Here is a 115,343-nt window from a genome sequence, read left to right on the forward strand (position 1 = left end):
CACAAGTGCATACTTTTTTGAATCAATTACTTCCTTTGCCCTTGCTTTTGCAGAAGCCCAGTCTTCCTGATACAGGTAAATCTCCGAAAGAAGTGTCTTTGCGGCCCACTTGGTCGGCCGGCCGATTTCTGACGGATTGTCCGGCAGGTTTTGCTCGGCTTCCAAAGCATCGGCCAGAATGAGGGCGTAAACGTCGGGCACACTCGCACGCGGGATGTCGGCGACGGTCATGTTTTCCTCCGTCCGGAGCGGCACGCCGGCCCAGTTGCGCACCATGGCGAAATAGATCAATGCACGCAGATATTTGGCCTCAGCGACAAAAGACGTCTTTTCCGCATCGGTCATGCTGGTTCCTTTCGGCACGTTGCTGATCACCAGGTTGGCATTCCGGATGGATTGGTAAAAGCTTGTCCAGATGGAGCCCACACGGTTGATGTTGGTGTTATCCAGCCCCTGATACAGGCTCACGGGCGTCTGCGTACCGCGCGAGTTGCCGTAATCGGCAAGGCCTTCCAACTGGGCCGGATAATTGATCCCGACCCCGCCGTCCGAGCGCATCGGACCGTATATGGCATTTACTGCCGCTTTGGCTTCGGCGGCTGTGTTGTAAAAATTTTCGGAAGCAAGCGACTTCGGCTTTTCTTCCAGGATGTCCGAGCAGGACGAAAGCATGGCCGCCAGCATAAGGCAGCTTATTAATTTATGCATAAGAATATATCTGATTCTGGATGAAATACTGATTTAGAACCCGAGCCTGATGCCGACAGTAGTCGTTTTTGCTGTTGGATAAACATAATGGTCGATACCCTGCACAAAGGAATTGGAGCCGCCGTAGGAATTCACTTCCGGATCGTACCACGAGTATTTGGTAAATGTGATCAGATTTTGTCCGCTTACGTAAATCTGCGCCTGACGCATCCACTTGATATTGAGACTCGACACGGGCAGGTTATAACTTAGCTGAATGTTACGCACCCGGAGATAGGACCCGTCTTCCACAAACCGGTCCGACATTTGTGCCTGGGAAGATGTTTTGATGACCGGGTACTTTGCATTCGTGTTGGTCGGTGTCCAGTGATTCAGGTAAATATCGCGCGGCATGTTGAGCGCCTGGCCGTAATCATAGCCCTGGCCCTGCGCACTCAGGTTGAAAATATCATTGCCCTCCGACCCCTGCACAAAAATCGAGAGGTCAAAGTTTTTGAAAGTCATGGACGAATTGATCCCGTAAGTGTATTTCGGGTTCGGGTCACCAATGATCTTTTTGTCGCCGGTGTCGCGTGTGCCATTGTTGTTAAAGTCTTCATAAGCGATGAGCCCTTTCTCGTCATACCCTTTTTCAACATAACCATAGAAAGAACCCAGCGGGAAACCTTCACGAAGGATATTCACATTATCGCTCACCGCTGCACCGATCTCGCGGCCGAGGATGTCGCTGCCGCCATAAAGTTTGACAACCCGGTTTCTGTTGATGGAAATATTTCCGCCCAGGTTCCATTTGAATGCACCTTCCAGCACCGTACCGTTGATGCCGAGTTCAAATCCCTTGTTCTGTATCTTGCCGATATTCTGAACCGTGAAAGTGTAGCCGAGTGACGAAGGAAGGGCCACGTTATTTAGCAGGTCTCGCGTGTTTTTAATGTAATAATCTGCTGTCAGACTAATGCGGTTGTTCAGCATTCCCAGATCAATACCGAAATCTGTCTGGGCCGTGGTTTCCCATTTCAATGGCCCGGCAAGACGCTGGCCCGGCGCATACGAAACTGTAAGTGCATCGCCAAAAACGACCTGACCCGACGCCAGCTGGTTCAATGTAAAATAGGGATTAATGGAAGTATTGCCGGTTTCTCCGTAACCTACCCGCACTTTAAGATCTGAAATGAAGGAAATATCCTGGATGAATTTCTCCTCGCTCAGACGCCACGCCAGGGCTGCGGAAGGAAAATACCCCCATTTTTGTCCTTCACTGTACCTCGATGAACCATCCGCACGGAAGCTGATCGTGGCCAGTATCTTGTCATTGAATGTATAATTGACCCGGCCCAGATAGGAAAGCAATTTCCAGTTCAAATACGAGGAGCTCGGCACGCCCTGTGTTGCGGCTGCGCCGATGTCGTAGGTTTCCTGATTATCACTGATAAAACCCGTTGCGGAGGTCCGGAACGAAGTTGCCGTATAATCCTGATAAGTAAAACCGGCGACTGCGGAAATACGGTGCTTACCATAATCTTTCAGATAACTTACGGTATTTTCACTCAACAAGCTTACGACCTCATCTCTTCCCAATGCAGCAGAGCCTTTTGAATTGACAAACTGCGTGGTGGTATATGTATCCGTCCTGTCATTGGTTGTTTCCACTCCTGCGAGCGTTTTGATCTGCAGGCCTTTAACAGGCTCGAAAGTCACAGCCGCATTGGTCAGTATTTTATTGGAGCGGATTTTATCAGAATACCGGTTCAGGTAATTCAGCGGATTGATGATCACATTGGAACCCCAGGCATAAGCTTCTGCGAGTTTGCTGTAACTCCCGTCTTCCAGGATGGGCGCGATGGTCGGGTATGCGGAAAGGAACCCCGACATGAGCGTGCCGCCGCGGTTTCCGCCTTCCGAATTTTTACGGTCCGAGTCAATGCGGCTCAGAATGGAGCTGAGCTCAAATTTGAACATTTTACTGATGTCCGAGCTCAGGTTCAGACGCAATGCATTGCGCACATAATCGGAATTTTTGATAATCCCGTCCTGACTAAAATTACTCACAGAAGCCGAGAAACGCGTTTTTTCGCTTCCGCCGCTCACGCTCAATGCATGGTTCTGAATGGGCGCGCTTTGGAAAACCTGGTCCTGCCAGTCGGTTCCTTCGCCGAAACTGTTGATCTGATCCTGCGTAAAATGAGGTGCCAGGCCGTCATTGGCGGCTTGTTCATTGTAAAAGTTTGCATATTCCGTGGCATTCATCAGATCCAGCTTTTTCCTGATTTTCTGCACACCATAATAACCGTCGTAATCCACGGTGACTTTGCCCGCCTTACCGCGCTTGGTCGTGATCAGGACCACGCCGTTTGCGCCGCGCGAACCATAAATGGCCGTGGCGGATGCATCTTTCAAGACTTCAATGGACTCAATGTCCGCATTGTTAAGCAGCGTCGGGTTGCCCGAATACGGAAAGCCATCGACTACATACAGCGGCTCATTGCTGCCCTGGATTGAGTTGGTACCGCGCACACGCACGCTGATGGGGCTGCCGGGCGCACCGGTATTTTGTGAAACATAAACGCCGGCAGCACGTCCGGCCAGTGATTGCACAAGGTTCGTCACGGGATAGGCATTCAGTTCGGCGGATTTAATGGAAGCCACGGACCCGGTCAAATCACTTTTTTTTACCTGACCGTAACCAATGACCACGATCTCCTGCAGTGACTTATCTTCCAGTGCCATGCTGACCGTCAGCGCCGACTGCGTGCCCGGAACGACTTCCTGCGACTGATAACCGACGAAGCTGAAAACAAGCACCGCACCGGGCTCCGAATCCGGGATTTCGAGCTGAAAAACGCCTTCGCCATCGGTGCTAGTGCCGGTTTGCGTACCTTTCAGCACCACGCTCACGCCGGGAAGGCCATTCTGGGATTCGTCAAGGACTTTCCCCGTAACGATTTTCTTCGGGGCTGCGGACGGTGCTGTTTCTTCCGGGGTACTACCCTGCCGTTTCAGGATAATGATGTTTCCGGAGACTTCATACTCGAGGGCAAGCGGTGTAAGCACATGGTCAAGCACTTCATAAAGCGGCCTGTTCTGTACATTCAGCGTCACTTTACGCATCGACTGGATCAGCTTTGAACTGAATACGAACCTGACTTCGACCTGCTTTTCAATCTGGCTCAGCACTTTACGGATTTCAGAACCCGAGGCGGATACCGAAATTTTCTGAGACAAAAGCGATTGCGCGCTGCCCTCACGCGCATAGCCGGTTCCAAGACATAAAAGGGCGAACATGAGTTGGATAGCTGTTATTCTCATCGTCCACAAGAGCACCTTTCGGTACATCAATTTTTTTTTCATAGATTTGAACGTTTTGTTTTTTAGGAAAAAATTGGCAAAACAAACCCCTGCCTTCTTTCCGAGAAGGTCCATGACGCCAATCATTCAGGGGAATTCATGAACCGGTGATGCGGGAACATCGCCGGTTCTTTTTCAGGTAAGGCGGATCAGCTGGTTCGGGCTATTTTCATACACAGGGTTTATAGGTGATTTAATTCTTGCATCCTTTGCTCTGGACCACAATCTGTCCATCCACAATCTCATAAGTTGCTTCCACGGCCAGACAGATTATGCTCAGCTTTTCGCGTAGGGTCTGAGTATCCAGTTTGGCCGTCAGCGGACAGTCTGAAAGCAAATGCTTATCATAGCGGATTTCGATCCCATAAGCCTTTGCGATGGCGTCAAATGCTTCACTGACAGGAACATCTTCAAATTCAAAATGCAGCGCAGCCGCATCCGGCACAATGATCTCGGGCTCGGCGACGAGTGTTTTAACCAGCCGTACCTCGTTTTTTTCAAAAATTACTTTCTGGTTTGGCGACAAGATCATCCCGTTTGCTTCATGCCGGTCATTCAGCGCCTGGGAAGCTTTTCCGTATGCAGAAACGGATACCAGGCCGGTTTTTACTTCCACCGTCACTTCCCGGTTAGCCGGATAAGCCCGGATCAGAAAACTGGTACCCAGCACTTTGGTAACAAGCTCGCCGGCATACACGATAAAAGGTCTTTCGGGCGCTTTCTGAATATCAAAGAAAGCTTCACCGACCATGGAAACTTCACGAACCGACTGATCAAAATGCTCGGGGTAAGAAATCCGGCTGCCTTTCATCAAGGTAATGCGGCTGCCGTCTGGCAGCAGAACCAGCAATGGTGAAACGCCGTGGTTGGTTCGCTCCACCATCTGTTGCGCGTTGTGGCTGCCGGCACCGACGGTAGTTCCGGTTGATGATGTGACAGCCTGGTTTGTCTTCTTATGATTAACCATCCAGCCGACTGCCAGCAGCAGCAGTACGGAGGCAGCCACCCGGACCCATCGGGCATGGCCGATGTAATGGCTGATGTTCCATCTGCGCTCTTCCGGTTTAGGCGAGCCGATGCGCTGCAGAGTGGTATCCACCATCGACTTTATCTCCTCTTCGGACAGGCTGCTTTCTTTGATCTGCAGCGATTGTACGATCTGACGGGCACGGTGCAGAACCTCCGCCCGGGAAGGATTTTTGGCAAGCCATTCATTCCATGCCGCATGACTTTCCCGGGTGGGATGGAGCACCCACTGGCGGAAGTATTCGTCCCATACAAAATCGTCAACCTCAAAGTTTTTATAGTGCTCCATAGCCTGGTGAATGCGTCTGAATCACTATAGACAAAATCAGGTGCGGGATACCAACGGTTTATTAAATTTTTTCTTTGAAAAGATAAAAAAAAACAGGAAAACATCACGCCCAGAAGAAAAATCCGAGCAGGGCTGACACCAGATGCCAGCTTTTTCTGAGCTGTTTCAATGCAATTTGAAGCAGATTGGAAACTGTCTGGGGGGAGACGTCCATAATATGGGCGATCTGGCTGCGGTCGAGGTCCTGAAAAAAACGCAGATAAACAACCTCCTTCTGACGCGCGGGCAGCAAGTCCACAAAATGTTTGACACGCTGCGCCATCATCATCGTCGCTTCATTTTCAATGAATTCCTGCTCCACCGAAAACAAAATATCGAACTCCGCATCCTGCTCGTAAGCAGCAGTTTCCAAATTGAAGTTTTTGCTCGTCCGGTGCATGTGCCGTCGCAGGGAGGCCATGAGATAAGGCTTTACAGCTACGTCCGAAGCAAGGTAAGCACGTCGTTCCCAAAGATTAAGAAAAACATCCTGTATACAATCCTTCACAAATTCAGGGTCACGGGAAAACTTGTTGCCGTAGTGGAAAAGAATCTGGAAATGCTGCGACATGAGCTTGCCAAAAGCAGGCATATCGCCGGCCAGAAACAGCTTCCAGTTTGTCAGAACATCGAGTGGATCGGCAGATAAGGAGTTCTGCTTCATGAAATCCGTGTGTTAAGATTCGAATAAACAACCATTCATATGCAAATCACAACATTTTTTATTTAATTATTTCAAATCTGTGTTATTATAAGTTAAAATAATGAAAGGAGCCGAAAAGCCGCTTTTTACGTAATCCTGTTTGTTGTGAAACAGGATATTTTTTAACTAGTAGCTCCCGATCTAATAACAAACAGAATGGAAATCCTGGAAAGCCCTGATTTCCTCCTATAAAAGTTATTTCAGGCATTCTCGGGTAAAGATCATTTTCGCTGAACCACAACCTCCGCTTTTCTGGATTTCTTTACCGGAAAGTCTTACGAAGCTTCATAAACATTAAAATACCAGACCATACGTGCTTCAATCAGAAAGCTGGTATCTTAAAGCGACAATGCCCTGAAGATATCCGATGAATGGATCCGACTGAGCAGACCCTGCGCCAGGCTGGTAATTACGCTCTCGTCTCCCCAGATAATTGTTCTCCCGAATAACAAACGATTTTTGGAATCCCCAGTCCAGTATAAGAAAACGGGCCAGGTTATGCTGAAATCCGATGGTGGCAGCAGGAAACAGAACCATTCCTTTTTGTGAGACGGGCATATAGGTGTCCGAAAATTCGAAATTTTCAGACAGCTTTTGCTGTAAAGCTGTCTGCCGATACTTTGACAAGACCAGAAATGCTCCTAGGAAGAAACGGTTATTTTTCTGCTTTCCTGAAATTGATGCGGGATAGAGCCTTGCCCCGGCTTTAAGAAAAGTTCCGGATGTTCTTCTCTGACTAACCCCGTCATACACTTTGTAATTTATCAATCCGGTGTGGCCTGTTCCGAAAGTATGTCCGAAATTCAGGTTCAGTGAATATCCCGGATGACGCCGGAATTCGGAGCTGATCTCTGCCGACCTGGCTATGACAGGCGGAATGTTAATGCCTGCACTGGTTTTCCATTGAGCCTGACTTATTGCCGGAATTAAAAAGAACAGTGATAAGAAGAAAAGCCTCATTATGGAAGTTGTTTTGCAATTATGACATTAAAATAGGCATTCTCAGAAAACGGCTGTTTTCGTACCTGCACAATTCCATTTTCCGCGACAGTAATCAGGATAACAGGCCGGTACTTGGTTTTCAGCCTACATTCCGGGCAGTGAATAAAGATATAAAAAACCATTGTATGCTGCTCAGAAGAAACAAGATTCTTTACAGCACGATAACTTCCCATTATAAACACGGTTTTGACCCGAAGTCAGCTGCATCCGCACTCGGTTTGATCCAGTGCAAAGGGCTTTAAAAATCAGCCAGTCCGCTATGGATTGGCTGATTTCTGTTTGGAGCCAATATTCGGAAAATAATGACCACAGCCATATTTGTTGAAAATATTTTTTACATTGTGTTTTCAATCTGACATTCTGATACGAAGCCGCTTTCATCATTCTGACTGCATGGATGGCTTTTTTCGATTTGAATGGACTTCAATTTACATCCTGAATCTTAATGAAAAGAAGAGATTTTATGCAAATGGCCGGGCTCGGCACGGGCGCTTTGATGCTTGCCTCCGTTCCGGTTACCGGCAATCCCGTGAGCGCAGCACATTTGCTCGAACCGTGGATCGACGCCGCTGCCAAGAAAAAGTTTTCGGAAATTGCGCTGAATGCGGCCAGAAGCAAAGGTGCAACGTACACGGACGTCCGGATCGGGCGCTATTTGCAGCAGTATCTTTTCACCCGCGAAAAACAGGTTCAGAACATCGTCAATGCGGAATCCTATGGCGTCGGCATCCGTGTGATTGCAAATGGGACCTGGGGATTTTCGGCCACCAGCGATGTGACCGCGGAAGGCATTGCCAGATGTGCTGCAACGGCTGTTGAAATTGCCAAAGCAAATTCAAAGTTTCAGAAAGAGCCGGTTGTACTGGCTGAGCAAAAAGGAGTCGGCGATAAAACATGGAAGACGCCGATCCGGAAAAATGCATTCGAAATTCCGATTCAGGAAAAAATAGACCTTTTAATGAATGTGAACGGAGAGGCGATGAAAAATGGTGCCGGTTTCGTGACATCCAATTTGTTCTTTGTAAACGAACAAAAATACTTTGCCTCATCCGACGGGTCGTTTATTGACCAGGATGTGCACCGGATCTGGCCCACATTCACCGTTACCGTAACGGACAAGGCTGCCGGCAAATTCAAGACACGCGACGCTATCAGCTCACCGATGGGTATGGGCTACGAGTATCTGGACGGTCTGGCTTCCGAAAAAATTGCCGGCCCCAATGGGCTGGTTGGCTACCGGAATTCTTACGACATGGTGGAAGATGCCATGATGGCTGCCAGGCAGGCGAAGGAAAAAATGACTGCCAAATCGGTACTGGCAGGCAAATATGACCTTGTTCTGGACCCCAATCACCTTGGATTGACCATTCATGAATCGGTTGGTCACCCTACGGAACTTGACCGCGTGCTGGGTTATGAAGCCAATTATGCCGGAACGAGCTTTGCAACGCTGGATAAATGGGAGTCAAAAAACTTTGCTTACGGAAGCAAGCTGGTGAACATTGTTGCGGACAAAACACAGCCTAACACGCTTGGAGCCGTCGGCTATGACGACGAAGGCGTTCCCTGCAAGGAATGGGACATCATCAAAGACGGTGTTCTGGTCAATTATCAGGCCATCCGCGATCAAGCAAAGATCATCGGCGAAAAAGAATCGCATGGCTGCTGTTATGCTGATAACTGGAATTCGGTTCAGTTTCAGCGCATGCCCAACATTTCATTAAAGCCGGGCACCGAAAAACGCAGCGTGCTGGACATGATCAAAGGCGTTGAAAAAGGCATTTACATCATTGGCCGGGGCTCCTACTCGATTGACCAGCAGCGTTATAATTTTCAGTTTGGCGGTCAGGTCTTTTATGAGATCAAAAACGGAGAAATTGCGGGCATGCTGGACGATGTGGCTTACCAGTCCAACACACAGGAATTCTGGAATTCGTGTTCACAGCTTTGTGACAAAGACGATTACCGCACATTCGGCTCGTTTTTCGATGGAAAAGGCCAGCCTGCACAGGTGAGCGCAGTTTCCCACGGAAGCGCGACTTCCCGGTTCGACGGCGTCAATGTCATCAACACGGGACGCAAAATTTGATTAAAACGCAAACAGCAGTAAATTCTCTGCTGATCAGCCACATTTTTTTAAGCAAATCATTTTCGAAAAATGGCCATTTTATCCAAGGAAGAAGCGAAAAAAATCATCGATAAAGTTCTGGCATTTTCAAAGGCCGACGAAATCAGCGTGGGTTTGGACGGTAACCGGACCGGCAACATTCGTTATGCAAGAAATTCTGTTTCAACAAGCGGAGAAACGACCGATTTGTCCCTCTCGGTGACTTCGGTTTTCGGCAAAAAATCCGGAACGTCAACGATCAACGAGTTCGACGACGCCTCTCTGGAAAAAACGGTCCGCAGAGCCGAAGAAATAGCAAAACTGGCTCCCGACAACCCCGAATACGTGCCCATGCTCGGGCCGCAACAATATACGGACACCCATTCTTTTGCCGAAGCAACCGCTGCGATCAACCCGGATTACCGCGCAAAAGCAGCTTTTGACAGCATCGATCCCTGCGCAAAGAAAAACCTGACAGCCGCGGGTTACATGGAAGACACGGCCGGATTTTCGGCCATGGGGAACAACAAAGGTCTTTTTGGTTACAATAAGGCCACATCGGTTGACTTTTCGATTACCGTACGCACGGCAGATGGCAGAGGTTCCGGTTATGCCGCACGGGATTACAATGACTCCTCCAAGTTAAGTACGGCTTCCGCAACGGAAGTGGCCATGCAGAAAGCGCTTGCATCTGCATCGGCAAAGGCACTGGAACCGGGAAAATACACTGTAATCCTCGAACCAACGGCCGGCGTGGACCTTTTGCAAAACATGATGCGCAGCATGGACGCACGGAATGCAGATGAAGGCCGGAGTTTTCTGGGCAAAAAAGGAGGCGGAACAAGACTTGGCGAAAAGCTTTTTGACGAACGCGTAAACATTTATTCAGATCCGCAGAATATGGAGATTCCCGGCTCGCCGTTCAGCGGTGACGGACGCCCGCAGGAGAAAGTGATGTGGGTGGAAAACGGCGTTGTGAAAAACATGTACTACTCCCGCTTCTGGGCTCAGAAACAAGGCGTCAAGGCAATTCCGGCTCCTTCCGGATTTATCTTTCAGGGCGGAACAGAGTCGCTGGCCGATCTGATCAAGGGAACAGAAAAAGGCATTCTGGTTACAAGACTCTGGTATATCCGCGCCGTAGACCCGCAAACGTTGCTTTACACCGGTCTTACGCGGGACGGCACTTTTTACATTGAAAACGGGCAGATCAAATATCCGGTGAAAAATTTCCGGTTCAACGAAAGTCCGGTTATCATGCTCAACAATCTGGAAGCAGTTGGCAAGCCGGTGCGTGCAAGCGGGAACCTCGTGCCTCCGCTGAAAATCCGTGACTTTACATTTACGAGCCTTTCGGATGCTGTTTAGAGGCCGCCGCTCAAACGCGTAATGATCCTCCGGTAAAAAGAACGTGGATTCTCAGGAATCTTTTCGCCAGATTATGCTGTGCGCTTTTTTGCCAAAAAAATCAATTCGTCACGATCAGTAAACATATATATTTTGAAACGCAGGGACTTTATACAATTGGCCGGATTGGGAACGGGAGCGTTCATGATGCCTGCCTTTGCCATGGGCAGGAATGTTTCACCCGAGGCATTTCTTGAAAAAAGCGTTGATGTGGCCGTCAAAAAAAGGCTTGCCGATGCCGCGCTGAATGCTGCAAAATCCGGAGGTGCTTCTTATGCCGACGTCCGGATTGGCCGTTATCTCAATCAGTTTGTGGTTACGCGCGAGGATAAAGTTCAGAACATTGTGAATACGGAATCCTATGGCGTGGGCGTGCGGGTCATTGCAGACGGTTGCTGGGGCTTTGCCGCGGTAGTGGATGTGCACAATGAGGCGCAGATGGCAAAAGCCGCCGAAGATGCCGTAGCCATTGCCAAAGCAAATGCCAGACTGATGAAAGAACCCGTTCAGTTAGCACCTCAAAAGGGTTTTGGCGAAGTAAGCTGGAAAGCGCCGATCAAGAAAAATGCATTTGAAGTGCCCATCAAAGAAAAGGTTGACCTGTTGCTTTCCGTCAATGATGCCGCATTGAAAAACGGTGCCAATTATGTCAATTCAGTGCTTTTTCTGGTGAATGAACAAAAATATTTTGCTTCTACGGACGGCTCTTACATTGATCAAGACGTGCACCGCATCTGGCCGATTTTCAACATCACGGCCATTGACCCGAAAAGCGGCAAATTTGAAACCAGAAACGCATTAAGTGCGCCGATGGGCATGGGTTATGATTATCTGCAATCCAATCCTTCGGACAAAATCACCGGCGTAACCACACGTTACAACAAAGGTTATGACATGCTGGAAGACGCCATAGCGGCGGCCAGGCAAGCCAAGGAAAAGCTGACCGCAAAATCCGTAGAAGCCGGAAAATACGATCTGGTCCTGGATCCGTCACACCTTTGGCTGACCATTCACGAATCTGTCGGTCACCCGCTGGAACTGGACCGCGTACTCGGATATGAGGCCAATTTTGCAGGCACTTCTTTTGCAACACTGGACAAATGGCAATCCAAAAACTTCCAGTACGGCAGCAAGCAGGTGAACCTCGTTGCCGACAAATTGCAGGAAGGTTCTCTTGGCGCAGTAGGCTGGGATGACGAAGGAGTGAATACAAAGAAATGGGATCTGGTAAAAGACGGCGTTCTGGTAAATTACCAGGCCATCCGCGATCAGGCGCACATCATTGGTGAAAAAGAGTCGCATGGCTGCTGCTATGCCGACAGCTGGTCGTCTGTGCAGTTCCAGCGAATGCCGAATGTTTCACTGGCTGCGGGCAAAACGCCGTTGTCTGTGGACGAGATGATCAAGGATGTTAAAAAAGGCATTTACATCATTGGCGACGGTTCTTTCTCCATTGACCAGCAGCGCTACAACTTCCAGTTTGGCGGACAGCTGTTTTATGAGATCAAGGACGGCAAGATCGCGGGAATGCTGAAAGACGTTGCCTATCAGTCGAATACACAGGAATTCTGGAATTCCTGCACGCAGGTTTGTGATGAAAAGGATTACCGTCTCGGCGGTTCGTTCTTCGACGGAAAAGGTCAGCCTTCACAGTCAAGCGCCGTGTCGCACGGCAGTTCCACCACGCGTTTCAATGGCGTGAATGTCATCAATACAGCCCGCAAAATCTAACCCGTTCAGCCATGTCAATCATACTATCTGAAACTGAAGCGAAAGCATTGTTGCAAAAAGTGCTGGCTTACTCCAAAGCGGATGAATGCGAAATAAACCTTCTGGGCGAAGAGCGTGGAAACCTGCGTTATGCACGAAATGAAGTCTCGACAAGCGGATCGCTCGTTAACCAGAATTTATCTGTTCAATCCGCCTTTGGCAAAAAAGTAGGCGTTGCGACCATTGATGAATTCAGCGATGAATCTCTGGAAAAAGTGGTGCGGCGTTCCGAAGAACTTGCCAAACTTGCTCCTGAAAATCCTGAATATATGAGCGTTCTGGAACCGCAGACTTATCTCAAATCATCCGGTTTCTTTGAATCCACCGCTGGCATTGATGCCGGTAAGCGCGCGGATGCGGTTGCGAATAGCCTGGAATTATCAAGAGGGAAAAACCTGACTGCCGCGGGATTTCTGGACAATCAGAAAGGCTATTCGGCCATCATGAATTCCAAAGGTTTATTTGCTTATTATCCGAGCACGAGCGTCAACTTTTCGCTTACTGTCCGCACGCCGGACGGAACGGGCTCGGGTTACATTGCGCGGGGTTACAGTGATATAAACAAGCTGGATACGGCCGCAGCGACAACCATTGCAATCCAGAAAGCCATGGGCTCCATGCATGCAAAAGCACTGGAACCCGGAAAATACACCGTGATTCTGGAACCAACGGCGGCAGCGGTTTTGCTGGAAAATATCTATTTTAATTTCGATGCCAGAAGTGCAGACGAAGGTCGCTCGTTCCTGAGTAAGCCGGGCGGAAAAACAAAACTGGGAGATAAAATCGTGGACGAGCGCGTGAACATTTATTCGGACCCTACGCATCCCGACTTACCCGCATCGCCGTGGTCGGGTGACGGGCAGCCTTTGCAGAAAGTGAGCTGGATTGAAAAAGGTGTTGTCAAAAACATGGTTTATTCGCGTTACTGGGCACAAAAGAACAATGTGCAGCCCGTTCCGCAGCCGAGCAATGTCATTATGGAAGGCGGCACGGCGACGATGGAAGAATTGATCAGATCCACCAAACAAGGCATTTTGGTGACGAAACTCTGGTATATCCGCGAAGTGGACCCGCAAACCTTGCTGCTCACCGGACTCACGCGCGACGGCACGTTTTACATTGAAAACGGTGTCATCAAGCATCCCGTCAAAAATTTCCGTTTCAACGAAAGTCCGGTCATTATGCTGAACAATCTGGAAGCACTGGGGAAATCCGAGCGGGTTGTGAGCACGGAATCGGACCAGAATTACCTCGTTCCGCCGATGAAAATCAGGGAGTTTACATTTTCATCACTTTCCGACGCAGTTTGAAGCCTTTTTTCTTTACACGGATTCAGTACACGTCCGGAAACTGGGACACCGACCAGCGAATGCCGTCCAATTTGCTGCATTCGCTGGTTGAATATACCACCATTCCCATTGACGAGCAGGAGAAAGTGGTACAACTGGATAGTAACGAGATCTTTAAAAGTCCCTTTTGCTATCTGAGCGGGCACAAGCTCGTCGAGTTCTCCACACAGGAAAGGGATCATTTCAAAAGGTATGTGCAGAATGGCGGCTTCGTTTTTGTGGACGACTGCAACCATGATATCGACGGTCTTTTTGCCAAATCATTTGAGCAGGAAATGGAGCGCACATTTGGTCCGCGCGCTTTGCAGAAAATACCAAACAACCATCCGATTTATCACAGCTTTTTCAAATTTGAAGATGGCCCGCCCACCACTTCTTTCGAGCTGAATGGCTGGGGCGATGATCTTGTGCACGATTATCTGAAAGCCGTTACGATCAATGGCAGGATCGGTGTCCTTTACAGCAACAAGGATTACGGCTGTGAGTGGGATTACGATTTCAGGAACAAGCGTTTTCTGGCCGTTGACAATACTCGTTTCGGGGTGAATATCGTGGTTTATGCATTGAATGCATAATATGCCGGTGAACGCTGTAACTCCGGAAACCAATTTGAAATTTTGACTTTTAACGAACAAAAACTGCATTCTGAGGTTTGGAAAAACTGGAATTGAGCCATTATAAAACGCTGGTAGCCAAGCTGCCTCTTCTTAAAAAGGAAATTGCCAAAGTGATTGTCGGGCAGCAGGAAGCGATTGACGAAATATTGATTTCCCTGCTCGCATCAGGACACTGCCTGCTGGAAGGCGTGCCCGGTCTGGCAAAGACATTGATGGTAAAAACCATGTCGGAGGCGCTGCATATGAGTTTCAAACGAATTCAGTTCACACCCGACCTGATGCCCGGAGACATTGTCGGGACGGAGATTCTGGAAGAAGATCACGAAACGGGCAGGAAGTTTTTCAAATTCAATCAGGGGCCGGTTTTTGCCAATGTGGTTCTGGCTGATGAGATAAACCGGACGCCGCCCAAAACGCAGGCCGCATTACTGGAAGCCATGCAGGAAAAATCGGTCACGTACGGCGGAACGAATTACGAGCTGCCAGGCCCGTTCCTGATCATCGCCACGCAAAACCCCATCGAGCAGGCCGGAACATATCCACTGCCCGAAGCCCAGCTCGACCGGTTTTTGCTTTACATCAAGCTGAGTTACCCCGGCGAGCAGGAAGAACTGGACATTTTAAAAGGGACAACCGGATCATTCAAAGCAAACGTAAACCGCGTTCTGGCAGACATTGAAATCGTGGAATTGCAAAAACTGACGAGGCAAGTGCATATCAGCGACGATTTGATTCAATGGATCAACAAACTGGTTCGTGCAACAAGGCCGGATGGAAGCCCGTCCGATTTTGTAAAAGAATGGTGCGACTGGGGAGCGGGCCCGCGCGCAGGCCAGGCGCTCGTTTTGTGTGCAAAAGCCCGTGCAGTCCTGAATGAGCGATTCGCCGTAATCCCGGAAGACATTCAGACGTTGGCTTATCCGGTGCTAAGACACCGGATTGCCATGAATTTCCGCGCCGAAGCCGAAAACATCAGCACGGATCAGGTGATTGACCAGTTGTTGCGAACGGTGAAAAACTGAGATTTTTACTTCATCTGCATGACAAAAAGCACCGGCCTCCTGGCCTCTCAACTGATCAAGCTCAAAAACCTTCAACTGACCGGCAAGCTGGTGAGCGAAGAGCTGATGCTGGGCATTCATTCCAGCAGGCGGTCGGGAATCGGTGTGGAATTTGAACAATACCGGCATTATGAACCCGGCGACGATCCGAAACGGATTGACTGGAAACTCTTTGCGCGTACGGACAAACATCTGATCCGGGAATCTTCCACGGAAAGTGACAAGCAAGTGCGGTTTGTGCTGGACCTTTCGGGATCCATGAATTATGGTGAAAATGGCGTTACGCGCCTTCAGTACGCACAGATTTTGCTGGCTTCACTGAGTTATCTCTGTTATATTCAGAATGACCAGATGAGTTTGTACACATTGAAAAACAGCACAATACAAACCATTTCCGCGGCCGGTGCTTCTTCTTCCGGCAGGCAGACTTTCCAGAAAATACTGGTTGGTCTGGAGAAAACCGTAGCCGAAGGCCCCTGGCGAATACCGGGTGAGTCAGGCGCCGGGATCCGGTTTCCGGAACTGCAATCCAAGAAAAAGGAGCAGCTGATCTTCGTCAGCGATTTTTTGCAGGCGCAGGACGAGTGGCTGCAACTGATCCGGTCGCTTGCCAGTTCGCAGCGTGAAATTGTGGTTTTTCAGATTCTCGGTGATCAGGAAATCGATTTTAATCTGGACGGATTTTACCGGTTCAAAGATTTGGAAACGGGAAAAGAAATGGAGCTGGACGCAGGTTCGGTGAGAGAAAAGTTCCGCGAATCGGCAGAACTATATTTGCAGCAACTGAAAGAAGCATTGCAGATTCCGCATGTGCAGCTGGTCCGGGCGCGCATGAGTGATCCGGTCGGAATGGTGCTGAAGAACTATTTAATCAAAAGAAAAGGATAGATGGAATTTTTGAATCCAGATTTGCTTTGGGGAATGCTGGCGGTAACAGTGCCGGTTATGATCCATTTCTGGTATCAGAAAAAAGGCAAAACAATAGCATGGGCAGCCTCCCAATGGCTTACGGAGAAAACAGCTCTGCAGCACCGCGGGCTTCGTCTGGACGAAATTCCGTTGCTTTTGATCCGGTGTCTGCTGGTTATGCTGTTGTCAATGATTTTAAGCAGGCCCATTTTGAACTGGATGAAAAGCAAGCCTGTTCAGGAGCAAGTTCATCTGGTTCAAAGCCATGAAAAAGTGGCCGGCAACTTCCGGTTCGAACTGGAAAACGCCATGAAAAAAGGCGAAAAAGTTTTCTGGATAGCGCCGGCAACTGTGGAAATGAAGGACATAAACACAGTTCCACAAAATAGCGGCGGCCTGCTTTTCCTGCAACAAACCATTAACGGGCTAGCGAATAAAAAGGCAGACATCCATTTGTATATTAGTGATGTACAAGATTTTAGCCAAATTCCTAAAATTTACATTCCAGATTCTTTTGAAATTCACAGCATGACAGATTCGGTGCGGAAACCGGAAAATCCGTTTTCCGGATTAATGGAAAAAACCGGAAAAGATAAAATTCATGTACTGGCCGACTACAAAAATGCAGGCGAACAGCTGACCGTTCAGGCCGGGCTTCTGGCTTTGATGGAAGTGTATAAAATCCCGTTCACAATCGATCTGAAAAAGCAGCCTGAAACGGCATATGACTGGATCCTGATGGATAAGTCCGTGGATGAATACAATCCGAAAACGCTCTACGTGATTCCAGCGGAAAATAGCACGGCTCACGCTGCCACGAACGTTATTATGGTTCCCGATTCTTTGCGGCTCTCGACATCCGATATTGTAAGAAACGGGCAGTTGCCTGAATGGCTGGGAAATCTGATGATTGCGCATTTCAGGTTAAGTAAGCCCGATATCAAGCTTAGTAACAAACAATTAGCAGCTCACTTCGAATTGGCAAAGCCGGATAAGAACAGAGAGAAAAGTATTTTCAGCCAGTGGATCATTTTATTTTTTGTGCTGTCGCTCCTGGTGGAACGCTGGATTGCATTGCGCAAAACGATTCGTACAAACCATGCATGAACTTAGAAAACTGATCGGCTCGGTGACCAGCCAGCTTTATGCCAGCGCGCTTTTGCGTTGTGTGCTGCTGGCTGCTTCGGCTTATCTTCTGGTTTCTGCCTTCGCCGGTTCTGAGCACATTTTCAGCATGTTGTCCGGCGTTGCCGGTTTTGCAGTTGGCATTGGATCAACGCGCGTATTTCAAAACAAAAAACGGACGGCCATATCGCTCATTCATCAGTATGTGGGCGGCACGGAGCATAGTTTGCATTTGCTGGATAAGGCGGAGCTCAACCTGGCAGAACAATTGCAAATGGAGCGGATTGCAGGAAGGCAGTTTGATTTTCCTTTTTTTCAATTATACCGCGGGTTAGGCCCCTATGCTGGATTCCTGTTGTTTGCGGCGGCATTTCATTTTATTTATCCGAAAATAAATTTTGATAAAAAAGGTAAGGAAGCAGTTGCCAATAAGCGTTTGACAGGACAAAAAGAGAACGCGCCTGTCGCTCCTGAATTTGAATCTGCCAGTGTTTTGATCACGCCGCCTGCCTACACAAAACTGCCGAAGCGTGAATCCGTTGACCTCAACGTGAGCACCATATCCGGTTCATCGCTGCAATGGAAGCTGGCTTTCACACACTCGGAAAATCTCGAAGTCCGTTTGGCCAATAATCGCGGTGAAGAAATTTCATTCCGTAAACAACAAGGTTCTTTTATACATTCCGACCGACTGACGGGCTCTGGTTTGTATGCCATTAAAGGTTACTGGAATGATTCGCTCGTTTATCAATCTGAGTTTTACAGGCTGGAAGCCGTTCCGGATCTCGCTCCGAAAATAGAGCCTGCTTCCAAAGAACTTTACAAATATCATTTTCTGAAAGATAAAAAAACCATCCGGATTTCGGCCAGCGTTTCTGACGATTTCCTGGTCAGGCAAGCATTCATTGTAGCGACGGTGGCCAGGGGTTCGGGTGAAAATGTGAAGTTCCGCGAAGTGAAATTTCCGCTGTCGCCTTCGGATTTCAAACAGGCCCGTTTGCAAAAAGAGATTGACCTGAACGAATTGAACTTCGCGCCCGGCGATGAATTGTATTACTACTGGGCCGCCATTGACAACAAAATCCCGCAAGCCAATTTTAGCAAATCGGACACCTATTTTCTTGTTTTCAAAGACACTGCGCAGGTTGAAGAAGCCGAACTGGCAACGATGGCGGTGAACATCATGCCGGAATATTTCCGGAGTCAGCGGCAGATTATCATCGATACGGAAAAGTTGATCGCCAGACGTAAAAAGCTGACGCAGAAAGCATTTGCTTCGGTATCCAATGAAATCGGTTTTGACCAGAAAGTACTCCGGCTGCGTTACGGACAGTATCTGGGCGAGGAATTTGAAACCAGCATTGGCGGTGGCGGGGCGCCGCCCGCGGGAACGGACGGCGGGAATATGCTCGATGCATTCACGCATAAGTCGGACGGCGAAGGCGAAGCGGCCGAGCGGAGGGCGTCGGAGCCGGCGCATCAGGACACGCATGATCACGGAGAAGAGCATGACGACGCAGCTGAAAAAGATCCGATTGCTGCTCTTATGGAGCAATATGTGCATGCGCATGACGACGCAGAGACAAATACTTTTTATGAGCAGTCTACGCGCAGCTTGTTGAAAATGGCATTGGAACAAATGTGGCAATCCGAGCTGCATCTGCGCATGTATGAGCCTGAGAAAGCATTGCCTTTTGAGCATAAAGCACTTGAATACCTGAAATCTGCACAGCATAAAGCGCGCACATATGTGAAGAAAAGCGGCTACGATCCACCGCCCATTAAAGAAAAAGAAAAGCGACTGAGTGGAGAACTGAAAGAAATCAGCAGCGATTTGAACCGTACAAAGTTTTTTAATGATAAAAGCACCGCGCAGCTGGCAGCCGAGATTTCAGGTTTTCTGGAAATGACTACGCGCTCTGAAAATCGGCAATTTAACTTGCAGCAAATCGGGGCAGCACTCAGCGACCGCCTCATTAACAGCGGGCCTTTTAACGGCGGCCTGAAGAATTGGGAAATGATCGGACTGCTGCAGAAGCTCGTCAGCAGGAAACCGCTTACGGTAAAAGAAATGCAGCATTTGAAAGCAGACCTTGCCAAATATACGGATCGTTCCGAGCAGAGCAAACGCGGCTATTCAAGCGAAAAGAAACTGGAACAAGCGTTCTGGAAAAAAATGCAATGAACAAAACAAAAGCCGCCTACTGAAAACCTGCGCATGATTGAATTTGATTTTAACTGGTCTGAACCGCTTAACCTGCTCTTGCTGGCATTAACCGCCGCCATGCTTCCGCTGCAGTTGTGGTTATTGTTTCGTCAAAAGTCAAGTGTTTCGGGTCAAAGATTCCGGATAAGGACCGGATTGAATGTGCTCCTGTGGCTTGCCGTAATCGCGTTTGTTGTTCAGCCTTATGTAGTTGGGAAAGCGAAAACTCCGGTAGGCTTTATTGCCGGAAAAGATTTGCCTCGTGCGGTTGTCGATTCGTTGCTGGACAGTTTATCCGAATCGGGAAATGTTGTTGCAGATGATCCGGAAGCAAGCATGTCCGATACATTGATTCTGGCCGGCCAGGATTTTGATCCTGCACTTTTTCCGAAAATCATGCAGTCACAGCAGCCGCCGGGTCTGATCCGGTGGATTCCTTATTTCCAGAAGGATTTGCCTTACGATCTGCAGTGGAAAGGACTGGTCCGGAATGGTGAAATGCAGGTTCTGCACGGGCGGATCGAGTCAACCCAAAAGCATTTTATCAAGCTCAAATACGGCAGCCAAACGCTGGATAGTGTTTCGCTGGATGCCGGAAGCAATCATTTCAGACTGCAATTTCCAGGTTTTACTTTGGGGAGAACAGTTGTTGAACTAACGCTCAATGAAAAAGTTACGGATACGCTGCATTATTTCTCCCGTTCCGCAGCACCAATGACGGTGCAGTTTATTCTGGACAGTCCGGATTTTGAAAGCCGGGCATTGGCAAACTGGTTGGGAAAGGCTGGCCATTCCGTGATTTACACGACTACTTTGTCCAAAGACATCAAAAGCAAACTGACGATCAACAAAGGCAAGGAACCGGATGTGATTATTACGGATGCGGCAAACGCAGCCAGTCCACTGGTCAAGAAGTCGTTGCTGAACGGAAAAAGTATCCTGTTCCTTTATCTCACTAATCCGCTCAGCGAAGTTTCGGCCATCAATGCTGCATTGGGAACTACTTTTCAAGTGACAAAATCTTCTTCCGGGGAATTCGTTGCGATTCAGTCCGGACTTACGGCATTACCGTATCGTTTTGTGCCGTCCAACCGTTATTTTCAGGTTGCCGGTTATCCTTTTGCAGTTCAGAAAACTTCTGGAATTGTCGGCGTAAGCCTCTTGAACGAGACTTTTCCTTTGCAATTGTCAGGCGATTCCCTTGCCTATCAGAAGATCTGGAACACCCTTTTGGCGCCGATCCGCCCTTTGTCAAAATCCGGTATTGAAGTTACGGCCCCAGTTTTTCAAGGCTTGGGTTCGGAAGTTGCTCTGAACAATTTCCCGGAAGCGGTCAGGATGCTTGGCATAGGCACCGACACGATCTTTCCGGTTTCCTCGGCATTGAACCCGCAATCCGGAAATGCCATTTTCAAACCGGCCGAGTCCGGCTGGATCGCATTTAACGACACACTTGAAACAGAATTATACGTAGAAAATCAGTCTGTTCCTGCTGTACATTACCATACTGCGCTCGTCAGGGACTTTGTCAGATCCTACCATGTTTACAGAGAAAAACTAGCTGAAAACGCACCCGGTCCAGTTGCAAAAACAAATGGAGTAAATCGCAAGCTTCCGGACTGGATGTGGTTTGGTCTGATCCTGTGCTGCCTGCTGGCTGTCTGGATTGAAAGTAAATGATGATTTTTGCATTTCAATGTCGTCCATTGTCACCTGTTCGGGAGAGAATTACGGAAGCTGCGTCGGGCTCGTTAAGCTTACCGGTATGAACCATGGCAACCGGTTTCAGAAAAATTACGTAATGCTACTTTCTGAAAGCATGGTTATAAGCATTTCAGGTCTGGCAAGTTAAGACCATCTTTTTCAATGCGCTTACTGCATGCGATACCCATCCCTTTGAAATGGAATAAATTTATAAAAATTCCCATTTTTCAGAATTTTTGTTAGTTTTGCCAAAATCATTTTCCTCCTCCTCTCAAAAAGATCATGATACGATCTTTTTACCAATAGCATCCATGAAGTATTAGTGGAGCTTCTGAATAATGTATTTAAACTAGTTCTTACTTCGGTAAGTTATGAATTAGAATCTGAATTAAACATTCGCATAAATAATCTGATCGTTTGAGTTTCTCTTTTGATATATCATACGGGAACCCAATAAAATCCGGCTGCTTTCTGAATTTCTCAGAAAGCAATTGATCAGTTATTTGATAATGTCTATCCATTTGAAAACTGCAGTATTGACCTGGTTGGTTATACCGCAACAAAACCTTGTGCCTATTCAAAAGATCTACAAGTCGATTTACTATTATTCCGGCTAGCATGCATTATGCAAGTTCAATCATGTATTCAGGAAACTATGATCATTGAAGAAACATCTTCCCCGCTTAGAGTATTTGACTTCAGAGTAATGCCGAAGTCTGCGAACACCAACCTTTCCGTTACCCGGAAAAGTGAAGCGTCCTTTTTTGGACAGGACGGATACCTGCACTTCGCCCAGCCCGGCCAGAACTGGCTTACTTACAGCGAAAATGCTACAAACAGCGCTTGGATCAAGGTAGGAACATCCGTCTCGATACCCGGCAGTATAACGGCCATTGATGGCTCAGAAACAGGCAACAAAATCATTGAGAGCAGTACCTCCGGTGAACATCGTATTACCAGAGAGCTGAATGTTGCACGGAACGTACCCATAACGGTCAGTATTTACCTGAAAGCAGCTACCTGCAGCCGGGTACAGCTTAGTTTTTCAAACGGATCGTCTTTCAAAGGCGGCAATCCGGGTGTAAAGTTCAATCTTTCCAACGGCACATTTATTTCTACAAGCTCGAATGTAACCAGTTATCAGGCTATTGACTGTGGAAATGGCTGGTGGAGGCTCAAACTTAGCGGCGTTCCGGACCTGGGCACACAATCGGGATTTCATCTATACATGCTAAATGATAGCAATAATACCAGCTACTCGGGCAGTACTTCAAAATTCCTGTACGCATGGGGTGCCCAGTTTGAACAAGGTACTAATTTGTCTACATATACACCTACTACGGTAGCTCCTTACCTGGGACTTAGATTTAATTATGACCTTGCCAACCAGTCGCTGACAGGTGCTTTGATAGAACCTGCTACAACTAATTTAGTACGCTACTCCCAAGTATTTGACAATTCCTTCTGGCGCAAAGAGAACGCATCGGCAGTGCGGTCAGGCAGCCGCTCCCCGGATGGAAAAACCTACGCTTTCAAGATCAAAGAGAATTCGAACAGTTCTGTCCATTACATTGCCCCGGCGAGCAACTTGCCAACGACTACGGACAGCGTTTATACATTTAGTGCATTTCTTAAATACTCCGAACGTAAATGGGCCTACTTCAACATCATCGGACACACGGTACATTTTGATCTGGCAAACAAGGTAATAGGTAACCGAAGCGATGTCATTACATCCGCATCCATTAAAAGTGCCGGGAATGGTTGGGTAAGATGTTCTGCCACTTTTAAAGCAAAATCATCGGAAAGTTCTGTTAAAATAGGCACCGAGATTTCCAATGGCGCCACCTCTTACCGGGGCGACGGCAGCAGCGGTATCCTCATCTGGGGCGCTCAGCTGGAAAAAGGAAGCCAGATGACCTCTTACATCCGTACCAACGGAAGCACAGTAACCCGCAGCGCTGATATCGTAACACTTGCCAAACCTTCTTCCAGTTCGGAATGTGATGTCTTAGTTCAGCGGAAAGACGGAAGGACTTGGGTTAACGATATTTCCGGAAGCTACCAGGTAGCCCCTTCTGGAACCGAGGTACAGTATGTCAACTTTTACGATAGCTCGGAAATATCTACAGGTGGTGATGACGATGAACCTACTGCTGTCGAACCGAAACTGGATTATACCAGCATCGGCCCGACCGGAACGCTGCTGGACATCCTTTCCAATTCATACATGTCACAAACCCCAAGCAAATCCTGGTCACTGCAGAAGGCAACAAACACAAGAGCTCCGATCTATCGCATGCAGCTGAACGCCGGTGACAGGTGGTCGGGCGATGCAAACAACCAAAACAGGGAACGCTCCGAATTTTATGCCAAAAACAACAATCTGCCCTTTGGCAAGGATGTATGGCTTTCCTTTTCCGTCAGGCTTGCAGAGGGTAGTTCATTAAACCTAGCTTCCGGCGAGTTTTGTTATCTTGGTCAGTTCCACGCGAGCGAAGATGACCGGGACATCAGTTCTGCACCTGTTTTAGGCTTTAAACTATCAGACGATGATACGATATCCATTTGTACCTGTTCCACCACATCCAACCCGCATACTGTAAGCCCGAAGGCGGTCGTTCGCGGAACGACCCGGTTTAACCGTGGTGTCTGGCAAAAGATCGTTGTACGTATACGGTTCTCTACTACAAACGGGCAACTTCAATGGTGGCAGAATGGCAAGCAGCTGCTTAATTTGTCCGGAATTGGGATTGGCTATCCTGATGCATCAGGGCCTTACTGGAAATTTGGCATTTACCGCTCCCCCATGTCTTTTACAACAGCAGTAGAATACGCCAATATGGAGCTGGAACACGAATCGTCACTGTATTCCAGAGTTGCTAACCCTTTATCGATCGCCTAGAAATCCGTCAGCCCGGAATGGTACCGTATGATGTGACTGGCTATTAATTGATCTCCAAACCAGGTTTGGCGGCACCTTGCCGGGCTCTTGTTGTACAACGCCATTACCAGGTGTTTTAAGGAGCAGCAACAGCACGGTCATGGCTATGAACTAATACGTAAACCACCGAATATGCCAGGCAATCAAACAGGCAGTTCAGTCAAATTGTTGGGTCAGTTTGTACTTAACTGCTTGTTTGATGCAGCATTTTATCATGCAGGAGGTGAATTATATGCAGTCAGAAAATGGTACCACTTTTCTGCACAGCCGGATGCATACTGTAAAGCCAGAAATCGTATGGTACTGAACAAGATTTAAAAATTGCTATTCCCATTGTTCCAGTTTTTCACAGAAAACCGGATACTACCTGTTTGTACTTTTGCAAGCTGTATTCCGCGGGCAGAGGATAATCCTAAAAAATTCATCTGATTTTGTATCCTCTGTATTCATAAAAAGCCGAATCAGGTCCGCTACTCATAATCAATTCACCTTTTTCGAAATATAAAGTGGTAAAAAGACCATAATAAGAGTCACGATCCAAAACCTTTAAAACCGGAAGCTGGATCTTTTTAGCACTGGAAAGCTGTACTTCCTTTCTGCCTGATTTTGTAATCATGATTGTATCAACATAAGATCTCAATAGTGTATTTGTTGTATAGTTTTCCACCTTGACATCACAAACATACGTACCTACGCTACTATCACGTTGATCAATGACAGGTACTTTATCATCCGATTTACAGCCGGATATAAACAGTGAAATGAGGTAAGTAAAAATATAAAGCTTTTTCATTTGCATACACTTAAGATTTAAGGTTCAGCTTGATTTGAATATAGTAATTTAATCCGAAAGTTTTAAATAATATTCATTTAGTCCAGTAATCAAGATTCCGCATCTACATAAAATTACCAAACCATAAGAAGCCAGTAGTTGAGATTGGCTTTTTACACTGCGCCAACTTTTTCTTTTCTATTCCATTATGCTTTTTGCTTTTTTGATCTTGCTGGCTCCACGTTGCAGGTGTCACTGAAAACCGGACAGAATGTGCATATAAAATCCGGATTACTTGATACGGCAATGGCCTGTACTGTTGTCAGAGGAAGGCACAAGGTACAATCTAAGTGAGCTACAAATAAATCTTATTAACAATAAAATTAACTTATACATATTTTAGAATTTATTTTATAGCTTAGTACAAAATAGTATATAGCATTTGAATACTAAAAATGTTGTTTATCAATTTGCATAGTGTCATCATTCTATTCTGCAGTTCAGGATCCGGATACAACGAAAAACAGGCGCCGGATTCAAATCAGAAATTGGAACGGGAAGTACATTCTTTATAAAAACAACAATCCGTTTTATTTGAAGCGTGCGGGCGGAATGGCCGATCTGAATTTGCTGAAACAATGCGGAGAAAATGTCAAAAGGATTCGGGGTAACTTTTTTAGCCGCAATGGAGAACTCCAACTTTATTAATCAGTAATCACTTAATGAAAAATAGCAAAATATTTTATCTGGCTGCTTTCCTGACCGGTGCTGCCGTTATCCTGATTGGCATATATAAACTAAGACCTTTGGTTAACAATGCGCATGTCGAAACAGAAAACGGATACAAATGGAATGAACATGTTATTGGGGTATACGACCGGGGACAGGAAACCAGTCATCCCGGTTTTGATTCCTTACAGTTTATTGCTGTAAAACTCGATAAAGGCACTCATCAGAACGATTTTCAAAGTCTGTTGCGGGATTTAAACCCCAAGTATCCGGTATTGCTGACAATCGAAACGCTGCCCTCTGCCGGGGACAATATTCTGGAAAATTGTATTGACGGAGATTACGATTCCAAAATCAAAGCATTGTGCAGTGCTATAAGTTCGAAAAACAATGTTTTTTATGTAAGGTGGAACCCGGAAATGGAAGTACCGGTAACTTTGTATCCCTGGCAGTACCAGTCTTCTGAAACATACATCAGGGCTTTTCGTCACTTTACCGCACTCTGCCGCTCCATATCCCCTGAAATTAAAATAGTATGGGGAACGGCCGGCTATCCGGGAGCCGATGAATACTGGCCGGGCAGGGATGTTGTGGACCTGATAAGCATTACCTTAAACACTAAATCAGAAGGGCTTACTTCCGCTTATCCGCCTGAGAAAGATATGACGAAAGTTATCAGGCGGAAAATACTTCGTATGAGGTTCATGCATAAACCGGTACTTGTCCTGGAAGCACCCGGCGCCGTCGCCGATCTGCTTCTGACAAGCAAGCTGGCAGCTTCTATCCGTGGGATAAAAGAAGAGGATTCAACAATTTATTCCTTTATAAATACTGAAAATAACATCCGCCCATACAATCCTGAAACAGCCCGCATGCCGCTAATTGGTGTTTATGACCCTAAACTATTGCTGGCCTTGTCCCCTTCCGTCAGTGTGGAGCACCTGTTTATAGACCTGGACAATTTCAGGGACGGCACATTCGAAAAGTTATTTAATGAAGTTATAGCCCGCAACCATGACGTAATTATCACCTTTGAACCATGGAAAGACGAAAGGTATGATGAATCCACCGTGTTGTCCAATACGATTCAGGGCGTTTATGACAATCAGTTCAGAGAATTGTACCGCATCATTTCAAATGTGAAACAAACCGTTTATCTGAGGTTTGCACACGAAATGGAAATTCCGATTCACCGCTATCCGTGGCAGAGCCAGGACCCGGTTTCTTACATCAAAGCTTTCCGCTATTTTATGAATTTCAATAAAACAAAGGCTGAAAACATCAAAAAGGTCTGGGGACCTGCAGGTGACCGTGGTTCCATGGAATGGTGGCCTGGTGATGATGTGGTCGATTATGTGAGTATGGCAATTTACGGATTGCCGGACAAAAATATTACCGATCCCAACCAGCAGGAGCAGTTTGGTACCATCTACAAGAGGAAATATCATAGAATGCGCTTTACGGACAAACCGGTTTTTATAACGGAATTCGGAGTAACGGGGCCTGAGGAATTTCAAAAAAAATGGCTTGAAGATGCTGCCGCTGTTATTAACAGCCACAGGGAAATATATGGAATCAATTACTTCAATCTGGCAGACAATCCCAAAGTATGGGGTGACATTCCCACTCCGGTGTGGAGTATCAGTAAAGAAACCTTTAACCATTTTGTGCTGATTTTATCGGAAAGAAAGTAATTACAACTTTCGCATACAACTTAGAAAGCTTGACCATTTCATAGCGGTATGCAGCCAAAAAAAATAGTAAAATAACAAAGTAAATAACCATCCTTCCCCGTGTATTAACAACATCATTGTAATAATCCGGATAAGTTTTTGCAAGGTTTGAAACGTTTGTTTTGTAAACATCCTTCCCTGCAATTCTATTCGGTTTACACCCGTCAAATATAAAACTCGCAGTAAAACGTTAGTCATCACGGCATTTGGAGAGCTGACCTTTCTGTTTTCCGTAAGAGAACCGTACGTTCTGCTTGAAACACCCATGTAATCAATTTGCATATGCTGCGGCATGCTGATGAATAGAAGCGCGTCAATCTACAGGTTGGCATCCATGATAGGACGACCTGCCAAACGGACAATCCTGACCGACCTTTGAACATTGTGACAAAAAAATTAAAAATAAACTTTGGAAACCGGTTGGTTGCATATATATTTGCAACCAACCGGTTTCATGATATTAAAATTCAGATATGAGAAGAGACATTTTTCAGGCTATTGCAGATCCGACAAGACGAGCCATAATCGTCTTAATTGCATTGCAGGCAATGACACCAAACGCCATTGCTGAACATTTTGACACCACACGGCAAGCCATTTCAAAACATTTACGCATACTTACCGAATGCGAACTTGTAAAACAGGAACCGCAGGGCAGAGAAATTTACTACTCTCTTGAAATTGAAAAAATGAAAGAAATTGAAAAATGGCTAGAACAATTCAAAAAGATCTGGGAAAGCCGGTTTAATCAATTAGACAACTTGTTAACAACCATAAAAAAGTAAAAAGATGAGCAATTTACAATTTGACTTCACGGTTGACAAATCCACCAATTCCGTAATCATAAACAGAGAATTCAACGCAGGGCAATCTCTGGTCTGGGATGCATTTACAAAACAAGAACTACTTGACCAGTGGTGGGCTCCCAAACCCTGGGAATCAAGAACAAAGTTTATGGACTTCAAAGTCGGCGGACGGAGATTTTATGCAATGGCAAGCCCCGAAGGTCAAGAGCATTGGTCTATTCAGAAATATACTTCCATCAGTCCAGAAACCAATTTCAAGTTTTTCAGCGCTTTTGCAGACAAAGATGAAAACCCGCAGTTACCCGGTTCTGAGTGGGATTTGAATTTTAGTGAACAAAACGGAACAACAAGAGTCCGTATTACTATTTATAATGAATCCCTTGAACGCATGGAGAAAATGATTGAAATGGGCTTTCAGGGAGGATTTACAATGACCTTGAACTTCCTGGAAAATCTATTGACAACTTTATCGCAACGGCAATAAGAGAAAACGGATGCTAAAACAATAGCATTCTCATTTCCGGATGATGGTAAAACCTTGCATTCTTGTCGTCTGGCCTTGCCCAAGCTGGCCGATGTAATGGCACCCTGGTAAAAAGCGGTGACCGGCAATATAGCTGCTTTGTTAAGTTCTGCCATTGTTTGGTTAAAATCCGCGTCTTTGAGCTTTCAGTCTTATATTGATAGCTTCTGCGGTTACCTCCTGTGGCTTTGTAGCAAATGAAGAAAAATCAGTTATCCATGCAGAATGTATTTACACATAAACTGTATTTTCATGCACATGTTCTCTGACCAATTAACTCTGAATTTACTTGATAGACAATCTTTCTTTTTTTTCTCTCACTTAAACGTTCGTATGGCTTTCGACTTCTGACCGTCAATTTCTTCCCTTTTATGTTCATACTTTTTGCTTTTGTGTAAAGCTATATCAGGGCCATAGCTGGTTGATTAAGTCTGTTTGTCGGATGGTTAATTTAATTGTAGACACTATAATTTTTATCTTCCGGTAAAGTGGCGACCGTCTGCCTCTTTTTGATTTCTGATATTAATTTATTCGTAAAAACCCTTGCCCCCTTTACATTTAAATGAATCGGATCACTAAAATATTCATTGTTATTAATAAAGGTAGTATCCTCTGAATAATCCAGAAATGGAACATTTTCTTTGTCCGCAATTTCCCGGGCAACAATGTCGTAATTGGGCTTGTTAATAAAATACCGGTACAATGGAGAGTTTACCATATAAAGCTCAATATTATTACTCTTGCAATACTGTATAATTGATTTGTATTCAGCTATGCAATTGGAATCCAAAGGACTTAATTCCTTGCGGCGGTACTTCACTATTTTGTGCTCCCATGTTTTACGAAGCGGAATAAATCCCTTGACCGTTTTGCCTTTGTGAGGATTTTTGTAAAAATTCATTACCCTGTTAAAACTGTAAATAATAGTGGAATTATAGGGATAGATTTTTGATAACATTTTATATTTTTCAAAAGGGCTTCTTAAATTTACAATCGGCCTTATTTCATCGTGATCTTCATAATGAGGCAAGATGGCACTTAATTGAAAATATGTAACCGGATCATTTTTCAGGCCGCTGTAATAATCCCAGATAATAACTTTTGGATGATATCTTTTGAAGATACTTTTCATAAGGGCACATTGATGTAAAAAGTGCGCCCCTTCTCCGCCTGCGTTATAAGTAGATATTTGTAAACTATCCTCTATTTTCTGGCTGACATAATGATGGGTTGCTTTCGAAGAACCGATAATCAGCAGGTCTGCTTTTGTCGATTCAAATGCATAGGTCTGATCATAGAATTTACCCTCTTTTGCTTTAAAATATAATGTTTTAAGACCCGTTCCAACCGCATAGTCTAAGAGAAATATTATCAAGCCAAACAAAGTTAGTTTTATCAAAAACTGCTTGAACGCTTTTTTCTGTTTACCCGTTTCCATATTATTTAACCAAAAATTAAAGATGCTTTAAGAATTCCGGAAAGAATTTTAATGTTAATTTTTAAAACTGAAAGTAAATGAACTGGCCTCCGTCGAATACGCCAATGGAGAGTATCAGCAAAATAATAAGTGCGTAAGAGCCGATCCTTATTGCCGCATTTTCACTCCTGAGGGCAAGCTTATATTGAGGGAAATATTCCGGAACAAATTCTGAAATGAAGAGAATTCCAATGGCCATCAGTCCATAAAACATGGTTTCATTCTTATACAAGCTTCCTTCGAACCGGCTTATTCTGCCAATAATCTTAAAGGCATCGCTTATACTGTTCGCCCTGAAGAAAATCCATGTAAAGCATATAAGGATAAATGTGGTGACGATTTGGACAAAAAGATATATTCTTGGAAAACCTGTAATTCCAATCCAGTTGTTAAACGCAGCTTTGGGTTTCGCCAGGATAATTGCTGCGACTAAGTATATTCCATTAAGCGCTCCCCATATAATATAGGTCCAATTGGCCCCATGCCATAAACCACTTACAACAAAAACAATGAACAGATTCAGGTACCATCTGGGCACCGAAACCCGGTTGCCGCCAAGTGAAATATATAAATAATCTTTAAACCATGTTGACAGGGATATGTGCCAGCGGGACCAGAATTCCGAGATGGTTTTAGAAAAATACGGCCGTTTGAAATTTTCCATCAAGGTAAATCCCATTACCTGTGCCGAGCCTAATGCGATATCAGCATAACCGGAGAAGTCACAATAGATTTGAATGGCGAAAAATATGGTAGCAACAATTAAAGTACTGGAAGAATGATGCCCAATATTATTATAAACGGCGTCGACATATAATGAAAGCCTGTCAGCAACAACCAGCTTTTTAAACAACCCCCATAACATCCTTTTCAGACCTTCTTTGACGCGGAAATAATCGAAATTGTGTTTTTCATAAAACTGATACAATAAGTTCTGTGGTCTTTCAATTGGCCCGGCAACGAGTTGAGGATAAAACATTACATACAACGAATAAATGCCAAACTCTTTTACTGCTTTCTGATTGCCTCTGTACACTTCTATGGTGTAACTCATTGCCTGGAATGTGTGAAAAGAAAGACCAATCGGCAGCAGAATTGTTAAAAGAGGTACAGAAATATCCAATCCCAGTGCCTGTAACAAATTTGTTAAATTCTCTGAAATGAAATTGTAGTATTTGAATACAGCAAGAATACCAATGTTGGCTACAAGACTGACGGTTAACAAAAGCTTTCGCCTGGCCCCAATGGCGTTTTCAATATAAATACCGGCGTAATAGTCAATTACAATTGTGAAGCCGAGAATAAGTATATAAATCGGCACAAACGCCATATAAAATATACAACTTGCAACCAGCAGTAAAAACCATCGGTATTTATGCGGTAACAGGAAATATAAAGAAGTGACTATTAGAAAGAAAAAAACAAAAGAGATGGAATTAAAAAGCATTTCTCAAAGTGTTAATATGTATAAAATTCAAAATGACAACTTCCAGGCAATTGCACTATTTCAGATTATTAAATAGTTTCCTTGCTCTTCTAATCTTTTTCGAAGAGCATTGATTTTCTTATTGTATAATATCTTCCATTTTTCATCTTATATAATTTTTTCTGATTGTAGAAACAGTTGAATCCTAAATTTCCTAAGCGTATGAAGAAAGGATATTTATTCATGTCAACTTAGTTTCAAATCAAAGGTTTCCTGATCATACTGGAATACTGATATTAGATATTTCAATGTCAATAAAGGATGAAACATCCAATTGTTGGTTCAAAAACCTCATCATTGCAATAGAATAGTTCTTATAACGGTACCTGTTATACGTAAAACTCTTTTATTATATGATGCTACCTATTTCTACGCCCGTCTGTCCTATTTTCAATTTTACAAAGTATACCTGTAACTGTACATAAGCCATTATATTGATCTTGCACCGTTTGTTTTTCGCTGTGGGAACCATCGTTTGTGTAATGTATTTTTTACTGGTTTTCATCGCATCCAGTTGCCTGAATGCAATATGTTATGTGTCACTGTTTTTCTTTTTTAAATTTCTTTTATGAATACCCTTAGAAGTAAAAAATGTTTCTGCTCACATATTGTTAATTATCAGATCAGAAATATAGATCCGATAAAGATCTTTACGGTTTTTCTCTTCTGCTGCGCATCTGAGCATGAATCCTACTTCACCCGCGCTACAACTATCCTTAGCCAACAAGTCATGAAAAATGCAGCACAAGTGCATCTGCTGAATTGTAAAAATGTTTTGTTATTATATTTAAATCAGCTAATAAGCTTAGAAATAATAAATCAATTTGAATGCAGACCTATTAAGTTAATTGATATTATTGGTAGTAATTTATTATTTTACAGGTAATGAATGCTCCTGTTTACTCCGTTAAATTACTTATGTTACAATCTATTTACGTCTTCAAATATACTTAATGTATTACCTGACCCCTCTTTTCAAATTATAATTTTGAAAATATTTAGTTAACGGTAACAAAAAAACAACAAGTATTCGCTGTAACAATCAATATATAAACTTGTATGTGTATGCTTTTTAGACGGATAGCAGCAACCCTTGTTCGCATTCCAGCTGCTGCAATACTTGTATGACTTTACTGACAGGAATCAAATAATCCGCATGTGCTGCGAATGCTTCTCTGCCAGTAAATCCATGACAACTAATGTTCGCACACGTCTGCCGGAGGGAAGAGCATCACCGACAAAGTCCATACCGTGCGGCGGACCTTTTTCGCTGACCACTTTTGCGGATCTGTGATCAAGAGCCAATTCGGCCAGCTCAGATGCTCTCATGATGATGTATTTCCGGCGCCAGTTGTACAGTGTAGCTTTGTAGACCAGGTTATCCCTGCATGAATAGCTCACAAAAATGCCTGGCCGGGCGCAGCCAGTATTAATGACCCAGATTCAAGAAGATTCTGTTGACAGCATTCTTAAATACTGTATGTTTTAGGGTGTGGGAAGGTACCTGCTATCTGGCATCCATTTCCGGTGGCCAGATTTCGGTTATGTTCAGCTGGTAAATGATGTCAACCAGGCTTTCTACCTGATGGTAAGACAGTCCGTTTTGACTTTTACAAGCTTTTCTGACCCGTGCTGAATCCTGAACTGAAAGCTGTATGGCCTTTACACATACGACTTCCTTCCTGATGGAAGCATCGGAGATAAAGAGCATAAAGGTCAGCTTTTCGGCTTTAAGCCAGCAAGTAGCATTCAAATGAGTTAAAAGCACATGATTCAGGTGTATCAGTGTATTGCAGCCGCCGTTTTCCGGGCTGAATAACAGTACCGGAACTGAGCAGAAAATCTTCAGCCTGTAAGTCCAGTTTTGCGATGCTGCCAGCTCCGGAGTGGTTTTCCTTAGTTTGACATGCACATCTAAGTGGGTCCGGGTAGGCTGAAAATAACTTTCTTCTTTGTCAAAGTTTGCAAAATCCCTCATGGCAGTTCAATCTTTTTTATGGCAGCATTCCGGTTAAAGGGCAGCCTGTCTGGACATGCCCCTTAAATCACGTTGAGTAAATCCTTATCAATTTACCGCTGAACCGGCAACTCACAAAGGGCCCTGCTGTTTATTGACGTAAAGTCCTGCTTTACAGGGGTAGCGGCAATATACCTTGGGGTGAAGAAAGCAGCGGCTTCACGGCGGTAATCATCTCAAATGCCTTCCGAGTGCTGTCTAAGGATGTGACTATGGCATTTACGGTTGATCTGGCAAGTTCGGAAAATAACCCGGGGCGTGCCGCCGGCCAGTCTGCACAAAAACAAAAAGCCGAGATGCCACCGCTCCTAAAAGATTAATCCCGGATAAATTGTTGTAAAATCCGGATTTGCACTTTTTTAAGCAGTACTACATGAGATGTAAAAAATTTATTACTATTTTAGCTAAATAATCCACTTTATAATATAGAATGATTGATATAAAACTTTACAGCAAATCAAGTAATCTCAGGAATGTATACGAGTTTACGGCTTATTGTTACAAGAACCTTCAGGCGGGAGCGTACTTTCGGCATAACGGCCATGAGTATCTTATTACATCCGATCCGGTGTACCAGGAAGATAAAGAAACTGAACCCAGTATCAGTGAAGCCAACTTTATGGCTGTCCAGATAGGTTCTTACCTGATGGCATAAGGGTTTTAATCTTTCACGTTACTGGAGGTCCTATCTTCACTTTTTTCTAATCTATTCACCAAGGCGCAGCAAAGTGTCTGATTTTACTTTATGCCACGTTCAGGCCTTATTCTTTGGTGAAGATGAGGATGATCAGCTGTTCATCACTCCGGCATTAAGAGAGATTGGAATTGTAAACGAAAAGACAGATTGCCAAAATGAATTCTGTCAATCTCAGAAACTCCATATTCCTGAGCATTTCGTTATTGACAGCATTCTGAAAAACAACTGTATAAAGATATCAAGATGCATCAATCCGGTTTCTTTTCCTGCTCCGTAAGATCAATCCACTGATTAAAAAATTGCTGTGACAAGTGACTCAATTCGCATGCATGCCGCAAAAGCATTTTGGATTTAAAATCTTCACTTTCGTTATTGAGCTCACTTGCCAAGACTTCCGCTTTGTGCTTTTCAAGCAGGGCATCGCTTCTTAGCTGATGTTTTTCAGCAAGTAGCTTTTCTTCTTCGTTAGGGTTGTCAGCTGGTTGCATAGGACAAGGTTTATACCCTGCAACTGCATAACTATCATTCCAGTTGCAGGGATTTTTCGGGCTGAAATTGCACCATCCGATCCAGGCACCGAATGCCGGTTACCCTTGGGAAAAGTCTGAAGATATTATCCGTTATCGTAAGGAATGAGAACCCATAAAATATGCATTGTAAAAAGCAAAAACGATGTTTTTACTTTTTACAATGCATACATCATTAACAAATACTATACAAATATTTTTTTAATCATTAAAATTTATGTTGATATTCAATAGATTACATCCACTCAGGCACAATATTTATAAAGTCCGACTGGACAATGCAAGTAAGCAGAATTCCCCATTATGAGAAAGGCGGATCCGTTTTGATATCCAGATTATGAAGCAAGAAAGATACCGCTGCCAAATTTGGCATTACATACAGGCCGGTTTTACACAATTAACAATGGGTTTGCAATACGGGATTGCAGCGACGAACTATGCTGTACTTCCATGTTTGCATATTGAATGACTACTTTCTCGGGCATAGGCGACCTGTAAACACCAAACTTCCAGTAAGGACCGGTTGCATCCGGATAGCCCAGCCCGATGTTGGCAATGTTGACGAGTTCCTTTCCGTCCTTCCACCATTGCAGCTGCCCTTTTGTCGGAGAGAAGCGGATACGCATGACATTTTTATGCCAGATTCCGCGCGTAAACTGCGTGGTCCCTCTCAATACGGACTTCGGGCTTTTTGTATGTGGGTTCTCCGTTGTCGCACAGGTATAGACGTTTGCAGTGTCAAGGCCATCCAGCCTCAGCCCGAGTACAGGCGGCGAGCTGATGTCGCCCGGGTCTTCACTGGCATGGAACTGACCAATGTAGCAGAATTCGGATGGTTCCAGGGTCAGCGGCGCGCCGGGTTCAATTTTGATGGCAAACGAAAGCCAGACATCTCTGTCGTAAGGCATCTGGTAATTTTTCAGATAAAACTCTGAACGCTCCCTGTACTGATTGGTATAATCGCCTGTCCAGACTTCTTTTGCATTTACTTCTACGCGGTACACCGGTGAAGTCTTGTTGATTGCTTTCTGAAGAGACCATTGCTTGTTAGGCGTTTGGGTATTATAGAGTTTGTCGAACATGGTCAGCATGGTTCCGCTGGCTCCTACCGAAACAAACTCTTCCGGAAACAGCGTCAGTGCTGTTTCTTCATGAGCATTGCTTATTTCATTTGTATCATAAAAACTGATCAGCTGGATCTCGTTTTCAGAAGGTACCACTTCATAGTCAGCAACTGTCTGTTTTGCCCAGTCACCGCCATTTTTCCTTTGTATGAAAACATCGAATGTACCCTCGGTACTTGGTCTGGCGAGTTTGACGATGTCCGCCTTGCGTGTAGCAGCACCTGCGCCGGTCCGGATATAACTGGTGGCCACCTCACTTTTTTCGAGTTGTACGCCCCATACCAGAATTCCGCTTGATCCATTTCCGGCATAAGATTGCTGGCCGTTGCTTATTTCAGGCCCGATAACTGTCGAAGTTGCCGACTTTGTGGCAATAAAAGTAGCAGAACATCTCAGCCATCCGTTCCCGGCCCGTTCAATGGCTGAATTAATGAAGACGCTGCTTTTGTTACCGATGATTCCTGTGGAAAGATCAAAGTGGATCGTCAGGCCATTCACGTTGAAATAAGCCCATTTGCGTTCAGCTGCTTTAAAGAATGCACTTAAGGTATAGGTGTTCCCCAGGTCTGTTGCAATCGTTGGGTTCGGGACAATGTAATGAGAGGAAGTATTGCTGCTTTCCCTGATCTTGAATCCATTGGTTATGCCATCCGGTGATTTGATACCCGTCGCGACAATCGTTGCATACTGCTTGCGCCATCCGGCTTCATCCAGCTGCTGCGAAAAAGGGACCAGGTTCGTTGCTTCCGGTTCTATCAAAGCGCCCATTAACTCAGGAGCAGATCCTGCAAGACTGTAATTATATCTTAAACCTATATAAGCCGCATTCAGCGTAGGCGTATAAGCGGTCATTGTACTTCCGGGCTCCATTTGAGCTCCCCATGCATAAATGTATTTGTCCGGGCTTCCCAGATAACTGGTATTGTTACTGTCATTAAGTATATAAATATGAAAACCGGATGCAATGCCAAGATCGGGCATTGCCGTAATCTGAAGTCTCCACCAGCCGTTTCCACTGTCTACTGCCTTACAGCTAACCAGGTTAGAGCTTTTGGAAATAAAAGTGCCGGTGGCAAGATTGAATTTTATGGTCGGATTGCCGCCTGTATAAGTAGTGGCATTGGAAAAGCTGAACTGAACCCGGCTGCGTGTGCCGGCTTTCAGGTAAACGCTGACGGTAACCGGCTGCCCAAGCGGAACATTCAGGTTCCGTGAAATCCTGTGTTCTCCCTTTGTGGAAGTTTCCGATATCCTGTTTGCCGTAGACGTTCCGTCGGCTGCCATCACTTCACTCGTTACGGAAGGTGTAACCCGTACATTAATCCAGGGATTATTGGCGCAGTTCTGACTTTGTGCCAGCCAGTTTATGCCGGATTGGGCAAAGTGCAAATAGCCATCAGCGCCGTAATACGATGCTTCACTTTCTCTTGAAAATAAAATACTGCTATTGAATGCGGATGGCTCTTGCCTGAAATCGAAGGTTTGTGCAGGTGTTGGCATATTTGGATCATGAATAGGATAATGTGCAGTAACGGGTATTTACCTTGATTACTATAATCATCCGGGTTAAACAGATTACCAAAATTAGGTAAGCACCTGAACCTGTAATATGACCTTTGTCAGTTTAGAAATTGACATTTGAGTAATAAAACGGATACTACGCCAAGGGCTGCTGCATAAAGCTGCCTTGTGAACCGGGCAGCAAGTGCAGTCCGGATGCATCCTGATCGATGTGAACGGTCAAAGGCGTAAAACCGTCTTCGGCCATATACCTGATTTCACAGGAATGTGACGGCGTTTTAAGCTTTCCCTTTTTATTGACAAGGTTTACAACCTGTTTGATACCATCCACATGAAATTCGTAGCTGCCGTTCTTGCAGGGCATTTCAATAGTCAATGATCTTGTATAGGAACCGGCAAGCTGTTGCTGGTTTTCAGGCATTTTGAATCCGGTCACGATTGTACCCAATCCCAATGAAACCGCCTGGATAAAGTTTCTGCGTTTGATGGCCATTTTATTGCTGATATAAGATGGTTATACAATCAGTAAAGGATCTGTTATTCTGGATTCGAGCGAAGTATTGTATTGTACTTCCATGTTTGCGTATTCTACCGCAACCGTCTGCGGCATGGGGGAACGATAGATGCCGAACTTCCAGTAAGGGCCGACGGCATCCGGATAGCCGATTCCGATTCCGGAAATATTCACCAGTTCCACGCCGTCTTTCCACCATTGAAACTGCCCGTCGGTCGGAGAAAAGCGGATTCGCATGACGTTTTTGTGCCATATTCCGCGGGTAAACTGGCCGCTTGCCCTCAGAAAAGCTTTCGGGCTTATTGTATGCGGCGTAATGGTAGTAGAACAAGTGTAGGCTTTGATCGTATCCAGACCTTCCAGCCGGAAGCCCAGAACGGGCGGTGAACTGATGTCGCCTTCGTCTTCGCTGGCATGGAACTGGCCGAGGTAACAGAAATCGGAAGGATCCAGGTTCAGCGCTTCACCCGGCTCGATCTTGATGGCAAACGAAAGCCACACATCCTGATCATAAGGCATCTGCGCGTTTTTCATGTAAAATTCGGAACGCTCGCGGTACTTGTTGGTATAATCGCCCGACCAGACTTCACCGGCATTTACCTGTGCACGGTAAAGCGGAGATGATTTGTTGATTGCTTTTTGCAGAGACCATTGCTTGTTTGGCGTCTGTATCATAAACGTTTTGTCAAACATGCTGAGCATGGTGCCCGAACTGCCAACAGAAACGAAGTTTTCAGGGAACAATTCCACGGCTATATCTTCATGCTCCGTACTGATCACATCGGAATCATAGAAATTGATGATCTGGATTTCGTTTTCAGATTGTTCAATCTGGTAATTGGCACTGGTTTGTTTGATCCAGTTTCCGCCATTGATTCTTTGTGTAAAAATATCCGATGCAGCGCTGGCGGATGGCCTGTTCAAAATGACGATATCTGCATTCCGCGTCGCTGCGGTGGCGTTGGTGCGGATATAGCTGGTCATGGCCGCCGCTTTTTCCAGCTGAATACCCCAAATCAGCACGCCGCTTGTGCCGTCGCCTGCATAGGATTGCTTGCCATTGCTGATTTCACAACCGATTACCGTGGATGTATTGGATGAAGATGCAATGAAAGTGGCCGCACAGCGGTACCAGCCGTTCCCAGCATTTTCAATGGCAGCATCGATGAAAATACTACTCTTGTTTCCAAGAATTCCGTTTAATACATCGTAATGAATTGTGAGCCCACTTACATTGAAATAGACCCATGTGCGTTCGGCCGCTTTGAAAAATGCACTGATCGTATAAACATTTCCTGCTTCGGTAGCAATGACAGGATTGGGTACAATATAGTGTGCTGAACTGGCGGTGCTTTCCTTGATCTTATAACCAAATGTCACGCCGTCCGGAGATTTTACGGTAGCAAGCGGTGTGCTGGCTGCCTGCTTGCGCCATGGAGTTCCTTCCAGCTTTTGAGAATACGGCACCAGATTGGTGCTTTCCGGTTCAATCAATGCACCAGCCAGTACAGGCGCGGCATCCGAAAGCCTGTAATTATAACGCAAACCCAGGTAAGCATCTTCAGCAGTCGGCGTATAGGCAGTCATATCCATACCTGGTTCCACCTGAGCGCCCCACGCGTACATATAATGATCTACACTCCCTTCATAGCTGATACTACCGTTCTCATTGAGCATGTAAATATGAAAACCGGTTGTGGAACCCAGATCCGGAATGGCAGTCAGCTGAACTCTCCACCAGCCGTTACCGCTGCTTACCGCCTGATAACGGATCACGTTGGAACTTGCAGCCATCACTGTTCCGGCGGCAAGATCAAATTGTATAGTAGGATTGCCTCCTGTAAAAGAAGCTGATTCGCTGAAACTGATCTGTACTTTGCTGCGTGTTCCTTCTTTGAGGTACAGGCTGATAGTAACCGGCTGACCTTGCGGAACCTGAATGCTTCGGGAAAGCCTGTGTTCGCCGGGCGTATATTCTTCAGAAACCTTGCAGGTTGTGTCCGAACCATCCGGAGCCGGAATATTGCTGACGGTTGACACAAAGGCCAACACCTGAACCCACGGACTAACGGCCAGGTTCTGGCTCTGCGATAACCAGTTTCTTCCCGGTTTGGCAAAGTGCAGGTATCCGTCCGAGCCGTAGTAAGAGGCTTCACTTTCTCTTGAAAAAGAAAGGTTGTTGTTAAGCGTGGAAGTCTCTGCTCTGAAATCAAAGGCTTGTACAGGTGCTAGCATTGTTAAATTGTTGTTTTCCAGTAATCATTTACAACAATCAGGATTGGTCCCGATCATAGTAAATATTAGATTTGAGTTGAACCGCAAAATTATACAGGCACCTACACCTAAAACATGACATTTGTCAGGATGAAAATTGATATAAGTTGAGTTTTATGAATCTTAAAAGTTTAATAATGCTCTGAAAAAACCTGGAAAGGCCATTGTAATTGCTGTTTCAGCAAAATACACCGATGAGAGCTTTGAGATATACGGACGTACACGGGGCACTTCCCCCGCTAAGAATCTAATTTTATTCTATTGAATCTTTTTAAAAATTCAGTCTGCATTCCGGGGACAGAGCGTTAATTTAAACACCCTTTTGACTACATCATCAAGCCATTTGGCTATTCCTGTCCTGTCCTTGCTGATGCACTTTGCATTAACAAAACAGCAGACAAATGCAGTTAAGAAACAGCCAATCGGGATCACAATAAAGCAATGTTACCTGATATGTAGTTTGTAATGCCCATTGAAAATGCTTGAATACGGAAAATCGTGTCAAAAAGATTTGGCACGTACTTCGTGGCTTCGGACTGGTGACTTTTTCTTTTTATTCCACCAAATGTAAAAACCGGTGACGGGTAACGTGGAGCATGCCAGAGCGGCAAGGAAAGAAAGGACTTTACCAAACAAACCCATGTACGCGCCCGTATGTAAATCGAAATTGAGCTGATAAACCTTGTCACCGTTATTAAGGCTTTGAAAGGAGTTGCTGGAAAGTATTTTTCCCGAGTACCGGTCATAAACGATCAGCACGCGGTCGAAGCGGTTCCAGTCTTTTTTATATACCAGTGTGTTGATTGCAGACGTGGCTTTGACAGGTAATAATACGAGGTATGCATACGCATCCGGGTAGCGGGTGACGGTTGTCGCGAATGCCTTGTCCAACCCTGAAACAGCCTGTGAATGCAGTGTATCTGAAACCAGAAGAGCAGGCGCTTCTATATGTTTGCCACCGTTTGCAACAAAACGCACGGTATCCTGCACCCAGTCAAATGCCCATACAAGGCCGGTCAGGGAGGTTAGTAACAGGATAAAAAATGCATACAGTCCAAGGATCTGATGCAGGTCATAGTTTAGCCTTTTCCATTTTGCACCCCATTTAATCGTGAAATTCTTCCTAATGCTTTTGGCTGACCATTTCCTGGGAAACCAGAGGAAAAAGCCGGAGAGCAATACGACAACAAAGCTGAGCACGGAATACCCGACAACATAATGCCCGACTTTTTCTCCGAATAGCATTCGCATGTGCAATGCAAGCACAAGCTGAAAAAACTCGTTTTCCGAATCTTCCACATAAATTACCTTCCCGGAATACGGATTGATGTATACCCGGTAATAATACTCGAAATAGTCCCAGTGGGTCAATCCATCGGGGTTATTCTTTTGCGACCTGAAAGTCACGGACCGGTCCGGAGCATTGCCCATCTCGATTCTGGTGATGATCTTGTCCTTTCCGAGTGTATGTTGGGCAATGCTCAGCAGTTGGGTCAAAGGAAGTTTTTCCTTGTTTTCCGGGTTTACAAAAAGGCGCTCACGGTAAACGATGGGTTTAAGCTCGTCGACAAAAACATAGAGGCAGCCGCTGACCGCAATCAAAAACACAAAAAGCCCGGACACAAGTCCGAGCCAAAGGTGTAAAAATCCGATCCCTTTTTTGATTTTCATAAAAGCTAAAAACGATACCCAACGGTTAAATTAAATCTGCGCCCGTTTCCTCTCCGGTAATCGATGGCTGTTCCGTAAAACTGTGCAATAGCCGGGTAATAAACTGTGTTAAGCAAATTTTCAATACCCAGATCAGCTTTCAGGCTTTGCGTAATTTTGTATCCCAAAGACAAATTAAAGGTGTTATAAGATTCGATTGGCCCTTCCCCGATTGGATAAACACCTTTTTCGTTGGGTACAAACCGGTCCCTTTTACCTACGTACAACCAGTTCAGGTCTGCGTTAAACCGGGCCTTGTTATACCTGGCGTAAGTGGCGATTTTCGCGGGCGTGATGCGGTTCGAATTCAGGTATTTATCGGTTGGGCCATTGAAATTGCCGTCGCCGTCTTTATCCCCTTTGCCTTCCACAAAAGCATAGTTGCCCCCTAAAACAAAGTTGTCAGTTAATTGATAGTCAACCTGGAATTCGTAACCCCAAACCCGCTCCGGCAATCTTTCGGCAACGTATTTACCATCCACCAGAAGTAAATTGGAACCCAGTTTCGATGTACTGTAATAATAGGCAGCCGACACATTCAATGGTCCCAATGCACTGCTGAAACCAACTTCATAATTGTTTACAATAATCGGTTCGGTTTGCAGACCTGCCACCGTGTTTTCGTTTGCAGCCCTTAATATTCTGCCCAGATCAAAAATAGAAAATGACTGGGAATAGCTGAAAAACGGATTGAACCGCTTGAACTTTGAATACCTAAGTCCTGCATTGAATACGAACGCATTGTAATCCAGCTTTCCGCCCGTTACGTCAATGCTTCCTGCACCGTCGGGACCAGTAGCCAAAGTGGCATAATCGGCAATATCCATCTTGATATTTTCCGCACGCAAACCCGTTTTCAGGTTCAGGTAATCAAACCATTGTGTCGTAAGCTGTGCATAAGGCGCAAGGTTGTTCATATTGATGCGCGGCACCCAGGAACGGCCGTCAACCAGATTTTGTTCCGTCTTATCGTTCAGTATATCCACTCCGTAAGTTACGTCTCCCGACAGTTTCGGCGATATGGTAAAAGGAGTATTCAGGTTGAGCCTGAAACCTTTCTTGGTTGAAATAATAGCCGATTGACCGCTGCCAAAAAATGATTCTGAATTGGAATAAACCGTCCAGAAATCCTGCAAATACACATTGGCAGCCAGAGAAGTCCGTCCAAAAATGTTTTTGTTCGTATACTGGATATTGGCATTGTGATTGTAGCGCGTACCCTCGTCGATTCCTTTCCGGGTTCCCCACACACCTATTGCGGGAGACTGTCTGTAAATACCGGCCTTGGCAATGTAAGCCGAATGCTGATTGGAGCTGTAATAGTTATACATCGCCTCGATGCGCTGAGAACCGCTGATATTATAACCTGCCTTTGCAAATGCATTGTATATTTTGGTTTCTCCCAGTCCATAATCAGGAGATATCACCAATCCTTCCGGGTCCCGGTAAACGCCTGTTTTTTCGTACATTCCGCTTACCACGTAATCAAATTTAGCTATCCGTCCGTACAGTTGCTGTGAAGCCCGGAAACCCAGCGTACTGTCTCCCCTGGTATTGCCTGTGAGACTCAATTGACTGTACCCATTGATTTTCTGGTCTGTTTTTGGTGTTTTCGTAATGTAGTTAATCAATCCGCCGTCGGCACCATTTCCGTAGATTGCCGTCGCGCCTTTAATCACTTCCACCCGCTCGATCACCGAGGGATCAATCGTGCGGATATCCCGTCCTCCGGCTCTTAGCGGTGTTGATTGCGGTATTCCATCAATCAGGACCAGCAGGTTACGGCCGCGCAATGTTTGTCCCGAGTTCCCGGTTTGATTGGTAGATGCTCCCAAACCGGGAACCGAAAACGCCAGAATGTTAGCGATGTTGGGGCTTATGGTAGAGAGTGCGCCTATTTCCTTTGCGTTCACAACGGTCACGGACGACGGCGTTTCAGCCAGCGACTCTACCCTGCGTCCTGCGGAAACAATGACTTCGTCGAGCTGGGAAGAACTTTCTTTTAATTCAAAATCCAGGCTTTGTTCCGTATCAGCGTCAAGCATAATTTCTTTTTCCTGAATCGTATATCCGATAAAAGAAGCTCTGATCGAAACGTTTCCTTTGGGTAAATTATCAAGCCGGTAACTTCCGTCACGGTTTGCAGTAGTACCTATATTAGTCCCTTTCACGATGATGGAAGCGAACGGGACAGGCTGCCTGTTGTTATCCATCACGATACCCCGGATATCCCCCGAAGCAGCTGACTGGGCGCAGGCAAGGTTGAAAGAACAAACGGAAACGGCAAAGAATAGTACTGATTGTAATTTTATTTTCATCAGGGAACATTTTGTTTTCCGCAAAAGTAATATTATTTATACTAATTAAAAATAGTATTAATATGGTCTCCAAATGCCTGAACTCTGGTTTCAGGTTTGAACCCGTGAGAAGGAAACTGGTTACAACAGTTAACCCATGAATGTTAAGAGGCGAGTACTACGCTGAGGGCCTTGAGTGCCACCCGGTTTTACAAGTGAAATGGACCATATAAAGCGCAATATTGAGCAACCTGGGAACCGTAGGCATCAGCTATGAGTATGGCAAGATGGTAAATTGGCAAATCAAACAAGGTCCTGACTTTTCACGCGACTTTTCAACGGATAGCCTCGCCATGATCATCAACGAAAGTGCCGCCAGGTTCATGGGGCTCAAACAAGCCGTTGGGACGGTTGTCCAGTGGAACGGAGCACCATCAGAGTGAATGTATCCATCCGCACGTTTTGAAATTAAAAATAATGGTGGTTTCAGCCTTCTTTACGGTTTTCAAAGTCGTTTTTTCAACCATTGGTTTATTGATTTTGCACTGGGCATTTATCAGAAAGAGATTAGTAAAGATTCCTATCTGGATTATCGTTCAGGTATTTCTGGTATCAACAATTTTGTTTTAGGCACGCAGGCGCGAATCGGGATTGCACTGGGTGATTGGAAAAGAAGCCGGACCAGCCCGTTATGTGATGTAATGATCTGCGATGAGCTGATACAGGATCAGCTTAAAATTGAAATGCCGAATATTGCAATCGGCTTTAAGCAGCAAACATTCAACCCGGGTCTGGCTTACGAAATCAAACTGGCCAACAGCCCTTTTTCGATCCAGGCCAATGCTGCGCTTTTTTATCGTAAAGACGGCATGTCGGGCGCCGGCCTTACATTTCTTTCCACCGGAGCCGGACTCGAATTGCGTTACTATTACCTGCAGAAACTAATGATCAGGCTTGGCAGGGCAGGCGGCAATTTATCCGGCCTTTATACCGGGATCAAAGGAAGTTACGACATTACAACACTGAAACGAAGGGATGATTTACTGCGTTATCCAATCATTTCAACAGCGCGGGATTTCAATACGGCACTATCCCTTGGATATCAGCAGCGCCTCTTCAGAAGAATCTACATCGACGGATCTGTATTCTATAATAAAACATCTCCAACGGCTGAAAAATTTACTGTTTTCCCATTTCCTCTGGGTTACCGGACTTTTGGAATTTCGCGCGGCTTTATATCATCAAAAATGTCCATCGGGTTTACATTTTAACAGCATGACTCTCGTTAAACCAACTTCCGAATGCTAGTCTGGTGCCTAATCCCTTGGTTACTCGAGGTCCACTATTCATAAATTTGGCGTTATTCTGCAAGCGTCCTCTTGAAGTGATCATTTGAAAAAAGAATTTTCCTATTAATTTTCACAAAAGGGAAGAAAAATGAAGAAGAACCGATTTAGTGAGCTCAGATCGCGGCCGTTCCGAAACAGCTGGAAAACGGGCAAACAGTTGTCCAGATTACCCGTGAACATGGAATCAGCAAAGCCACTTTTTACAACCACGCGGCGGTCGCCTGAGTTAATCAGCATTGCGTTGACGGAATGGTGCGAATCAAATGAAACAGCATTGCGTTGGATACAACCCGGTAAACCGGCACAAAATGGGTACATTGAACGATTTAATGGCACTTTTCGCCGTGAAGTTCTGAATGCTTACTTATTCCGGAGTTTGCAACAAGTTCGGGAAGTGGTTGACCGCTGGATCAACGATTACAATACGCAAAGACCCCATCAAGCACTTGGCTTTTTAATACCAAATGCGTTTAGACAAACGGGATAAGCTCTATTCAGCCATTGATCGCCAAAGGGGAAAAACATCCCATTAACTTCCTTATTCCGCAAAGGCCTTTAATCGTCTAAATTGCGGTCAATTAAAACTTTCGCGGAATTCCATCGGCGACATGTTCGTCTTGTTCTTGAACAGCTTGTGAAAGGACTGTGGATATTCAAAGCCCATTTGATAGGCAATTTCACTCACCTGTAAATTGGTGGTTGTCAGCAGCTCCTTGGCCTTTTCTATTACTCTGGCCTGGATGTGCTGCTGGGCAGTCTGGCCGGATACCGCGCGCAGCATATCGCTCAGATAATCGGCCGACACGTTCAGTTCCCTGGCGATCTGTTGTACAGTCGGCAGCCCTTTTTGCGCATCCAGAAACTGGTTAAGGACATTTTCAAGGCGAACCAAAATCTCGTCGGTGGCCACCTTCCGGGTGATGAACTGCCGGGCATAGAACCTGCTGCTGTACTGCAGCAGAAGCTCGATGTGGGCAATCATCACTTCGTGGCTGAAACGGTCTATCCCGCTTTGATATTCGGTTTCTATGCTGGAAAACAAGTCTTTAATCTTCACCTCTTCCTGCTCGGACAAATGAAGGGCTTCATGAAGCTCATAGGAGAAAAACCCCAGGCTCCGGATTTTGGTAGCCAGTGGTGTGCCGGCGATGAAATCGGGATGGAACATGAGCGTCATACCGCCCGGCGGTTTTGTGCCGGGGTCGAGCTTCATCAGCAGTTGATTGGGCGATATAAAGGCCATCATGCCCCCATCAAAGTCATAATGGCGGTGCCCGTACTTGAGCTTACCGTCGTAATCCGTTTTGATGGAAATACAGTAGAAGTTCAGCGTAAAATGCTGCAATTCCACCAGGCTGGCGTAATCGGCATCTTCGTGCCGGAATACGCTGATCAGTGGATGTTTGGGCCCGGTCAATCCGAGCAGGCGGTGCTGCTCGGAGATGGAATTGATGAGGTACGGCTTGTTCATTGATTAAAATTACAGGGTTTTCATATCAATGACAAAACGGTACCGGACATCGCCTTTCTGCATCCGGTCGTAAGCGGTATGGATATCCTTGATATCGATCAGTTCGATGTCAGAGACGATACCATGCTCTGCACAAAAATCCAGCATCTGCTGCGTTTCCGGAAGGCCGCCCGCACCAGACCCGGCAATGACCTTGTTACCGGTCGCCAGCGTAAAGGAGCTTACTTCCCAAGGTTTGGCGGGCATACCGACATTGACGTAAATGCCATTGGTTTTTAAAATAGCCAGGTAAGGGTTGACATCGCTGTTGCCCGAAACCGTATCGAGCACAAAATCGAACGTTTTAAATGCCGCTTTCATTTCGGACTCTTCCCTGGAAATGATAAAATGGTCTGCTCCGAGCTGCTTTGCAGCTTCTTTTTTACTCGGAGAAGTGCTTATAACCGTTACCTCTGCCCCTAAGGCCTTACCGAATTTGACGCCCATATGGCCCAATCCGCCCAGACCGACCACCGCCAGCTTGTGTCCTTTGCCAACGTTCCATCTTTTCAGCGGAGAATAGGTCGTGATGCCCGCGCAAAGCAAGGGCGCTACTCCTGCCAGGTCAAGCTTTTCGGAGATATGGTGCACAAAATCTTCGTTGACAACGAGGATGTTGGAATAACCGCCATACACCGGCAGGCCGTCATGGCCCAGGTTATTGTAGGTCTGGACCGGGGCAACACTGCAAAACTGCTCCTGACCGTTTTTGCAGTCGGCGCACTCCCGGCAGGAATCCACCATGACGCCGACACCGCCCAGATCGCCGATCCTGAACTTTCGGGCATCGGAACCAATGGCACTGATCCGTCCAACAATCTCGTGACCGGGAACCATCGGGAAGATTCCGGGAAACCATTCGTTGCGGGTCAGGTGGATGTCGGTGTGACAGACACCGCAGTACAGAATTTCGATCTGCACATCGTGCGCGCCGACCTCGCGTCTTTCAAATTGCCAGGGCGCTAGCGGGCTCTCTGCCGTTTGCGCCGCATATCCTTTTGCTGCTATCATATTTTCTTTTTTTAATGCAAACTTAGAAAGCAACCCGCAGCGGCAGTTATCCAAATCCGGGGAAAAGGTATCCGGATTTTCCGGTTCCGTACAGGATTCTGGAAACCCCTGATACCCTGTTCACGATACTTGGCTGCAGTACTCGTTTCACCAGTTCTGCGGGCCGGCTCAGGTTCATAAAGAATTGAATACACTTTACGGGCTTGTTGTCGGTGCCGGTGGACCCAGTGTACATATTCGAAGGTCTTTACTTTAATCAAGACGGTCGCTTCGCTCTAGGAGAGCAAATGCCGGGAGATTTGTATAAATTGCTTTTTTTAACCAAACATCCTTTCCACATGGCACATACTACCTCCAATCCGAAGATCCACGAAGGCCGTAATTTGAAGCGTTTCAGAGAAATGATGTCCGTAAAGCAAGACGCGCTGGCGTTTGAGCTTGGCGAAGACTGGAACCAGCAAAAAATCTCGCTGCTCGAACAAAAAGAAAAAATCGATTCCGACATTTTGGAGCAAGTGGCCGCGATTTTGAAAATTCCGGCCGAGGCGATCCGAAATTTCAATGAAGATCAAGCTATTAATATTATTACGAATACTTTCAATGATAGCCCCTTTGGCAATTCTACCAATTACGGAGCTGTACACTTTAATCCGCTTGACAAGATTATTCAGCTTCATGAAGAGAAAATTGCTTTGTATGAGCGGATGTTAAAGGAGAAGGATGAGATGATGACGAGGTTGGAGCGGTTGATTGGTTAAATCCTTTTCTACAAATTGGGCATAAATCTTAGAGCAATTAGCTGCAAATTATATAATATATTTAAGGTAGTTTTACAAGACTAGCCCATATAACTTAGCCGACCTGTTCCGTATAAAAAGTCTAACCATCTTGCTAATCATAATAAGTTGGGAGGGTTATTGTTGGTCTGTAAGATTCTATTAAGATTTACCAATCAATGAATATCACAGCAATACTTGATTTCGTTAGATATATTCATCATCCGAAAACGAACAAAACCCTTCCACCATCACGATCAAACGACCCAAAACCCAAATATTCAGTAACTCACCAGCCTTTCTCATATTTTCAGTAACATACTTAACAGCATCACTCGGTACAAACTGGGCCGAAAGGGTAATTTTGTACCAGAATAATCCCTCTTGCATTGGCTTTCAAAGCAGCTGCAAAAACGATCCTTACATCGGCACTTGCACCTGAAATTTTAACTAATCAGGGAGCTGTCCAGATCAGAACTTACAATTTGTTTCAAAATTACATTCCGCAACCGTTTTTCGTGTTCATCGCTCCATTGCCCCAGTGCGGCAATCACGGGGATTAATGTCTTGCCAAATTCGGTAAGGCTGTATTCTACTTTGGGCGGTACAACGGGATAAATTTTTTTCGTGATCAGTTCGTGTTCTTCCAACTCTTTCAACTGAACATTCAGAACCCTGCGTGACGCATCGGGGATTTTGCGCTGCAGTTCGCTCGGGCGCTGATGCCCTTCATTGATAAACCACAGCAAACGGATTTTCCATTTGCCATAAAGCACTTCACCGATCAGGTCAAGTCCGCAGTTCAGGTTCGGAGTTGTTTTTCTCTCATACATATAGCAAATCTAAACGTATGTCTCAATGCGTGCAATAGGGGATCAATTTATCCCTATATGAATCGTAATTCCGTACTTGTAGGAACTGCTTTTACCATCCAATTTTGTCCTATCATTCATTCTTAAAAGTACGACAATAAAATGGAACAGTTTAATTTCAACAATGAGTTATCAGGCCAGATTGCGCTGGTAACAGGAGGTACAAAAGGGGCCGGACAAGCCATTGCAGAAAGGCTTTTACAAGCTGGTGCAACGGTTATTGTTACCGCAAGAAACGCACCGGAAAATGAAAACAGCCAATTGCATTTCATTGCGTCCGATTTAAGCAAAAAAGAAGGGGCGCAAAAGGTCGTCAGCGAGGTGCTGTCGACATATGGAAGGCTGGATATTCTGGTGAATAACCTGGGGTCTTCCGTAACACCGGCTGGCGGTTTCGCCGCATTATCCGATGAAGACTGGGAATCAACGCTGCAGGCCAACTTGCTTGCTCCGGTTCGGCTGGACAGAGGATTTTTACCACAGATGGTGGATCGAAAAAGTGGCGTTATCATTCACATCGCTTCCATACAGGGCAAGCTCCCGTTGTACGATTCTACTTTGCCTTACGCAGCTGCAAAAGCAGGATTGAGAAACTACAGTAAAAGTTTATCGAATGAAGTGACCCCCAAGGGTGTCCGGGTGCTAACGGTTTCGCCGGGCTGGATCAATACGACCGCATCGGAAGCCTGGCTGGGCGAAATTGCAAGAAACGCGAATACGACTGTAGAAGAAGCACAACAAGGTGTCATGGATGCATTGGGCGGAATACCATTCGGAAGACCGGCTGAACCCAAAGAAGTTGCAGAGCTGGTTGGCTTTCTGGTTTCGCCAAGGGCAAAGTACCTCACAGGGACGGAATTTGTGATTGACGGCGGAACAGTACCCACGATTTAACAGCTAAAAAAAATGAACTTACCGAAAATAGTAGCAGATTTAGTAAAAACGCAGAACAGCTTTGACAGCGTTGCGTACGCGAATTGCTTTTCCGAAACAGCCGTAGTCTTTGACGAAGGCAGAACGCATAATGGACGAAAGGAAATTGAGCACTGGATTGCCGATTCCAACGAGCGGTACAAGGCAACTATAAAGCCGGTCAGCTTTGAAGAAAAAGAAACGGAGAGCCTTTTGAAGGCTGAAACCTCCGGAAATTTTGAAGGAAGTCCTATCATACTGAATTATCATTTAGTGATAGCGAATGAATTGATACAATCCCTGAAGGTTTCAGGGTAACTGGGAATGGCTAGATTTAGCCGTTTTCAGTTAAAATTGGCTGATTGTATAAATATAATCCGTTCCAAAGGCCGTAAAATCGTAAACGAATTGTAGTGAACATTGGCTACTGGCGTGCAGGATCCGGCCGCGGCATCTTGCCATCTTTAAGTCTCAAAGATCGCATTGCCTGTTTAGAAGATTTTACAGCCAGGATGGTCAGCAGGCGCGACGGATATCATTTGGCTTATTGTCTGGGGAGTAGGAAAAGCATTCCCGATGCTGGAAAGGAGTTCGACCGCACTGTTGATTCTATCCGGAAATGATCTTGTCAGCAAAGAGCCTTCGTAACTGCAATATCTTTTTTGATACACGACAGCATTTTATTGGTCAGACAAAGGAAGTACCGCACGGTACAGTGCGCTGTATGGGTCCGTTTGACTATCCATCAAATGAAACTTTTACAACGCTGATCTAATGTCAGGATCAAACAACAAATCATATCGGCCAGCCTTTCAAGCCGGCCCGATAGCCAGTAAATCGGATCGTTTCCGAAGGAACCCAGCCCGTCATGTCTTAGAAAAACAGGCCATTACCGAATAAAACGGCACCATTCGGATTGTAAATTTCAGCGGCTATTTTAACCGATGGTCTCCATTTTGGGGAGTATTACCGTTTAGCTTGGGCTACAAACCAGTCCAAAGATTAAAGCGGTCCAGGAACTTTGCCCGATGACAGCGCCCAGAATATCCAGAGTGAAACACAGATTGCAATAGCCGCAGCGGGATAAACAAAAGAAATGGCAAATGCAGCCAGGTAGGTAGGCAAACCATACAGATAGTTTCTACTTATTCTTAAGATCGCCGCATCGGTCATGCCCGGCCTGAGCAGTTCCTTATCCCGGCTTGCAGCATACCATAACAGGTTGTAGGAAAGGTTGATCAGCACGAATATGCCTGTGTAAAGTGCCACGACCAACCCGGCAGACGAGGTGTTGTAAAACCGTGACAACAGCGCCGTAGGGTACGATACAGAGGTAACCAGAAACAGGATCAAACCATTGGCAAACATCACGGTTGAATTGCGTTTGTAGATCTGCTTGAAAATCTTATGATGATTGACCCACATGATAAAAATACTGGAAAATGAGATTGTAAAGGCCATATAGGAAGGCCAGGCTTGCTGCAACCGACTGATTAACATGGAAGTGTTTTTGATATCTTCCGGTTTAGGCACATGAAGGTCCAGCACCAGCAGTGTAATTGCAATAGCAAAAACCCCGTCACTAAAAGCCTCAATCCGGGCTGTTTCTTTTTCCATCGTAATTTTAGTCAGGTTTGTCAGCTATCGTCTGTCGCCAGGGTCGCTTTGACTCTTGTTTCCTGCATCAGGCAGCATCTGTCAAAGTTTCAATCGGATAAACCTCTGAAACAAAGAAATCAGGAATGCTCCAAAGGTGAGCAAATTTACTTACTTAGAACTTTGGGTAAATTTATAACATGTGACCATCCCCAGCCCTGGTAAAATGATAGCGGCCAGCCCGTAATCTTTGCCAAGCAAAGCACCTAACAGACAGCCGATCAGAAATCCTGAGATTGTTGACAGCTGCTTTTTGAAACTTAAAAAAACGGCAGCATCTTTAAAGCCGCCCGTCAAGAGTCCACCCAGATCCAGCGAAGCCTGGGTTACGTTTCCTGTCATCATCGTTGTCGGGCCATGCGTTTCTTTTGCGTATAATTTCCCAAAGGCATTTTGAAGTCCCATCGCAAACACCACCAACATGGCCAGCAAATAAAGCATCCAGCTGTACGCATCCATCATTTCCAAAACGGTCAGTACCATAAAGGCAATACCGGAAAGAATCAGGATCATCCCTTCTGTAAAAAGTAAGGTATAACGGTTGTTCACCCGTGCTGCCATCCATCCGCCAACCATAACGGACAGGACAAATACGGGAAACGTAAGCAATTTTACCCAGGCCTGTGCATCGGAACCTTTTACCATTTGGTAGGCAAACACGATAAAGTTTCCTGTCACATGGGCTGAAAAAACAGAGTCCGCAGCAACGAAAGTTACCGTGTCGCAAAATCCGGCAACGGATGAGAGAAGCAGTGTAACGTACCAGATATTCTTTTGCTGTTCCATAGGTTTGTAGCGGTTGCATTAAGCTATGGGCGGTCAGCCCAACAATTAATCGATTGCCGATTCATTAATGAAGTAACATATACCGGATTTTGGTCATATACGTTTCAGGTTAAATGTGCCCTGAGCATCCAGGCCATTTTTTCGTGTTTTTCCATCAGGCCGGTAATAAAATCGCTGCTGCCCATGTCATGCAGGGCAACTCCATAACCATTGATATTTTCACGTAAACGGATCAGAATACTTTCATGATCGGCCAGCAGGTCTTTGATAAAACCCATGCTGCTGTTTTCTTCCCTGGACTGCTCGGACAAATGCGTAAGTGCCAGAAATTCCTTTAACGTAGCCGGAGCGTAATGTCCGAGCGTGCGGATACGTTCGGCCACATCGTCTGTAATCTGCTCCAGCTGGGTATACTGATCTTCGAAAAACTTGTGTTTGTTATAAAAATCAGGGCCTTCAATATTCCAGTGTGCTTTTCTGCTTTTGGTATAAAGTACAAATTCGTCAGCCAGAATACTATTGAGCGAATGTGCTACCTCAGACAACTGATCCGGTTTGATGCCAATTTTAGCGTCCATCGTTTTTCTTTTCATTTAGTTCAACAAATACTTAAGAATATAATAATCAACAGAATACGTACCGCTTCCGATTGCCAGCAAAAACAGAAAGCACAACGTATACATGTAAGGAACATCCCGGACTTCGGCAGAGTCGTTCCGGTGAACAACAAAATATCCAATTGCCGTAACACCGATTGTGGGCAAAACAGCAAACCGGGTTCCTGATCCCAGAATGACCAGAAAGGGCACGACAGTATCTGAAAAAGCGGCAACAAGTCCGTTCAGTTTATCGGGTAAATGCAACGGATTAGGAACATGCTCTTTTTGTCCGTTCTGTACCCGGAATTTTTTCATACCATGCACCCTGAAAAGCTCAATGGACAGCAGAATCCTGAAAACCATTAATGCCAGATTGTTGACCGTACTGCCTGCATCCGAGTAGAGAATCGATTTTATAATTTCCATGGCGGTATTTAAAATGCAAAACAGGAACAGCCCAGCGCACCCCAGAAAGCGGTATAATGATTGACCGGCACATTACTAAGCCTGGCTTTATCATGGTCGTGCCCGTGAATATCACAGCTACCCGTGCAGCAATGGACAGCATTTGTAATTTCCGAAGCAGCTGAATTTTCGCCTGAAATACTGCCTGAAGCATTCTTTCCGTGGCTCTTTCCGGAGTAAAACCCATTGTAAATCCTGGTTGGTGACCAGTCCGGAAGAATAGGAACAGGTTCGGGTGAGAGGGAAGAAAAATCATCTTTTGCATAGACAATCCGCCCGCCAACGATCGTGAGAACCGATTCGATACTTTGGATACTTTCTTCATCCACGGTGAAATAATCCTGATCCAGCACGGCCAGATCGGCCAGCATACCTATTTTTATATCTCCTTTTTTACCCTGCTCACTGGAAAACCAGGCTCCGCCTCTTGTATATAACTCCAGTGCGGTTTCCCGGCTCAGTCGTGTTTCCTGATTGTATAACTGCAAACCACCAACTGTACGTCCGGCCGAAAGCCAGTACATGGAAACCCATGGATTATAACTGCTTACCCGCGTGGCATCGGAACCGCCGCCGACGGGCACACCCATTTCCAGCATCCGTTTTACGGGCGGTGTATGCAGTGCAGCGGATGCACCATAGCGATCTGTAAAATATTCGCCCTGATAAGCCATTCTGCTTTGGATGGCAATGCCGCCACCCAGTGCTTTTACACGGTCGATATTGCGCTCGTCAATCGTTTCTGCGTGATCAAATATCCAGTGCAAACCGTTGAACGGAATTTCGCTGTTCACTTTTTCGAACACGTTCAGAAACCGCGTAATACTTTCGTTGTAAGTCGCATGCAGACGGAACGGCCAGCGTTTTTCCACCAGATGCCTCACCACTTTTTCGAGTTCGGCTTCCATATTTTCATGCAGATCCGGACGCGGCTGCAAAAAATCTTCAAAATCTGCTGCTGAAAAAACCAGCATCTCCCCCGCCCCGTTGTGCCGGTACATGTCATTGCCCTGATGCAGTTTTACGGAGCCGGTCCAGTTTTCAAAATCTTCCAGTTCATGTTTTGGCCGCTGTGTAAACAGGTTGTAGGCAATGCGGACAGTCAGTTGCTTCTGCTCATTCAATTCACTTACAACCTGATAATCCTGTGGGAAATTCTGAAAACCGCCACCGGCATCAATGACGCTTGTTATGCCAAAACGGTTGAGTTCTGTCATAAAATGACGCGTGGAATTGATCTGGTGTTCCAGCGAAAGTTTGGGTCCTTTTGCCAGTGTGGCATACAATATCATCGCATTCGGTGTAGCGATGATCAGTCCGGTCGGTTCTCCGTTGGCATCCCTTTGGATTTCACTACCGGCAGGCGCCGGTGTATCTCTGGTAAACCCTACTGCTTTCAACGCTGCGCGGTTCAAAAGTGCCCGGTCATATAAATGAAGAATAAATACCGGTGTTTCGGGTGCAATCGCATTGATTTCATCCAAAGTCGGCAGGCGTCTTTCAGCAAACTGGAATTCGTACCAGCCTCCCACCACACGCACCCACTGCGGCGAGGGTGTCCGGTAAACCTGCTCTTTAAGCATTCTTAAAGCATCGGCCAGTGAAGGCACTCCGTCCCACCGGAGTTCCAGATTGTAATTCAGCCCGCCGCGGATCAGGTGAATGTGCGAATCATTGATTCCGGGAATGACCCGTTTCTTTTTCAGATCAATACTTTTGGTGCCTTCTGAGATATAGGGCATGATTTCACTGTCACTTCCAACGGCTATAAATTTTCCGTCCTGAATGGCAACGGCCGTAATGCCTGAGGTTTGATTTTCAATGATATGTATTTTACCGTTGTACAGAACAAGGTCAGCTTTCATAAGACAATACCGGTTTTATTGAAAGACATTCACCTGGAAGCAAAGTCTTTGAAGATTTAATTATGGAATGTGGCAATGGCTTCTTTGATCCCTTCTCCGGCTACGGTATAAAATGCAGGTCCGGCAAGCAGCGTGATTTTGGCAAGCGGTTTATAAGCGGCCATCTTTTTGCTTTTCAGATAAGCCTGCGTGCGGTAAGCTTCAAAAGATCCTTTTACGACATTGGCTGCAACAAGCGCCGTGGGAGAATCAATACCTGCATCCTTCAGATCACTGGCAAATGCGTAACTGCTCACACCAAGCCGCAATGCTTCGCGCATGGCTGCAGCACCAATGGCTGTCATCAGATCCGGACTAAATTTGTTTCTGTCTCCCAAACCAATCAGTAAAACCTGCCTGGGCGAAACCATGCCTGCGGGCGGCGTGATCAGCAGTGTCTCAAAGGCATGACCTGTAAATTTGCCGCTTTTACGAAGATCCGTAATGATGCCTTTCAGGTCATGGTCCAGGTGTACCATGCCGTTGATGGCAGCCGGTAAAGCGGGCGGAGAATTAAAAATATCCCCTTCGGTATATTCAAAAACACAGGCGATCTGCAGAGGCGTTGATTCGGTGGAAGGGCCTTGTACCATACCTTCAATCTGAACGCCGTCAATCGTTCCCCAGATCGTGTGTGTTCCAACGGCACTTGCGGTCTGCTTTTCAGTTGTTGTTTCTTGTGCGATTGCCAGTGAAAAGAGCATCACTGACAGAAAGCAGATCAAAACGGACTGTCTTGACAAAATCAGTATTTTCATCTTAACATGGATTTGGAAAAAGGTTGATAATTTTTTGCGCGCATGTCTCAGAATTTGAAAACAGCGCGGGTATTGATAAAAAGACCATCTTTGGAACCGGGAATGATATCATCAATAAAACCGCCTGTTTTGAAATACTGAATTCCTGTATTCAATGAAATGAACCTGTTCAATCCGTACATAAGACTGGCCAGACAGGCCGTACCGATGTATCTTTTTTTTGAACCGGACCCCGCCAGATTGAACGTACCGCTGGGCCTGTAAACGCCATCGCTGAGCGAGTAGCGCCAGTTACAAACCACATCCAGCTGAAGGTTCAGCCTGGTGGACAGTGCCATGGTTCCATAAGGATGAATATCCATGAGGTTAACCGGTCCGACCTGCGGGCTGAACCCGAAATAACCTCCTTTGGGATAAAGCGGATTAAAGGTCTGCAGATTTCCGTCGCCTGCCTTTTTATCACCGGAAATGTAATCGTGGCGAAGGTTGATGCTGGGCTTGAACCTTACGTTCTCAAACAAGTAACCTATGTCCAGCGAACCTGTCCAGGCTTTGATATGCCCTTCACCGAATTTACCAAACTGATAAGCTGCTTCCAGATTATAGATAAACCCACCGCCGTATTTCCAAAACCGGCCACCAAGCGTATGGCGCAGCTCCTTTTCATTTCCCTCTTCAAAAATGGAATGATCTCTTCTGATACCCAGGTAATACAGGTCCAGATTGCCTGCTTTGGGGACGATTGTTTTGGAATATGCACCCCACAGGTTTGCCTGTTTTACGGTTATGTTGTCAAATACACCGGTTCGTATTATATCAGCCATCATGATAAACCCGTCCAGAAACAGCCGTTCAGAAGCATACATTACTTTGGCTCCGGTAAAATATAACCGTGCATTGGGACCTTCACGAACCGAAATCAGACGACCAGATCCATAATCCATTTCCTGTCTCCCGGCCCGGCCTGTCAACGTCCTTTTCTGATCATGCCCAACTCTGAACTCCAGAAACAGATTCTGGATATTAAGCTGATCTTCGTCAATCGGCCTCGGACCGTTTTTTCTTCCGCCCTGCAAGGCACTTCTCAATTGACCGAATATCCTGAACCGTTCACCAAGATGAAGATCCCCATGCAGATCGTAACGCTGAAGGAGAAAGTTATTGCTTCCGATTTTCAGTCTTCCCCAGTCTTCATTATCAAAATTCACAACTTCCAGCCGGGCTTCTCCTCCGAAGGATGCATACGCATTTTTATCGGATGCGAGCGGAACGTATTTAATCCGGTTGTAAACGGTCCGTGCTGAATCCTGCCAGGATTTATAATTTTCATCATAACGCATAAGCTTATACGTCTGCGCCTGCAATCCCTTCCTTACGCAACAGCAGCAGAGCATCAGCAATACAACCCGGGACAACCCGGACAAAGAACGGCGATGATTCAAGGGACAGCTTACTCTCCGGCAGACCGGGCTGTACGGTAAAATAAGGTTAATGTTTAAGCATGTTGTGGGCATAATGTATACCTAAACCGTAAGAACCGCCGTATTTTTTCATCAGATCCGTGACGGCCACATAGCTTTCCTGTCTTGCCCAGTCGCGCTGCAGTTCCAGAAGATACTGAACAGAAGTGACCGGCTTCACCCCGGCATGCACCATGCGCTGAATGGCCCGTTCATGTGCCTCGACCGACACATCACCACAAGCATCGGTAATTACAAAAACTTCGTAACCCTCCGTTAGTGCAGATAAGGCAGGTCCCACAATGCAAACACCCGTCCATAATCCGGCCAGTACCAGCTTTTGTTTTCCGGTACCGACAATGGCATTATAAGCCGCTTCGTCCTCCCAGGTATTCATGGTAGTCCGGTCAAGGTACCCGGAAGTTGCCACAGGATAAAATTCTTCCACATCCGGAAAAACTGGTCCTGAAAAACTTTCCTCTGCAACGGTCGTGACAATGGTAGGAACGTTGAAAATTTTGGAAGCGCCTGCGATGATGGCTACATTGGTTCTCAGCTCGCTGATGTCGATGCTGTGTGTCGCAAAGGCCATCTGGCCTTCGAAATCAATCAATACCAAGGCATGGTTTTCCGGAGAGAGTAAATTTGGAGATGGTTTCATACAAAAAACACCAATTTTAAATGACATATTTATTAATCAACAAGATGATTACGCTATAACATACCGACACCGATAAGAACCAATGTCGGAAGTCATTAACACGTTCATTCATCAAAAAGCATTGGCTGATCAGGATTCAATAAAAGCCAACAGATCGGCATTGATCGTAGCCGCTTCGGTGGTGGGCATACCATGCGGAAAGCCTGGGTAAGAAATCAGTTTTCCATTTTTCAATAATTTAACAGCCTTGGCACCGGAGATCGAAAACGGAACGATCTGGTCATCCTCACCATGCAATACCAAAACCGGAATATCCACACTTTGAAGGTCTTCGGTAAAGTCCGTTTCGGAAAAAGCCCTGATTCCGTCATAATGCGCTTTAATGCTACCCATCATGCCCTGACGCCACCAGTTATCCCGAATGCCTTGCGACACATTGGCTCCTTCCCGATTGTAGCCATAAAAGGGCAGCGTAAAATCCTGGAAATATTGTGGGCGATGGGTCGCCGTACCTTCCCGTATTTCATCGAAAACCGACATCGGAATACCGTCGGGGTTCGTTTCAGTTTGAACCATGAGCGGTGTAACCGCGCTAATTAAAACAGCTTTAACAACCCTTTCCCCGCCATATTTGGCTACATAACGGATCACTTCACCGCCTCCGGTTGAGTGGCCGATGTGAATGGCATCTTTTATATCAAGAAACTCCATCAGCTCTGCGACATCAGCTACATACGTTTCCATGTTATGCCCCTGGGACGTTTGGGACGAACGTCCATGCCCACGTCGGTCATGGGCAATTACACGAAATCCCTTGTTTACAAAAAACATCATCTGCGCATCCCAGTCATCGCTTGACAAAGGCCAGCCATGATGAAAAACAATGGGTTGCCCTGTTCCCCAATCCTTGTAATAAATTTCTGTTCCGTCAGTTACCGTGATCTTGCTCATAATTGTAAAGATTAAATGTTGATTGTCATTAAAAGTCAGCTACATGCATTCCGCATTTTCACAGGCATACCTTTACGCATCGTTTGCTTGCTATTGCGGCGTATGGATAACCTTATCAAATAGTTGGAAGAAGTAATGATTGAATCTCTTTTGCCGGAACAAACTTACAGGATGCAGGGAGGCTCATTGCAGTACAAATTGATGATATTCCAGTAAAAACAGGGGATTTCATCCTTGACCAGGCCCGGCGGAAGGTAGCCAGTTCAATAAAAACATAAGTATAGAAGCACCATTTCTGATGGATGCACGGCAGGCACTACGGGTTATCGGGACCACTGCTCCATATATGCTGCCCGTTTGGGAGAAAATCCGGTCTGTTCCCTTCCGGCTGCAGGCGGTACAGGAGTTTGGCAGAGTTCCAGTAAAATACCCTTAGTTCAACAACTTTCTCAGCCTTTATTTGCCAGGAATGCACAAAAGGTAACACGCTTGGCTCGTTGTCAATTCTTAGAATACCTTCAAACAAACCAGTTGTAATGATGGAATCTTGTTGATCATCTTCCGGGGTGAAATAGATCAGCGAGTGAACACGCAGGTTCTCACAGATTGTATAGAGTTGCGACATCATGGTTAAGAATCCGCTTCTGCCCTGGTATTCACGATCCGTTGGCCCGTGTCCAACGATATATATCGCGATTTTCTCATCCAGTAGCGGCAGAATTCGACTTAAATTATTGTCTGTAAAAACACTGTAAACATTTTCAACAATTTGCTTGGGATCTGCCATAGGACAACAAGAGTAAATAGATTTACCAAAGGGGTTATCAAGAGGAATGCCAGGCTGTTCAACGAACCAAAAAATGGGTTTTATATTAGAATTACGGCCTCAATATGCTCATTATCAGCCCAGCCTGGACCTTGCTTAATGCTGACTGACCTGCTTGTATCACATCTTATTCTGGAGGAATCCAAAATAACTGGAGTTTTTAGAATTTTCCGTAGAAAATACCAGTGCTAGGCAGGTCTGCTCCATTTACACCCGTGTTTTATTCGCATTATTTTTGTTCATTTGCCACCGTTATATGTCCTAATTTTGAGCTGAGAACAGAATTAGCGGCGCTGGCCTGCAGCACACTGCCGCTTGTACAAACCCCGGTACGAAAGGGTATAATTCTTGTATTCCCCTGACGATGCATTCTGTACATGCTTTCTTTAATCGATTTTGAGCTATGCAACCAATCATCAATACTTCTCTTTCCTCCACTTCATCCTGTAAAATTCTCATTGTAGAAGACGAATACATCATTGCAAATGATCTGGAATTGATTTTAAGCGAGGCGGGCTACCCGGTCATCGGCATTGCTGACTCCTTTGGAGAAGCTTTGTCTCTTATAGCGGAGCAAAGACCCGATATGATCTTGCTGGACATTTATCTGAAGGGACGTGAAACAGGGATTGATCTGGCCAAGCGACTGGAAGAGCTTGGCATTCCATTTATTTATATATCTGCAAACGACAACAGAAGTGTGCTGGAAGCGGTAAAAGCTACGCAGCCAATTGGCTATATTGTTAAACCATTTCGGGAAAAAGATCTTCTTACGACTCTGGAAATCAGCCGCTACCGCCACGCTCACAGTGTTGAGATGAAATTAAGGGAAGAAAAGGCTCTTCAGATTGCCCTCACTGACGCTATGTCGGGTACAGGAAATTGGGAGCAGAAGCTTCTGAAGGCGGCCAAGGTCTTCCAGCCACATATCTCGTTTGATTTCATATCGATTCGATACCAAAAGAAGGACAACGTCACCTTTTATAATTACTATCGTGTCGGCTCCGACGAGTATGAAATCATTAACATGCCTGCTATCGGACAAATGACGAATGAAGCTCCGGAGCCTCTATTATCTGAAACCAAGGACGCACCTTCCGGCCCTGTACTCTATACCAGGGAAACTTTCCCTATCTTCTTTGAACAATCTCCTTTGGGACAGTTACTGGTTAAAACATTCCGACTGGAATCGGCCATAGTCATGCCACTGAAAGTGGGGCAAATGGAAACATTCTATCTCACGTTTCTAAGTCGCAAGCCTCATACTTATTCTTTGGGGCATATCCGGTTACTGGAGCGGCTCGAACAACCCATTGTGCTGATCATGGAGCGGGTTCTGGCCTTTGAGGAAGTGGCCCGACTCAGCGAAAAACTAAGACAGGAAAACAACTATTTACAGGAAGAGGTAAAAACGTTTGCTAATTTCGAAGAGATCATTGGCCGGAGCCAACAGCTGCTGCACGTTTTTGATCAGGTAACCCAGGTGGCCAATACGGATACGACTGTACTTGTGTTAGGTGAAAGCGGGACCGGAAAGGAACTGATAGCCCGTGCACTCCATAACCTGTCGGCAAGGAAAGATAAGATTCTGGTGAAGATCAACTGCGCAACCCTGCCGGCCAATTTAATCGAATCCGAGCTTTTTGGCCATGAGAAGGGCGCATTTACCGGCGCTTTTGAAAAACGGATCGGCAAGTTTGAGTTAGCGCATGGCGGAACCATTTTTCTGGATGAAGTGGGCGAGCTGCCGCTTGAGTTACAAGCCAAACTTCTGCGTGTACTTCAGGAAAAAGAGATTGAACGAGTCGGCGGCAAGACGATTATCAAAACGGATGTACGCGTGCTGGCCGCTACAAACCGGTATCTTGAAAAGGAAGTAGCCGAAGGCCGGTTCAGGATGGATCTGTACTTTCGGCTGGCTACATTTCCGATTACCCTGCCTTCCTTACGGGAAAGGCCTGGTGACATACCTCTTCTAGCTCAGTTTTTTGCCCAGCGGTCGGCCCGTAAATTAGGTAAACCGTTTATCGGAATGAGTGAATCTCTCTTGAATGAGCTGGTTAAATACAGCTGGCCGGGCAACATTCGTGAACTGGAGAATGTGATTGAACAGGCTGTCATTATCAATGATGGCCAGACAACGCTGAAACTGGGCCGTCCATTGGTCAATACCCTGTTCGCTACGACTTTTTCAGCTTCCGTACTTCAGCCGGATGCCGGTTTCAAAACTGGCAGTTCAACGCCAAAGGATTTGCATGACGTTAAACAGATTCAGCAGGATACAGAACGGGAATATATCCTGGCAATTCTGAAACAAACTAATGGCCGGATCCGGGGAAGCGGCGGAGCTGCCGAGCTAATGAATCTAAAGCCAACAACACTCGAATATCGAATGGATAAACTAGGTATCCGGAAAGTACTTTCAGTGCAGCCGCCCAAGGCTCATTCTGACATTGCCTGAATGCCGTTTATTCAGGCGAGCAGAAATGCAGAAGCTTGAAACGGTCGTGCTTCCAGTTGGTCAATACCTAATTTTCCGAATTCATCTGATGTATATTCCGCTGTTCTTCCCGCAACGAATCACCGTGTCAACTTCTGTGCGTTCAGCCAGAATGGCTTGTTTATGCCTGTTGGGAATTGCCTGTCAATGGTTGCTGCCTTTTCCTGTTTCAGCGCAAAACATCACCCGGACTATGGCTAATCAGTTGCTGGCCGGTTTGCAGAAAAATACGGCCGATACAACCCGGATTTCTGCGCTAATCGAACTCGGTAAATTTCAGATTTACAAAGCCGGCGAAGTCCGGTCGGACTTGGACAGTGCGATTGCCTATTTACAGGAAGCCAAGGATTTAAGCAGAAAACTGATGCTGCAAAGAAAGCTGCACAAAGTGGAAAGCTTGTTAAGTGTTGCTTATGTAGAGCGTGGTGATTTTCAAACCGGAAAAGCCCATTTTGATAACCTGATTGCGGAATGCCGGGTCAGCGGGGATAAAGAAGCAGAAGCTGAAGCGAACTATCGGTTTGCAACTTGTATACGCTATATCCTCCAGAATTACCCTGATGCCTTTTCTTACTATCATGAAGCCGAAAATCTTTATAAAGCTTTACACGATCAGGAGAAGGAAATTCAGGTGGCTGAACAGATTGCTTCACTCCATGAAGACCTCGGCCATCTGGACCTGGCAGAAGCAAAATTTCTGGTTGTCCTAAACCGGTACAAAGCAATTAAGTTTCCCCGGTTACATTATATCTACAGCAGTTTGGCCAGCGTAAACCGGTTAAAAGGAAATTATGATAAAGCTCTTTTTTATTCCCTGCAATGCCTGGAAAGTATGAACCGGACGCAGGACACATTGTCAGCGGCGGCTTTTTATGGCACGCTGGCAGAAATTTACGGGGATTTGAATAAGCCTGCTGAAAGTGTTTACTGGTATAAAAAAACCCTCCAGCAATGGCGCTATGAAAAGCTGCCGAATTTTTCCTTATACAATGCTGCCTATCATATTGTTCAGGATTTGGTAGCTCATCACAAAACACAGGAAGCACTGCGTTTGCTAGCCAGCCTTGTTCGTGAAATTAAGCCTATCAACAATATCCAGAAAGGCTGTGTGGCGCAGGCGCAGGCTTTTTGTTATGAAGATTTGAAAAACTATGCGCTGGCCGAAAAATATTATCTGGAATCCGTTGATTGGTTTGATCAGTCGGGCAGCGATTTCGAAATGTCACAAAAGGTGCAGGTGGATGTTGGTGCGTTCTATCTCAAACGCAACAACTATAAGAAAGCCGGTTTATTTCTCCGGAAAGCACTGAGCTATTCGCCCGTAAAAAACTCCCTGTCAACGATCAAGGATGTTCATTTCATGTTATTCAAAGTGGACTCGACCGCTGGAAATTACACCTCGGCGATAAATCACTTCAGACAGCATAAAATCCTGAATGACAGCATCTTCAATGAAACTAAATCAAGGCAGCTAGCTGAACTGGAGGTGCGGTATGCTACTGCCCAGAAGGAACAGCAAATTCAGCGTCAGCAACATGAGCTGGAAAAAGGGAAAACAATGCGTAACAGTATTCTGGCCGGGGCGACACTGCTTTTAGGCCTTCTGGCTATTAGTTATAACCAATACCGCCTGAAACAACAGAGTAACAAGCTCCTGGAAGCCAAACAGCAGGAAATCAATCAAAAAAATGAATCGCTTCAACACATTCTGATAGATAAAGATTCGCTGCTGAAAGAAAAGGAAGAACTGTTGGAAGAAAAGGAGTGGATGCTGAAAGAGATTCATCACAGGGTTAAAAACAATTTACAGATCATTACCAGCCTGCTTCATTCGCAGGGCGTTTATCTGAAAGACAAAGCTGCGCTTTCAGCCATTCGCGAGAGTCAGAACCGGGTGCATGTGATGGCACTGATCCATCAGAAGCTATACCAGTCAGACAGACTTGCAACGATTTCAATGGCTGAATACATTGACGAAATTGTCGATTATTTACTGGTTACGTTTGACCGGCAAAACTCGGTTATAAAAAAAGTAACCGTCACGCCTGTGAATCTGGATATTATTCTGGCAGTTCCCATTGGACTTATCCTTAACGAGGTCGTTACCAACTCTTTGAAATACGCCTTTCCCGCCGGTCAAAAAGGAACGATTGGTATTGAACTGATCGAAGTGGCCAGCCAAACCTACCGACTCACGCTCAGTGATGATGGCGTAGGTTTCCCCCCCGACTTGAATCCAAACCGCAGTCGTACGCTGGGAATGAGCCTCATCCGCGGGCTCAGTAAACAACTTGGGGGCAAACTTGAGATCAATCAGGAATCAGGCGTGGTAATCAGTCTGCTGTTTAATGAAGAAAAAGTTGGTGTGACAGAAACTGCCTGCATCTAGTACCAGCGTCTTTTGGAAAACGCGTCAATCGCAGGTTATGATGTAGCTTTTTACCAAGGGTCAGAAATGGCTTGTAAGTAACTGCTTCCGGCGCGGTTTTGAACAAGTAAGCTTCGCCGGTATTCCGTTGGCGTAGTCTGATAATAGCGTTTGAAAAGTTTGTTAAGATGACAGATATCGGTGAAGCCAAATTCGTCCGCTATCTGCGAGATACTCATACTACTGCGTCGTAACCTGGTTTCAACGAGCTGAAGCTTGTAGCGGATAATATACTGACTGATCGATTCACCAGCCTGTTGCCTGAAAAGCGCACACAAATGACTCTGCGAGTAATTGAATACCTCTGCAATCCTTTCCATTCGCAGGTGATCCGGCATGGTAATATGATGGCAGATATACATACTGATCCGGTGCATGAGTGACGCTGCCGCAACACTCGATGCGCTGATTCCCTGTTGCTCGGCAAGCTGGCGGTCCACTAAACCCAGAATCGTTTTCATCAAGGTATCAACTATTTGATTTGAAGCGAGTTGCCGCATGTTATTCTGTTCCGCCAAAATGATTTCAATAAGCGCATTCAGATTTTGCTGTTCTCTGGCATTGGTTAAAATACTCTCTGCCAGGTGCCTGCTTGCCCTTTGGCCTCTTTGCCGAATCTGTGACCAGGAGTCTGTACCCGGATTGGTTAGCTTCCCCATGTACAGCTCTGTGAAGGAAAGACAGCAGAAACAAGTGAGGTTATCGACTTCAAAATAATGATTATCCAAAGGTCCGAGGAAAAACACATCACCAGCCTGATAGGTGTAACGATTCCCGTTAACGATATGCCGACCACTTCCTTTCCGAGTCAAAATCAATTCAAAGTGGTTGTGGTCATGAATAGGATAAGGCCATTGGCTGGTTTCGAAGAGTTGAACGGTGAGGAGTTCATGCTGAATGTTACGTTTCATTTTGAGCGTCATTTTAGAGAGCAGTCTGGAGAATCAACAACAATGAACTACTTCACCAATAAAATGCCAATCTGAAAACCCGTTAAAGTCAACAGCAGAATCGTCTTAAATCATTAAATATTAGTAATTTATATAATTATCAATAGCATATTCCACCTACGGATAAATTGGAGTGTCCATTATATCTGGAGGCATACTTTGGAGCCTTAGCTCGTTAACTTGGTGCAAAACTGGTATAATGCGGTATAGCGCTTGCTGCCGGAGCAGTAAAGGCAAGTACCTGGAATCCGGACATCGCAATGGGTTGTTTACTCCGGCATCGCAGTGCATTGGTAATTGTCACACATAAAAGGAAGAAAGCCAGAAGCATGAGAATTCTTTTGATTGCAGCTACTTTTTCCTGCTTGGCCTGCATGGCGACATGGCTGGATTTTAATTTGATGGCAGCTGCGTTCAGTTTTTTGACCAACGGCCGTTCCGGATCGGGAGTAATCATGCGATCATTGGCTGCCATCACGTACCGAACTTTTAAAAGCTTTCTGATCAAAGTCATGATGTTCGTAATCGCTTCTACCTTTAACAAAATAGCATGTAACTAACAACTTGCATTATTTATTCTCCTTTGATTCCTGAATTGCAAAATCGAACTTACAAGAAATAGCAGGAATAGTGTGAGTAGCGTTTTGGCAATCAACGGATCTGCCGGCCCGCTTGCCAGAGGATGTCCTACCGGCACACGAGTAAACGTTTCATTTACGGCCGGAAGCAGCGAGAGAAAGAAGCTGAATGATAGAAAAAAGTTTTCAAAAAAACGTGAACGATTGTTTCCCGGCTTCCTGACATGTAAATAGTAGGCCCATAAAATCAGGATCACAATTAAAAGTGCAAGAATATGCCCGGGGTTGACACCTTTGACACTGGAAAGCCCCAAAGCAGACAGCGAAGCAATCAGTGTGAAGTAGAAATATATTTTTCCGGACAATTTGCCTAAATCTATTTTGGCGCTTCTGAACAGAGATACACATGCGGCGATAATTGCAACGACACCAATAATGGTATGAAAAATACCTAAATGCGAGAGTCCCATAGTTTTTGTGTTTAGTTAACAACACAAAGTTGGGGTAATCAGAAAAGATTGGTTTTGCGGATCGGGTCAGATATTTGGCAATTCGGATCACTGAAACAACACTTCCTACTGTAGACGATATACATCCAGCTATTCTTGTTGTGTTGACCGGTAATTGGAAGGAGAAGTGCCGTATTTGTCATGAAAGCTTTTGGTAAAATTTGCCAGATCATTGAAGCCGCAATCAAAAGCAATATCGGTAATACGCTCGCCGGAAGCACAGAGCAGCTCCGCCGCTTTCTCCAGACGCCTGTTTCTGATATAATTGGCAGGGGAGTCGTTATATAGCTTCTTGAATTCCCGTTTAAACGAAGAAACACTCAGATTGCTTTGCTGTGCCAGGTCTTCTATGCCGACCTGGGAGAACAAATTGGCTTCTATGATCTGTTTAAAGGTATAGGTTGTTGAAGAAAAAAGCTGAGACAGTATGACTTGCACGATCTCCGCATCCTGCGTTTGTGCCAGAAGAAGGATAATTTCTTTCAGCTTCAAAACCAGAATTTCGTCACTGACCAGGGATGGATTCTCAAAATAGAAAAGAAGCCCGTCGATATACTTCTGAATCAGGAAATCATTGTTAACCGCGGCTCGTGACTGATTACTTATGCGGCTGTTCGGTTTTAAGATCTGAGGGATTTCTCGTTCGTAAATTTTTTTCAGGATGTCTGTATGAAACGTAACAATTACAATCTCACCGTTGCTGTCTGCATGACTGTTTTGAATTTGTTTTCCGGAATTCAAACAATTTAGCAACAAGGACTGATGCGTTTTTATTTTCAAGTGATCATCTCCTGATTGATAATCTATTTCTCCCTTCAACATATACAAGAAGCAAGCTTGCTCCGCCACCGGAAATGCAAATTCAAAAGGTGGCTTTAAATCCACCTTTTGAATAAGCGTCTTCCCGAACAAATCAAATTTTTTATAGTCTGTGATCATTTGAAAACAAGTACCGCTTCTGATGTTACAGGGATCTTCAATACTTTCGCAATTAAGCAATTCTGTTCTGCGCCTTTCGCGATTGAACCAGATTCTTCTGAACTGACGCCCGGAACATTTCGGGTTACTGAAAGATGTACTCCGGTAATCCCTGTTCCATCCATGGATACAATCGCTTCCGTATCCAGTGAAGCCGGGATTATTCCCTTCTCTTCGTATTGCATAAAAGAAAGATATCTTTTTCGAAATGTATACTCATGACAGAGGGTCTGATTCTTTTAAAATAGGATTTGAATGCTTAAAGTTCTTTTAAATTTAAAAATCTTAGCCAAGGGTGCATTATGAAATAGCTTTCTGATCAACAGCATTCTGCCAACTACCAGGCCTTTCTTGGAATCCATACATAGAGCTTATAAAGTACCGTTCTCTCATACAAAGTTAGAACATAGTAAGAAATGCTATTACCATACTGGTCATGACAGCTGATCTGGCTTAGCGCTGCGGCATTGTTTCAACGAGCCTTGGTATAGGATTGCTGCAACAATGCCACCATCATTGCCTGAAATTGGGACCTTTAATAAATTACATCAAAATAATTAATAGCAGATCGTATTTTTTTACGCATCGCGGAGCCTTGTACCAGTGTGTGTGAATATGTACTTCCAACCGTTTGTTAATAAATGGCATAGTTTTAATCGCAATTGATCAACTCATCAGCTGCACTTTATGGAAAATTTAAGTTCTAAGCTATTCAAAACAAATTTTGTGAATACCTTCCCAGGTGATCACAGCGGTAATCTGCAGCCACGTCAAACTCCCGGAGTTTTATATAGCAAGGCAGTACCCACACCCGTACAGAGACCCGAACTTTTAGCCTGGTCCGCCGAACTGGCAGACAGCCTGGGCATCGCAGAACCTGGTCCGGACGACATACAAATTCTGGGCGGCAACCTGGTTACCCCGTCCATGTACCCCTATGCAGCCTGCTATGCCGGCCACCAATTTGGCAACTGGGCAGGGCAACTTGGTGACGGTCGGGCTATTACTTTAGGCGAATGGGAAACCCCTATGGGTAATACCTGGGAGTTGCAGTTAAAGGGCGCCGGCCCTACGGCATATTCACGGAGAGCCGACGGCCGGGCAGTTTTACGCTCATCCGTACGGGAATACCTCATGAGCGAAGCGATGCATTACCTGGGTGTCCCTACTACGCGGGCATTGGCGCTAGTTACCACGGGCGACAAGGTGGTACGTGATATGTTTTACGACGGGCGACCTGCTGATGAGCCGGGTGCCATTGTAATGCGTGCAGCCCCAAGCTTTTTACGTTTTGGTAACTTTCAAATGCTTGCCGCCAGAGGCGAGATCGACAACCTCACGCAATTGGTGAACTGGACGATCGAGCAATTTTATCCGCATATTGAAGGCGAGGACAAAGTCCTGCGCTGGTTTGGCGAAGTCGTCGAACGTACAGCCACGATGATCGTTGAGTGGCTGAGGGTAGGCTTTGTGCATGGGGTTATGAACACGGATAATATGTCGGTGCTTGGTTTAACCATTGACTATGGCCCGTATTCTTTTCTTGACAACTACGACCCTAAATTTACGCCTAACACCACCGACCTGCCAGGCAAGCGATATGCGTTCGGCAAACAGGCCAATATAGCTTACTGGAACCTCAGCCGGCTGGCTAATGCGTTGGTACCATTGATTCCGGAAACGGACAAACTAGAAATTCAACTGAAAGCCTATAAAGATGATTTTTCGCGTAAGTACTACGCCATGATGGCAAATAAGCTGGGTTTGGACGGTATAAACGATGAGGATGATGTGAAACTTGTGGCCGAATTCGAAAAAGTATTGACGGCAATCCAGCCAGATATGACGATCTTTTATCAGCTACTGATCGATCTGCCGACAGAATTAGCCACCGAGCAGGACATGCTCAGTTATTTTAAGAGCAGCCTGTATAATGACCCTGAACCGGGAGGTGCCACTCAGCTTTACACGCTTTTGAAGAGCTATCAGGCTCGTTTAAGTACGAACACCTGCACAAGGGAAGATAGCTTACAGCGTATGCGCAAAGCCAACCCAAGGTTTATTCTAAGGAATTACCTGCTTCATATGGCGATTGAAGAATTGCAAAAAGGAGAGAACCAACTTTTTTTGAAACTTCAGCAGGCCATTAAGGATCCATACTCGACAAGCCATGATGAGTTCTTTGAAATGCGCCCCGGCTGGGCGGCCACGAAGCCTGGCTCCTCAACCTTGTCATGCAGCTCATAAATCTGGTCTAAGTCAACACCACTAAATAAAGTTGAAACGATATGTAACGAACATTACGACCGGCAGGACCGGTTCACGTGATATAACCAAGGCTATCCATAAGTTTTCAGAACCCGGCACCAATTTCCCGATGCTTGGGGTTTAAGCTTGCCACTACCTGCTTTGAAACTCGGGATTTCTTTAACTCGTCCACTGGAATAAGGGGCGAGTAACTTTCAACCATTTAACCTTTTCCTCCCAATCGAGAAAGGGATCGGGTTGAATAGAGGCTATGCGACGTTGTTAGCCTTCAGAATAATGGTTTGCTGTACCCGAATATGCTTTAATTGAAGGAACGCCTGAAATCCAAAGGCGACACACTGGTTTTGAGCTTGAAAAGTTTACTAAAGGATTGGGGATGTTCGAACCCCAATTCATACGCTATTTCGCTGATTGAGGCATCACCCGCTGATAACTGTTCCTTTGCCTTATCAATCAGATGGTTATGAATATGCTGCTGTGTATTTTGCCCGGTAAGTGATCGCAGCATATCACTTAAATAACTTGCACTGACGTTTAACTGCTCAGACATAAACTGGACAGTTGGAAGCCCCTGCCTTTTCGCGTGTGGTGACTGAAAGTAGGCGTGTAAGATGTCTTCTACCTTTTGAAGGAGATCGCTGCTTACCGCCTTCCGGGTAATGAATTGCCGGTTGTAGAAACGGTTCGCATAATTCAGCAGCAGTTCGATCTGAGAAATAACAACGTCCTGGCTGAAATTATCCATTCTGTCCTTTAATTCTTCTTCAATACTTTCAAAAACAGAAATGATCGTGGTTTTTTCTTTTTCCGATAAGTGCAGCGCTTCATTAATAGAATAGGAAAAAAATCCGTACGCCTTGATTTTCCTGGCGAGTTCGTAACCCAATAAAAAATCCGGGTGGAAAAGTAACGTATAACCCGATTGATCACTGAGTGGTGCATGGCCTCCTGTGATCTGATTAGGCGAAACAAAGAACATTCCACCTTCATCGAAATCGTAGTAATGCTGGCCGTATTTGAACTTCCCCTGGAAGTTCATCTTATAGGAAATCTTATAGAAGTTCAGGATATGCGGATTAGGTAATTTTCCCAACGGAACAGCACCATCTGCATTATTTATTAAACTTACCAATGGGTGCATAGGTGCCGGTATGTCCAGCGCCTTATGCAGCCTTGATAAGGAATGGAATCTATGGTTAGACATCTCATCCTTCATATTGTCTGTTTTTTATTTACTTTCAATGCTGCCCAATGCACCCGGTACGCCGTTCAGCGCTTTCTTGGCTTCTTCCCAACTTAAATCGTTCGGATCGAATGTACTCCGAATATACGCCAGAATGCTTTCGCATACAAAGGCAACACGCTCCGGATTCTCATCACTTGTCTCGCGGGCATCATACCCTGATATGCCACCAAAGATGTGTTCGGCGCCAAATACGGTCAGCAGGTCCTTCGGGCCGGGACTTTGATAATAGGCGTCTGCGCGCCAGTTGTCTACATCAGAGAACATGAGGTTTTTGTCCTGGTCCCCGTTCACAACGAGCGCTGGCAAATCCATGGTGCTGAAATGGCCGGCCGCCAATACCGGATAGTGCTGTCTGTTTACTCCGTTAAATCCTTCGGGCCCACCGCTCGCGCCAATCAGCACCCGGGCCTTTAATCTTGGTTCTGCGGCATTCACTATGTTACCTGTTGCAGGATCTGTTACTTCCATACCTGCCAGCATCGCTACGGTGTGGCCGCCCATGGAATGGCCGATGGCAGCAACTTTTGCTTTATCGACTCTTCCGGTTAACCCGGGTACAGTTGCAATAATTTCGTCTAAATGATCCAGGATAAATTTCATGTCCGTTGCCCGTGAACTCCAAAACAAGGGTGCTTCAGGAAGGGATGACGAAAGCCCAAGTGCTCTGGAATTTTGATGAGTTGGCTGAATGACGACAAACCCTTCTGCCGCAAAAAAATCTACAATGGGACCATATCCTCTGTACGAAGAGAGAAAATTAGAGGGGCCGTGCCCATGCGAAAGAAGAATGACCGGCAGGTTGTTTCCGCTGGCAGGAGCAGAAACTTTTATTTCAAGATCTACGTGACGGCCGGAAACCGGTAATACAACCGGACTGAAGCTGATGATGGGTGTTTGTGACTGTTTCATTTTATTACTGGTTAAATTTTGATACAGCAAAGTTCATCAGCCTTCAGCACTTCGGCGTAGTGAAATCGGGGCATTGCGTAGCCAAACTCCGGAAAAAGAATCCATCAATTGATGTAGCATGTCAGAGGGAAAGTAAAAAGCATGACAAGCATTCACGTCTAAACGCGAATTTTACAGATTCAGGCGCATATAGTACTCAATGGACTGGCTACGACGGCTGTTTCTATTGCGCAGGATAAGTTGTTCTCACGTCACCGATATGCTCTGGAAAGCCCTTAAAATTCATAGCCTGACTTTCTTAATTAAAGCTCGCTCTGAATTCCAGAGGGGAAAAGTTTGTCTTTGATTTAAATAACTTACTAAAAGACTGCGGATGCTCGAAACCGAGCTGATAGGCGATCTCCCCTACCGACAAATCGCTGAATGTCAATATTTCCTTTGCTTTTTCGATCAGCTTGTTGTGAATGTGCTGCTGCGTGTTCTGGCCGGTCAGTGCGCGGAGCATGTCGCCCAGATAGCGGGGCGAAACGTGGAGTTCGTCCGAAAGGTACTGGACGCTCGGCAGCCCTTTCAGCAGGGCGGTTTCGTCGTTGAAATAGTTGTTCAGCAGCTGATCAAACTTTTCCAGCAATGCATTATTGATCGACTTGCGGGTCATAAACTGGCGTTTGTAAAAGCGCTGACTGTAATTCAGCATCAGTTCCAGCTGCGAAATCAGCACATCCTGGCTCAGGTCGTCGATGGCCGTTTCGAGCTCGTCGCCGATGTTGGCGGCAATGCCCTCGATGATCAACTGTTCTTTGTCCGACAAATGCAGCGACTCGTTAACAGCGTAAGAGAAAAAGCCATACTGTTTGATTTTGGCGTCCAGTGGATAGTTCCGCAGAAAATCAGGATGGACCAGCAAGGTAAATCCCAGGGTCGATTCGGCCATCTCAATGCCTGTCAGCGGCTGCCCCGGCGAGGTAAAAAACATTCCGGCTTGCTGAAAATCGTAGGTTGTTTGCCCGTACCGCATCCGGCAGCCCGCCGATTCGTTGTAGGTGATGTTATAAAAATCCATGGCAAAAGTGTCGGTCAGCATTTTGGCCGTGATCTGCACCTTATTGAAATCCAGCAGGCTGATCAGCGGGTGCAAAGGTTGCGGCAGGCCGAATGCGCTCTGCATTTCGGATATAGTATGGTACACGCGCGGTTTGAGATGTTCCCTTTTCATAATCACATAATAGGCTGCCGGCGCAAATCGTTCCAGCCTGCGCCGGCACGCCGTCTGATTTTTAAACAGCGGCTAACAATTGTTTGATCCCGTCCCTGAAAGCCTCGTCGCCTTCAGCCAGGCGCCGGGCATAGAGTTCTTTGGCATCCTCGCCACAGACGTACCTTAGTGTGTTGGTACCATCGGTAGCCGCGCCGTACACCACTTCGGCGATTTGCTGCGAAGTCGACGCAGCATTGTCAGGTTCCATCATGGCCATGAATTTGCTGGTCAATGCTTCATAAGCCGGGTGCATGGCAAACACCGACTTCGCACCAATTTCCGTCGCCACCAATCCGGGTTCAATGGTTTTAATCCCGATTCCAAATTCATTCAGCTCATAAGACAAGCTTTCCGCCCAGCCTTCCAGCGCAAATTTACTGGCATCGTACATCGAGCTTACCGGGAAAGCCATCAGCCCTGCCGAGGAGCCGGTCGTGATAAAAAGTCCCGCTTTTCGCTCACGGAAATAGGGAATAAAGGCCTGCGTCACCCGCACGACACCGAAAAAATTGGTTTCCATTTGCTGTACCAGCTGCTCGTCAGTGATCGCTTCCAATGCGCCGAACAATCCATAACCCGCATTGTTGAATACCACATCAATATCGCCCAAAGCCAACACTTGCTGCACGGTTTCACGGATTTGCGCCGGGTTGGTCACGTCCAGGGGCAGCACCGTTATATTGTCCAGCGCATGGAGTTCTGTTTCATTTTCAGGCTTGCGCATGGTCGCGATCACCTTCCAGCCTTTGGCCGCAAACAATTGGGCAGTAGCCCTTCCGATACCTGTTGAAGCACCGGTAATAAAAATCGTCTTTGTCATTTACCTTGTTTGTTAATTTCGGAAGACAAATTTCTGCGGCGCGCGGCTGGCGCTTGTAGCGGATATGGAGATTTTTGTAGCCAAAATGGCCCTGGCTATCCTTTGCGTCTCGCTAACCGGTGCCAGCCCTTATTGCGTATTTTCATCCAATCCCATCCTGAGCAGCGCGGGCGGAAATCGATCCTATCCATGATGGCCCAAAACGGAATAGGACGTTACCTCTTACTTAAGCCACTTACCAACAGGAGACTAAGCTTGCTATCACTGACAAGTATTTAAAAGGTATCATTAGCAATTAAGTCAGAGGAAAGATTTTTGTACCAGTGATCTCTTTCACTTTGGAATAAATCAGACGAACCATATTTATTAACGATATTTGCCTTTGAAGGCCATTCAGCTACTTTTTAAGGCATGCGAAATAAAAATTTGTTTCCAGAGAAATTCAGTCAGAATAATCAACTGCCAATAAGGCTTGTCACCCCGGACTTTGGACATTTATCTACCGAAACTGCTGCTAAACTCGGCCTTACGCATCGTTTGAAATATTACTTTTTCCTTTTTGTTTTAGATGGCCATAGCCAACATACAATAGATCTGGATACAATTGAGATTGGAAAGCATGAATTGTTTTTCGCTCTACCCCATCAAATCCAACAGTACCCTGCAACCACACATGGCTCCAACTATTACAAACTTAGATTTGATGAAGAATGCTTCTCACGGTTACCTAAACAATTTCCTTTCCTGCTTAACCCGTTGAACCATCAAAAGATCAGCTTTTCATCTGCGGCGGCTGGCAGGCTTACAGCCATTTTTGAAATTCTTCTTAGCCTGTTGAGCATTGCCGATACCGATCCAGAACTGATTCTGGCTCATGTGAATAGCCTTTTGACAGAAATGAATACAGCTTATTTCGCGGCTGACAGAAAGCTTGGGGATGACAAAATTGAGAAGTTTATCGGATTTAAGGTGTTTGTTGAAAACAACCTGACAGATCACCCGAGTATCCGAAGCATTGCGGAAGAACTTGCGGTAAGTACAGACAGCTTATATCAGATCGTTAAACATTTCTCGGGTCTTTCACCGAAAGAATTTATAACGAACCGTTTGATACTGGAAGCCCGAAGGCGCTTGTATTACAATGAACGGACTTCGGTGAAAGAACTGGCCTTCGATCTCGGATTTAATGACCCGGATTATTTTTCCCGCTTGTTCAAGAAGGTAACTGGCAAAACCATTGCCGGTTTTTTTCAGGATTTGTCCTGAGCACATCGTTTTTCGTCCAGTTTTCCCGCTAACATTCTTCCGAGCTTTGTTGTAAAAAAACAGGAAGATATGAACAAAGAATTGAAGCCCATATTGATAACGGGCGTGACTGGGCTGGTTGGCGCCCGCCTTGTGCCGCGTCTTGTTGACGCCGGTTTTTACTGCCGGGCCTTGGTACGCGACGGGAAGGATGCTCCGGCCGGGGCCACCGTCATAGAAGCGGATCTGCTGAATGCGGCGTCTCTGGCTGCGGCAGTAAAAAATGTTTCAGCAATCATCCATCTGGCAGCAGTGTTCCGCACGCAAGACGTTGATCTAATCTGGAAAAGTAATCTGGAAGGCACCCGCAACCTGATTCAAGCAGCAAAGGCTTATGCACCCGGTGCCCGCTTCATTTTGGCAAGCACAACGCATGTCTACAATAAATCCAATCCGCATCCGGGCCGCGAGAGTGATCCTGCAGATCCGCATCATGCGTATCCGGCCAGTAAAGCCGCAGCTGAAAAGGAACTCCGTGAAAGCGGGCTTAACTGGTCAATTCTGCGATTTCCTTTTGTGTATGGTGATAGCGACAAACATCTGGAAACCATACCTGAGCACTTCATTGCAGCCAAATGGCATCCCGCTATGAGAATGAGCACCATTCATCATCGTGACATAGCCACCGCTGTGAACATTGCGCTGGAAGGAACCATGGATAGCCGGATCGTAAATATTGCGGACGAAGCCCCGACTACGCTTTATGAATTATGCAAACTTGTCGGCGTTACAATGGAATCATCATCGGAGCCTCTTACAGACCCCTGGTATCTGCATTCCGACAGTTCGCTTGCACGTAGCCTAGGTTTTCAGCCAGTAGTAAGGACAGTTTACCAGGCAGTGCAGGAAAAGCTGCTTTGATTCAGATGTTCGGAAATTCATCTGGCCACGAATTCTGCCGAAACGGACATTTCACGGCCAGATGATACTGACTTGCTGCATAGAGCCCTTCAACTTAAAAGTCAATCCTTACCCCACATCCGGTTTTAACAATATCTGTAATGGATAATGAATTTCGATCGTAAAATTAACGTTTATGATTAGACCGTTAGCAATGAAAATGTCTCAAAAAACCCTCCTTACGGAGATAAAAATGGAAAATATTGATCTTTACCGGGTTCAGGAGCCGCAACGGTTTCTCCTTTATCAGTCTATCTCGTAATGAGAAGGTTTTCCTGACCGACAATATCAGAAGGCCAATAAGCAAAAGAGCCTTTTGGAAAATACCTGTATCACTCCAGCCTCAGATTATCTACAGGATTAGTATTGGCAGCCTTCCAAGTTTGAGAGAAGATGGTCGTCAGTCCAAGGGCTAACACGAGGGCCAGGCTGGTGACGACTTCAAAGGCGCCAATGGGTGCGTTGTAATACTGTGCCTCCTGCAGCGTCAGCTCCATTAGGAAATAGACACCTGGAATGGTGAGGATGCCCGCGATGACCAGCAGCATAATGAAGTCCCTGGATAACATGTATACCAGACTTCCCGAAGAAGCGCCCATCACCTTCCGGATGCTCACTTCCTTGACGCGGTTTTTGATCGTGAACACGACCGTGCCCAAAAGCCCCAGACAAGCGATAGTGACGGCCAGCAGTCCCATGAATCCCCATAGCTTCATAATTTTGTTGTAAAACGAATAGGTATCGCGGATCTGGTCGGCGAGGAATTCGGCCTTAAACTTTTCGCCTTTCCCGACAGCTTTCCAGGCTGCCCCCATTTCCTGAAAAGCATGGCGCCCGTTGGTTGATTGAAGGTGAAAATTCGCATAGTTAAATTTTTCAGGTGCATATTCGAAGAAAAAGTTTCCAATGGGTGATTGCAGGCTCGCGTAATGGAAATCTTTCAAGATACCCACTACGTTCACCTCTCTTTTATCGGGCAGGATGAGCACCTGATCAATGGCTCCCGAAGCATCACCCGGGCTCAATTTTTTTGCAAATACTTCATTGATGATGATCCGACGCGAGTTTTCGACGGCATCGTTGCTGAAATTCCTTCCCAGCACAAGATGCAAACCCATGTTTGTAATAAAGTTCTCATCGATAGCCATCCTGCTCGTGTTTATGGAATCCGATTGGGCCATCCGCCTCACATACAACCCCGGTACACTTTTGGCGCCCAGTGGATGTGACGACATAGAGATCAGCGAAACGAAGGAAAGCTTTCCAAATTCATTTTTGACCAATTGCGGATCCGCCTGTTGAAGGTCAACATTCAGTATTTTCTCCTGGTCAAATCCAAAATCATAATTGATGGAGTATTGATACTGTTGACCCATAATCAGCACGGCAAAAGTAAAACCAAGAGACAGGATGAATTGCAGTGTAATTACAAGCTTACGTAAGGAAAACAGGCCGCCCGTTTTTGTTTGCAGCTCCTTGCCTTTCAGTGCCAGTAAGGGACTGGTCTTTGAAAAATAAAGTGCCGGAACAATGCCGGAAACAAAACCAACAAGGATGGCGAAAGTGACGAAACCGGCAAACGTCCCAGGAGTAGGATTCAGATCGATCCAATCCAGTTCGGTGGTAAGCGACAGGGTTTCACCCCGGATGATCTCAAAGAAAAAATACGACAGAGTCACAGCCAGCAGCATCGTGATCGTGCTTTCCATCACAAACTGCATAAAGATATGTCTCTTTCGTGCACCCATTACCTTCCGCACACCGATCTCTTTCATTCGTTTGAGCGACAGGGATATAGCAAGGCTAACGTAGTTGCTGCACGCCGCGAGCAATATAATCATGGGCAGAACGCCCATCAGCAGCATTTCCTGATAGCTCCATTCGTTGCCCATGTCATTGTCAAGCTCAGGACCGGGAACAATCTTATCGAACCGCTGAAGTTCGAACGAAGCCTGGAACTCAGGATTCTTGTATTTTTCTTTTGCCATGCCGTTGAGGAACGCTTCAAGGGCAACGGGATTCAAATTGTCTGAGAGTTGCAGATAAGCATATGAATTATAGAAGTTGTTCCAATTTTTTTCATCATCCGTAAAAGACGCACCATGATGAGATGTGAGCGTGGCGAATGAGACCAGGGCTTCGGTCCTCAGGTGCGAGTTCTTCGGCATGTTTTTCGCTACACCCGTGACCATCACTTCACCATATGGTTCTATCGATACCCGTTGGCCTATCGGGTCCTTTTTCCCGAAAATCCTGGCAGCTGCTGCCTCGGTAATGACCATCGTGTTAGGATTTGCAAGCGACGTAGCGGCATTGCCCTGCAGCAGCGGAAAGTTGAACATCGAAAGATACGCTGCATCCACAAAATATCCGTTTAAAGGCATTTTGACATCCGCATAACGAACATCGCGGGGAAGCGACTGGTGGATGCGGACAACCTTTTCCACTCCGGCGAAATTGCTTTTCAGAAGTTGGGCGGCACCGACAGGCACGGATGCGAACGAGGGGTTGTCATGCCGATCCCGGACGTGCGTGATAACCCGGTACATGTGCTCGCTATTCGGATGGAAGTTGTCGAACTGGTAGATGAACACAACCATGGCAACAAACAGCAGGTTGAGCGACATGCCCAGTGCCAGGCCAAAGACATTTAGAGTGGTGAAGAATGTGTTTTTTAAAAGGTTTCGGGTAGCAGTCTTGAAATAATTTGCCAACATATCGAAGTTGAAGAATGCTCCTGACGGAAGGGATGAATTTCGTCTGGCAATAATGGATGGCCGTACCAGCCCCAGTACTTCTTTCATATAAAAACAGTTTGCTTTCTTAACACCGAAACGGGTCACACGCAGTGCATACCGTTCATGAAGATCACCCATCACCGTTTCACGGACATGTGGAGCACATAGGCGCATGGCAATGCGATTGAGCCAGCTGGGCGGAGATGGTGCAGGAGGCGTTGTTTGTTTGGGTGGCATACAGCGGTTGGAAAAAGCGTTACGAAAGGCCAAAACTTAACTTAGATAAAACCTCGGGTAAAATTCGGTCCCATAGATTGTTACGTATGGTCCTGGTTTCTGTCAAAGTGCGGACCCCAAAAGCAGTGATTGCAAAAAGCCTCTTCCTGCGTCCTCCTCGTTCAGGAGTTGCCTCCCCGAACGCGGAATTCAGATAACCCTTTTCTTCAAGCCGTTGCAGGGCAGCGTGGACTGCTCCGGTGCTCACAGAGCGGTTTGTTTCCTTCTCCAGTTCATCAGCTATTACTGCCGCATATGCCCGGGGCGACAGCGCAGCAACGGCAAGTAGCACGACCTCTTCAAATTCACCCAGATCGCTTCGTCTCATAACATATCGTCTATCACATTTTTTTATATTATCTATTTCTGTATATAAAATAAGTACCAGGCTGAGAAAATCATCAATCTGACCTCACAAGGCCATTATCAAACTCGGTCGCAGTGATTCAATGTTCATTTTCGAACAGAAATGGTACGTTTTTGAACAGCAATCAGGGTATAGGCATTTTAATACTCGACTGTACAAGAATCTACTCGGGACGATCATTCCGAGGTTAGCAGGTAATATAGCCTGTCACCATCTCTTCTAAAAATGTGCAAACAAAAGGTATTTAGATAACTGCAGGAATGGCCTAAGGAACTCTTGTTCGCGCGTTGATCCGCCACTGCGCGTACTGTTCAACAAATAAATTAATCACGGACAGGTCAGGAAAAAAAGACTACCATTTGCCTGACACACCTGCTCCGGGAAATGCAAGTTCATACCAAATAGTACCATTCTGATTTCAGGGTAGGATTACTAAACCTCAGTCGTAGTTATAGCCACATAAGACTAAACCTTAATGGCTTCTATTTCAATCCTAACCATTTTCTCATGAAAGAAAGATTATTTACCAGACGGCTTTTTATTTTTTATAAGCGTTTTGGAATGACACAGTTTGTATTGGCCATATTCGTATACGGGGTTACATTCGACAGCCGCTTACATGCAGGAATACTGTCAGGAATCGATCGGAACATTTCAGGAACTGTTAAAGATGATAAAGGAGAAGTACTCCCTGGCGTAAGCGTGGTGGTTAAAGGATCCCAGCGCGGGACATCCACGAATGTGGACGGCTCATACCAGCTGAGCGTTCCCGATGGTTCAAATACATTGATTTTCAGTTTTGTGGGCTATCTTCCTCAGGAAATTGCGGTGTCTGACCAGACTGTACTGGACGTTGTTCTCCAGACAGACACAAAATCCCTGGAAGAGGTGGTTGTGGTGGGTTACGGCACGCAGAAAAGAGCCAATGTAACGGCCGCTATCTCTTCGGTTCCCATGAGTGAGGTCAAGGACATGCCTGTATCCAACGTTGCTACGGCTCTTCAGGGTAAGATTCCGGGGGTAGTTATTCAGCAAAACACTGGAACACCCGGCAGTACGCCAGCAATTAAAGTACGTGGATTTGGATCGATCAGCGCCGGGAATGCCCCTTTGATTGTTGTAGATGGCAATATCGTCAATGCCAGTATTTTCAGCAACCTAAGCCCCAATGATATCGAGAGTATTGATGTGTTGAAAGATGCATCTTCCACAGCCATTTATGGTTCAAAAGGCTCTAACGGCGTAATACTGGTTACAACCAAAAGGGGAAAAAGCGGAAAGCCAAGTGTCAATCTGGATGTTTTTACCGGTTTTCAGCAGGTAAGCAAAAAAATTGACCTGATCAATTCGCAGCAGTTTGCCGAATTTGGTAAAGATGCTTCCAATAATGCTTATCTGGATAACATCCCAGGCGCCAACATCACGGACCCGAACAGCGCAAGACCTACGGATTATTTACGCTACCGTTATCCGAGAGGTGAGGTATTTGACTGGCTGAATTTTGACGATCCCGCCAAAGTTGCAGCACTTCCCTACACCGATTATCAGGATAAGATTTTCAGGACGGCTAAAATGAACAGCTATCAGCTCTCTGCATCCGGCGGAAGCGAAAAGGCACGGTACAGCATCAGTGGCGGCTACTTGCAGCAGGACGGGATCATTCGCAGGTCTTCCCTGGACCGTTATACATTACGCGCCAATGTGGAAGTTGATGTTTTGCCAATACTTAAAATCGGATTGAACCTGAACCCTACTTACAGAATCCAGCAGGAAGTAAGAGATGCAGGCCACTGGGCGGACAACGCAGTAATTAACGCTGCTTTGTCGGTGATGCCCATGATACCGATTTATGCGGCAGATGGCTCTTATACTTCACAAGCGGCTTTTGCAGCGCCCTACAATTACCCGGGCATTACCAATCCGGTTGCCAATATCACCGAGTACAACAGCCAGTATCTAACGACTAATTTACTGGGCAATACGTATGCCGAACTCAAACTCTTTAAAGACCTTAATTACCGGATTTCGGGAAACATCAATTTTAGTGGCAACCGGCGGAATGCATACCGTACTTCCAGGATGCCGCTAAACCAGATCCTGCCACCCACGGTATCCACCGGAACAGCCTACTCCGATCAGAGCCTGAGCTGGCTTTTTAACCAGACGCTGAATTACAGCAAATCACTGAACGATATTCATAATTTCGACATTCTGATCGGGATGGAATCCACCAAATTTCAGTTTCAGGATAGCCAGGGAACCGGCAGCTCCTACCCCAACGACGTCGTGGAAACTTTAAACGGAAGCGCTAGCGGCACCACGACAACCGCAGTTTCCTCCAAACTGGAAAATGCCTCGGCTTCCTATTTTGCAAGGGCGAATTACAATTACAGGGGAAAATACCTGATTAATGTTTCAGTCCGCCGTGACGGGTCGTCGATCTTTGGGGCGGATAACCGCTGGGGAACATTTCCGGCAGGATCCCTGGGATGGCGCATCAGTGAGGAGGGATTTATGAAAAGCATCGCAGCTGTATCCGAAGCCAAGTTACGGGTAAGTTATGGATTGGCCGGAAACAATGCGTTTACCAACAATTATCCCTATGTCGCTACGCTTAGATCGGATAATTACAGCTTTAACAACAATCTGGTCAATGGGCTGGCACCATCATCCCTGGCCAACCCGCAACTTGGCTGGGAACGCAGCCAGCAGCTGGATGCCGGCATTGATCTGGGCCTTTTCAGCAATCGTGTTTTCCTTATTGTTGATTATTACCAGCGTACGACCAAAGACCTGCTGCTTTCTGTAAATGTGCCAACTGTAACCGGTTTCAGCACTGCAGTAAAGAATATCGGCAAAATGGAGAATAAAGGTTGGGAATTTGCAGTAAATACCCGGAACCTGACCAAAGCCCTGACCTGGAACACCAGTCTGAACCTATCTTTTAACCGAAACAAAGTTGTTGCACTGGGACCAACCGGCGATCCGATCCGCAGTGGCAGCGGAATCGGCGAAACAAACATTACACAGATCGGCTCACCGATCGGCAGCTTTTACGGGTACAAACAACTGGGTGTTTTTAAAGATCAGGCCGACCTGGACAGCCATCCGCATGATCCTACCTCCAGGCCCGGAGATGTAAAATATGAAGATGTAAATGGGGACAAAAAAATAGATGCCAATGACCGTACGATCATTGGCAACAACCAGCCGGACTTTATTTACGGAATGACAAATACATTCAGTTACAAAGGCTTTGACCTGAGCATTGCCATACAGGGATCACAGGGAGGAGAAATCCTGAACCTGAGCCGTCGTTTTTTTGAAAACCTGGAAGGAAATGCCAATCAGCTGACCACGGTTCTGAACCGGTGGCGCTCACCGGCAGATCCTGGTGATGGTGTGACGCCCCGTGCCAATGCCCGTACAACCGGCAACAACAATGCTGTTTCAACACGCTGGATAGAAGACGGTTCTTACCTGCGAATCCAGAATGTCAGTCTGGGCTATCAGCTTCCTGCATCTTTCATTAATAAAGCCAGATTGTCACAGGTAAGGATCTACGCGTCGGCACAGAACCTGTTTACTTTCACCAAATACCTTAATTTCAATCCGGAAGTAAGCAATTATGAGGGCCCGCTCACCGGTGGGGTCGATTATGGTGTATATCCATTGGCCAAGACTTTTACAATCGGGATCAACATTGGCCTGTAAGAAAAGGCCGGGCAACTATTTACAATTTTAAAGCTAAATACCGCAATGAAAATCATTAAGCCATATATAGTCCTTTTAACTACTGTTTTACTTAGTTCCTGCAGCGAGGAATTTCTGGATTTAAAACCGATTTCAACAGCAACCAGTGACATTTTTTATAAAACCGCTGATGATTTCAAAAATGCATTGAACGGAGGTTATGCAGGTCTGCAGGCTGGCGGGCTGGCAGGAAACAGTTATGTTTTTGGAGAAATTACCTCGGATAATACCGTTGCCGTTGCTTCCGGATCGGTTACGGATCAGGATGAATTTGACCGTTTTTATATTAAAACGACCAATCCGTTTATTTCGGGCCGCTGGAATGACGCTTACAATGTAATTGCCCGGTACAATACCATTCTGGACAAAATTGACGAAGTCACCATGGATGAAACGCTGAAAACCAGATACATCGCCGAGACCAAATTCCTGCGGGCAGTAGTTTACTTTACATTGGTACAAACTTTCGGGGATGTTCCGCTAATACTCAAACCCGTATCAACACCCGATGAAGGCTATTCCTTTGGGCGCACGCCAAAAGCCGAAGTTTATGCACAAATTGAAAAAGACCTTACCGATGCTGAAAATGTTCTGCCCGTCACCTATGCGGCGGCCGACATGGGAAGAGCTACAAAAGGAGCTGCAAAAGCATACCTGGGCAAAGTGTATTTAACTCAGAAGAAATATGCTGATGCTGCCTCAAAGCTCAAAGAAGTCATTGATCTGGGCGTTTATGAATTGCTGCCTTCCTATGCAGATGTATTCAAGGTCGCCAATAAAAACAATAAAGAATCTGTGTTTGATGTTCAGTACAAATCGGGCGGTGCCGGAGAGGGAAATGCATGGCCCAATTCCTTTGCCCCGCAAAACTCGGGCAATGCGGTGATCGCATTTGGAGGCGATGGCAACAACCAGCCTACTAACGACATCATCAATGCTTATGAAGCCGGCGATCTGCGCAAGGATGTTTCTGTTGCCACTTCTTATACCAATGCGGCGGGTCAGGTTATTCCCGATAAGTATATCAAAAAGTATTACGACGTTCCGGTTGCCAAAAATGACAACGGCAACAACATTCCGCTGATCCGTTATGCAGATGTTTTATTGATGTACGCCGAGGCATTGAACGAAGTAGGTTACCAGCCCAACGCAGCTGCATTCACGTACCTGAACATGGTCCGCACAAGGGCCGGCCTGGCAAAGAAAACGGCAGCAGATCTGCCCACACAGCAGGCTTTCCGCCTGGCAATCGAACAGGAAAGACGTGTTGAACTGGCATTTGAAGGCCACCGCTGGTTTGACCTGGTTCGTACAGGCCGGGCGATACCTGTGCTAAACAGCAAAAAAGAGCAGATCAGGCTGGTTTCCGATCTCACAGAAAACAATCTTGTTTTCCCTGTTCCGCAAAGTCAGATTGATATCAACAAAGATAAGATTAAACAAAACCCTGGCTATTAGTAACCATTGTCCAACCGGAGTCGTAAAGATAATTCAGTACTTCTCCGGTTGGATAAACCGTAGGATTATACAGGCATGCAACATTTTCTCAGCCTATCATTTTCACAAACTATGCCATGTTGGTGGCTTTCCTGCTAAATTTGATTCAACCCTGCCCGTCTCCTTTTTACATTAACCGAGTTGCCGGATATCCAATATCAGAAGTCGGCAGGCAAAATACATTATGCCTTCAAACAGTGATTTAAATGTCGCATACACGCCTGGATGATCCTCGTACGACTAATTCTGTTTTAAGTATTTTTTGTGTTGGCATTGCAATCTCTGTTTCCGAATCCACCATTTGTAAAATCCATTCCGCAGTGGTTGCTCCCATTTCCAGAGTGGGCTGGCGGACTGTTGTAAGACCGGGCCCGATATAAGCAGATTCCGGATTATCGCTAAACCCGACTACACCAAGCTCTTCGGGTATTCTGATCCCTTTTTCCATGGCCAGTAACATGATTTCTATAGCCGCAGAATCATTGACGGCAAAGATTGCATCCGGACGGTTTTCAAGTTCCAGTAAATATTTTCCGTAAATCCGGGCTTTCTGCTGAGAGAACATCCCTTGAATGATCATATTTTCCTCAATGCTCTTGCCATGCTTTTCCATTGCGGCCCTGTAGCCGCGCAAACGTTCCCGGCTGACAAGCAACGTGAGCGGCCCACCCAGATGAGCAATGCGTTCATAACCATTCAAAATCAAGTGTTCGACAGCCGAAAACGATGCGTCAAAATCATTGACTACTACTTTGGGAACTTCTACATGATCGCAAACCCGGTTAAAAAGAATCAGCGGGATGCCTCTTTTTTCAAAGACTTTTAGATGATCGAAATTATTGGTTTCCTGCGTCATGGATATAAGCAAGCCATCAATCCGGTTTGCCAGCATGGCCTTCGTATTGGACACTTCTACCGGGTATGATTCATTGGACTGCATAATGGTGAGATTGTAACCCGCCTCTGTCAGCACATGATGCGCTCCGATGATCACATTCGGGAAAAATGGATTATGAAACTCCGGCACGATCATTCCGATGGTGTTCGTCCTGCTTTTTACCAGATTATACGCCAGCTGATTGGGCTGGTAATCCATCTGAGAAGCCATGTTCAGTACAGCCTGCCGTGTTTCCGGACTAATATCTGCATGCCCGTGCAAAGCTCTGGAAACCGTTGAGTTTGAAACGCCGATGGAACGGGCGATATCAATAATCGTCGTTTGGTGCCGCCTTGCCTTTTTCCTGGGAACCGGACTTTCCGGATTGGTGAGTGTGAAAAAATAGTTACAATCCTTGCAAACGTACCGCTGTTTATTGCGGACGTACCCGGCCTTCATAATCGATCCCACCTCGGAACATTTCGGACAGCTTATCATTGTACTTTTTTAATATTTGTTACATATTCCCAAAAACAGGATTACAAAACTAGCGATAATCCGAATGAAAATATTTTCATATTTAAAATAATCATAACCATATATCGGTAACGTATTCGCAAACGTTACCGATACTTTTTGTTTTAATTCTATACTTAATTGGCTTTATTCACTCTTGACAGCTTATCCCGGTACCTGTATCTTCAACATAGTTATCGGTTAAAGCAGCTAATCAGCCCATTTTTGAACTTCGGCTACTATTTAAAATTTGCGGCAAACATTTGAAAATATTGGTACTATTTCAATAACAAACCCTTTTTACCCTTACTATTTATGCAAAAAAAAATACTCGGTTTATTTTTACTGATGTTCCTGCAGTTGAGCTTGGTAAATAAAGGTCTGGCGCAGAACAGCACCGTTACGGGCAAAGTAACAGACGAAAAAGGCGAAGGAATTCCCGGCGCAAGTGTTGCCGTTAAAGGGACCCAGCAGGGGACGCTTACGAATGTTGAAGGTGTTTATACACTGGAAGTTTCACCTTCCGCTACGCTGGTCATTTCGTTTGTAGGTTATTTACGCGAAGAAACCGGCATCAACAATCGCTCTGAGGTAAATGTTACATTGAAAGCGGATACCAAAGCGCTGGAAGAAGTGGTGGTGGTAGGTTACGGCACACAGCGGAAAATTGAGACAACCGGATCCATTGCTTCCGTAAAATCAGATGAACTTACCCAGTTACCGATTACGAATGTGGCGCAGGGATTGCAATCCCGGGTTTCGGGTGTGCAGATCAGCCAGAACTCCGGCTCGCCGGGCGGTAACATCAGCGTCAGGATACGGGGCACGAACTCCATCAACGGAAATGCAGAGCCTCTGTATGTAATCGACGGAATCCAGATCTCCAACAGCGGCGGAATCAATGACGTAAGCCCTCTTTCAACCATTAACCCCAATGATATTGAATCGGTTGAAGTATTAAAGGACGCCTCTGCCTCTGCCATTTACGGCGCACGGGCAGCCAATGGCGTGATCCTGATCACGACCAAACGCGGAAAGGCCGGCAAGACGAATGTGTCGCTGGAAAGTTATTACGGCGTACAGCAGGTTACCAAAAAGCTGGACGTTCTGAATGCCGCCGAATTTGCGCAGCTCGAAAATGAGACCTTCAAAAACAATACGTATCCGGATCCGGCCAGCCTTGGAGAAGGTGTGGACTGGCAGGACCTGATTTTCCAGAAAGCGCCGATCCAGAATCATCAGCTTACGATCAGCGGAGGTTCTGAAAAAACGCAGCTTTCGCTCTCCGCCAATTACTTTGATCAGGATGGCGTGATCATTAATTCGGACTTCAAACGTTTTACATACCGCCTCAATATTGACCATACTGTCAGCAAACGAATTCGGGTAGGCACGAGCGTAATGGGCAGCTTTTCCAATAACAACGGAATAGAGGCCGCAAGTACCACGATAGGCGATGCTGCGGTCGTAACCGGCAGTGTGCTGGGTGCGGCGATTGGCGCTCCGCCGACTTTGCAGCCTTATAAAGAAGACGGCTCCATTTTCCCGTTTGCAGAACAGGGCAACGGCCAGTACCGCGAGGTCATTAACCCGCTGAACTACACCTCTATCATGCGGAAACGGAATATCAAACGGGCGCTGATCAACCTTTACGGAGAATACACGATCCTTCCCGGCCTTACTTACCGCGCTTCCTTTAACGCGGATGTGGATTCCAGACTTTACGATACCTATCTGCCGATTTCGATCATTGCACTGAAAGACCGCAACGATAATTCGGGAACTGCCGCGAAGTTCAACTCCAATTTCCTTGGCCTGCTGCATGAGAGTGTGCTTTCATACAGTACCAAAATTGCTGCCAACCATAGTTTAAAATTCACAGGCTTGTTTGCAACACAAACTGAGAAATACAACAGTAATCAGATCAATGCAACGGGCTTCCCGAATGATGCGACCAGAAACGAAGCATTACAATTGGCATTGAACCGTACTATTTCGAGCAGCCGGAACATGCAGCGGCTGGACTCGTACATGGGCAGGATCAATTATGGTTTCAAAGACCGGTATTTTATTGATGTTACTGCCCGCGTCGATGGTTCGAGCAAGTTTGGGGCAAACCACAAGTATGGATTTTTCCCGGCCGTTTCGGCAGCATGGCGCATCATTGAAGAACCGTTTATGAAAGATGTTTCGTGGCTTTCGGATATGAAAGTGCGTGGAAGCTATGGAATTACCGGAAATGCCGGCGGCATTGATCCTTATCAGTCCCTGGCCACGGTGGAATCGGGCGGCGGTTACAACATTAACCATACGTATTTCACGGCTATCCGTCCTTCCGGCATTTCAAACCCCGACCTTCGCTGGGAAAAGTCGACGCAGACCAACATCGGTATCGATGCCAGCTTGCTCAACAACCAATTCTCACTGATTGTTGATTATTACATCAAGAAAACTGAAGATCTTCTGTATATCAAGACGCTGCCGCTTTCATCGGGTTACAGCAGCATAACCGGAAATTATGGTTCTCTTGAAAATAAAGGACTTGAAATCGCGGTCAATGCAAACCTGCTCAACGGCCCTTTGAAATGGAGCATCAATGGCAATCTTACGCTGAACCGCAACAAAGTACTTGATCTGGACGGAGGCACTACCAACGAAAGATTTATTACCAACTACACCATTCTTAAAGTCGGCGAGCCGCTGGGTGTTTTCAAAACGTATGTTTTCGACGGCATCAACCAGACCGGCGAAACGATTGTGCCGGGCTATGACGGAAGATTAGGCGGACATAAGGTAAAAGATATCAACAGCGACGGCGTTATCAACTCGGCTGATCAGGTGATTACCGGAAATCCCAATCCGAAGTTCATTTACGGTTTTTCAACCAATGTCACTTTTAAAAACTTTGATCTGAGCGCGTTTTTCTCGGGAACACAGGGCAATGACATTTACAACATCAGCAGGCTTTCGTTCGAAAATCCGCTGGGCCAGCGCAATCTGTTGCAAGGCGTTGAAAACCGCTGGACCCCGGAAAACCCGAGCAACCAATACGTAAGTCCTGCCGTTGCAGGCCGTCTGCCGATTTCATCCTACGCAGTTGAAGACGGCTCCTATCTGCGCTTCAAAAACCTGATGCTCGGCTACACGCTTCCAGCGATCAAGGGAATAAGCAGGCTGCGGATTTATGTGAGCGGCAATAACCTGTTTACGTTTACGAAATACTCCGGCTTTGATCCTGAGGTCAATACATATGCCGGTTCCAACACGACTATCGGAATTGACAACCTGGTTTATCCGCAGTCGAAATCATTTCTGGGAGGCATTCAGCTGACTTTCTAAAAGCCCTAAACAATTTGAAACATGAAACTTCTGAAAAATACATTCAAGAAAATAATTCCGATTGCGGCATTAACACTGGGACTGGGTTCCTGTCAGCTTGACGAAGAAATTTACTCTTCCATCTTTGTGGAGTCTTTCTATAAAACAGCTTCGGACGCTGAAAAAGGTCTGCTGGCCGTATACGATGCGCTGGGCGGATTATACGGCGGCCCGGCAGCGACCATGGTGCCCGATTACAGCGCCGATCAGGTTTATCCGAGAGGTGTTGTGGGCCGCAATTCATTGACGTTGTTTACAGTAGAGCCGACTTATACCGTTCAGAAAAGTGCCGGCCGGACAAACGAGTCACCTCAGCAGCTCTGGATTTCCTCATACAGCGGCATTGAAAAGGCCAACTGGATTATTGCCAAAGTTCCGGATGCGGCCATGGATGAAACCCGCAAGAAGCAGATCATCGGAGAAGCTTATTTTCTGAGGGCATTTTACCTGTGGACACTGGCAAAAAACTTTGGAGACGTGGTAATTAAAACCGAACCGAGTGTAACGGAAGCGAAAGCCTATTTCCCGAAAAGCCCGAAAGCGGATGTTTACAGGCAGATTTACAGCGATCTGGATGCAGCTTCACAGGCAGGATTGCCTTCCTATCCGGCCAATGAAAAAGGACGCCCGTCGAAAGAAGCCGTGGACGCGCTTTATGCCAAAGCCGCACTTTACAATGAAGACTGGGCCAGGGCGCTGGAAAAAGCACAGGCAGTAATTGCATCCGGGAAATATGCACTCATGCCCAATGTAATGGATGTATACAGTTACCTGAAAGAAGATGAGGCACGTGTGGAAAATATCTGGGCCTTTGAGGCAGATCCCATCACGCCCGGCAACAGTCATCAGCTCGTGGGGCTGACCGGCCCGGTCGGAAGCGCCGGCGTGGAATATGCCAAAACTTCGTACGGCTCCATGTTCGCGTACATGTCATTCTTCAATTCCTTTGATCCCAAAGACAAGCGCAGGCAATTGCTGGACACCACATTTCTTGACAAAGCGGGAAAATGGGTTCCGCAGAAAAGCATTACGCCCATTACAACGGACGCTGTTTTGATCAAGAAATACCAGGACCCGGTTTCCAGCACCGGTTTGATCCCGAACATTCCTATTCTTCGGATGGCCGATATGTACCTCATTGCAGCAGAAGCGGAAGCACGATTGAACGGTCCGTCTGCGAAAGCTTACGAGTACATGAATGTCGTTCGCACAAGAGCAAGCCTTCCGGAGCTAACCAAAGGGCTGGGCAAAGATGCCTTTCTGGATGCAGTGATTCAGGAACGTTCGTGGGAATTTTTTGCAGAAGGCGATCGCTGGTATGATCTCACCAGGACAAACAAATACCTTACCGTGATTCCCAAAGCCATAAATTCGGTTTATCCCAGCCGTCCGGTTCAGGCCAAACACAAGTATTTCCCAATTCCGCAGGACGAGATCAATGCCAATCCGCAGCTGGAACAAAATCCCGACTGGAAGTAGCAAGAACAAAAGCTGAAACTTAAAAAGTAGCCGATGAAGTCGCTTCGTGTATTTATTTTTTACACAGATAAAGCGGGCAAACTGAATACGTATGTTACGGATGGAATAAAAGATCTGATTTTATGAAATGTTCCCTTACCCTGTTACTAAGCATTATTTTTCTGTCGAACGTTGCTGCACAGCGCCGCCCTGCCGCCAGCCTGATGAATGATCACATTCATGTAAGCTGGACCAGCGCCAATAAACCTGACTGGAATGTGGATCAGCTTCAGGTAAAAAAAGACGGCAAGTGGGTTAACGTGGCGGCTCCTTCCGGAGCCTATACATTGCTTTTCAGCGAGACAAAACCTTCATCTGAACCCAGGGAAACCTTTGAAAAGATCACAGGCGGCAAGTTTCCCGAAGATAATTACCACTATCAGCAGGCGCAATGGAAGGAAAGCACTACCGAAGTTTCCCTGAACACGGCCGGTACCGCCTATCATTTTTTTCCCTCGTCGGTTTTGATCAAAAAAAACGAGCTGGAATTTAAAAAGGAAACCGAAGCAGCAACGGTAATCGCCAACTGGAAACTGGACCCGGAATTCCCGACTGATATTCAGGTCACATTGACTTTAATCCCGAAGAAGAAAGGATTTTTCTCACTGGCTACTCCTACCCTTGCCGCCATTTCTACTGAAAACATGGCCTGGGCTTCGGTTCCGGGCTACTTTCAGGGAAATTTCATGCAGGAGAATTTTGCACTGGCATATGCGTACGGCCACGGCATTCCGGGCCGGCCGGCCATTTACAGAGAACGCTGCGCTTCTACACTGAGCCCGCTGGTCAGCACAAAAAATGGGATTACGATTTCGGTGATTCCTCAACCGGGTTTGGCGCGCGATCCATGGGAATCGGATAAAATCACGCAGACCGACTGGCATCTGGGCTTGTCGCACATGAACCGGAAAGCGGAGCTTTCGCCTACGCTGTATTATCCGGTTTTGGGAGAAGAAAACTCGGAAAGGAACATCGGGGAGAAAATCAGTTATTCGTTCCGTTACAGCCTCATTGCAGGGGACTGGTTTGCAGCAATCAAGCATGCGGCCTATGACATTTACAAGTTTAACGAAACACTTGCGCTGCGCCAGAGCAAGCAGTCATTGACGGACCGCATCGAAAAAATGCATCATTATCTGACCGATCCTGAAACTTCACTCTGGAACACGGAGGAGTTTAAAGGCAAACAGATCGGCGCACAATCTTACCTCGGCGGTGTGGTGGGATCCAATAAGGATGCGATGAAAAATTCGGATTACGGTGCCATGTGGATGCTTGCGAAGGCTACTGATGATCCTGAACTGACCCAAAAAGTGCTTCCGCCGGCAGAAAACTTCAAGCTCGTTCAGCAGCAGACTGAAAACGGCTTTTTCAAGGGAGCTGTGGAAGGACAGTATTATCTGGCGAAAAGCAAAAAGTTTGTTGAAGAATGGGGCGAGCTCGTCGAGCCGATCGCACTGACTTACTATGTGATGCTCGACATCGGCAACATGCTTTTGTTTGATCCGGCCAACATGGAATTGAAAGAACGCCTGAAACTCGGAGCTGAAAAATTGCTGAGCTGGCAAAATGCGGATGGAAGCTGGGCTGTGGCTTACGACCGCAAAACCGAGCAGGAACTATTCAGGGATATCAAAGATGTGCGTCCGACTTTTTACGGCATGATCGTCGCTTACCGGATGCTGAAAGATGAAAAATACCTGAAAGCTGCCCAGAAAGGAGCTGACTGGATGATTGAAAATGCCGTCGAAACCGGCGCTTTCCTTGGGGTTTGCGGCGATGCCCGTTATGCTCCGGACTTTGCAACGGGACAATCGGCTCAGGCGTTTCTGGATCTTTATGATTTTACCAAAGACGAAAAATACAAGGAAGCAGCCATTTCCTGCGCGAAAATCTATACGGCTTCCATCTACACGCATCCGATTGCAGATACGAAAGTCAAACATGTGAATGGCACCGAAAGGCAGGACTGGGAGATCAGCCAAACCGGGCTCAGCTTCGAACACGGCGGCATTTTCGGTTCGGCCACGCGTCACGGGCCTATTCAGCTGGCAAGCCATGCGGGCATGTTCATCCGGATGTTTCAGCTAACGGGCGAGCCGGTGTTCGCCGACATGGCCCGTTCTGCTGCCATGGGCAGGGATGCTTTTGTAGACAGCAAAACAAGCGTGGCTTCCTATTACTGGAACGCAATGAACAAAGGCGCCGGCCCTTATCCGCATCACGCCTGGTGGCAGGTCGGCTGGATCACAGATTATTTACTGGCCGAGGCCGAACTCAGATCCAATGGAAAAGTGACATTCCCGAGAGGATTTGTAACGCCAAAAGTCGGCCCGCACCAGACCTACGGATTTGCAGACGGAACCATCTATGGCCGAAAAGCAAAGCTGGTGATAAAGGAAGGCTTTGCATCGGGAAACCCGCCGGTAACAGACATAATCCTGGCAGAAAATGCAGGCAGCAAAGAGGCTTTTGTAACAATCCTGAACAACCGGGTTCAGCCAACGGAAGGCAAAATCACCTTTGATCCCGAAAAATGGGCAGCAGGAAAAAAGATCAAATCCATAATCCATGCAGAAACCGGCAAATCGCTTGCAAATGCAAATCAGCCGGTTTCTTTTCAGCTAAAAGGATTTGGAATAGAAACCTACAAAATCATTTTCAACTGAAAAACGAAACAGTCCAAAGCTAACAGCCAATAAGCCAACAGCCAAAAAGCTAACAGCCAAATCCCATATGAATACTACTGTTGATACCATTGTAATTGTTGTTTTTTCCGCTTTTGTACTGGCCATCGGACTGCTTTTTGCCCGTACCGGACGAAACCTTAAGTCGTTTTTCGCAGGCGGAGAGGCCGTTCCGTGGTTTATCGGCGGGCTGTCTTTATTTATGAGCTTCTTTTCGGCGGGCACATTTGTGGCGTGGGGTTCCATCGCTTATAAACATGGCTGGGTTGCCATTACGATCCAGTGGACCATGTGCATCGGTGCGCTCGTCACGGGTCTGTATCTGGCTCCGCGCTGGAAACGGACCGGCGCGCTTACCGCCGCCGAGTTCATTCGTGAAAGGCTGGGTATGCCCGTTCAGAAAACGTACATTTTCATTTTTACGCTTGTTTCGGTTTTTATAAAAGGCTCGGTGCTTTATCCGGTTGCAAGATTGGTCAGCGCCTCGCTGGATTTGCCGCTTGTGCCCTGCACCATTGGACTGGGTTTGTTTATGATCGCCTACACGGCAGTTGGCGGACTTTGGGCTGTCATGGTCACTGACATACTGCAATTTGTGGTGCTGTGCGCAGCCGTTTTCATTTTATTACCGCTGTCATTCGACCGCGTTGGCGGCTGGAATGGCTTCACGCAGAATGTTCCCGATGACTTTTTCAATCTGCTCAACGGTGAATACACCTTTGGCTTTGTGCTGGCTTTTATCATTTATCACATTTGTTACATTGGCGGAAACTGGACCATGGTGCAGCGTTACACCAGTGTAGACAGCGAAAAATCGGCCAAAAAAGTTGCTTACCTGTTTGCAGGATTGTATCTGATCAGTCCGGTGATCTGGATGTTTCCGCCGATGATCTATAAAGCCATCAATCCTGCGCTGACCGGCCTTGATACGGAGAATGCTTACCTGATGATCTGCAAACTGGTGCTTCCTCCGGGTTTACTGGGCCTGATGCTGACGGGTATGTATTTCTCCACTTCTGCCAGTGCCAACACGGCGCTTAATGTTGTTTCGGCTGTTTTCACCAATGACATTTACAAAGGCATGATCAATCCGGCAGCCTCCGACAAGCAGTTGATTCTGGTGGCGCGCACGTCATCTTGGTTTTTTGGACTGGGAATGATCGGCATTGCATTAATGGTGCCGGCAGCTGGCGGGATTGTGGAAGTAGTGCTCAGCATTTCTGCCATTTCTGGCGGGCCGCTGCTTGCTCCGCCACTCTGGGCATTGTTTTCCAAAAGGCTGAACAGTAAAGTAACACTTTGGGTTTCCTGCACCGGACTTGCTGTAAACCTGATTTTTAAGGTATTAGCACCGCTTCTGCTCGATTTCAAACTGTCCCGGGGAATGGAAACCATTGTGGGCGTAGGCCTTCCATTGCTGCTGCTGCTGGCTTATGAACTGTGGGCACGCTCCAGAGGAGTTATTGCCGAGGAATACCGCACTTATCTTATTTCCCGCGAACAAAAAAGAATAGATAATCTGATCGAAGCCAGTATGGAAGAAGCAACGGAAATACGGCGGCAAAACCGTTTCGGGTTACGCGTGATTGCTGCTGCACTGCTATTCACGGCCGTAATGCTGTATATCCTGAGCACGTTTGCAACGTCAGGTGCCACCGTAACGGCCATAATCGCGACCGTTGTCCTGATCGCAACCCTTATTCCTTACAATGCTTCCCGGAAAATCAAAGTAGAACCGGAAGTGATCAACGCCTGACAATTTTTCATTTGAGCCAAACATCCATGAAACGAATTCCTTTATTCCTGATTTTAATTCTGGCATTTTGCATCTCCGAACCTGCATCTTCCCAATACACCATCAAGCAGCCCAATGCCATTCCATTGCATGGAGAATGGTCATTTGCACTGGACCCTGCGGAAATGGGCGTCCCCGGAAAGTGGTTTACGGATAAGGTTGCGCAAGGCAGCCGGTTTGACAAAGTAACCGTTCCGCATTGCTTTTCGGCAGATCCGCGCTATGGATTTTACACGGGAACGGTTTGGTACCGAAAGCCTTTTTCCTGGAAAGTAACCGGCGGAAAGCGTGTGATCCTGCATTTTGATGCGGCTTATTATAAAACACACATTTGGCTCAACAATCAGAAGGTGGGTAATCACGAAGGCGGCTATACGCCGTTCAGTTTTGATGTGACTGATTTTCTGAAAGACGGCGATAACCTGCTTGCCGTTTCGGTGAACAACAATACATGGAAGACCGGCACCATTCCCGGCGCAAAGGATAACAATGATGTCAATGATGCTTTTATGGGATGGCTCAACTACGGCGGGCTTGTGCGTCCGGTTTACCTGACGATTGAACCCGAAGTTTATGCCGAAAACATCAAAATCGAAGCAACGCCTGATCTTGAAAAAGGAACAGCCGTTTTAAAGACCAGACTACGGATCCGAAATGCATCAAAACAGGCTTATTCTGCTAAATCCAGTCACATTGTTTTGTTTCAGAACAAACCGGTTTCTTTAAACTGGAAAAGCAGATCAGCAAGCATTCCGGCGGGACAAACGGGTTTTCTGGAATCGGAAACCACGCTTTCTGCGGCGCAGGTGAAGCTCTGGAACCTGGATGACCCCAACCTGTATCAGTTAAAAGCATCGGCAGGAACAGACACCATTGCATCCGGCTTTGGCATCAGAAAAATAGAGATCCGGAACACCCGGCTGCTGCTGAACGGAAAGCCGCTGAAACTGGCGGGCGGAAACCGCGTAGTGGATTATCCCGGCCTGGGTTCGCTCGAACCAGACTGGCTTGTAGAGAAAGATTTCAGGTTGATGAAAGAAGCCGGAATGGAATTTCAAAGGCTGACACATTACACACCTTCCGAGTATTTTTATGAGCTGGCCGACCGGTACGGCATGCTGATCATCAGCGAAGCCGGCAACTGGCAGCTCACGCCAAACCAGATGGACAATGATTCGATGCGGACCAAATTCCGCTTGCAGTTCCGGGAAATGGCCGAGCGTGACTGGAACCATCCAAGCATTATCGCGTACAGTGTAGGAAACGAATATTTGTCCGAGCAGCCTGCCGGTCAGCGCTGGACAAAAGACATGATCGCTTATGCACGCGAGCTGGATGCCACGCGGCTCTACACTTTTGCCACCATGCGCCTGAATACTTTACCCAAAAAGCCGGAAGACGAAGCAAGCCAGTATGTCGACTTTGTTTCGACCAACACTTATGGAAATCACGCAAAAGCACTGGATCACATTCACGCACTGTATCCGGAAAAACCAATCCTGATCAGCGAATGGGGTATTCGGGCTGACAACAAATCAGAAAACTGGCTGAACAATACTGCCTTAAAAGCACATCATTTTGGCGAAAGTGAAGTTAATCAGGCAAAGCACATTTCCGACATCGCAGCCGAGATCCGCAAACGGGATTATGTGATCGGGGCTTCCTGGTGGACCTACAATGATTATCAAAGCCGCTTTCACGGTACGAACCCGAATGGTTACCGGCCCTGGGGAATTGTGCGCCCCGACCGCGAGCTGCGGCCTGCCTACAAAACACATCAGCATGAAATGGCTCCGGTGACGCTCGAAAAAGCAAGCTTTCAAGCCGGCGGACAAGGCGAGCAGCAACTTACGGTTCGTGTCACCGCGCGAAAAGATTTCCCTTCTTATGCCGTAAACGGATATTATTTAATGGCCAATGGCAAAAAGATCCCGATTGCAAATCTGAATCCGGGGGAAAGCAAAGAGATAACCATTCCAACTACAGGGTTTGATAAAAACCTTCCCATTAGCATTTACAAACCAACCGGATTTAAGATCGTTGACGAGATTTTAGAATTGAAGTAATCATGATAACAGAAAAATACACTTATAAAAGAACGCCAAAAACCATTGCGCTTTCCGCTGATCTGGTCATCGTCGGCGGCGGGTTGACGGGAACGTGCTCGGCAATTACGGCTGCCAGAGCCGGGATGAAAGTAATTCTGGTGCAGGACCGGCCGGTTTTAGGCGGAAACTGTTCGAGCGAAGTCCGGTTATGGATTCTGGGAGCGACTTCGCACATGGGCAATAATAACCGCTGGGCACGCGAAAGCGGCGTGATCGATGAGATCATGCTGGAAAATATCTACCGCAATCCAGACGGAAATCCGCTGATTTTCGACACGGTTTTATTGGAAAAAATAGTAGAGGAAAAGAACATTACGCTTCTGCTGAATACCAGCGTTTATGATCTGGACAAGAATCCTGCCGGCAGTCCGGACGAGGACATTATTACAGCGGTACATGCATTTTGCAGCCAGAACAGCACGCAATACCGCTTGGCTGCTCCTCTTTTTTGTGATGCTTCGGGCGACGGCATTGTCGGGTTTCTTTCAGGTGCAGCCTTCCGGATGGGCGCAGAATCTATGGAAGAATTTGGCGAGAAATTTGCTCCGGACAAATCTTATGGCGAGCTGCTGGGACATTCCATGTACTTCTACTCCAAAGACATCGGAAGACCCGTAAAGTTTGTGCCGCCTTCTTTTGCATTGCAGGACATCACTGAAATTCCGCGTTACAAAACCTTTAATCCAAAAGATTTCGGTTGCAGGCTCTGGTGGCTGGAATATGGCGGAAGGCTTGATACCGTGCATGATACGGAGAAAATCAAATGGGAATTGTGGAAAGTCGTTTACGGCGCCTGGAATTATATTAAAAATTCCGGCTCGTTTCCCGAAGCTGAAACTATGACGCTCGAATGGGTGGGCACCATTCCCGGCAAGCGGGAAAGCCGCCGTTTTGAAGGCGATTACATGCTGAAACAACAGGACATTGTAGAGCAAAGAACGTTTGATGATACGGTTGCATTCGGCGGCTGGAGCATAGACCTGCATCCGGCAGATGGCGTTTACAGCGACCAGTCGGGTTGCAACCAGTGGCATAGCAAAGGCGTTTACCCGATTCCTTACCGTTGTTATTACAGCAAAAACATCAGCAATCTCTTCATTGCAGGCCGCATTATCAGCGCTACGCACGTTGCCTTTGCATCCACCCGCGTAATGGCAACATCTGCTGCCGGCGGGCAGGCTGTTGGCATAGCGGCTGCTTTATGCAAAAAATACAACTGTTCACCTCGCGAGCTTGGCCAATTGTATTTGCAGGAACTTCAACTTGAACTCTGGCGGGCAGGCCAATACTTGCCACAAACTGAAATTACGGACCCCGAGAATCTGGTTAATCACGCTGTGCAGATCACGGCTTCGTCCACATTGCAACTGAAAGAACTTGCACCTTCTGATTTCTGGGCTCCGGTCAAAGATTCGGTGGCGCAAATGCTTCCTGTTACTCCGGGGAAAATGCCTGCTGTTTCTTTTTGGATCGAAGCAGACAAGGAAACAGATTTCGAGGTGGAACTGCGGAAAAGCAGCAAGTCGTTCAATCACACGCCGGATGTGATTCTGGAGAAAAAAAGCTTTCATCTGGAAAAAGGAAAACAGGAAATCACAACTGAATGGGACGCAGTTTTTGAGGAGCCCTGTTATGCCTTTGTCTGTTTCATGAAAAATGCAGATGTAAAAATCCAGTATTCAGAAATACGGATTTCGGGCGTTGTTTCACTTTTCAATGCGACCAATCCTGCCGTTTCGAATTACGGCAAACAGGAACCAACCGAGGATATTGGTGTGGATACATTTGAATTCTGGTGTCCGCAACGCCGTCCAGAAGGCCGCAATATAGCTATGAAACTGAGTGAGCCATTAGACGCTTTTAATACAAGAAATCTTGTAAACAACTATCACCGGCCTGTTTCCCAGCCGAATGCATGGGCTGCTGAGCTAAGCGACCGTAATCCAATGCTAACCATCAGCTGGGCACAGCCTGAGCTTGTTTCCCGCATCGATCTGGTGTTTGATACCGATTATGATCATCCGATGGAAAACGTGATATACGTTCACCCGGAAACAGTAATGCCATTTTGTGTAACGAATGTGGAAGTTACCAACTGCAATGATCAGGTCATCGGCAGAATTATCGACAATCACCTGAGCCGAAGAACAATCTTGCTGGAAAAACCGATTACAACCCAGCATTTAAAACTACGGCTTTCAGGATCAAATCCGAATGTTCCTATATCGTTGATGGAAGTGAGGTGTTATCATTAGAAGGAACTTTGTATTGATTTTAACGATGCGCCGTTATGCCTTTCTCGTCAATTCAGGAACAATTCTTTGTCAGGCGGCTGTCCAAGGCCTACCGCTACATTCTCGACCAGCGGGATATGGCGCTGGTGCCAATCAAGGTGGAGCTGGATTTTATCGATTCCTACACATTCCTGCTGCAAATGCGGTTTGAAGGTAAATTTCATGTAAATGGCTCGGGCGGTAAATTTCATCCGTCGACGAATGCATATTGAATGTTTAGCCGCAGAGCGGCTCCCTGTTTGTAGAAGGAACGACGTAAATTTTATAGCAACGCCCCGGCGGAGCCGCCTAATTGCCAATTTGCAGGCGGCCCCGCCGGGGCCGACATATTCATGAAAATCGCATTTCTATAGCAGGATGCTCCTTCGGAGCTATGAATGCTTAGCCGCAGAGCAGCTCCCTGTTTGTAGAAGGAACGACGTAAATTTTATAGCAACGGCCCGGCGGGGCCGCCTAATTGCCAATTTGCAGGCGGCCCCGCCGGGGCCGACATATTCATGAAAATTGAATTCCTATAAACAGGATGCTCCTTCGGAGCTATGAATGCTTAGCCGCAGAGCGGCTCCCTGTTTGTAGAAGGAACGACGTAAATTTTATAGCAACGGCCCCAGCGGGGCCGCCTGATTGCCAATTTGCAGGCGGCCCCGCCGGGGCAGACATATTCATGAAAACCGAATTTCTATAAACAGGATGCTCCTTCGGAGCTATGAAGTTTACCTATTTATTTCCCCAATCAACCGCTCCAACCGCCCCATCATCTCATCCTTCTCCTTCAACATCCGCTCGTATAAGGCAATCTTCTCCTCGTGAAGCTGAATGATCTTGTCTATTGGATTAATGTGCTGAATATTTACACCATTGTTGTTTACGGCATTGCCTGAGAAATTGCAGGCTATATTATTGATCGCCTGATCCTCATCAAAATTCCGAATCGCCTCGGCCGGGATTTTAAGAATCGCCGAAACTTGCTCTAAAATATTGGCATCAATCTTTTCTTTCAGTTCGAGTAGTGAAACTTTCTGCTGGTTCCAGTCTTCACCAAGCTCAAACGCCAGGAAGTCCTGCTTGATACCCAGCATTTCACGAAATCTTTTAAGGTTGCGGCCTTCGTGGATCTTCGGGTTGGAGGTAGTATGTGTCATACGGCGACGGGTTTTGTTAAAAAGGCAATTTATACAAATCCGCCGGGAAGTGTGGCGGTAATTTACAGACGATGTGATGCGGGTTACCAGACTCGGGCATTTTCACCACCAGCCGCCTCCCAATGCACGATAAAGTTGTACGACGGCCTGCAATTGTTGCAGCCGGTCGCTCACCCCATTCAGCTGGGCAGACAGCAGATTTTGCTCGGCCGTCAGCATGTCGGTGTAATTGGTATTGGAGGTGTAGCGCAAAAGCTCTTTTGTGAAAGAAACAGCCTTTTCCAGTTCTGCTGTCTGCTGCTGGCGGCTTTCCGCTTTTTCTACGGCCATCTGGTAGGAATACAGCGCATTGGATACTTCCTGACCGGCCGTCAGCAATGTAGATTTGTAGGTAAAAAAAGCCTCCGCCTGCGTAGCTTCCGCTGCCCGGAGGCGACACCGGTTCTCACCTTTACTCAAAATCGGCTGGGTAAGTCCCGATATCAGGCTTCCGTAAAAGGTATGGGCAAAAAATCCAGCCAATGTATTCGCCGTCGCAAAGCCGGCCGATGCCGTGATGGTCAGTGACGGATAAAAATAGGTACAGGCCACATTGGTAAGCTCGAAGGCATTCCGAAAGCTCAGCTCCGCCTGCTGTACATCCGGGCGAACTGCCAGCAGCTGCGCCGGGACGCCCGTTTGGTGGTTGCATGTGCCTGGGCAATAAAAGCAGGAAATAATCCCAGGTTGATCTATCGAATAATGTAACTTACTCATTAAGAAGAGATCGTGCCAGATCGATTTGGGACGATCTCTTTCTTTTGCTGGGCACTACTACTTCACAGCTGATCCTTCAGAGATTTCATATACATATTTCAGAACAGCACCCGTGCTAACGTAGGTCTGGGTGATCGGTAACCCTTGCGTATTGTAGGTATATTTTCTTAGCTGTGGTGAATTGTTATTGAACTGCGTACTCACTACATTATTGCGGCTGCAATGTAGTGCGGGGTCAAACAGGTAGGATTTCTGATAAAACGGATTGACCTTGTCATCATATTTATAACTGATTGTAAACTCCGTCTGACCTTGGGCATTCACCATCTTTTGCCTCACAACGTTGCCGTTTTCATAGGTATACACAACTCGCTGGCTGGTCTCAGAGCCATACCGGATAATACCTTCCTGAATCTGTTCGATGATCTGGCCCTGCCCGTTTATATGGTAAGTTGTTTTTAGGTTGGGTTCCAGATAGGGAGGCAGTAGCTGTCCATTAGCCTGCACCCGTGCATAGGATTGCACTATCTTGCCTGTACTACGAGTAAAATTACTCTGTGTGCCCACATAACCTTCATTATTAGAATTTTCATTAAGTACCCGGTATACACTCAGGCGGCCCTGTTGGTCATAGGTGTATTCATAAGTCAGCTTACCTGCCATTGTATTGGTGGGAGCAGTGGCCTTTTCAAGTTGATTGCCTTGGTTATACTGAAAGTAGGTTGTGGTAAACATAGGCCCTAAACCTCCGTTGTTCCCGCTGACAAGCATTTGCTTAAGCCGCAGATTTGTCGTTGAAACTCGTGCTGTGCTGGAAGACGATGCTTCCTGATCAGGCATAACTGTTCCATTTTCTTTTTGACAGCCCAATGCCGTTAGCAGCAGAAGGCAACTCAATAGCCGATAAGTAAACTTCATACAATAATGATTTGGAATGTTGAGAAATGATGGATGACGACTGTTCCAAAAATTTATTATCCGGGTAAATCGCCCTTCATTCAATTGACAAGATTTGATATGCTCCGGGTTGCTTCAGTGAGAGAATATTATGATCCGGCCTGAGCTCTGATCTGGCTCATAGTTGCTTTTCCTGATCTGCCATTATTGTAAAGCATCTTAACAGGAACCTGTACTAACTGATGAGTAAGAAAACACATCCTGGAAAGACAAATAGTAACCTTTCAGAACGAAAAGACCGCCCGGAGTAAATGCAGGGCGGTCTTCTGATATGATATGGACTGGCAGCTACATTGCAGCAGAGAAATACATTATCTGATCCTGAAATGGAGGGAAACTCCGAACTGGTAAGGCCTGTATTTCCAGCTCTTCCCTGCTACATTGCGTTTGGCAAAACTGTACTGGACAAATGGTCCTGCTTCCAGCACATTTCTGTCTGATTGGTAAATTCGTTTGTAAAAACCCAGGTTACCCCAAACCATATCCTGACCAATTGGTACAACACGGGTATAGTCCACACCTAAATGCAAGCTGGAAGTTGCCAGAATTTGCCGCGGAACCATAAACCTTTGCCGGATCCCGATTCCAATCAGATGCGAACGGTCATCTGCTATGTGGCCTTCCCCGAGACGAATCATGCTGTACTGATGCATATCATTTTGTGCAGCAATCACCTGATCGGTCCCTATCTCATACTCGTTCCAGCTCCTTAAATATTGATAGCTGAGTAAAAGCTGCGTATGCTTTTTTTCCACGCCGGCTGTCAGTTTGTAAGAAAGGGATCTGTTAGACAACAATGGCGCAAACTGAAAATTCTGGATACGTTCAGAACCGGAATGGCCCAGGTCTACCAGCTGAAAACTTTGAAGCGCGGCAGCAGAAAAAATGGCTGTTACGCCATGCATGATCCCCGGCCTTTTAACCGGCTTGCTGCCTTTGTCTGGAAGAACGTTCGGGATAGCGGGCAGTTTGGAGGAGCTGCCAGGCGCGATCTGATCAATCGCCGGCAAAAACGCCAGATCAACGGGCAATTGAATCGTTTTGGCTCCTGCTTCTATGCTAACTTCTGCATCAGATTTCCGAATGTCTTTTTTAACTGTATCTTCAAAAGTTTGTAAAGGAATTAATTTGTATCGTCGGGAAATATAAGGTTTAACAAGGGCCAGCGGCCGGCATTTTTTAGAATCTGCTTTTTTGCTGTTTTGTTTTTGAATGCCTGCTTTCTTTTCTGAAATTCCAGACGTGGTTGCTGCAGCTGAATTTGCCTCAGAAAGCGTTTTGTCACTATTTTGATGCGTATCTTTTATAACTGATTTTGCATCATCTTTCCTTCTGATTACAATCCTGGTTTTACCTGACGTAGATAAGGCCCCTTTTTGGTCAGTGTAGCGATCCTTCAACCTTTCACCAAGAAAAAATGCGGCTATTATAAGCAATATACCAAGCGCGGCGAACCAGTACCATTTATTTAGAGATCTATCCAGAGCCGCAAAAACATTCAACCGCACCTGTTCATTCACAGGTGCTTCGTAATTTTCAAGTTTTTCCCGCAGCTTTTTGCCGAGTTCATGATCAGCTTCTTCTTCCGGTGACTTCATAGGATTCAATGCCCAATTCCCTTAATTTTTTTATTAATAATTTTTTCCCCCGGTTCAGCTGGGATTTAGATGTGCCTTCTGAAATTGAAAGCATCTGTCCAATTTCTGCATGGCTGTATCCATCAATCAAATACATGTTGATTATTGCCCGGTATCCATCGGGAAGGCTGCTGATCACGGATAATAAAATGTCTGTATCCAGCTGATCAATGATTGCAACTGATTTATCCACTTCAATTGCTGCCTGCAAGTTTTCAATAGATGAATGCAGCAATTCTTTTTTTGTAATTCTATGGTAATAATTAATTGCCGTTCTGATAACAGCGGATTTTACCCATCTGTCTACCAACTCCGGTTGTGAAACCTGTTCTATGTTCCTGAAAATCTTTATAAAAGCTTCCTGCAAAATATCGTCTGCCTCTGCTTCTGTTTTGGCATACCTGACGCAAACCCCTTTCAAGCTGTTTTTGTACCGGTCATAAAACAGATTCTGCGCCTTTCGCTCCTGGCGCTGGCATCCTTCCACAAGCTCGGTCAGGGAGACGTAATTCCGCCATTTAAATAATCTCATCAGGGGCGTTTTAAATTCGGGTCGGCAGACCTGTATACTTTGCGTTAAAAATTATTCTTAATAGCGTGTACAGGAATAGTAGCTCAGCAAAGGTTTTGCATTTTGATCCAATAGGATGTACCAGGTGTCTGTATTGTCCGGTAATTTCGGCTGATGCAAAATAAGGACATAACTTTTCACACCATCCAGCTCACTTCTGCTCATCCCCGTAATTTCGGCCTCAAACCCGTAGTCCTTGTTCGCATTGGCACTGCTGATATAGGACCTTATATTTTCAGGCAGTTCACGTACGTCATCGACGCGGACAGACTGGTCTGAGCCGGCAATCAAATTACAATCCTGATCAAAGAGCAACTGAAAATCAGCATTTGTTTTATGCAACCATACCTGATATGTTTTTCTGAAATCCGTATCCATAAAAACAGTTGCACGCAGGAACTGAAATCCCTTTTTCTGAAAATACTGCTTCAATAATTCCGGCATATCATCCAGATCGGCAGTGGGAAATCTTGACTTGAACGGAGACATTTCCAGATCGTAAACCATCTTTGGCCCACCGCGAAATGTAGCTCCCCATTTCAATACATAAGGTTTACCCTTCCATATATAATCGGCCAAATAAGTTTTTTCATAACTAAAATCACTAAACGAAATATATTCTTCCTGTTTGAAACCGGAAAGAGTGCCGCCTTTTATTACGCTCGTATTCAGAAGATTTCGCAGGCTGTCGGGCACATCGGTTCCAGTAAGGCGGTAAGAGACTTTAATGCTGTTCGGGCTTAAAACCGAATTGTACTTTTTTGCCCGGGATTCAAGTTCAACATTCCAGATTTTGTTTTCCAGGATTTCGGTGAATACCACGTTTTCAGGATTATCAAAAGACTTTTCGACCAATTGCATGACGCTGGCAGGAACCAGGGGATCCTCAGGTGCCGGATCGGTTATCGCGTTACAAGCAGATAAGAGAATTGTAATCGTCAATGAGATTAAAAGGGCTTTCATAGATGGAACGCGCTTCTGATTACGGGTAATAAGTGGATGTTAAAATTATGACTGCATAGCGGAATCATTCGCGATGCTTTATTTTTCTGTTTATGACGGCTAGCATATCAGCGAGGTTGCATGTATTGAGGAGCCATCTGATAAACGAGCTTAAAACCTTTGACACTACATGGAGAGCAAGAGGTTGCATCTGTTTCAAGAAAATTACGTTTATAGAAAATAAATCGGCAACTGGCTTTTTATGCAGCCTGTATGTCGGGCAGTATGTAATACTCCCCAAAATTGAGACCATCGGTTAAGTTTATTAACTTAATTCAACCTTCTTAAACTGGACAAAGCAAAGATTTGGGTAAATGCTGAATTCTTGCTACATTGGTTGTTTCAAGCATTTTCAGATGAAGCCTGTTTAAATGGACACTGATGGCCTGTCCCGGAGAACGGCCCTTTTGTAAGGTAAGTGTGTGTTGTGATCTTTAACCATATCGTTCAATTCATTTGTCCCGAAAACTAAAAATGCCCCTCCTGACACCAAGAAGGGCATTAAGCAGAGAGAGGGAGTTAAACTCACCTTCAATACTACTTTAAATCAGCAACTTATAACATCTTAAAAAGTCTGCTCACCGAATTGCTCAACAAGAATTTTTTGACTGCAACTTGGCTTAAATTTAATACTGAAACTTATGAAAACAAAGGATTTTCATCAGCCCGATTAGTTGTTTAAAATCAATAATGGTAAGGGGAGAATTTTAACAATTGAAATACAATAACGCTACGAAATGAACCAACTCTAAATTGGCTGTAATTCAGAGACACTTACACTTGACAATAGGATTCAGTTTGATTAGCATTGTCTCAATAATTTAGGCGCATAGTTAGCATTGAGATATTGATTTGTGAAATAACAGGCTATCTGCAAGTAGCATCCTGGTAAATGGTAAATTTATATGAATTTCCTTGTTTTTAGCTTAGAATTCGCAGAACAGAATAGGTAGACCAACTGATAACGCCTTCATTGCCGCAATGGAATTGAGCGTTGGTTCCGGACGATTAACCGAGGGCCCCGGGCGACAAAATACAACTATTTGAATCCTGAAAAAATGGTCTTGACCTATATCAAGGATCAATCATTTTATTAAATGTTGCAATTTCAGGAAGTATCAAGGTATCTGTCGTAAAAAACCAGTAAATATTTATCTGAAGGCCGCTTAAATTTAATTATCAATGATCAACTGATGGTCCGAAAAGTAGGAAGTACTTCAGATACATATTGCCTGGTCATTCGACACTTTCCTTTAACCCATCCGGTTTGCAAAAGATAATTACCTGCCGGGCCTCTGGCTGCCTCCGGCAATGGTAACCATTGAACTTGTTGTAAACAACGTGCTTTTTGTTCCATCCGTATAGTTTCCAGCCGAAAACAGTCCGTTGTAATCGATGCCGCTGGCTACACTTCCGCCAGTGTACACATTGTAAGATGTATTCAGTTTCAGCTTTGGACTTGAAAAAAGCATCGTTGTAAAGGTTCTCGGAACGGTAAAAGTCAGCGCTTCGGCACCGTTCACCGAACGGATATGGTAGATCTGGTTTGCCGATCCGCCACCCAGGATCACAGACGGCTGCGTACTCGCATTCGCCGTAGGCGAGCTGGTGCTCCCTCCTATCCCCACCATGATCCCACCAGTTACTTTAAATGCATTGCGGTCGCAGTCAAATCCTTCTTCCGGCGATGCCGCACCAATTGAAATGATTTTCCCACCCGTAATCGTCATCGGTCCGTTACTGTCAATTCCGTCGTTGGAAGTACTGTACACGTACAAATTGCCGCCATTGATATTTAGCTTCGTTCCGGCATTTAATCCATCGTCGGCGGTTTTGATTGTAAAACTCCCATCGTTGATCGTTAATGTACTCTTGCTTTCAATGCCCTCACCTGCCGAAGAATTGATTACAAATGTGCCACCATTAATGGTCACGTAGGGATCGATACTGGTATCTGTATCCCAATTAGCCGTTATGGCTTTGTCGGCCACGTTAATTGCAAAGCTGCCGTTATTGATAACAATAAATCCTTCTTCACACTGGATCCCGTCGCCGGAAGTGGTGATATTTAATGTACCTCCGTCAGCAATAAATGCGTCGTTTGCATGGATACCGTCTGATGCGGCGCCGGTTACATTAATGATGCCACCGATTACCCGGATATAGTCATCGCTGCAAATAGCGTGTTTGTAATTTCCTTTTACATTCAGCGTTCCGGTTCCGCTGAAAATCAACTGGCCCTCGCTGAACAAGGTACTTTTCATATCCTCGTCACCACTGGCCACATAGCTAGTCCCGTCGGTTAGTGTGTTGGTTGTATTTTCATTCAGTACAACGAATGCTCTTTTTTTGGACTGAATATTAATGGCCGGTCCGTCCGTGTTGGTGATGGCAGCGCCATTAAAAGTTAGTTTAAACTTCTTGTCACTGTAAATTTTCAGCGAACCATTCGCAGTTGTGCCTGAAACCAAATATTCGACTTCCGCAGCGGTTGAAGTAATTGTGACATCGCCATTAACTTGCGTAACACTCACTCCGGCACCGGCCAGCGGATTTGTTATGGTTATGGCTGTCCCATATTGAATGGAGACAATGGAAGAAAATGTAGAATTTGCCAGAATGTCTTCCTCGTCTGCGGCCGGATCCGTATTTCCTTCCATTGCGGCAGAGACCGTGGAAACACTGTCGATGCTTGCGGAATCGTCCGCATTCGTGCCGGCGGGCGTTACCGATTCGTCTTCTTTCGAGCAGGAAATGAGAAAAGTGGCCAAAAGAAAAGCAATGATGCGGACGTTGACGAAGTGGGTTAATCTGAAAGTGGAAGTCATAATAAGGTAGATTGGTGCCGTTGTTGTTGTTATTCTCACAACATTTTACGCCATCAGACAGCTATCTGATGCAAAATTTAAAAATGATTTTGCACAATTCATGGCTTGCTATCATTCCAACTCCGTTCAGCGTAAAGCTGATCTGTTCCAGGTCAAGCTCAAACTCTTTTGCCGGATTAATTTCTTGCTATAAACATGCCTACTTCAATGCATATCCAATTCCTGCCGGCGTAGGGCAATGATGTCGTGCCTTTTGGGTTTATTATTTAAGTAAATTTACCGCACCTGTATAATCGCGCAAGTTTCCACTATTCAGCTCTACTTTAATTTTGTAGGGATACACGCCTGACGGCGTGAACTTCCCGTGATAAGTTCCATTCCAACCCTGAGCAGGATCCGAAGCGTTAAAATTGCTGTTACGAAAAACAACTTCACCCCAGCGATTGTAGATAATCATTTCTTTGATCCGCCTGACACAAGCGTCTCCGAAAACATAAAATACTTCATTGACCTGATCCTGATTCGGTGAAAAAGCATCGGGTATGGAGATACCGCAGGGCTTTACCAGAACTTTAACGGATGCATTCACATGACAGGTTTGGTCTTCACTGCCTATACTTACATTATACACCGTGGAAGCATCCGGAGAAGACCAGGGCTGAGGACAATCTGTACAGGAAAGATTTGCCGGCGGACTCCATACAAAGGTGTAATTCCCGGAAGGTTCCAGCAAAGTTTTTATCTGAACACTGTCACCCTGTATGATTGAAAGGATCGGATCTACTGAAAGCCCGATTTTTATTACTTCCAGATTGGTCGTTACGATACTGTCACAGCCGGTGCTCTGCGGGATATTTTTAATATATGTACCGGTATCAGCATAAGCTGTATCTCCGACAATGATGCTGTCACCTTCACAAATGCGAATATTTTGCGTGTATTTTACAGCTTTGTTAACGGTAAGCGTAAGTGTAACGGTGCTGTCGCAAACATTACTTTTACTTACATTCCTTACAAAAGTACCGCTGGTTTTGTAAACCGTATCTCCTACTGCCACCTGCCCGCCTTCACAAATGGTCCTTGAAATGGAAGCACTGCTTTGTTTAAAATTAATGGTATAATCCAGGTTAAGCGCACAGGATTCATTCAGGCTTCCGAGCGGAATCAGGCTTACATGATAGGTATCACCAAGATTGGCCTTTACACTGATATTCTGGCCGGTTTGTCCGTTACTCCATGTATATTTTGCAAATCCTGTCGGTGCCATTAAGGTCAGATTGCCGTTTTCATCCGGACAGGAGGTAGCCGCCTGAATTTCCGATTTCAGACATTCTGCATCAAAATAAGCATAGCCAAAGTGCCTTCTGCGCGTGCATCCGTGTGCAGTAACCACAATAGTCAGTGATTTGCCGACGTAGTTTCTGAGATCAATTGCACCGGTTGTCCAGTTTCTGTACTGAATATCTTCGGAAGTAGAAAAGCCATCAACGGTATTGCTTCCCTGAAGCTGAATGTCATAATTGCTGCAAGATAATTCAGCACCGTTACTATCGTAGATCAGTATGTTGAATCCGGGTTTCTGGTAGGGTTCATGCGTAGCCGCCCCTCCGTTCTCGGTTGTATTCTGTAGAATAACAGCAAATTTGTACTGAAACAATGTATTGACCTCAGTGACCAGATAACTGGATCGAATTCTTGAAAAATGACTTCCTTCTGTCACGTTTCCAATACGGATCGAATGTGTGCTGCCGGGTGCAACCATTGGAACTGCCGGAACCTTCGGATCGTTCCCGTCACTCAGACTGGTAACAAAATGTTCATTATTTTGTGTCCCGTTGACCTCATTCTGATATATCGTCTTCTGATTCAGATCTGTAACGGTTCCGTAACTGGTAATCCATCCCGTCAAGTTTCCCTGTTCAAAACCGATGTTATCACAATTTACTTGTCCAAAAACAAGAGCAGTACCCAGCCATAAACAAAACAAGAAGTGTAACAGTAGTTTCATCAATTACCTTATTTTAAATGCCATAATTTGATTTCAAAACAAATGATACACCATTAGGTTATGCAGTTAGAATGGACAATTTCAGTATGGAACAGAAAACTACAGCTGCCATGTCGTTTTGTTTTTGGAAACCTGTTACCAATGCACAATATTTAATTATAGTACCGCTCAGATCCAAACTCCTGCTAGTATACGTTGTACTTTGACTCAAAAAAACCGCGTGTATCTTACCTGTTAAAAGCAACTCCTAATTTATAAGTCACCAACTAAACCGCGGATGACAGGCGCTATGAAACGTTATACGTACATTCCTGAATCTGTGTTGCATCCACTTTACATTATACCTGAATTCATTTGGGCGTAAGTGATTACAGTATATTCAAAATACATATTTTTCATCCATGATCATCATGCAAATGAAAGCATGAATAAGCATAATATTTTCTACTCCTTTCAGATCAGTTGTATAAAATACCTTCAAACAAACACAATGCGGATCTTTATAGATAAACCTGTATTTTTTATTAAAGGCCTGAGCATTGCCATGCAGACTACCCCAAAGTGATGCGGCACCTGCATAGATTTAATGACTGGTTTAGGCCAGGATGTAAAATTTTATTCAACTGGATGAGACCATATGAGTAATTATGCTGGCCACTCAATCTGTAAAGTAACAGCATGTAGTATTTGCCCATCCGGTCACCATATAAAATAGACATCCTGTTGTTGCTTGGTCCATGAAATTGATTTTAACCACAACATTCCCTTTATTAGTCACTTCTTTTCCCTACCCCATTGCCTTAGCAGCTAAACTTGCATACGTATTAAAAAAGGAAGTTTTATGCATGGTTTTATGCTCAGGGTCATCTTTGATCCTAATAATGTCGACTCTGTTTTAGATGCCTGCATCCAGGGCAACCAATCAGCCCAGCGTGAGCTTTTCAAAAGATACTTTGGATACAGCAAAAGCATTTGCCAGCGCTACACCAACTGCTCGCAAGATGCAGATGAAGTCCTTAATGAAGGATTTTTGAAGGTTTTTAAAAATCTTGACAAATACGACCGTTTACAACCTTTTAAGGCCTGGCTTCGGACCATTCTCGTTAATACGGCCATTAGCCATTACCGAAAAAACCGAAAATACCTGGATTACCAAACTGGTTATGATGATTTTATTGACTGCAGTATTGATGACGATGTAATTGGGGACATCGCTGCCCAGGAAATCATGGAAGTGATTCAGCAGCTTAAACCCATTTATAAAACAGTATTCTTATTGAATGTCGTGGATGGCTACTCTTTGAAAGAAATTGCTGTCTTATTGCAAATTAATGCTGCCACGGTAAGATCGCATTTTTCACGGGCCCGATTGCAGCTGCAAGATTTAATAACCGTCCAATATCCGCACCTGCGGCAAAGATGTAAGTAACATTTTATAATTTGATCTCCAGTAGCCAATTCAAAAACAGAAATTCAGACTGCTGGACCGTTTATGACTGATTTGTACGAATGGAATTCTTAAAAAAAATAGGCACACCGCTGTTAATCGGGGCAGCTTTAGGAATTCTTCCTATCCTGTATTTTGTAAGTACAGGGGCGAGCTGGCAGCCGCTGGCCCCCCATGAACATTTGGTGCAGAATGCAATAGCTTATGTTTTCCTGATCCTGTTCACCTATTACAACCATACGGTTTTTGTTCCGCGCTGGTTTTTAAACAAGCAATACCGGCGCTACATTCTTATTACCATATGTTGTATTTTGGGGGCAGTGTACCTGCCCTACCGTATTGAGCAATGGGTATTTTTCCAGTCGCCGCAGGAAAATACAATCGGTGCCTGGGCACGGCAAATTTTTGTAGCTGAAATGATGTTTGGTGATTCAAACGGCAAACCTCTGAATATGCGCGAAAATAAAAGCAGGATGCCCGGCGGGCCGCCTGACTTTTTCAGTGATTATCCTTCAAAGAAGCCTTTCCGGCCACAAGGCCCGCCCGGCGGGGGTCGACCCCGTGGAGAACCGCCAACTATGTCCTGGATTTTACCGTCAAAACTGGCCATCTTTTTTCTCATAGGCAGTGTAAGTTCGCTGATATCGATTCTTATCCAGGCAACCAACCGGCTTCACAAGGTTGAAAATGACCAGCTGCAGGCCGAGCTTCGGCAACTGAAAGCCCAGATCCAGCCCCATTTTCTATTTAATACCCTCAACAGTATTTATGCTTTGGCAATCCGGAATGATGAGCGTACGGCAGATACAATCGTGCAGCTTTCCGAATTTCTCCGGTACATTATCCGTGATGCCAACCGTGAGCACGTGGCACTGGTGACGGAATTAAACTATATCCATAACTACATCGGGCTGCAAAAAGCCAGGTTAAGGGATGCTGTAAAGGTGAACTACCGGCTGGATGGGGATACAAACGGGCTTCAGATCGCCCCATTGATCCTTTTTTCTTTTATTGAAAATGCTTTTAAATATGGTGTCAATCCTGAAGAAGATTCTCCGATTGACATTCATATTAAGATGGATGAAAGCGGCTTGCAATTGTTAGTAGCAAACAACAAAGTACAGGTAAATGAGATGGAAGCCTCCACCGGCATTGGCCTGGCGAACACAAAAGAACGGCTTAGACTGATCTATCCGGCTGCGCATGAGCTGGCTATTGATGATACAGGCAGACAGTTCCGCGTCACCTTAAATCTCACACTGACATGATAAAAGCCATTGCGCTGGATGATGAGCGGCCTGCACTGGACGTCATCGATGCTTTTTGCAGCAGATTGGAAACCATTACTTCCCTAAAAACCTTTACCCGCACCGGCGAAGCCCGTTTGTACATGGAAAGCAACCCGGTTGACCTGATTTTCCTGGATATCAACATGCCCAAAGAATCCGGCTTGCAATTTGCAAAAACCGTTGGCCGGCAAACCGCAGTTATTTTCACGACCGCGTACAGCGAATTTGCCGTTGAAAGT

The 115,343-nt window shown here is 45.9% G+C and carries 90 protein-coding genes and 1 pseudogene (2 of these 91 running past the window's edge); 39 read left to right on the top strand and 52 right to left on the bottom strand.

The window, feature by feature from the left end:
- The 5 genes from FEM33_RS17460 to FEM33_RS17480 form a co-directional block, all read right to left on the bottom strand.
- Positions 1–708, bottom strand: partial view of a RagB/SusD family nutrient uptake outer membrane protein gene (locus FEM33_RS17460; protein WP_139013276.1) — the 5' end (the start) only. 732 nt of this gene lie to the left of the window's left edge; 708 of the gene's 1,440 nt are visible here — the first part of the coding sequence; the start codon lies at positions 706–708; its stop codon lies off the left edge, out of view.
- A 33-nt stretch (positions 709–741) separates the two neighbouring features.
- The gene (locus FEM33_RS17465; protein WP_139013277.1) at positions 742–3,990 is read right to left on the bottom strand and encodes a TonB-dependent receptor; all 3,249 of its coding nucleotides are present in this window, start codon (positions 3,988–3,990) and stop codon (positions 742–744) included.
- Between the two features lie 256 nt (positions 3,991–4,246).
- A complete protein-coding gene (locus tag FEM33_RS17470) occupies positions 4,247–5,368 on the bottom strand; it encodes a FecR family protein (RefSeq protein WP_139013278.1) in 1,122 nt (373 codons plus the stop codon).
- 103 nt (positions 5,369–5,471) lie between these two features.
- On the bottom strand, positions 5,472–6,071 hold the full coding sequence (locus FEM33_RS17475; protein ID WP_139013279.1) for an RNA polymerase sigma factor: 600 nt from the start codon (positions 6,069–6,071) through the stop codon (positions 5,472–5,474).
- A gap of 357 nt (positions 6,072–6,428) precedes the next feature.
- Positions 6,429–7,070, bottom strand: a complete 642-nt coding sequence (locus FEM33_RS17480) for a hypothetical protein (RefSeq protein WP_139013280.1) — start codon at positions 7,068–7,070, stop codon at positions 6,429–6,431.
- On the opposite strand from FEM33_RS17480, the gene FEM33_RS17485 reads away from it, so the two are divergent.
- The 12 genes from FEM33_RS17485 (at position 7,049) to FEM33_RS17540 (ending at position 24,272) form a co-directional block, all read left to right on the top strand.
- A complete protein-coding gene (locus FEM33_RS17485; protein WP_139013281.1) occupies positions 7,049–7,354 on the top strand; it encodes a hypothetical protein in 306 nt (101 codons plus the stop codon). The two genes, FEM33_RS17480 and FEM33_RS17485, sit on opposite strands and share 22 nt — an antisense overlap.
- A gap of 203 nt (positions 7,355–7,557) precedes the next feature.
- On the top strand, positions 7,558–9,201 hold the full coding sequence (locus FEM33_RS17490) for a TldD/PmbA family protein (protein WP_139013282.1): 1,644 nt from the start codon (positions 7,558–7,560) through the stop codon (positions 9,199–9,201).
- A 69-nt stretch (positions 9,202–9,270) separates the two neighbouring features.
- Complete coding sequence (locus FEM33_RS17495; RefSeq protein WP_139013283.1) at positions 9,271–10,587, top strand: TldD/PmbA family protein; 1,317 nt, start codon at positions 9,271–9,273, stop codon at positions 10,585–10,587.
- Positions 10,588–10,719: 132 nt separating this feature from the next.
- Positions 10,720–12,357: a TldD/PmbA family protein gene (locus tag FEM33_RS17500; protein WP_139013284.1), complete on the top strand. Its 1,638-nt coding sequence runs from the start codon at positions 10,720–10,722 to the stop codon at positions 12,355–12,357.
- An 11-nt stretch (positions 12,358–12,368) separates the two neighbouring features.
- Positions 12,369–13,706 (top strand): TldD/PmbA family protein, encoded by a 1,338-nt coding sequence (locus FEM33_RS17505; protein WP_139013285.1) that lies wholly within the window; start codon positions 12,369–12,371, stop codon positions 13,704–13,706.
- Entirely contained in the window at positions 13,703–14,320 is a 618-nt protein-coding gene (locus FEM33_RS17510) for a DUF4159 domain-containing protein (protein WP_139013286.1), read from the top strand. The genes FEM33_RS17505 and FEM33_RS17510 overlap by 4 nt, the downstream gene beginning before the upstream one ends.
- Before the next feature lie 77 nt (positions 14,321–14,397).
- On the top strand, positions 14,398–15,384 hold the full coding sequence (locus FEM33_RS17515; RefSeq protein WP_139013287.1) for an AAA family ATPase: 987 nt from the start codon (positions 14,398–14,400) through the stop codon (positions 15,382–15,384).
- Between the two features lie 18 nt (positions 15,385–15,402).
- Complete coding sequence (locus tag FEM33_RS17520) at positions 15,403–16,311, top strand: DUF58 domain-containing protein (RefSeq protein WP_139013288.1); 909 nt, start codon at positions 15,403–15,405, stop codon at positions 16,309–16,311.
- A complete protein-coding gene (locus tag FEM33_RS17525; protein ID WP_139013289.1) occupies positions 16,312–17,439 on the top strand; it encodes a BatA domain-containing protein in 1,128 nt (375 codons plus the stop codon).
- On the top strand, positions 17,432–19,642 hold the full coding sequence (locus tag FEM33_RS17530) for a hypothetical protein (protein ID WP_139013290.1): 2,211 nt from the start codon (positions 17,432–17,434) through the stop codon (positions 19,640–19,642). The genes FEM33_RS17525 and FEM33_RS17530 overlap by 8 nt, the downstream gene beginning before the upstream one ends.
- Before the next feature lie 33 nt (positions 19,643–19,675).
- Positions 19,676–21,343, top strand: coding sequence for a hypothetical protein (locus FEM33_RS17535; protein WP_139013291.1), 1,668 nt, complete (start codon positions 19,676–19,678; stop codon positions 21,341–21,343).
- Between the two features lie 679 nt (positions 21,344–22,022).
- Positions 22,023–24,272, top strand: coding sequence for a phage head spike fiber domain-containing protein (locus FEM33_RS17540; protein WP_161597178.1), 2,250 nt, complete (start codon positions 22,023–22,025; stop codon positions 24,270–24,272).
- Positions 24,273–24,732: 460 nt separating this feature from the next.
- Here the strand turns inward: FEM33_RS17540 and FEM33_RS17545 are convergent, their stop codons facing one another.
- Entirely contained in the window at positions 24,733–25,104 is a 372-nt protein-coding gene (locus tag FEM33_RS17545; RefSeq protein WP_139013293.1) for a hypothetical protein, read from the bottom strand.
- Between the two features lie 701 nt (positions 25,105–25,805).
- On the opposite strand from FEM33_RS17545, the gene FEM33_RS17550 reads away from it, so the two are divergent.
- The 3 genes from FEM33_RS17550 to FEM33_RS17560 all read left to right on the top strand — a co-directional run bounded on the left by FEM33_RS17550 (position 25,806) and on the right by FEM33_RS17560 (position 28,835).
- Positions 25,806–27,506 carry a glycoside hydrolase family 26 protein gene (locus FEM33_RS17550; protein WP_139013294.1) on the top strand — a complete coding sequence of 567 codons (1,701 nt, stop codon included), beginning with the start codon at positions 25,806–25,808 and terminating at the stop codon, positions 27,504–27,506.
- 512 nt (positions 27,507–28,018) lie between these two features.
- The gene (locus tag FEM33_RS17555; RefSeq protein ID WP_139013295.1) at positions 28,019–28,330 is read left to right on the top strand and encodes an ArsR/SmtB family transcription factor; all 312 of its coding nucleotides are present in this window, start codon (positions 28,019–28,021) and stop codon (positions 28,328–28,330) included.
- Between the two features lie 4 nt (positions 28,331–28,334).
- Positions 28,335–28,835: an SRPBCC family protein gene (locus FEM33_RS17560; RefSeq protein ID WP_139013296.1), complete on the top strand. Its 501-nt coding sequence runs from the start codon at positions 28,335–28,337 to the stop codon at positions 28,833–28,835.
- A gap of 490 nt (positions 28,836–29,325) precedes the next feature.
- Here the strand turns inward: FEM33_RS17560 and FEM33_RS17565 are convergent, their stop codons facing one another.
- The 4 genes from FEM33_RS17565 to FEM33_RS17580 all read right to left on the bottom strand — a co-directional run bounded on the left by FEM33_RS17565 (position 29,326) and on the right by FEM33_RS17580 (position 33,815).
- Positions 29,326–30,312: an SGNH/GDSL hydrolase family protein gene (locus FEM33_RS17565; protein ID WP_139013297.1), complete on the bottom strand. Its 987-nt coding sequence runs from the start codon at positions 30,310–30,312 to the stop codon at positions 29,326–29,328.
- Positions 30,313–30,373: 61 nt separating this feature from the next.
- A complete protein-coding gene (locus FEM33_RS17570; RefSeq protein ID WP_310588829.1) occupies positions 30,374–31,339 on the bottom strand; it encodes an MBOAT family O-acyltransferase in 966 nt (321 codons plus the stop codon).
- 1,641 nt (positions 31,340–32,980) lie between these two features.
- Complete coding sequence (locus FEM33_RS17575) at positions 32,981–33,166, bottom strand: hypothetical protein (RefSeq protein ID WP_139013299.1); 186 nt, start codon at positions 33,164–33,166, stop codon at positions 32,981–32,983.
- A 178-nt stretch (positions 33,167–33,344) separates the two neighbouring features.
- On the bottom strand, positions 33,345–33,815 hold the full coding sequence (locus FEM33_RS17580; protein WP_139013300.1) for a hypothetical protein: 471 nt from the start codon (positions 33,813–33,815) through the stop codon (positions 33,345–33,347).
- Positions 33,816–34,284: 469 nt separating this feature from the next.
- On the opposite strand from FEM33_RS17580, the gene FEM33_RS17585 reads away from it, so the two are divergent.
- Positions 34,285–34,509: a hypothetical protein gene (locus tag FEM33_RS17585; RefSeq protein WP_139013301.1), complete on the top strand. Its 225-nt coding sequence runs from the start codon at positions 34,285–34,287 to the stop codon at positions 34,507–34,509.
- A gap of 290 nt (positions 34,510–34,799) precedes the next feature.
- Here FEM33_RS17585 and FEM33_RS17590 read toward each other — a convergent pair whose 3' ends face one another.
- The 6 genes from FEM33_RS17590 to FEM33_RS17615 all read right to left on the bottom strand — a co-directional run bounded on the left by FEM33_RS17590 (position 34,800) and on the right by FEM33_RS17615 (position 44,539).
- Entirely contained in the window at positions 34,800–35,039 is a 240-nt protein-coding gene (locus tag FEM33_RS17590; RefSeq protein WP_139013302.1) for a hypothetical protein, read from the bottom strand.
- Between the two features lie 428 nt (positions 35,040–35,467).
- On the bottom strand, positions 35,468–37,702 hold the full coding sequence (locus FEM33_RS17595; RefSeq protein WP_139013303.1) for a phage head spike fiber domain-containing protein: 2,235 nt from the start codon (positions 37,700–37,702) through the stop codon (positions 35,468–35,470).
- A 157-nt stretch (positions 37,703–37,859) separates the two neighbouring features.
- On the bottom strand, positions 37,860–38,216 hold the full coding sequence (locus tag FEM33_RS17600) for a hypothetical protein (protein WP_139013304.1): 357 nt from the start codon (positions 38,214–38,216) through the stop codon (positions 37,860–37,862).
- Positions 38,217–38,237: 21 nt separating this feature from the next.
- Positions 38,238–40,472 (bottom strand): phage head spike fiber domain-containing protein, encoded by a 2,235-nt coding sequence (locus FEM33_RS17605; protein WP_139013305.1) that lies wholly within the window; start codon positions 40,470–40,472, stop codon positions 38,238–38,240.
- Between the two features lie 540 nt (positions 40,473–41,012).
- Entirely contained in the window at positions 41,013–42,182 is a 1,170-nt protein-coding gene (locus tag FEM33_RS17610) for a PepSY-associated TM helix domain-containing protein (protein WP_139013306.1), read from the bottom strand.
- A 5-nt stretch (positions 42,183–42,187) separates the two neighbouring features.
- Positions 42,188–44,539 carry a TonB-dependent receptor gene (locus FEM33_RS17615; protein WP_139013307.1) on the bottom strand — a complete coding sequence of 784 codons (2,352 nt, stop codon included), beginning with the start codon at positions 44,537–44,539 and terminating at the stop codon, positions 42,188–42,190.
- Positions 44,540–44,961: 422 nt separating this feature from the next.
- Between FEM33_RS17615 and FEM33_RS17620 the strand changes: the two genes are divergently transcribed.
- The 3 genes and pseudogenes from FEM33_RS17620 to FEM33_RS17625 all read left to right on the top strand — a co-directional run.
- The gene (locus FEM33_RS17620) at positions 44,962–45,789 is read left to right on the top strand and encodes a hypothetical protein (protein ID WP_139013308.1); all 828 of its coding nucleotides are present in this window, start codon (positions 44,962–44,964) and stop codon (positions 45,787–45,789) included.
- Between the two features lie 216 nt (positions 45,790–46,005).
- On the top strand, positions 46,006–46,092 hold the full coding sequence (locus FEM33_RS27070) for a hypothetical protein (RefSeq protein ID WP_374756436.1): 87 nt from the start codon (positions 46,006–46,008) through the stop codon (positions 46,090–46,092).
- Positions 46,088–46,354, top strand: a pseudogene (locus FEM33_RS17625) (integrase core domain-containing protein); the annotation flags it as partial. The gene FEM33_RS27070 and the pseudogene FEM33_RS17625, both read left to right, overlap by 5 nt.
- An 87-nt stretch (positions 46,355–46,441) precedes the next feature.
- Here FEM33_RS17625 and FEM33_RS17630 read toward each other — a convergent pair.
- The 3 genes from FEM33_RS17630 to FEM33_RS26750 are packed head-to-tail and all read right to left on the bottom strand — an operon-like array spanning position 46,442 to position 48,623.
- Positions 46,442–47,338 (bottom strand): helix-turn-helix domain-containing protein, encoded by an 897-nt coding sequence (locus FEM33_RS17630; protein ID WP_139013310.1) that lies wholly within the window; start codon positions 47,336–47,338, stop codon positions 46,442–46,444.
- A 9-nt stretch (positions 47,339–47,347) separates the two neighbouring features.
- Positions 47,348–48,388, bottom strand: a complete 1,041-nt coding sequence (locus FEM33_RS17635) for an NAD(P)-dependent alcohol dehydrogenase (protein WP_139013311.1) — start codon at positions 48,386–48,388, stop codon at positions 47,348–47,350.
- A 46-nt stretch (positions 48,389–48,434) separates the two neighbouring features.
- Complete coding sequence (locus tag FEM33_RS26750) at positions 48,435–48,623, bottom strand: hypothetical protein (RefSeq protein ID WP_139013312.1); 189 nt, start codon at positions 48,621–48,623, stop codon at positions 48,435–48,437.
- Positions 48,624–48,726: 103 nt separating this feature from the next.
- Here FEM33_RS26750 and FEM33_RS17645 point away from each other — a divergent pair, with 103 nt between their 5' ends.
- Complete coding sequence (locus FEM33_RS17645) at positions 48,727–49,146, top strand: helix-turn-helix domain-containing protein (protein WP_139013313.1); 420 nt, start codon at positions 48,727–48,729, stop codon at positions 49,144–49,146.
- A gap of 225 nt (positions 49,147–49,371) precedes the next feature.
- On the opposite strand, the gene FEM33_RS27075 is transcribed toward FEM33_RS17645, so the two are convergent.
- The 3 genes from FEM33_RS27075 to FEM33_RS17655 are packed head-to-tail and all read right to left on the bottom strand — an operon-like array spanning position 49,372 to position 49,997.
- Positions 49,372–49,527 (bottom strand): JAB domain-containing protein, encoded by a 156-nt coding sequence (locus tag FEM33_RS27075; protein WP_374756437.1) that lies wholly within the window; start codon positions 49,525–49,527, stop codon positions 49,372–49,374.
- The gene (locus tag FEM33_RS27080) at positions 49,496–49,609 is read right to left on the bottom strand and encodes a JAB domain-containing protein (protein WP_139013515.1); all 114 of its coding nucleotides are present in this window, start codon (positions 49,607–49,609) and stop codon (positions 49,496–49,498) included. The genes FEM33_RS27075 and FEM33_RS27080 overlap by 32 nt, the downstream gene beginning before the upstream one ends.
- A 1-nt stretch (position 49,610) precedes the next feature.
- Entirely contained in the window at positions 49,611–49,997 is a 387-nt protein-coding gene (locus FEM33_RS17655) for a winged helix-turn-helix transcriptional regulator (RefSeq protein WP_139013314.1), read from the bottom strand.
- 141 nt (positions 49,998–50,138) lie between these two features.
- On the opposite strand from FEM33_RS17655, the gene FEM33_RS17660 reads away from it, so the two are divergent.
- Both FEM33_RS17660 and FEM33_RS17665 read left to right on the top strand, forming a co-directional pair.
- Positions 50,139–50,930, top strand: coding sequence for an SDR family oxidoreductase (locus FEM33_RS17660; RefSeq protein ID WP_139013315.1), 792 nt, complete (start codon positions 50,139–50,141; stop codon positions 50,928–50,930).
- A gap of 12 nt (positions 50,931–50,942) precedes the next feature.
- Positions 50,943–51,266 carry a nuclear transport factor 2 family protein gene (locus tag FEM33_RS17665; protein ID WP_139013316.1) on the top strand — a complete coding sequence of 108 codons (324 nt, stop codon included), beginning with the start codon at positions 50,943–50,945 and terminating at the stop codon, positions 51,264–51,266.
- Positions 51,267–51,950: 684 nt separating this feature from the next.
- Here FEM33_RS17665 and FEM33_RS17670 read toward each other — a convergent pair.
- The 10 genes from FEM33_RS17670 to FEM33_RS17715 form a co-directional block, all read right to left on the bottom strand.
- The gene (locus FEM33_RS17670; protein WP_139013317.1) at positions 51,951–52,565 is read right to left on the bottom strand and encodes a TMEM175 family protein; all 615 of its coding nucleotides are present in this window, start codon (positions 52,563–52,565) and stop codon (positions 51,951–51,953) included.
- Between the two features lie 150 nt (positions 52,566–52,715).
- Positions 52,716–53,390, bottom strand: coding sequence for a YoaK family protein (locus FEM33_RS17675; RefSeq protein ID WP_139013318.1), 675 nt, complete (start codon positions 53,388–53,390; stop codon positions 52,716–52,718).
- Positions 53,391–53,494: 104 nt separating this feature from the next.
- Positions 53,495–53,968, bottom strand: coding sequence for a Dps family protein (locus FEM33_RS17680; protein ID WP_139013319.1), 474 nt, complete (start codon positions 53,966–53,968; stop codon positions 53,495–53,497).
- Positions 53,969–53,983: 15 nt separating this feature from the next.
- Positions 53,984–54,415 carry a DoxX family protein gene (locus FEM33_RS17685; protein WP_139013320.1) on the bottom strand — a complete coding sequence of 144 codons (432 nt, stop codon included), beginning with the start codon at positions 54,413–54,415 and terminating at the stop codon, positions 53,984–53,986.
- 8 nt (positions 54,416–54,423) lie between these two features.
- A complete protein-coding gene (locus FEM33_RS17690; RefSeq protein ID WP_139013321.1) occupies positions 54,424–56,319 on the bottom strand; it encodes an amidohydrolase in 1,896 nt (631 codons plus the stop codon).
- Positions 56,320–56,375: 56 nt separating this feature from the next.
- Positions 56,376–57,116, bottom strand: coding sequence for a M17 family peptidase N-terminal domain-containing protein (locus tag FEM33_RS17695; RefSeq protein WP_139013322.1), 741 nt, complete (start codon positions 57,114–57,116; stop codon positions 56,376–56,378).
- Between the two features lie 47 nt (positions 57,117–57,163).
- Positions 57,164–58,456: an alginate export family protein gene (locus FEM33_RS17700; RefSeq protein WP_201747783.1), complete on the bottom strand. Its 1,293-nt coding sequence runs from the start codon at positions 58,454–58,456 to the stop codon at positions 57,164–57,166.
- 148 nt (positions 58,457–58,604) lie between these two features.
- Positions 58,605–59,237, bottom strand: coding sequence for a hydrolase (locus tag FEM33_RS17705; RefSeq protein WP_139013323.1), 633 nt, complete (start codon positions 59,235–59,237; stop codon positions 58,605–58,607).
- A 129-nt stretch (positions 59,238–59,366) separates the two neighbouring features.
- A complete protein-coding gene (locus FEM33_RS17710) occupies positions 59,367–60,188 on the bottom strand; it encodes an alpha/beta fold hydrolase (RefSeq protein ID WP_139013324.1) in 822 nt (273 codons plus the stop codon).
- 316 nt (positions 60,189–60,504) lie between these two features.
- Positions 60,505–60,975, bottom strand: a complete 471-nt coding sequence (locus tag FEM33_RS17715; RefSeq protein ID WP_139013325.1) for a nuclear transport factor 2 family protein — start codon at positions 60,973–60,975, stop codon at positions 60,505–60,507.
- A gap of 442 nt (positions 60,976–61,417) precedes the next feature.
- Between FEM33_RS17715 and FEM33_RS17720 the strand changes: the two genes are divergently transcribed.
- Positions 61,418–63,475, top strand: coding sequence for a sigma 54-interacting transcriptional regulator (locus tag FEM33_RS17720; RefSeq protein ID WP_229214288.1), 2,058 nt, complete (start codon positions 61,418–61,420; stop codon positions 63,473–63,475).
- Positions 63,476–63,707: 232 nt separating this feature from the next.
- Positions 63,708–65,903 carry a tetratricopeptide repeat-containing sensor histidine kinase gene (locus FEM33_RS17725; protein WP_161597180.1) on the top strand — a complete coding sequence of 732 codons (2,196 nt, stop codon included), beginning with the start codon at positions 63,708–63,710 and terminating at the stop codon, positions 65,901–65,903.
- 50 nt (positions 65,904–65,953) lie between these two features.
- Here FEM33_RS17725 and FEM33_RS17730 read toward each other — a convergent pair whose 3' ends face one another.
- From FEM33_RS17730 to FEM33_RS17750, 5 genes are all read right to left on the bottom strand, one after another.
- Positions 65,954–66,853, bottom strand: a complete 900-nt coding sequence (locus FEM33_RS17730; protein WP_139013327.1) for an AraC family transcriptional regulator — start codon at positions 66,851–66,853, stop codon at positions 65,954–65,956.
- A gap of 214 nt (positions 66,854–67,067) precedes the next feature.
- Positions 67,068–67,367 carry a hypothetical protein gene (locus tag FEM33_RS17735; RefSeq protein ID WP_139013328.1) on the bottom strand — a complete coding sequence of 100 codons (300 nt, stop codon included), beginning with the start codon at positions 67,365–67,367 and terminating at the stop codon, positions 67,068–67,070.
- Between the two features lie 81 nt (positions 67,368–67,448).
- Positions 67,449–67,940 (bottom strand): hypothetical protein, encoded by a 492-nt coding sequence (locus FEM33_RS17740; RefSeq protein WP_139013329.1) that lies wholly within the window; start codon positions 67,938–67,940, stop codon positions 67,449–67,451.
- Positions 67,941–68,069: 129 nt separating this feature from the next.
- A complete protein-coding gene (locus FEM33_RS17745; protein ID WP_139013330.1) occupies positions 68,070–68,918 on the bottom strand; it encodes a helix-turn-helix domain-containing protein in 849 nt (282 codons plus the stop codon).
- A complete protein-coding gene (locus FEM33_RS17750) occupies positions 68,915–69,142 on the bottom strand; it encodes an OsmC family protein (RefSeq protein ID WP_201747785.1) in 228 nt (75 codons plus the stop codon). Before FEM33_RS17750 ends, FEM33_RS17745 begins: the two co-directional genes overlap by 4 nt.
- Positions 69,143–69,644: 502 nt before the next feature.
- On the opposite strand from FEM33_RS17750, the gene FEM33_RS17755 reads away from it, so the two are divergent.
- Positions 69,645–71,204 carry a protein adenylyltransferase SelO gene (locus tag FEM33_RS17755; protein WP_139013331.1) on the top strand — a complete coding sequence of 520 codons (1,560 nt, stop codon included), beginning with the start codon at positions 69,645–69,647 and terminating at the stop codon, positions 71,202–71,204.
- A 322-nt stretch (positions 71,205–71,526) separates the two neighbouring features.
- Here FEM33_RS17755 and FEM33_RS17760 read toward each other — a convergent pair whose 3' ends face one another.
- The 4 genes from FEM33_RS17760 to FEM33_RS17775 form a co-directional block, all read right to left on the bottom strand.
- Positions 71,527–72,441 carry a helix-turn-helix domain-containing protein gene (locus FEM33_RS17760; RefSeq protein WP_139013332.1) on the bottom strand — a complete coding sequence of 305 codons (915 nt, stop codon included), beginning with the start codon at positions 72,439–72,441 and terminating at the stop codon, positions 71,527–71,529.
- A 12-nt stretch (positions 72,442–72,453) separates the two neighbouring features.
- Entirely contained in the window at positions 72,454–73,380 is a 927-nt protein-coding gene (locus tag FEM33_RS17765) for an alpha/beta hydrolase family protein (protein WP_139013333.1), read from the bottom strand.
- Positions 73,381–73,678: 298 nt separating this feature from the next.
- Positions 73,679–74,596 carry a helix-turn-helix domain-containing protein gene (locus tag FEM33_RS17770; RefSeq protein ID WP_139013334.1) on the bottom strand — a complete coding sequence of 306 codons (918 nt, stop codon included), beginning with the start codon at positions 74,594–74,596 and terminating at the stop codon, positions 73,679–73,681.
- Between the two features lie 61 nt (positions 74,597–74,657).
- Complete coding sequence (locus tag FEM33_RS17775; protein WP_139013335.1) at positions 74,658–75,458, bottom strand: SDR family oxidoreductase; 801 nt, start codon at positions 75,456–75,458, stop codon at positions 74,658–74,660.
- Between the two features lie 411 nt (positions 75,459–75,869).
- On the opposite strand from FEM33_RS17775, the gene FEM33_RS17780 reads away from it, so the two are divergent.
- Entirely contained in the window at positions 75,870–76,724 is an 855-nt protein-coding gene (locus FEM33_RS17780) for an AraC family transcriptional regulator (protein ID WP_139013336.1), read from the top strand.
- Between the two features lie 69 nt (positions 76,725–76,793).
- The gene (locus tag FEM33_RS17785) at positions 76,794–77,624 is read left to right on the top strand and encodes an NAD-dependent epimerase/dehydratase family protein (RefSeq protein ID WP_139013337.1); all 831 of its coding nucleotides are present in this window, start codon (positions 76,794–76,796) and stop codon (positions 77,622–77,624) included.
- A 371-nt stretch (positions 77,625–77,995) separates the two neighbouring features.
- Here the strand turns inward: FEM33_RS17785 and FEM33_RS17790 are convergent, their stop codons facing one another.
- Together FEM33_RS17790 and FEM33_RS17795 are read right to left on the bottom strand one after the other, a co-directional pair.
- Positions 77,996–80,638, bottom strand: coding sequence for an ABC transporter permease (locus tag FEM33_RS17790; RefSeq protein WP_139013338.1), 2,643 nt, complete (start codon positions 80,636–80,638; stop codon positions 77,996–77,998).
- 19 nt (positions 80,639–80,657) lie between these two features.
- Positions 80,658–81,005: a PadR family transcriptional regulator gene (locus FEM33_RS17795; RefSeq protein ID WP_139013339.1), complete on the bottom strand. Its 348-nt coding sequence runs from the start codon at positions 81,003–81,005 to the stop codon at positions 80,658–80,660.
- 546 nt (positions 81,006–81,551) lie between these two features.
- Between FEM33_RS17795 and FEM33_RS17800 the strand changes: the two genes are divergently transcribed.
- Complete coding sequence (locus FEM33_RS17800) at positions 81,552–84,758, top strand: SusC/RagA family TonB-linked outer membrane protein (protein ID WP_229214289.1); 3,207 nt, start codon at positions 81,552–81,554, stop codon at positions 84,756–84,758.
- 45 nt (positions 84,759–84,803) lie between these two features.
- On the top strand, positions 84,804–86,255 hold the full coding sequence (locus FEM33_RS17805) for a RagB/SusD family nutrient uptake outer membrane protein (protein WP_201747786.1): 1,452 nt from the start codon (positions 84,804–84,806) through the stop codon (positions 86,253–86,255).
- A gap of 241 nt (positions 86,256–86,496) precedes the next feature.
- On the opposite strand, the gene FEM33_RS17810 is transcribed toward FEM33_RS17805, so the two are convergent.
- Positions 86,497–87,669 carry a LacI family DNA-binding transcriptional regulator gene (locus FEM33_RS17810; RefSeq protein WP_139013340.1) on the bottom strand — a complete coding sequence of 391 codons (1,173 nt, stop codon included), beginning with the start codon at positions 87,667–87,669 and terminating at the stop codon, positions 86,497–86,499.
- A gap of 333 nt (positions 87,670–88,002) precedes the next feature.
- Between FEM33_RS17810 and FEM33_RS17815 the strand changes: the two genes are divergently transcribed.
- From FEM33_RS17815 to FEM33_RS17845, 7 genes are all read left to right on the top strand, one after another.
- Positions 88,003–91,026: a SusC/RagA family TonB-linked outer membrane protein gene (locus tag FEM33_RS17815; protein WP_139013341.1), complete on the top strand. Its 3,024-nt coding sequence runs from the start codon at positions 88,003–88,005 to the stop codon at positions 91,024–91,026.
- Between the two features lie 21 nt (positions 91,027–91,047).
- Positions 91,048–92,544, top strand: a complete 1,497-nt coding sequence (locus FEM33_RS17820) for a RagB/SusD family nutrient uptake outer membrane protein (protein ID WP_139013342.1) — start codon at positions 91,048–91,050, stop codon at positions 92,542–92,544.
- 122 nt (positions 92,545–92,666) lie between these two features.
- Positions 92,667–95,252 carry a glycoside hydrolase family protein gene (locus FEM33_RS17825; RefSeq protein WP_229214290.1) on the top strand — a complete coding sequence of 862 codons (2,586 nt, stop codon included), beginning with the start codon at positions 92,667–92,669 and terminating at the stop codon, positions 95,250–95,252.
- A gap of 67 nt (positions 95,253–95,319) precedes the next feature.
- Positions 95,320–97,026: a sodium:solute symporter family protein gene (locus tag FEM33_RS17830; RefSeq protein WP_139013343.1), complete on the top strand. Its 1,707-nt coding sequence runs from the start codon at positions 95,320–95,322 to the stop codon at positions 97,024–97,026.
- A gap of 26 nt (positions 97,027–97,052) precedes the next feature.
- Positions 97,053–99,131, top strand: a complete 2,079-nt coding sequence (locus FEM33_RS17835; protein WP_139013344.1) for a glycoside hydrolase family 2 protein — start codon at positions 97,053–97,055, stop codon at positions 99,129–99,131.
- A 2-nt stretch (positions 99,132–99,133) separates the two neighbouring features.
- On the top strand, positions 99,134–101,428 hold the full coding sequence (locus FEM33_RS17840; RefSeq protein WP_139013345.1) for an FAD-dependent oxidoreductase: 2,295 nt from the start codon (positions 99,134–99,136) through the stop codon (positions 101,426–101,428).
- A 35-nt stretch (positions 101,429–101,463) separates the two neighbouring features.
- A complete protein-coding gene (locus tag FEM33_RS17845; RefSeq protein ID WP_139013346.1) occupies positions 101,464–101,679 on the top strand; it encodes a histidine kinase in 216 nt (71 codons plus the stop codon).
- A 501-nt stretch (positions 101,680–102,180) separates the two neighbouring features.
- Here FEM33_RS17845 and FEM33_RS17850 read toward each other — a convergent pair.
- The 8 genes from FEM33_RS17850 to FEM33_RS17885 form a co-directional block, all read right to left on the bottom strand.
- Positions 102,181–102,609 carry a helix-turn-helix domain-containing protein gene (locus FEM33_RS17850; RefSeq protein WP_139013347.1) on the bottom strand — a complete coding sequence of 143 codons (429 nt, stop codon included), beginning with the start codon at positions 102,607–102,609 and terminating at the stop codon, positions 102,181–102,183.
- Positions 102,610–102,711: 102 nt separating this feature from the next.
- Positions 102,712–103,365 (bottom strand): TolC family protein, encoded by a 654-nt coding sequence (locus FEM33_RS17855; protein ID WP_139013348.1) that lies wholly within the window; start codon positions 103,363–103,365, stop codon positions 102,712–102,714.
- Between the two features lie 57 nt (positions 103,366–103,422).
- Positions 103,423–104,283 carry a hypothetical protein gene (locus FEM33_RS17860; protein WP_139013349.1) on the bottom strand — a complete coding sequence of 287 codons (861 nt, stop codon included), beginning with the start codon at positions 104,281–104,283 and terminating at the stop codon, positions 103,423–103,425.
- A 350-nt stretch (positions 104,284–104,633) separates the two neighbouring features.
- Positions 104,634–105,920: a hypothetical protein gene (locus FEM33_RS17865; RefSeq protein WP_139013350.1), complete on the bottom strand. Its 1,287-nt coding sequence runs from the start codon at positions 105,918–105,920 to the stop codon at positions 104,634–104,636.
- Complete coding sequence (locus tag FEM33_RS17870; RefSeq protein ID WP_139013351.1) at positions 105,895–106,491, bottom strand: RNA polymerase sigma factor; 597 nt, start codon at positions 106,489–106,491, stop codon at positions 105,895–105,897. The genes FEM33_RS17865 and FEM33_RS17870 overlap by 26 nt, the downstream gene beginning before the upstream one ends.
- Before the next feature lie 57 nt (positions 106,492–106,548).
- The gene (locus FEM33_RS17875) at positions 106,549–107,493 is read right to left on the bottom strand and encodes a hypothetical protein (protein WP_139013352.1); all 945 of its coding nucleotides are present in this window, start codon (positions 107,491–107,493) and stop codon (positions 106,549–106,551) included.
- Between the two features lie 1,319 nt (positions 107,494–108,812).
- Positions 108,813–110,360, bottom strand: a complete 1,548-nt coding sequence (locus tag FEM33_RS17880) for a carbohydrate-binding domain-containing protein (RefSeq protein ID WP_139013353.1) — start codon at positions 110,358–110,360, stop codon at positions 108,813–108,815.
- Between the two features lie 262 nt (positions 110,361–110,622).
- Entirely contained in the window at positions 110,623–112,368 is a 1,746-nt protein-coding gene (locus tag FEM33_RS17885) for a T9SS type B sorting domain-containing protein (RefSeq protein WP_139013354.1), read from the bottom strand.
- 841 nt (positions 112,369–113,209) lie between these two features.
- On the opposite strand from FEM33_RS17885, the gene FEM33_RS17890 reads away from it, so the two are divergent.
- The 3 genes from FEM33_RS17890 to FEM33_RS17900 all read left to right on the top strand — a co-directional run.
- Positions 113,210–113,797, top strand: a complete 588-nt coding sequence (locus tag FEM33_RS17890; protein WP_139013355.1) for an RNA polymerase sigma factor — start codon at positions 113,210–113,212, stop codon at positions 113,795–113,797.
- Between the two features lie 80 nt (positions 113,798–113,877).
- A complete protein-coding gene (locus FEM33_RS17895; RefSeq protein ID WP_139013356.1) occupies positions 113,878–115,083 on the top strand; it encodes a sensor histidine kinase in 1,206 nt (401 codons plus the stop codon).
- A protein-coding gene (locus FEM33_RS17900; RefSeq protein WP_139013357.1) for a LytR/AlgR family response regulator transcription factor crosses the window boundary here: on the top strand, positions 115,080–115,343 show its beginning. Its footprint extends 441 nt past the window's final position; only the first 264 of its 705 coding nucleotides appear in the window; its start codon is at positions 115,080–115,082; its stop codon lies off the right edge, out of view. The genes FEM33_RS17895 and FEM33_RS17900 overlap by 4 nt, the downstream gene beginning before the upstream one ends.

The organism is Dyadobacter flavalbus, assembly GCF_006149045.1.
Classification (GTDB): Bacteria; Bacteroidota; Bacteroidia; order Cytophagales; family Spirosomataceae; genus Dyadobacter; species Dyadobacter flavalbus.

Bases quoted from the DNA above. Each gene is read 5' to 3' on its own strand.
- FEM33_RS17835 (WP_139013344.1), top strand. From the start codon at position 97,053: ATGAAACGAATTCCTTTATTCCTGATTTTAATTCTGGCATTTTGCATC.
- FEM33_RS17545 (WP_139013293.1), bottom strand. From the start codon at position 25,104: ATGAAAAAGCTTTATATTTTTACTTACCTCATTTCACTGTTTATATCC.
- FEM33_RS17675 (WP_139013318.1), bottom strand. From the start codon at position 53,390: ATGGAACAGCAAAAGAATATCTGGTACGTTACACTGCTTCTCTCATCC.
- FEM33_RS17735 (WP_139013328.1), bottom strand. From the start codon at position 67,367: ATGGCAGCCAATGATCGCATGATTACTCCCGATCCGGAACGGCCGTTG.
- FEM33_RS17840 (WP_139013345.1), top strand. From the start codon at position 99,134: ATGATAACAGAAAAATACACTTATAAAAGAACGCCAAAAACCATTGCG.
- FEM33_RS17830 (WP_139013343.1), top strand. From the start codon at position 95,320: ATGAATACTACTGTTGATACCATTGTAATTGTTGTTTTTTCCGCTTTT.
- FEM33_RS17695 (WP_139013322.1), bottom strand. From the start codon at position 57,116: ATGAAAATACTGATTTTGTCAAGACAGTCCGTTTTGATCTGCTTTCTG.
- FEM33_RS17745 (WP_139013330.1), bottom strand. From the start codon at position 68,918: ATGATCACAGACTATAAAAAATTTGATTTGTTCGGGAAGACGCTTATT.
- FEM33_RS17470 (WP_139013278.1), bottom strand. From the start codon at position 5,368: ATGGAGCACTATAAAAACTTTGAGGTTGACGATTTTGTATGGGACGAA.
- FEM33_RS17715 (WP_139013325.1), bottom strand. From the start codon at position 60,975: ATGGCAGATCCCAAGCAAATTGTTGAAAATGTTTACAGTGTTTTTACA.
- FEM33_RS17800 (WP_229214289.1), top strand. From the start codon at position 81,552: ATGAAAGAAAGATTATTTACCAGACGGCTTTTTATTTTTTATAAGCGT.
- FEM33_RS17690 (WP_139013321.1), bottom strand. From the start codon at position 56,319: ATGAAAGCTGACCTTGTTCTGTACAACGGTAAAATACATATCATTGAA.
- FEM33_RS17540 (WP_161597178.1), top strand. From the start codon at position 22,023: ATGATCATTGAAGAAACATCTTCCCCGCTTAGAGTATTTGACTTCAGA.
- FEM33_RS17595 (WP_139013303.1), bottom strand. From the start codon at position 37,702: ATGCCAACACCTGCACAAACCTTCGATTTCAGGCAAGAGCCATCCGCA.
- FEM33_RS17720 (WP_229214288.1), top strand. From the start codon at position 61,418: ATGCAACCAATCATCAATACTTCTCTTTCCTCCACTTCATCCTGTAAA.
- FEM33_RS17660 (WP_139013315.1), top strand. From the start codon at position 50,139: ATGGAACAGTTTAATTTCAACAATGAGTTATCAGGCCAGATTGCGCTG.
- FEM33_RS17725 (WP_161597180.1), top strand. From the start codon at position 63,708: ATGGCTAATCAGTTGCTGGCCGGTTTGCAGAAAAATACGGCCGATACA.
- FEM33_RS17480 (WP_139013280.1), bottom strand. From the start codon at position 7,070: ATGAGGCTTTTCTTCTTATCACTGTTCTTTTTAATTCCGGCAATAAGT.
- FEM33_RS17875 (WP_139013352.1), bottom strand. From the start codon at position 107,493: ATGAAAGCCCTTTTAATCTCATTGACGATTACAATTCTCTTATCTGCT.
- FEM33_RS17760 (WP_139013332.1), bottom strand. From the start codon at position 72,441: ATGAAGGATGAGATGTCTAACCATAGATTCCATTCCTTATCAAGGCTG.
- FEM33_RS17550 (WP_139013294.1), top strand. From the start codon at position 25,806: ATGAAAAATAGCAAAATATTTTATCTGGCTGCTTTCCTGACCGGTGCT.
- FEM33_RS17795 (WP_139013339.1), bottom strand. From the start codon at position 81,005: ATGAGACGAAGCGATCTGGGTGAATTTGAAGAGGTCGTGCTACTTGCC.
- FEM33_RS17635 (WP_139013311.1), bottom strand. From the start codon at position 48,388: ATGATAGCAGCAAAAGGATATGCGGCGCAAACGGCAGAGAGCCCGCTA.
- FEM33_RS17665 (WP_139013316.1), top strand. From the start codon at position 50,943: ATGAACTTACCGAAAATAGTAGCAGATTTAGTAAAAACGCAGAACAGC.
- FEM33_RS17765 (WP_139013333.1), bottom strand. From the start codon at position 73,380: ATGAAACAGTCACAAACACCCATCATCAGCTTCAGTCCGGTTGTATTA.
- FEM33_RS17575 (WP_139013299.1), bottom strand. From the start codon at position 33,166: ATGAGAGCATCTGAGCTGGCCGAATTGGCTCTTGATCACAGATCCGCA.
- FEM33_RS17710 (WP_139013324.1), bottom strand. From the start codon at position 60,188: ATGAGCAAGATCACGGTAACTGACGGAACAGAAATTTATTACAAGGAT.
- FEM33_RS17870 (WP_139013351.1), bottom strand. From the start codon at position 106,491: ATGAGATTATTTAAATGGCGGAATTACGTCTCCCTGACCGAGCTTGTG.
- FEM33_RS17630 (WP_139013310.1), bottom strand. From the start codon at position 47,338: ATGAACAAGCCGTACCTCATCAATTCCATCTCCGAGCAGCACCGCCTG.
- FEM33_RS17590 (WP_139013302.1), bottom strand. From the start codon at position 35,039: ATGCAACCAGCTGACAACCCTAACGAAGAAGAAAAGCTACTTGCTGAA.
- FEM33_RS17585 (WP_139013301.1), top strand. From the start codon at position 34,285: ATGATTGATATAAAACTTTACAGCAAATCAAGTAATCTCAGGAATGTA.
- FEM33_RS17825 (WP_229214290.1), top strand. From the start codon at position 92,667: ATGAAATGTTCCCTTACCCTGTTACTAAGCATTATTTTTCTGTCGAAC.
- FEM33_RS17680 (WP_139013319.1), bottom strand. From the start codon at position 53,968: ATGGACGCTAAAATTGGCATCAAACCGGATCAGTTGTCTGAGGTAGCA.
- FEM33_RS17770 (WP_139013334.1), bottom strand. From the start codon at position 74,596: ATGAAAAGGGAACATCTCAAACCGCGCGTGTACCATACTATATCCGAA.
- FEM33_RS17805 (WP_201747786.1), top strand. From the start codon at position 84,804: ATGAAAATCATTAAGCCATATATAGTCCTTTTAACTACTGTTTTACTT.
- FEM33_RS17780 (WP_139013336.1), top strand. From the start codon at position 75,870: ATGCGAAATAAAAATTTGTTTCCAGAGAAATTCAGTCAGAATAATCAA.
- FEM33_RS17785 (WP_139013337.1), top strand. From the start codon at position 76,794: ATGAACAAAGAATTGAAGCCCATATTGATAACGGGCGTGACTGGGCTG.
- FEM33_RS17815 (WP_139013341.1), top strand. From the start codon at position 88,003: ATGCAAAAAAAAATACTCGGTTTATTTTTACTGATGTTCCTGCAGTTG.
- FEM33_RS17560 (WP_139013296.1), top strand. From the start codon at position 28,335: ATGAGCAATTTACAATTTGACTTCACGGTTGACAAATCCACCAATTCC.
- FEM33_RS17810 (WP_139013340.1), bottom strand. From the start codon at position 87,669: ATGATAAGCTGTCCGAAATGTTCCGAGGTGGGATCGATTATGAAGGCC.
- FEM33_RS26750 (WP_139013312.1), bottom strand. From the start codon at position 48,623: ATGTACACTGGGTCCACCGGCACCGACAACAAGCCCGTAAAGTGTATT.
- FEM33_RS17670 (WP_139013317.1), bottom strand. From the start codon at position 52,565: ATGGAAAAAGAAACAGCCCGGATTGAGGCTTTTAGTGACGGGGTTTTT.
- FEM33_RS17890 (WP_139013355.1), top strand. From the start codon at position 113,210: ATGCATGGTTTTATGCTCAGGGTCATCTTTGATCCTAATAATGTCGAC.
- FEM33_RS17530 (WP_139013290.1), top strand. From the start codon at position 17,432: ATGCATGAACTTAGAAAACTGATCGGCTCGGTGACCAGCCAGCTTTAT.
- FEM33_RS17820 (WP_139013342.1), top strand. From the start codon at position 91,048: ATGAAACTTCTGAAAAATACATTCAAGAAAATAATTCCGATTGCGGCA.
- FEM33_RS17490 (WP_139013282.1), top strand. From the start codon at position 7,558: ATGAAAAGAAGAGATTTTATGCAAATGGCCGGGCTCGGCACGGGCGCT.
- FEM33_RS17520 (WP_139013288.1), top strand. From the start codon at position 15,403: ATGACAAAAAGCACCGGCCTCCTGGCCTCTCAACTGATCAAGCTCAAA.
- FEM33_RS17555 (WP_139013295.1), top strand. From the start codon at position 28,019: ATGAGAAGAGACATTTTTCAGGCTATTGCAGATCCGACAAGACGAGCC.
- FEM33_RS17610 (WP_139013306.1), bottom strand. From the start codon at position 42,182: ATGAAAATCAAAAAAGGGATCGGATTTTTACACCTTTGGCTCGGACTT.
- FEM33_RS17565 (WP_139013297.1), bottom strand. From the start codon at position 30,312: ATGGAAACGGGTAAACAGAAAAAAGCGTTCAAGCAGTTTTTGATAAAA.
- FEM33_RS17755 (WP_139013331.1), top strand. From the start codon at position 69,645: ATGGAAAATTTAAGTTCTAAGCTATTCAAAACAAATTTTGTGAATACC.
- FEM33_RS17580 (WP_139013300.1), bottom strand. From the start codon at position 33,815: ATGAGGGATTTTGCAAACTTTGACAAAGAAGAAAGTTATTTTCAGCCT.
- FEM33_RS17885 (WP_139013354.1), bottom strand. From the start codon at position 112,368: ATGAAACTACTGTTACACTTCTTGTTTTGTTTATGGCTGGGTACTGCT.
- FEM33_RS17775 (WP_139013335.1), bottom strand. From the start codon at position 75,458: ATGACAAAGACGATTTTTATTACCGGTGCTTCAACAGGTATCGGAAGG.
- FEM33_RS17880 (WP_139013353.1), bottom strand. From the start codon at position 110,360: ATGACTTCCACTTTCAGATTAACCCACTTCGTCAACGTCCGCATCATT.
- FEM33_RS17600 (WP_139013304.1), bottom strand. From the start codon at position 38,216: ATGGCCATCAAACGCAGAAACTTTATCCAGGCGGTTTCATTGGGATTG.
- FEM33_RS17845 (WP_139013346.1), top strand. From the start codon at position 101,464: ATGCCTTTCTCGTCAATTCAGGAACAATTCTTTGTCAGGCGGCTGTCC.
- FEM33_RS17860 (WP_139013349.1), bottom strand. From the start codon at position 104,283: ATGAAGTTTACTTATCGGCTATTGAGTTGCCTTCTGCTGCTAACGGCA.
- FEM33_RS17505 (WP_139013285.1), top strand. From the start codon at position 12,369: ATGTCAATCATACTATCTGAAACTGAAGCGAAAGCATTGTTGCAAAAA.
- FEM33_RS17535 (WP_139013291.1), top strand. From the start codon at position 19,676: ATGATTGAATTTGATTTTAACTGGTCTGAACCGCTTAACCTGCTCTTG.
- FEM33_RS17475 (WP_139013279.1), bottom strand. From the start codon at position 6,071: ATGAAGCAGAACTCCTTATCTGCCGATCCACTCGATGTTCTGACAAAC.
- FEM33_RS17605 (WP_139013305.1), bottom strand. From the start codon at position 40,472: ATGCTAGCACCTGTACAAGCCTTTGATTTCAGAGCAGAGACTTCCACG.
- FEM33_RS17750 (WP_201747785.1), bottom strand. From the start codon at position 69,142: ATGCAATACGAAGAGAAGGGAATAATCCCGGCTTCACTGGATACGGAA.
- FEM33_RS17865 (WP_139013350.1), bottom strand. From the start codon at position 105,920: ATGAAGTCACCGGAAGAAGAAGCTGATCATGAACTCGGCAAAAAGCTG.
- FEM33_RS17700 (WP_201747783.1), bottom strand. From the start codon at position 58,456: ATGCGTTATGATGAAAATTATAAATCCTGGCAGGATTCAGCACGGACC.
- FEM33_RS17740 (WP_139013329.1), bottom strand. From the start codon at position 67,940: ATGGGACTCTCGCATTTAGGTATTTTTCATACCATTATTGGTGTCGTT.
- FEM33_RS17465 (WP_139013277.1), bottom strand. From the start codon at position 3,990: ATGTTCGCCCTTTTATGTCTTGGAACCGGCTATGCGCGTGAGGGCAGC.
- FEM33_RS17615 (WP_139013307.1), bottom strand. From the start codon at position 44,539: ATGAAAATAAAATTACAATCAGTACTATTCTTTGCCGTTTCCGTTTGT.
- FEM33_RS17685 (WP_139013320.1), bottom strand. From the start codon at position 54,415: ATGGAAATTATAAAATCGATTCTCTACTCGGATGCAGGCAGTACGGTC.
- FEM33_RS17730 (WP_139013327.1), bottom strand. From the start codon at position 66,853: ATGAAACGTAACATTCAGCATGAACTCCTCACCGTTCAACTCTTCGAA.
- FEM33_RS17645 (WP_139013313.1), top strand. From the start codon at position 48,727: ATGGCACATACTACCTCCAATCCGAAGATCCACGAAGGCCGTAATTTG.
- FEM33_RS17895 (WP_139013356.1), top strand. From the start codon at position 113,878: ATGGAATTCTTAAAAAAAATAGGCACACCGCTGTTAATCGGGGCAGCT.
- FEM33_RS17790 (WP_139013338.1), bottom strand. From the start codon at position 80,638: ATGCCACCCAAACAAACAACGCCTCCTGCACCATCTCCGCCCAGCTGG.
- FEM33_RS17525 (WP_139013289.1), top strand. From the start codon at position 16,312: ATGGAATTTTTGAATCCAGATTTGCTTTGGGGAATGCTGGCGGTAACA.
- FEM33_RS17705 (WP_139013323.1), bottom strand. From the start codon at position 59,237: ATGAAACCATCTCCAAATTTACTCTCTCCGGAAAACCATGCCTTGGTA.
- FEM33_RS17620 (WP_139013308.1), top strand. From the start codon at position 44,962: ATGTATCCATCCGCACGTTTTGAAATTAAAAATAATGGTGGTTTCAGC.
- FEM33_RS17655 (WP_139013314.1), bottom strand. From the start codon at position 49,997: ATGTATGAGAGAAAAACAACTCCGAACCTGAACTGCGGACTTGACCTG.
- FEM33_RS17495 (WP_139013283.1), top strand. From the start codon at position 9,271: ATGGCCATTTTATCCAAGGAAGAAGCGAAAAAAATCATCGATAAAGTT.
- FEM33_RS17850 (WP_139013347.1), bottom strand. From the start codon at position 102,609: ATGACACATACTACCTCCAACCCGAAGATCCACGAAGGCCGCAACCTT.
- FEM33_RS17855 (WP_139013348.1), bottom strand. From the start codon at position 103,365: ATGAGTAAGTTACATTATTCGATAGATCAACCTGGGATTATTTCCTGC.